94 protein-coding genes, 1 tRNA gene, 2 pseudogenes and 1 riboswitch (1 of these 98 running past the window's edge) are annotated in these 115,343 nt (G+C 41.3%); of the genes and pseudogenes, 80 read left to right on the top strand and 17 right to left on the bottom strand.

The genetic code is table 11. The annotated features are described in order from the left end of the window. Window positions 1–2,398, top strand: the 3' portion of a protein-coding gene (gene leuS, locus DWW43_RS03210; protein ID WP_008403056.1) for a leucine--tRNA ligase. The gene continues 20 nt to the left of window position 1, outside the view; only the last 2,398 of its 2,418 coding nucleotides appear in the window; the start codon falls outside the window, past its left edge; it ends in the stop codon at window positions 2,396–2,398. A gap of 58 nt (window positions 2,399–2,456) precedes the next feature. On the opposite strand, the gene DWW43_RS03205 is transcribed toward leuS, so the two are convergent. From DWW43_RS03205 to DWW43_RS03195, 3 genes are all read right to left on the bottom strand, one after another. After that, window positions 2,457–2,714: a hypothetical protein gene (locus DWW43_RS03205; protein WP_119962712.1), complete on the bottom strand. Its 258-nt coding sequence runs from the start codon at window positions 2,712–2,714 to the stop codon at window positions 2,457–2,459. Between the two features lie 77 nt (window positions 2,715–2,791). Beyond that, window positions 2,792–3,403, bottom strand: a complete 612-nt coding sequence (locus tag DWW43_RS03200) for a hypothetical protein (protein WP_119962711.1) — start codon at window positions 3,401–3,403, stop codon at window positions 2,792–2,794. A gap of 322 nt (window positions 3,404–3,725) precedes the next feature. Next, complete coding sequence (locus DWW43_RS03195; protein WP_008403060.1) at window positions 3,726–3,974, bottom strand: hypothetical protein; 249 nt, start codon at window positions 3,972–3,974, stop codon at window positions 3,726–3,728. 262 nt (window positions 3,975–4,236) lie between these two features. Here DWW43_RS03195 and DWW43_RS03190 point away from each other — a divergent pair, with 262 nt between their 5' ends. Genes DWW43_RS03190 through DWW43_RS03180 form a run of 3 tightly spaced genes read left to right on the top strand, consistent with a single transcriptional unit; the run spans window position 4,237 to window position 7,029 of the window. Next, window positions 4,237–5,223, top strand: coding sequence for a hypothetical protein (locus DWW43_RS03190; RefSeq protein ID WP_008402956.1), 987 nt, complete (start codon window positions 4,237–4,239; stop codon window positions 5,221–5,223). Between the two features lies 1 nt (window position 5,224). Continuing rightward, window positions 5,225–6,112, top strand: a complete 888-nt coding sequence (locus tag DWW43_RS03185) for a TPM domain-containing protein (protein WP_119962710.1) — start codon at window positions 5,225–5,227, stop codon at window positions 6,110–6,112. A 5-nt stretch (window positions 6,113–6,117) separates the two neighbouring features. Beyond that, a complete protein-coding gene (locus DWW43_RS03180; protein ID WP_133302390.1) occupies window positions 6,118–7,029 on the top strand; it encodes a hypothetical protein in 912 nt (303 codons plus the stop codon). A gap of 68 nt (window positions 7,030–7,097) precedes the next feature. On the opposite strand, the gene DWW43_RS03175 is transcribed toward DWW43_RS03180, so the two are convergent. Continuing rightward, window positions 7,098–7,523: a hypothetical protein gene (locus DWW43_RS03175; RefSeq protein ID WP_008402953.1), complete on the bottom strand. Its 426-nt coding sequence runs from the start codon at window positions 7,521–7,523 to the stop codon at window positions 7,098–7,100. A gap of 292 nt (window positions 7,524–7,815) precedes the next feature. Between DWW43_RS03175 and DWW43_RS03170 the strand changes: the two genes are divergently transcribed. Both DWW43_RS03170 and DWW43_RS03165 read left to right on the top strand, forming a co-directional pair. Further along, window positions 7,816–9,594: a DNA mismatch repair protein MutS gene (locus tag DWW43_RS03170; protein WP_243104386.1), complete on the top strand. Its 1,779-nt coding sequence runs from the start codon at window positions 7,816–7,818 to the stop codon at window positions 9,592–9,594. Window positions 9,595–9,777: 183 nt separating this feature from the next. Next, complete coding sequence (locus DWW43_RS03165) at window positions 9,778–11,850, top strand: hypothetical protein (protein ID WP_008402949.1); 2,073 nt, start codon at window positions 9,778–9,780, stop codon at window positions 11,848–11,850. 214 nt (window positions 11,851–12,064) lie between these two features. Here DWW43_RS03165 and DWW43_RS03160 read toward each other — a convergent pair whose 3' ends face one another. Beyond that, window positions 12,065–12,571: a YqeG family HAD IIIA-type phosphatase gene (locus tag DWW43_RS03160; protein WP_119962707.1), complete on the bottom strand. Its 507-nt coding sequence runs from the start codon at window positions 12,569–12,571 to the stop codon at window positions 12,065–12,067. 123 nt (window positions 12,572–12,694) lie between these two features. Here DWW43_RS03160 and ribD point away from each other — a divergent pair, with 123 nt between their 5' ends. The 12 genes from ribD (at window position 12,695) to proC (ending at window position 25,258) form a co-directional block, all read left to right on the top strand. After that, entirely contained in the window at window positions 12,695–13,789 is a 1,095-nt protein-coding gene (gene ribD / locus DWW43_RS03155; protein ID WP_119962706.1) for a bifunctional diaminohydroxyphosphoribosylaminopyrimidine deaminase/5-amino-6-(5-phosphoribosylamino)uracil reductase RibD, read from the top strand. Between the two features lie 33 nt (window positions 13,790–13,822). Continuing rightward, a riboswitch (FMN riboswitch) is annotated at window positions 13,823–13,954 on the top strand. A 357-nt stretch (window positions 13,955–14,311) separates the two neighbouring features. Beyond that, complete coding sequence (locus tag DWW43_RS03150) at window positions 14,312–14,968, top strand: riboflavin synthase (RefSeq protein ID WP_119962705.1); 657 nt, start codon at window positions 14,312–14,314, stop codon at window positions 14,966–14,968. Between the two features lie 29 nt (window positions 14,969–14,997). Beyond that, window positions 14,998–16,194 carry a bifunctional 3,4-dihydroxy-2-butanone-4-phosphate synthase/GTP cyclohydrolase II gene (locus DWW43_RS03145; protein ID WP_008402942.1) on the top strand — a complete coding sequence of 399 codons (1,197 nt, stop codon included), beginning with the start codon at window positions 14,998–15,000 and terminating at the stop codon, window positions 16,192–16,194. Between the two features lie 37 nt (window positions 16,195–16,231). Further along, window positions 16,232–16,693 carry a 6,7-dimethyl-8-ribityllumazine synthase gene (ribE, locus tag DWW43_RS03140; RefSeq protein WP_008402941.1) on the top strand — a complete coding sequence of 154 codons (462 nt, stop codon included), beginning with the start codon at window positions 16,232–16,234 and terminating at the stop codon, window positions 16,691–16,693. A gap of 124 nt (window positions 16,694–16,817) precedes the next feature. Continuing rightward, window positions 16,818–17,621, top strand: coding sequence for an HAD family hydrolase (locus DWW43_RS03135; protein ID WP_119962704.1), 804 nt, complete (start codon window positions 16,818–16,820; stop codon window positions 17,619–17,621). Then, a complete protein-coding gene (locus DWW43_RS03130; protein ID WP_008402939.1) occupies window positions 17,621–18,433 on the top strand; it encodes a DUF1189 domain-containing protein in 813 nt (270 codons plus the stop codon). The genes DWW43_RS03135 and DWW43_RS03130 overlap by 1 nt, the downstream gene beginning before the upstream one ends. A 25-nt stretch (window positions 18,434–18,458) precedes the next feature. Further along, complete coding sequence (locus DWW43_RS03125; RefSeq protein WP_119962703.1) at window positions 18,459–18,989, top strand: CYTH domain-containing protein; 531 nt, start codon at window positions 18,459–18,461, stop codon at window positions 18,987–18,989. Between the two features lie 22 nt (window positions 18,990–19,011). Further along, window positions 19,012–19,557 (top strand): DJ-1 family glyoxalase III, encoded by a 546-nt coding sequence (locus DWW43_RS03120; protein ID WP_008402936.1) that lies wholly within the window; start codon window positions 19,012–19,014, stop codon window positions 19,555–19,557. Window positions 19,558–19,589: 32 nt separating this feature from the next. After that, the gene (locus DWW43_RS03115) at window positions 19,590–22,133 is read left to right on the top strand and encodes an ATP-dependent DNA helicase (protein ID WP_243104385.1); all 2,544 of its coding nucleotides are present in this window, start codon (window positions 19,590–19,592) and stop codon (window positions 22,131–22,133) included. A gap of 150 nt (window positions 22,134–22,283) precedes the next feature. Further along, the gene (murF, locus tag DWW43_RS03110; protein ID WP_044946221.1) at window positions 22,284–23,651 is read left to right on the top strand and encodes a UDP-N-acetylmuramoyl-tripeptide--D-alanyl-D-alanine ligase; all 1,368 of its coding nucleotides are present in this window, start codon (window positions 22,284–22,286) and stop codon (window positions 23,649–23,651) included. 252 nt (window positions 23,652–23,903) lie between these two features. Further along, the gene (locus DWW43_RS03105; RefSeq protein WP_119962700.1) at window positions 23,904–24,383 is read left to right on the top strand and encodes a DUF6465 family protein; all 480 of its coding nucleotides are present in this window, start codon (window positions 23,904–23,906) and stop codon (window positions 24,381–24,383) included. Window positions 24,384–24,463: 80 nt separating this feature from the next. After that, a complete protein-coding gene (gene proC, locus DWW43_RS03100) occupies window positions 24,464–25,258 on the top strand; it encodes a pyrroline-5-carboxylate reductase (protein ID WP_008402932.1) in 795 nt (264 codons plus the stop codon). A 187-nt stretch (window positions 25,259–25,445) separates the two neighbouring features. On the opposite strand, the gene DWW43_RS03095 is transcribed toward proC, so the two are convergent. Further along, window positions 25,446–25,784 (bottom strand): P-II family nitrogen regulator, encoded by a 339-nt coding sequence (locus DWW43_RS03095; RefSeq protein WP_008402931.1) that lies wholly within the window; start codon window positions 25,782–25,784, stop codon window positions 25,446–25,448. Between the two features lie 369 nt (window positions 25,785–26,153). On the opposite strand from DWW43_RS03095, the gene clpX reads away from it, so the two are divergent. From clpX to DWW43_RS03040, 11 genes are all read left to right on the top strand, one after another. Beyond that, the gene (gene clpX, locus DWW43_RS03090; RefSeq protein WP_342413227.1) at window positions 26,154–27,569 is read left to right on the top strand and encodes an ATP-dependent Clp protease ATP-binding subunit ClpX; all 1,416 of its coding nucleotides are present in this window, start codon (window positions 26,154–26,156) and stop codon (window positions 27,567–27,569) included. A gap of 52 nt (window positions 27,570–27,621) precedes the next feature. Continuing rightward, window positions 27,622–29,514, top strand: a complete 1,893-nt coding sequence (locus DWW43_RS03085; RefSeq protein ID WP_119962698.1) for a DUF885 domain-containing protein — start codon at window positions 27,622–27,624, stop codon at window positions 29,512–29,514. A gap of 60 nt (window positions 29,515–29,574) precedes the next feature. After that, window positions 29,575–31,305 (top strand): S8 family peptidase, encoded by a 1,731-nt coding sequence (locus DWW43_RS03080; protein ID WP_008402928.1) that lies wholly within the window; start codon window positions 29,575–29,577, stop codon window positions 31,303–31,305. A gap of 174 nt (window positions 31,306–31,479) precedes the next feature. Then, window positions 31,480–32,226, top strand: a complete 747-nt coding sequence (locus DWW43_RS12165; protein ID WP_207665988.1) for a PT domain-containing protein — start codon at window positions 31,480–31,482, stop codon at window positions 32,224–32,226. A 24-nt stretch (window positions 32,227–32,250) separates the two neighbouring features. Further along, a complete protein-coding gene (locus tag DWW43_RS03070; RefSeq protein ID WP_008402926.1) occupies window positions 32,251–33,669 on the top strand; it encodes a DUF512 domain-containing protein in 1,419 nt (472 codons plus the stop codon). Between the two features lie 171 nt (window positions 33,670–33,840). Beyond that, window positions 33,841–34,953: a 4-hydroxybutyrate dehydrogenase gene (locus tag DWW43_RS03065; protein ID WP_119962697.1), complete on the top strand. Its 1,113-nt coding sequence runs from the start codon at window positions 33,841–33,843 to the stop codon at window positions 34,951–34,953. Window positions 34,954–35,294: 341 nt separating this feature from the next. Continuing rightward, the gene (gene spo0A / locus DWW43_RS03060) at window positions 35,295–36,119 is read left to right on the top strand and encodes a sporulation transcription factor Spo0A (RefSeq protein WP_119962696.1); all 825 of its coding nucleotides are present in this window, start codon (window positions 35,295–35,297) and stop codon (window positions 36,117–36,119) included. Window positions 36,120–36,290: 171 nt separating this feature from the next. Beyond that, window positions 36,291–37,103 carry a sporulation transcription factor Spo0A gene (gene spo0A, locus DWW43_RS03055; protein ID WP_008402921.1) on the top strand — a complete coding sequence of 271 codons (813 nt, stop codon included), beginning with the start codon at window positions 36,291–36,293 and terminating at the stop codon, window positions 37,101–37,103. Between the two features lie 184 nt (window positions 37,104–37,287). Then, a complete protein-coding gene (locus tag DWW43_RS03050; protein ID WP_008402919.1) occupies window positions 37,288–38,232 on the top strand; it encodes a M14 family metallopeptidase in 945 nt (314 codons plus the stop codon). Next, window positions 38,225–39,163 carry a M14 family metallopeptidase gene (locus DWW43_RS03045; protein WP_117807395.1) on the top strand — a complete coding sequence of 313 codons (939 nt, stop codon included), beginning with the start codon at window positions 38,225–38,227 and terminating at the stop codon, window positions 39,161–39,163. The genes DWW43_RS03050 and DWW43_RS03045 overlap by 8 nt, the downstream gene beginning before the upstream one ends. 169 nt (window positions 39,164–39,332) lie before the next feature. Next, complete coding sequence (locus tag DWW43_RS03040; RefSeq protein ID WP_119962695.1) at window positions 39,333–43,088, top strand: phosphoribosylformylglycinamidine synthase; 3,756 nt, start codon at window positions 39,333–39,335, stop codon at window positions 43,086–43,088. A 9-nt stretch (window positions 43,089–43,097) separates the two neighbouring features. Here the strand turns inward: DWW43_RS03040 and DWW43_RS03035 are convergent, their stop codons facing one another. Beyond that, window positions 43,098–44,138, bottom strand: coding sequence for a LysR family transcriptional regulator (locus DWW43_RS03035; protein ID WP_008402916.1), 1,041 nt, complete (start codon window positions 44,136–44,138; stop codon window positions 43,098–43,100). A 416-nt stretch (window positions 44,139–44,554) separates the two neighbouring features. Between DWW43_RS03035 and leuC the strand changes: the two genes are divergently transcribed. From leuC to DWW43_RS02985, 10 genes are all read left to right on the top strand, one after another. Continuing rightward, a complete protein-coding gene (gene leuC / locus DWW43_RS03030) occupies window positions 44,555–45,820 on the top strand; it encodes a 3-isopropylmalate dehydratase large subunit (protein WP_119962694.1) in 1,266 nt (421 codons plus the stop codon). Window positions 45,821–46,064: 244 nt separating this feature from the next. Further along, window positions 46,065–46,550, top strand: a complete 486-nt coding sequence (gene leuD / locus DWW43_RS03025) for a 3-isopropylmalate dehydratase small subunit (protein WP_008402914.1) — start codon at window positions 46,065–46,067, stop codon at window positions 46,548–46,550. Window positions 46,551–46,824: 274 nt separating this feature from the next. Next, on the top strand, window positions 46,825–47,910 hold the full coding sequence (leuB, locus tag DWW43_RS03020) for a 3-isopropylmalate dehydrogenase (protein ID WP_119962693.1): 1,086 nt from the start codon (window positions 46,825–46,827) through the stop codon (window positions 47,908–47,910). Window positions 47,911–47,924: 14 nt separating this feature from the next. Further along, the gene (ilvD, locus tag DWW43_RS03015; protein WP_008402912.1) at window positions 47,925–49,601 is read left to right on the top strand and encodes a dihydroxy-acid dehydratase; all 1,677 of its coding nucleotides are present in this window, start codon (window positions 47,925–47,927) and stop codon (window positions 49,599–49,601) included. 25 nt (window positions 49,602–49,626) lie between these two features. Next, the gene (gene ilvB, locus DWW43_RS03010; protein WP_008402911.1) at window positions 49,627–51,309 is read left to right on the top strand and encodes a biosynthetic-type acetolactate synthase large subunit; all 1,683 of its coding nucleotides are present in this window, start codon (window positions 49,627–49,629) and stop codon (window positions 51,307–51,309) included. 34 nt (window positions 51,310–51,343) lie between these two features. Further along, on the top strand, window positions 51,344–52,426 hold the full coding sequence (serC, locus tag DWW43_RS03005; RefSeq protein WP_119962692.1) for a 3-phosphoserine/phosphohydroxythreonine transaminase: 1,083 nt from the start codon (window positions 51,344–51,346) through the stop codon (window positions 52,424–52,426). Window positions 52,427–52,442: 16 nt separating this feature from the next. After that, on the top strand, window positions 52,443–53,606 hold the full coding sequence (locus DWW43_RS03000) for a phosphoglycerate dehydrogenase (RefSeq protein WP_008402909.1): 1,164 nt from the start codon (window positions 52,443–52,445) through the stop codon (window positions 53,604–53,606). A 26-nt stretch (window positions 53,607–53,632) separates the two neighbouring features. Further along, window positions 53,633–54,718 (top strand): aspartate-semialdehyde dehydrogenase, encoded by a 1,086-nt coding sequence (asd, locus tag DWW43_RS02995; RefSeq protein ID WP_008402908.1) that lies wholly within the window; start codon window positions 53,633–53,635, stop codon window positions 54,716–54,718. A gap of 210 nt (window positions 54,719–54,928) precedes the next feature. Further along, entirely contained in the window at window positions 54,929–55,723 is a 795-nt protein-coding gene (locus tag DWW43_RS02990) for a glycosyltransferase family A protein (protein ID WP_119962691.1), read from the top strand. Window positions 55,724–55,791: 68 nt separating this feature from the next. Next, window positions 55,792–56,739 carry a glycosyltransferase family 2 protein gene (locus tag DWW43_RS02985; protein WP_119962690.1) on the top strand — a complete coding sequence of 316 codons (948 nt, stop codon included), beginning with the start codon at window positions 55,792–55,794 and terminating at the stop codon, window positions 56,737–56,739. Between the two features lie 61 nt (window positions 56,740–56,800). Here DWW43_RS02985 and DWW43_RS02980 read toward each other — a convergent pair whose 3' ends face one another. Next, window positions 56,801–57,676, bottom strand: a complete 876-nt coding sequence (locus tag DWW43_RS02980; protein ID WP_008402905.1) for an FkbM family methyltransferase — start codon at window positions 57,674–57,676, stop codon at window positions 56,801–56,803. 6 nt (window positions 57,677–57,682) lie between these two features. Beyond that, entirely contained in the window at window positions 57,683–59,668 is a 1,986-nt protein-coding gene (locus DWW43_RS02975) for a hypothetical protein (protein ID WP_119962689.1), read from the bottom strand. A gap of 1,611 nt (window positions 59,669–61,279) precedes the next feature. Here DWW43_RS02975 and DWW43_RS02965 point away from each other — a divergent pair. From DWW43_RS02965 to DWW43_RS02875, 18 genes are all read left to right on the top strand, one after another. Further along, complete coding sequence (locus tag DWW43_RS02965) at window positions 61,280–61,846, top strand: AAA family ATPase (RefSeq protein ID WP_008402902.1); 567 nt, start codon at window positions 61,280–61,282, stop codon at window positions 61,844–61,846. Window positions 61,847–61,933: 87 nt separating this feature from the next. Continuing rightward, window positions 61,934–63,169, top strand: coding sequence for a DUF1015 family protein (locus DWW43_RS02960; protein ID WP_119962687.1), 1,236 nt, complete (start codon window positions 61,934–61,936; stop codon window positions 63,167–63,169). Window positions 63,170–63,196: 27 nt separating this feature from the next. Continuing rightward, the gene (locus DWW43_RS02955) at window positions 63,197–65,110 is read left to right on the top strand and encodes an alpha amylase C-terminal domain-containing protein (protein ID WP_119962686.1); all 1,914 of its coding nucleotides are present in this window, start codon (window positions 63,197–63,199) and stop codon (window positions 65,108–65,110) included. Between the two features lie 4 nt (window positions 65,111–65,114). Next, window positions 65,115–66,050: a mechanosensitive ion channel family protein gene (locus DWW43_RS02950; RefSeq protein ID WP_119962685.1), complete on the top strand. Its 936-nt coding sequence runs from the start codon at window positions 65,115–65,117 to the stop codon at window positions 66,048–66,050. A 302-nt stretch (window positions 66,051–66,352) separates the two neighbouring features. Then, window positions 66,353–67,459 carry a GTP-binding protein gene (locus tag DWW43_RS02945; RefSeq protein ID WP_119962684.1) on the top strand — a complete coding sequence of 369 codons (1,107 nt, stop codon included), beginning with the start codon at window positions 66,353–66,355 and terminating at the stop codon, window positions 67,457–67,459. Window positions 67,460–67,468: 9 nt separating this feature from the next. Further along, the gene (locus tag DWW43_RS02940; RefSeq protein ID WP_243104384.1) at window positions 67,469–68,431 is read left to right on the top strand and encodes a GTP-binding protein; all 963 of its coding nucleotides are present in this window, start codon (window positions 67,469–67,471) and stop codon (window positions 68,429–68,431) included. A 160-nt stretch (window positions 68,432–68,591) separates the two neighbouring features. Continuing rightward, the gene (locus DWW43_RS02935; protein ID WP_243104383.1) at window positions 68,592–70,175 is read left to right on the top strand and encodes a YifB family Mg chelatase-like AAA ATPase; all 1,584 of its coding nucleotides are present in this window, start codon (window positions 68,592–68,594) and stop codon (window positions 70,173–70,175) included. Then, window positions 70,165–71,265: a DNA-processing protein DprA gene (dprA, locus tag DWW43_RS02930; protein ID WP_165853006.1), complete on the top strand. Its 1,101-nt coding sequence runs from the start codon at window positions 70,165–70,167 to the stop codon at window positions 71,263–71,265. The genes DWW43_RS02935 and dprA overlap by 11 nt, the downstream gene beginning before the upstream one ends. Before the next feature lie 113 nt (window positions 71,266–71,378). Beyond that, window positions 71,379–73,454 (top strand): type I DNA topoisomerase, encoded by a 2,076-nt coding sequence (gene topA / locus DWW43_RS02925; protein WP_119962681.1) that lies wholly within the window; start codon window positions 71,379–71,381, stop codon window positions 73,452–73,454. Window positions 73,455–73,636: 182 nt separating this feature from the next. Beyond that, window positions 73,637–74,401 (top strand): GTP-sensing pleiotropic transcriptional regulator CodY, encoded by a 765-nt coding sequence (gene codY / locus DWW43_RS02920; RefSeq protein WP_008402891.1) that lies wholly within the window; start codon window positions 73,637–73,639, stop codon window positions 74,399–74,401. Window positions 74,402–74,425: 24 nt separating this feature from the next. Next, on the top strand, window positions 74,426–75,538 hold the full coding sequence (locus DWW43_RS02915; RefSeq protein ID WP_119962680.1) for a hypothetical protein: 1,113 nt from the start codon (window positions 74,426–74,428) through the stop codon (window positions 75,536–75,538). Between the two features lie 35 nt (window positions 75,539–75,573). Then, complete coding sequence (locus DWW43_RS12060; RefSeq protein ID WP_165853005.1) at window positions 75,574–76,188, top strand: endolytic transglycosylase MltG; 615 nt, start codon at window positions 75,574–75,576, stop codon at window positions 76,186–76,188. Between the two features lie 295 nt (window positions 76,189–76,483). Then, entirely contained in the window at window positions 76,484–77,221 is a 738-nt protein-coding gene (rpsB, locus tag DWW43_RS02900; RefSeq protein WP_044946188.1) for a 30S ribosomal protein S2, read from the top strand. A 41-nt stretch (window positions 77,222–77,262) separates the two neighbouring features. Continuing rightward, entirely contained in the window at window positions 77,263–78,333 is a 1,071-nt protein-coding gene (tsf, locus tag DWW43_RS02895; protein WP_008402886.1) for a translation elongation factor Ts, read from the top strand. 105 nt (window positions 78,334–78,438) lie between these two features. Next, window positions 78,439–79,422 carry an alpha/beta hydrolase gene (locus DWW43_RS02890; RefSeq protein ID WP_243104382.1) on the top strand — a complete coding sequence of 328 codons (984 nt, stop codon included), beginning with the start codon at window positions 78,439–78,441 and terminating at the stop codon, window positions 79,420–79,422. 220 nt (window positions 79,423–79,642) lie between these two features. Beyond that, window positions 79,643–81,031: a condensation domain-containing protein gene (locus DWW43_RS02885; protein ID WP_347475239.1), complete on the top strand. Its 1,389-nt coding sequence runs from the start codon at window positions 79,643–79,645 to the stop codon at window positions 81,029–81,031. Between the two features lie 27 nt (window positions 81,032–81,058). Then, a complete protein-coding gene (locus DWW43_RS02880; RefSeq protein ID WP_008402883.1) occupies window positions 81,059–81,301 on the top strand; it encodes a phosphopantetheine-binding protein in 243 nt (80 codons plus the stop codon). A 54-nt stretch (window positions 81,302–81,355) separates the two neighbouring features. Further along, window positions 81,356–82,900, top strand: coding sequence for an AMP-binding protein (locus DWW43_RS02875; protein WP_119962679.1), 1,545 nt, complete (start codon window positions 81,356–81,358; stop codon window positions 82,898–82,900). On the opposite strand, the gene DWW43_RS02870 is transcribed toward DWW43_RS02875, so the two are convergent. Further along, the gene (locus tag DWW43_RS02870) at window positions 82,897–83,409 is read right to left on the bottom strand and encodes a TetR/AcrR family transcriptional regulator (RefSeq protein ID WP_243104381.1); all 513 of its coding nucleotides are present in this window, start codon (window positions 83,407–83,409) and stop codon (window positions 82,897–82,899) included. The two genes, DWW43_RS02875 and DWW43_RS02870, sit on opposite strands and share 4 nt — an antisense overlap. Before the next feature lie 242 nt (window positions 83,410–83,651). On the opposite strand from DWW43_RS02870, the gene DWW43_RS02865 reads away from it, so the two are divergent. Both DWW43_RS02865 and DWW43_RS02860 read left to right on the top strand, forming a co-directional pair. Next, window positions 83,652–84,470: an HAD family hydrolase gene (locus DWW43_RS02865; protein ID WP_008402880.1), complete on the top strand. Its 819-nt coding sequence runs from the start codon at window positions 83,652–83,654 to the stop codon at window positions 84,468–84,470. Window positions 84,471–84,636: 166 nt separating this feature from the next. Then, on the top strand, window positions 84,637–86,091 hold the full coding sequence (locus tag DWW43_RS02860; RefSeq protein ID WP_119962677.1) for an NCS2 family permease: 1,455 nt from the start codon (window positions 84,637–84,639) through the stop codon (window positions 86,089–86,091). Between the two features lie 455 nt (window positions 86,092–86,546). Here DWW43_RS02860 and DWW43_RS02855 read toward each other — a convergent pair. Further along, window positions 86,547–86,618: transfer RNA gene (locus DWW43_RS02855), tRNA-Arg, on the bottom strand. 143 nt (window positions 86,619–86,761) lie between these two features. Between DWW43_RS02855 and DWW43_RS02850 the strand changes: the two genes are divergently transcribed. Then, entirely contained in the window at window positions 86,762–87,493 is a 732-nt protein-coding gene (locus DWW43_RS02850) for a hypothetical protein (protein WP_119962676.1), read from the top strand. A gap of 176 nt (window positions 87,494–87,669) precedes the next feature. On the opposite strand, the gene DWW43_RS02845 is transcribed toward DWW43_RS02850, so the two are convergent. After that, a complete protein-coding gene (locus tag DWW43_RS02845; RefSeq protein ID WP_119962675.1) occupies window positions 87,670–88,137 on the bottom strand; it encodes an Lrp/AsnC family transcriptional regulator in 468 nt (155 codons plus the stop codon). A 266-nt stretch (window positions 88,138–88,403) separates the two neighbouring features. On the opposite strand from DWW43_RS02845, the gene DWW43_RS02840 reads away from it, so the two are divergent. From DWW43_RS02840 to DWW43_RS02825, 4 genes are all read left to right on the top strand, one after another. Then, window positions 88,404–89,222, top strand: a complete 819-nt coding sequence (locus DWW43_RS02840; RefSeq protein WP_119962674.1) for a pseudouridine synthase — start codon at window positions 88,404–88,406, stop codon at window positions 89,220–89,222. Then, a complete protein-coding gene (gene ligA / locus DWW43_RS02835; RefSeq protein ID WP_119962673.1) occupies window positions 89,192–91,153 on the top strand; it encodes an NAD-dependent DNA ligase LigA in 1,962 nt (653 codons plus the stop codon). The genes DWW43_RS02840 and ligA overlap by 31 nt, the downstream gene beginning before the upstream one ends. A gap of 51 nt (window positions 91,154–91,204) precedes the next feature. Further along, window positions 91,205–92,131, top strand: coding sequence for a homoserine O-succinyltransferase (gene metA / locus DWW43_RS02830; RefSeq protein WP_119962672.1), 927 nt, complete (start codon window positions 91,205–91,207; stop codon window positions 92,129–92,131). 106 nt (window positions 92,132–92,237) lie between these two features. Next, window positions 92,238–94,568, top strand: coding sequence for a hypothetical protein (locus DWW43_RS02825; protein WP_133302388.1), 2,331 nt, complete (start codon window positions 92,238–92,240; stop codon window positions 94,566–94,568). Window positions 94,569–94,717: 149 nt separating this feature from the next. Here the strand turns inward: DWW43_RS02825 and abc-f are convergent, their stop codons facing one another. Next, window positions 94,718–96,649 carry a ribosomal protection-like ABC-F family protein gene (gene abc-f, locus DWW43_RS02820; RefSeq protein WP_119962670.1) on the bottom strand — a complete coding sequence of 644 codons (1,932 nt, stop codon included), beginning with the start codon at window positions 96,647–96,649 and terminating at the stop codon, window positions 94,718–94,720. 239 nt (window positions 96,650–96,888) lie between these two features. Here abc-f and DWW43_RS02815 point away from each other — a divergent pair, with 239 nt between their 5' ends. The 14 genes and pseudogenes from DWW43_RS02815 to DWW43_RS02755 all read left to right on the top strand — a co-directional run bounded on the left by DWW43_RS02815 (window position 96,889) and on the right by DWW43_RS02755 (window position 108,977). Then, window positions 96,889–98,676 (top strand): hypothetical protein, encoded by a 1,788-nt coding sequence (locus DWW43_RS02815; RefSeq protein ID WP_119962669.1) that lies wholly within the window; start codon window positions 96,889–96,891, stop codon window positions 98,674–98,676. A gap of 78 nt (window positions 98,677–98,754) precedes the next feature. Continuing rightward, window positions 98,755–99,393 carry a hypothetical protein gene (locus DWW43_RS02810; protein ID WP_119962668.1) on the top strand — a complete coding sequence of 213 codons (639 nt, stop codon included), beginning with the start codon at window positions 98,755–98,757 and terminating at the stop codon, window positions 99,391–99,393. A 162-nt stretch (window positions 99,394–99,555) separates the two neighbouring features. Continuing rightward, window positions 99,556–100,656 (top strand): FAD:protein FMN transferase, encoded by a 1,101-nt coding sequence (locus tag DWW43_RS02805; protein ID WP_119962667.1) that lies wholly within the window; start codon window positions 99,556–99,558, stop codon window positions 100,654–100,656. Continuing rightward, window positions 100,653–101,018, top strand: a complete 366-nt coding sequence (locus DWW43_RS02800; protein WP_008402868.1) for a NusG domain II-containing protein — start codon at window positions 100,653–100,655, stop codon at window positions 101,016–101,018. Before DWW43_RS02805 ends, DWW43_RS02800 begins: the two co-directional genes overlap by 4 nt. Window positions 101,019–101,062: 44 nt before the next feature. Beyond that, window positions 101,063–101,629 carry a Gx transporter family protein gene (locus tag DWW43_RS02795; protein WP_119962666.1) on the top strand — a complete coding sequence of 189 codons (567 nt, stop codon included), beginning with the start codon at window positions 101,063–101,065 and terminating at the stop codon, window positions 101,627–101,629. A 96-nt stretch (window positions 101,630–101,725) separates the two neighbouring features. Continuing rightward, window positions 101,726–103,051 carry an electron transport complex subunit RsxC gene (rsxC, locus tag DWW43_RS02790; RefSeq protein WP_044946183.1) on the top strand — a complete coding sequence of 442 codons (1,326 nt, stop codon included), beginning with the start codon at window positions 101,726–101,728 and terminating at the stop codon, window positions 103,049–103,051. Between the two features lie 11 nt (window positions 103,052–103,062). After that, window positions 103,063–103,998: pseudogene (locus DWW43_RS12270) on the top strand (RnfABCDGE type electron transport complex subunit D); the annotation flags it as partial. A 42-nt stretch (window positions 103,999–104,040) separates the two neighbouring features. Beyond that, complete coding sequence (locus tag DWW43_RS12265) at window positions 104,041–104,652, top strand: RnfABCDGE type electron transport complex subunit G (protein ID WP_243104387.1); 612 nt, start codon at window positions 104,041–104,043, stop codon at window positions 104,650–104,652. Then, a pseudogene (locus tag DWW43_RS12260) lies at window positions 104,652–105,308 on the top strand (electron transport complex subunit E); the annotation flags it as partial. The gene DWW43_RS12265 and the pseudogene DWW43_RS12260, both read left to right, overlap by 1 nt. Before the next feature lie 743 nt (window positions 105,309–106,051). Next, a complete protein-coding gene (locus DWW43_RS02775; RefSeq protein ID WP_119962664.1) occupies window positions 106,052–106,627 on the top strand; it encodes an RnfABCDGE type electron transport complex subunit A in 576 nt (191 codons plus the stop codon). A gap of 12 nt (window positions 106,628–106,639) precedes the next feature. Beyond that, a complete protein-coding gene (locus DWW43_RS02770) occupies window positions 106,640–107,431 on the top strand; it encodes an RnfABCDGE type electron transport complex subunit B (protein ID WP_008402862.1) in 792 nt (263 codons plus the stop codon). 140 nt (window positions 107,432–107,571) lie between these two features. After that, window positions 107,572–107,820, top strand: coding sequence for a YlmC/YmxH family sporulation protein (locus DWW43_RS02765; RefSeq protein WP_008402861.1), 249 nt, complete (start codon window positions 107,572–107,574; stop codon window positions 107,818–107,820). 56 nt (window positions 107,821–107,876) lie between these two features. Continuing rightward, on the top strand, window positions 107,877–108,344 hold the full coding sequence (gene nrdR / locus DWW43_RS02760) for a transcriptional regulator NrdR (protein ID WP_008402860.1): 468 nt from the start codon (window positions 107,877–107,879) through the stop codon (window positions 108,342–108,344). 12 nt (window positions 108,345–108,356) lie between these two features. Then, complete coding sequence (locus DWW43_RS02755) at window positions 108,357–108,977, top strand: YigZ family protein (protein ID WP_008402859.1); 621 nt, start codon at window positions 108,357–108,359, stop codon at window positions 108,975–108,977. A 258-nt stretch (window positions 108,978–109,235) separates the two neighbouring features. Here the strand turns inward: DWW43_RS02755 and DWW43_RS02750 are convergent, their stop codons facing one another. Genes DWW43_RS02750 through DWW43_RS02735 form a run of 4 tightly spaced genes read right to left on the bottom strand, consistent with a single transcriptional unit; the run spans window position 109,236 to window position 112,344 of the window. Continuing rightward, the gene (locus tag DWW43_RS02750; protein WP_165853004.1) at window positions 109,236–110,267 is read right to left on the bottom strand and encodes an ABC transporter permease; all 1,032 of its coding nucleotides are present in this window, start codon (window positions 110,265–110,267) and stop codon (window positions 109,236–109,238) included. A 21-nt stretch (window positions 110,268–110,288) separates the two neighbouring features. Next, the gene (locus DWW43_RS02745; RefSeq protein ID WP_119962662.1) at window positions 110,289–111,407 is read right to left on the bottom strand and encodes an ABC transporter permease; all 1,119 of its coding nucleotides are present in this window, start codon (window positions 111,405–111,407) and stop codon (window positions 110,289–110,291) included. A 24-nt stretch (window positions 111,408–111,431) separates the two neighbouring features. Continuing rightward, a complete protein-coding gene (locus DWW43_RS02740) occupies window positions 111,432–112,070 on the bottom strand; it encodes an ATP-binding cassette domain-containing protein (RefSeq protein ID WP_008402856.1) in 639 nt (212 codons plus the stop codon). A gap of 1 nt (window position 112,071) precedes the next feature. Next, window positions 112,072–112,344, bottom strand: a complete 273-nt coding sequence (locus DWW43_RS02735) for a hypothetical protein (RefSeq protein WP_008402855.1) — start codon at window positions 112,342–112,344, stop codon at window positions 112,072–112,074. Between the two features lie 279 nt (window positions 112,345–112,623). On the opposite strand from DWW43_RS02735, the gene DWW43_RS02730 reads away from it, so the two are divergent. Both DWW43_RS02730 and DWW43_RS02725 read left to right on the top strand, forming a co-directional pair. After that, a complete protein-coding gene (locus tag DWW43_RS02730; protein ID WP_119962661.1) occupies window positions 112,624–114,333 on the top strand; it encodes a trypsin-like peptidase domain-containing protein in 1,710 nt (569 codons plus the stop codon). 245 nt (window positions 114,334–114,578) lie between these two features. Then, entirely contained in the window at window positions 114,579–115,253 is a 675-nt protein-coding gene (locus DWW43_RS02725; RefSeq protein ID WP_008402853.1) for a PIN domain-containing protein, read from the top strand. The last annotated feature ends 90 nt before the right edge of the window (window positions 115,254–115,343 follow it).

Here is a 115,343-nt window from a genome sequence, read left to right as displayed (position 1 = left end):
TAAAGTTGTTGAGAAGAAGTGGCAGAAGGTCTGGGATGATAACAAGGCTTTTGCTGCAACAGATGATTACAGTAAACCAAAGTATTACGCATTAGTTGAGTTCCCTTATCCATCCGGACAGGGACTTCATGTTGGTCATCCAAGACCATATACAGCACTCGATATTGTAGCCAGAAAGAGAAGAATGCAGGGCTATAATGTTCTTTATCCAATGGGTTGGGATGCATTTGGACTTCCGACCGAGAATTATGCGATCAAGAACAAGATCCATCCAAAGGAAGTAACAAAGAATAACGTAGCAAGATTTAAGGCACAGCTTCATTCCCTTGGATATTCATTTGACTGGGATCGTGAGATCAATACAACAGATCCGGAATATTACAAATGGACACAGTGGATCTTCCTGAAGTTATTCAAGGCAGGTCTGGCATATAAGAAAGAAATGCCGATCAATTGGTGTACATCCTGTAAGGTTGGTCTTGCAAATGAAGAAGTTGTAAATGGTGTCTGCGAGCGTTGCGGTGCGCCGGTTGTCCGTAAGGTCAAATCCGAATGGATGTTAAAGATCACAGAATATGCAGATAAGCTGATCGAAGGGCTCGATACTGTTGATTATATTGAGCGAGTAAAAGTATCACAGAAGAACTGGATCGGACGTTCTACAGGTGCGGAAGTAGATTTCCGGATCAAAGGAAAAGAAGATAAGCTTCGTATCTACACAACCAGATGTGATACATTATTTGGAGCAACTTATATGGTTGTATCACCGGAGCATCCATTGCTTGATAAATATAAAGATGAGATCAAGAACTGGTCTGAGATCGAAAGCTACAGAGAGCAGGCTGCCAGAAAGTCCGATTTTGAGCGTTCCGAGCTTGCAAAGGATAAGACCGGTGTAGCTATCGATGGTCTGGTAGCGATCAATCCTGTAAATGAGAAGGAGATCCCAATCTGGGTATCCGATTATGTACTGATGTCATATGGTACAGGTGCGATCATGGCGGTTCCTGCACATGACGAAAGAGACTGGGAATTTGCAAAGAAATTCGACCTGCCGCTTATTCAGGTAGTAGCAAAGGACGGAGAAGAAGTAGATATCAATGAAGCAGCATTTACAGATGTTGCAACAGGTGTTCTGATCAATTCCGGCTTCTTAAATGGCTTACAGGTAAAAGATGCAAAAGAGAAGATGATCGAGTTCCTGGAAGAAAAGGGAATCGGTAAGGCAAAGGTTAATTATAAGCTCCGTGACTGGGTATTCTCCCGTCAGAGATACTGGGGTGAGCCGATTCCAATCATTCACTGTGATAAATGTGGTTATGTTCCTCTTAACGAAAGCGAACTTCCGTTGATGCTTCCAGAGGTAGAGAGTTATATGCCGACTGATAACGGAGAATCACCGCTTGCAGCTATGACAGACTGGGTAAATGTGAAGTGTCCATGCTGTGGAGGACCTGCAAAGCGTGAGACAGATACCATGCCTCAGTGGGCCGGTTCATCATGGTATTTCTTGAGATACACGGATCCAAAGAATACAGAAGCACTGGCAAGTAAGGAAGCATTAAAATACTGGCTGCCGGTTGACTGGTACAATGGTGGTATGGAGCATACAACACTTCATCTGCTTTATTCCAGATTCTGGCACAAGTTCCTGTATGATCAGGGTGTTGTTCCTACACCGGAACCATATCAGAAGCGTACTTCCCATGGTATGATTCTTGGTGAGAATGGCGAGAAGATGAGTAAGTCCAGAGGAAATGTTGTAAATCCGGATGATATTGTAAATGCATATGGTGCAGATACATTAAGAACATACGAGATGTTCATCGGAGCCTTTGATCTTGCTGCATCATGGTCAGATGATGGTGTAAAGGGATGTCGCCGTTTCCTTGAGAGAGTATGGAAGCTGCAGGATATCGTAGTAGATGGTGATGCTTACTCTAAGGATATGGAGACAAAGATGCATCAGACGATCAAGAAGGTTTCAACTGACTTTGAGAATCTGAAGTATAATACAGCTATTGCTGCTATGATGGCACTTGTAAATGATTTCTATAAGAAGAATGCAGTAACAAAGGGCGAAATGAAGACGCTTCTTACATTATTGAACCCGGTTGCACCGCATATCACAGAGGAAATGTGGAGCATTCTTGGTTACGAAGGATATCTTTATCAGGCATCCTGGCCGACATTCGATGAGGCAAAGACAGTTGAGTCGACAGTAGAGATCGCAGTTCAGATCAATGGTAAGATGAAGGCGACTCTTGCTATCAATAAAGATGATCCAAAGGATGATGTTATTGCAAAGGCAAAAGAAGCTATCGCAGACAAGCTGACCGGTAACATCGTAAAAGAAATTTATGTACCGGGAAGAATCGTAAACATTGTGATGAAATAAATCTGTCAAGCAAATAAGCAGTGTGCCTGCAGGGCAGGCAAAGCTGCTTATTTATATTTTACAGGAAATGGCGGAACATAGCGATCTTCTGGCGTTCGGCAGGGGAAGCCTGTTCCATCATAATATCCATGATAAGATTGGATTCCTCTTTTGAGAAAGACAGATTACGTTTTTGAAGCTCCCGGTTTAACTGCATGATCTGAGGGAGCATCTGTTCCATAGTAGCATTGTGGGAACCGTTTGCAAGCTCCAGAATAATCTGACGTTTCAGGGGCATAAGATTTTTCAGGCGGGGGTCGTTTTCAAATTGATTCATGGCAATGGATCGTCCTTTCTGTTTTATAGGATTTATTTTGATTCCGGTTATATGTATGGATAATCTATAATGACCGGTTAGATTGCAGACCGGGTGTTCGTGTCGTATTCCTGTAACAACTGCATGATGTGATCCATGGAATTGTCGCTATGTTGGGATGATGACTGATCAGTTGTATCAGTATTTTCCGTGTTTTCATGTGTGGAGGAATCGTGAATTTTCTCATCTGTTCTGTTCCCCTGTATGGATGGATTATTATTTGTATATTCTGTATCTGTGGATATAGATGTATTATCCGGTGCAGCTTGAACGGTTTGGTCATAAGCCTGGAAAATGCTTTGAAAATCCGAAAACGCAGAATCGGTCCGGCTCATATCATTCATAACCTGCATCATATTCATTGCCTGCTGCATATTTTTCATTTGATCGGCGATATCCGGAAAACCACATTGAGCTAACGATGCCAGAATATCATTCTGATTATGGAAATCGCGGTTGAAATCACACTGACGAACATAGGACTGGTTGTTGATCACACGCATGATCTGTTGGAGTTCCATCATTTTCAGATAGATAATGAGCGGCATACGCATAGGTCCGTCAACAAAGGGGAGAATTGCTTCCAGAAGAAACAGACGATCATCGGATATTAATTTGTCAAGAGGATGAGAATGTGGTATCTGTGCCATACAATGCAAGGCTCCCTTCATTTCTTCAAAAGTAAGAGACGGTTTATCCGGATGGATTTTTCAGGTATGTAATGTAGTGCTTACAATTATTATTTATGAAAGAAATGGATATATAATGCATAAAAATATGAAAAAGAAATAACAACAGAATGAGTTGTTCCCTGTCTGTTATAAAGGAACAACCGGAATTATCAGGCGATTTCGGTGATAATTCCGGCATATAGTTCTTTTTTTACAGTTTTATATCCGTACAGAGGCTTTATAGCTGTTAAGGATATAGAACTGATATAGCTTATGACAGTCGGGGGTCAGAATTTCAGGATTAGCATCCACATCCACAACCGCAGTCATTTCCGTTGCCGCATCCACCACAGCAGCAAAGGAGGATCAGGATGATCCAGATGCAGTCGCATCCATTACTTCCGCCGCCACAGCCACAGTCATTTCCAAAACCATTTCCGCAGCATGAGAAGAGAAGAAGAAGGATGATGATGCAGGAGCAGCTGCCTCCGCCGAAACCAAACATTCCGTTTTTTCCACAACCGCACTGTGTTGCTGATAAATCACTCATGGTAAATACCTCCAATTTTCTTTATGCTATAGACTATTCGGTATTGATTCAAATGTTACAAAAACAGAAAAACAATATACGAAAAAAAAAGGATATGATATAATGAACGCAAAATTATTTGCTCGCAAGAATGCTGATTTTGCGAAATGCATAGAATGTGCGAAGCATATGATATAATGAGTGCAAAATCACTTGCCTGCAAGGATGCAATAATTATCAAAAATTAATGTTAAAAAGGGGTTAACCCGGGAGGAGAGAATACATGATTTATAAGTGCATGAATTGTGGTGGAAATGTTGTGTATGATCCACAAAGCGGACATATGAAATGTATGAGCTGTGGTGGAAGTGACTGCGAACAGAGTATTCCATCCGAGACACCGATGATATGTCCTGCGTGCGGAACACAGATTACATACCGGAACGAGTACGGATCTGCCGGTAAATGTCCGGCTTGTGGGGTACCAATCATCAGGGATGATTTTATCGTATATCCATATGGACCGGATGTAATTCTGCCATTTAAGGTGTCAAAACGAGATGCAGAAGAAAAGTTAAAACAGGAATTTGGAAAGAAGCTGTTTCTGCCATCTGATTTCCTGTCTACAAAGACACTGGAGCGGCTTCGAGGAGTCTATGTTCCGTTCTGGCTGTATGATTTTGATACAAACGTAGATTATAAAGCCGTTGGTACAAAGGTTCGTACATGGACCTCCGGCGACAGAAAATACACAGAGACATCCTATTTTGATGTCTACCGCAAACTGCATATCAAGTATAACGGTATCCCTGTTGATGCTTCGATCGAGATGCCGGATGGTATTATGGATCAGATGGAGCCATATGGTTATGATCAGCTGACTCAGCATGATAACAAATATCTGTCAGGCTTTGAGGCGGAGATATATAATTATACGCCGGATCAGTTATCGGGAAGAGCAGTAACCAAGGTAAATGATACATCAAAGAAATGGGCAGAGCAGAAAGCTTCCGGTTATACCAGCCTGACATCTGAGAATATGAACGCAAATAATAAACTGCTGGCGAACCGATTTGCATTGATGCCTGTATGGATCTATGAATATCGGTATCAGGGACAGAATTATATGTTCTATGTAAATGGTCAGACAGGTAAGTGTGTGGGTACACCACCGAGAAGCGTCAGCCGTGCGATCGGACTTACAGCAGCATTTGCTGCATCGGTAGCTGCGTGTGCTTCCGGCATAGCTATGATCCTGGAGGTGATTTAATATGAAGAAATATAAGATCACCGTTTTAGTATTATTTGTTATCGGATTTGTTCTGATGATTGGAAGTGCGCTGATCAGCAAACAGAATCTGAAGCATGATAAGAGAAGCAACACAGAATGTCTGACGGATCAGAGAGTATTTGATTATGCAGACAAACTTACATCTTCTGAAGAGAAGAGCTTGGAAGATGTCATTGCAGAATATGAAGATAAGATAGGTGCGGATATCGTAGTTGTAACGATCAACAATGAACAGGCACAGGATATGTTTGATACATATTGGTCTGATACATATTATGCCGAGTTTGAAGCAATTAAAGCAGTTGCAACGGCAATGTGTGATCAGAACCGTTTCGGTTGGGAGAACTGGGAATATGATCCTTCAAGCAATCGGAGCACAAGTGATGGCTATGTTCCGAGTGATAGTATTGTAATTGCAGCTAACTATGAGGCCGGAGATGTATGGATGAGTACATCGGGAACCAGAGTGCGTGCCCGGATCAGTGATTCAAAGGCATCATCATTAACCGAGGCCGGTGGTAAATATCTGCGTTCGGATGCAGAGAAAGGATTTACGGTCATGATCGAGAAAGCTGCTATTTGCATGAAGAGTGCAAATGGCGGAGGAATTCATGTATCACCGTTGTTTATATTTGTAGCGGTTATAATATGTGCGGTAGTCTTCTTTATCACCAATATGTCAAAGAAGGCGGGCAAGGATACAACTACATTAAATACATATGTAAATGGAAATGTAGAGCTTCTGGATCATCGTGATATCTTCATCCGTAAAGATGTCACAAGCGTAAAAATTGAGTCGTCAAGCAGCGGTGGCAGCAGCGGTGGCGGTGGAGGCGGCAGCCATGGCGGTGGCGGCAGCCATTTCTAAGGCGTATGATGCAGAATAAACGATTAAATCTGTTTTTATTAAAAAATACAGTCATGTCGCTGCTCGGAAGTGCAGTTATAATGGCAGTTCTCACAGGCTTGATGGTACAGTTTCATCTGCTTGGAAATTTTACATTTCATACCATAAAGCAGCTATCAGATATTCCGGGATTGTATAATTCCGGAATATCGAATGTAGAGATGGCTTTTGATAAGCTTCAGTATATGGGGTATGATTACTGTATGGATGGTAAACGTGTCGGGGGATATTACTGTGCATGGATAAATGATAAATTCATGATCGTGTTGATCGATGATACGGAGACTGTTATAAGAGATTATACGGTGCAGGGACAGTTGAAGAAAGATCCGGCTACCTGTAGCTATATTTTATCCCAGTGTGCGGAAAGTGCGGGAATAAGCAAGGAGCAGCTTGAAAAGATAACATATGATTATATGATCAGCGAGATTGATTATCCGAAGACATTTTACGGAATTGTGAAGCTGGCATTTTATCTTGCACTTGCTATGATGGCATTATCGCTTGTTGAGATCGTCTGCTGTATCTTTTGTCCGTGGTATCATCCCCGGATCAGACACTTACAGGGAGTGTTTGACAGGAAGCTGGTTGTACGTGATATAAACCGCCAGCTGCATGATGCGGTCGTATATGAGAGTCATAATTGTTATGTGACAAAGAAATATCTGATCATCAGTACGTTATTTCGAACAGACATTGTACTGTTAAGGAATATAGAAGTAATTTCAAAACATACAGAGCGTAAGGGCAGGACAGGACATAATATTTATAAGCTGATCATATCAAATGCTGCCGGAATGATATATGAGCATAATTTTAAATCTGAGAGCATCGTGGATGAGATAATTCCATTGATACAGAAGAAAAACACCCGTTGATCCGGATGTGCTGTTGTACAGTGTGACAACGATTCGGATCGGACGGGTGTATTTGTTTTTAATTGATATTAAAGATCCAACTTATCCTGTTCTTCGATAACATCGAGATCCTCGGATACATCGGATAATCCCTCGTTTTCATAGAGGATAGGGCTTTCTTCTTCCGGTGCAGCGTCTTCCGATGTGGAAGGTATATCGGAGAGAAGATCGTCTACTTTGGCGGTAACATCTGATACACTTTCAGCTACAGTAGCAGCTTCAGCGTTTGTATCGGTATTATCGACAGCATCATCCAGAGAGAAATAATCGCGGTCTGCGGTTTCTTCTTTTGCAGGCATCTTTTCCTTGATCGTATGCTTAACCTTTTCTACCTTATCATCCATATCTAAAGACTGGTATACGGTAGAATTCTTGATCTTGTCCCTGAATACATAGCAAACACCGCCGATCGCAGCGATCGTAGCAGCGGCTTTGAATAATTTACCTTTTCCCATAATGCATAATCTCCTTCTATATATGATGTAAAAGTCGTTATAAATAACGTTTCCATAATTTTAATATGTATACACTTAAAAAGCAAGAAAACATTGATAAACAAAAGGGATAACAGGCAGATTTTACGAACTTTTAACATTTGCCTGATAGGATGAAGTATGCTATAGTTTTCAAAGATATACAACGTATATGAAAGATAAATGTGATGATCGGATTAAAGCTGATCAAAAGAAATTAAGAAGACAGGATCAAGGAGAGATAGAAATGACAGAGAGCAAAGGGGGACGCAGTATGGAACGTTTTAATACAGAATTGGAAGAATTAAAAAAGAAACAGAAAGAATTGGAAAGCCGTTATTCCGGCATCGGTACGATTCGTTTTCTGATGTTTTTGGTGATGGCAGGCGGATTGATCGTTGGTTTATATGATTCCAATATACCATTTCTTATAGCAGGAATTCTTGCGGTGGTGGCCTTTGTATTCTTAGTATTTAAGCATGGCAAATTAAATGAACAGCTGGAATATAACAGGGCAAAGGTAATAGTATATGAACGTTATCTGAAACGTTACGATGACAGCTGGAAAGAATTTGAAGAAGACGGATCAGAGTATCTGACCGATGAAGATCTGGTCGCAAAGGATCTGGATATTATGGGTAAAAATTCGCTCTATCAGTTTATCTGCGTAGCAGGAACGGAGGATGGCAGACAGCTGCTTGCGGAGACGCTCAGACAGCCGGAATTTGCATCAGAAGACAGAAAGAAACGACAGGATGCTGTAAGAGAACTGACAGAGAAGCATGATTTTTCAATGGGATTTGAAACCTTATGTGTGAAGTCCGGAATGGGTAAGAAAAAAAAATATTCATCTGATGAATTTGTTGCTTATTGTACCAGCGATGAACATATATCAGGAATATTTAATATACTTCGTTTCCTGCTTCCTCTTGTGACGATCGTTTTACTGATCCTTGGCATCATGGGAAAAGTAAATCTCGGATATTCCCTGATCTCATTTTTTGTTGTTTTGTTATTTGCATGGATCACTTCGGGAGTGGCAGGGCAGGCTGTTATGCCGATGATCTCATTCGGTTATGTGATCGATGATTATATTAAAATGTTTGAACAGATATCGGATGAGAATTTTGATTCAGAGCTGTTAAAGGATATAAAGAATACGATCTCAGAGGATACAGGTGCTTTAAACGCTGTAAAGAAGCTGGAGCGGATCAGTTCGGCATTTAATATCCGCTATAATCCGATCATCCATCAGGTTCTCTGCGGTCTGCTTTTATGGGATTTTCATCTGGGCTTTATGATGGATAAGTGGAGAGATCGGTATGGAAGTCAGGTGAAAGACTGGATCCATGCAATCTCAAGAATGGAAGAACTGTTATCATTTGCGGCACTCGCACGGACCAGAGATGTATCATATCCTGAGGTGACAAGACACGATAAAGTAGAGGTAACGGCAGAGAATATGCGTCATCCGCTGATCGATCCGTCAAAGGTAGTTCCAAATGGTGCAGCATTTAAGGGCGGAACGACTATCATCACAGGATCGAATATGTCAGGTAAGACGACATTCCTGCGTACTCTTGGAATCAATCTGATCCTTGCATATGCAGGCGCACCTGTATGTGCGGAGAATATGCACGCGGATTACATGAAGATTTTTACATCGATGAGAGTAACAGATGATGTCAGTAATGGTATATCCACGTTCTATGCAGAGATCCTTCGGATCAAATCCATGGTAGAGTATAAGAAAAATGATATGCCGATGTTATGCCTGATCGATGAGATATTCAAAGGAACCAATTCGGCAGATCGTATCGTGGGAGCGTCTCAGGTTATTAAAAAGTTATCGGATGATAATTCTATGACAATCGTGTCTACCCATGATTTTGAATTATGTGACCTGAAAAATGAAGCCGGTGTGCCGGCGGTAAATTATCATTTTGAAGAATACTACGAAGGTGATCAGCTGCGATTTGATTATAAGAAGAAGGATGGCAGATGTACGACGACAAATGCAATGGCGATCCTTCATATGGCAGGACTTGATTAGTAAATACTGACAAAACGTTTTTTGATTCATGTGATTTGAATTTTCAGCAATTATGCACAATGCTGATTTGTAGAAATTACCAAAAATTCATTGAACAGTAAAATGTTTTGTGATATAGTTATAAATATGAAAGTGATTTTATCGAAAGCATACAAAGAATAGACAAAAAAGGAGGAATAGAATATGCTACCAGCTAACATTGCATCGGACAATGATAATAATGTTCTATCCATAGCAGCATCCAATAATAAAGGATTATTGATCAGATTTTTGAATGAACAGGTTGAGGACGGATTTTATGCACTTGTTATCGATTATCTGAAAGACAGTAATTTTGATTTATCATCCATGATGGTTGATGACGAGGTAAAGGCTCAGTGTACAAAGTTATACGAGCTGGCTGAGTTTGTTGATTTTAACATTAAAGCGACCGGTCGTTATGAGATCGAAGAATGGATAGAGCCATTGTTCAAATTCATATATGGTGATATTGATCCGGCTGATATTGATGCACCTATCAGTGCAACCGGCATTTACAGATACAGTATCTGGTTGATCTACTTATATCAGACAGAGAAGTTCTCGGAGGCTATGCGCCTGATCGGGGAGCGTATCGCCCCATTACTTATCAATGTAAGCTATCAGATCTTAGAGGACGATGACAGACCTAAGAATTTTGATAAGGCGGTTATGGGATATCTGGATCTGATCAATGTTGTTATGGAGATGGGACTTCCGCTTTCAACAGCAAAGTCAGATGCATATATCAATAATCTGGAAGTACTTTTTGATTATGTAGTAGAAGACCCACATGTTGGGAATGATTACAAGATCCAGTTCAGCATTGGCTTATTTAATGCATATATCAATGATAAGAATTATGCAAAAGCATTTGAGTTCTATGGCTTGAATGCAGAATATATCCCTATTGATAATCTTGCGGTATACGAGAACTTCAAGGAACTGATCCGTAACTGTAACAGTGCACAGAGTACAAGCGTGTTGTCCAGAAGCGTTGTATCAGCTATCTCCAAGCAGGAGATCTACAATAAGAGAATTGACACCCTTCTTACAGAAGTCGCAGGCTTTATCAAGAAGGTATACAAGTATATCGAAGACGAACCTGAGATGAAGAAGAATCTTCAGACTCTCGGAACCGGTTCTCAGTTAAATGGTAAGACCAATATCTTTGAAGGATTATATGAATATAACCTCGTTTTCTATGAATGCGGTATCAAGGCTATTGTAAATCAGGATATGTCATCTCGTTCATGGGAAGAGAAGTATGAGATGCTTGAACTTCTCTATACAACATTAAACGTAGTATTTGATGGTTACAATGTATATGAGATTTCAAATAAGATAGAGCATCAGTACATAGAATTAACATGGATCAACAATTATGTGAATGCAAATCCTAACCTTCTGAAGCAGTTCTTCAGTGTAAAGGAAAAGATTAAAGCATTCAAGGTTCGTAAGAATTCAATCCTTGAAAAGAGCAAGACTAATTATGAGATCAAGAAGATGATCGATGACAGACAGAAGCATCTGTTATTCATGGCTGCCGAGGACATGGTTGTAAACGGACTTGGTGGTGGTAAGATACAGATCATCAGTTCGGGATATGATTTGAATACTGCAAAGAGATATTTACAGGAAACTTATAATAAGATTGTTTTACCTGCAAAATATGGTCAGGAGACTCAGACTTCCGGTGGCGGATTCTTTGGAAAGAACAAAGGCTCAGCTGCAGATGCTGACCTTGCAAGATTATTACGTGATGCTTCCGTGGAAGAGATGTTATGCAAGTCCGAATGGTTATGGAATCAGCATAATGATAAGGGACTTGAGAAGCCGACTGCAGAAGAAGCTACTTATGCCGTTGCATGTCTTGTAAAAGTAATTCACAGAATGCTTGACAAGAAGGGAACTTCGAAGGCTGCAAGCTCTCCGAATAAGAAGGTAATCATTACCAAGACAGGTAAGGTTATCGAGTTATCTGATGAATCAGGTCAGTCACCTGTAAAGCAGCAGGAGTCCGGTGTGATTGAAGCAATCGATAACATCGTAGTTCTTCTGAAAGACAAGTCAGAAGAAAACGTAAAATATGTAAAGGCGTATATCGAAGATCTGTTAAATGCACTGATGAAGACAAAGTGGGACAAAGATACCATGCTGTCACAGTTTGATGCAGAAGAGCTTCGTGCAAAATCCTTCCAGGTAATCAAACGTCTGAACATGGATATGTTAGTATAATATTTATTATGCTACAAATTAATTGTGTAAATAAAAATGAGAGCTGATACTATTATTATGGAACAAGCCTACCTGAGCGTCGGTACTTAGGTTGCGTATTTTGCAACCTTATGTACCGTTACGTCGAAGGTAGAGCGAAAGCGACTTGTGTAATAATAAGTAGTATCAGCTCTCATTTTATATAGATACATATTTAGAAGGAAGCCTGCCTGATTTACCGTACAATCTGATGCTTTTTCAGGTAGGAATGTAAGATCCACTTTTCAGGAATCCGCTTCAGGATAATCTGGATCTCCTCTTTTTTATCGATTGGCTGCACTAACAGTGAAGTGATACCGGTGTTATTTGCGCCCCAGAGATCTGTAAACAACTGGTCTCCGACAAAGAGAGTATTTGTAGTATCGGTGCCGAGAAGCTGCATGGCTTTCTGGTAGCCGGAGCGTTTTGGCTTCCCGGCTTTATAGATGTACTTTACATCCAAAGGCTTGTTGAATTCCGCAACTCTTGGCTCTTTGTTGTTGGATACCAGACAGATACCAAATCCAATCTCTTTTAACCGGTGGATAAGTCTGATTGCTTCCTCTGTTGCCGGAGCATTATGGGGAACAAGGGTATTGTCAATGTCAAATAAGATGCCACGATAGCCTTTTTTATAATATTCGGCAAAGTCAATGACATAGGTTGATGTATAATATTCTGATGGATAAAATTTCTGAAACATGTTAAACTCCAATAGTATAAGATAGTGAAATTATAAATAGTGTAAAACAGATTTGTCAAGAAGTATACAGGAAGTAAATAAGAAGCAGATAATGATCAGATAAGGAATACGAGGTTAGACAATATGCAGGAAACATATATGAGGAGAGCCATTGAATTGGCAAAAAAAGGAATCGGAGCGGTAAATCCAAATCCGCTGGTCGGAGCAGTGATCGTAAAGGATGGGCGGATTATTGGTGAGGGATATCACAGAAGATACGGAGAACTTCATGCGGAGCGGGATGCGTTTGCACATCTGACAGAGGACGCAGCGGGGGCGGAAATGTATGTGACACTGGAGCCCTGCTGCCACTATGGCAAACAGCCTCCGTGCGTGAATGCGATCATCGAGCATAAGATCAGCAGAGTCTATGTCGGATCGGATGATCCGAATGCGCTTGTATCGGGAAAGGGATATCAGATACTACGGGATGCAGGGATTGAAGTTATCACGCATGTATTAAAAGAAGAATGTGACAGCCTGAATCCGGTATTTTTCCATTATATTGTAAATAAGACACCATATGTCGTAATGAAATATGCAATGACTATGGATGGTAAGATCGCAACCTACAGTGGAAAGAGTAAATGGATCACCGGCGAAGAAGCAAGAGCCCATGTGATGGAGCAGAGAAATGCACTTACAGGTATCATGGTTGGAAGCGAGACTGTGATAAAAGATGATCCGGCACTTACCTGTAGGAGAGCAGGAGGCAGAAATCCGGTCCGTATTATTTGCGACAGCAGACTTCGGATTCCTATGGATTCACAGATCGTAAGAACAGCGTCTGAAGTACCGACGATTCTTGCAACCATACAGTCAGAGGATCAGACAGATAAGAAGCAGAAGCTGATCGGGGCAGGCGTTGAGATCATCGAGACGGAGAATGTGGATGGTCATGTGGATCTGCAGGAACTGATGAGACAGCTCGGCGCAAGAAACATAGACGGAATTCTGCTTGAAGGTGGCGGAACCTTAAATGAAAGTGCATTAAAAGCAGGTATCGTAAAAGAGGTCGATGTCTATATAGCACCGAAGATCTTTGGGGGAAGTGCAGGTTATACACCGGTCGGTGGTATGGGAGTAGAATCACCGGAAGAAGCCTATCCGTTTGAGCTTGGTTCCGTTCAGAGGTTTGGAGCAGACATCATGCTTCAGTATTTTCAGATAACAGCTTGACAAACATAACAAACTGTGCCAATATAACCATGTTGAAGTCTTCAGGGCGGGGTTCGTTTCCCCACCGGCGGTGTACATAGTAATTTATGTGAGCCCGCGAGCCGTAAGGCATGATTTGGTGAGAATCCAAAGCCGACAGTAAAGTCTGGATGAAAGAAGAATGCAGATAACAGGTATCAGCATGCGTAGAATCTGCACCAACATTTCATAACAAACAACCCGCCGGAGACATAGTCTCCGGCTTTTTTATGTTAAGTTATATGGAAACTTAATATGTTAAAAGAAGAAATTCAGCAAGTAAGTTGTTAATTAATCAGGTTGATGTTTTTTTAAACAATCAGTTCGTTACTCCATTGATCTTGTGCAGTAAACCTTTTTTCATGTCGGTTCTTAACGAACTGCAAAGGGCAGTGAGTTTAGTACCGTTACATGAAAATAGAGCGCAAGCGTTTTGCGGAACAAGAGTCAATGGGGTGACGAAATGACTGTTTGCAAAAAAACGTCCCCGAAAAGGAGGCAGTCATGTTCACAGGCATTGTGGAAGAGACAGGCACGATAAAGAAGATAGAAAAAGGCACATCCTCCGGTCGCCTGACCATAGAGGCTGACAAGGTTCTGCAAGGAAGTAAGATCGGTGACAGCATAGCTGTCAATGGGGTATGCCTGACGATCACAGGAATGTCGGGGCATTTGTTTACGGCAGATGTGATGGCAGAGACGATAAGAAGAAGCAATCTGGGTACCTTAAGCTCCGGCAGCAAGGTGAATCTGGAGCGTGCGATGGCGGCAGATGGAAGATTTGGCGGACATATCGTATCTGGGCATATCGACGGAACCGGGGTGATCACAGATTACACCGGAGAAGAAAATGCGATCTGGGTGACAGTAACATGTGATAAAAAGCTGTTAAAGTATATCATCGAGAAGGGATCGATCGCGATCGATGGAATCAGCCTGACGGTTGCTTATGTCGATGACCGCTGCTTTAAGGTTTCGATCATTCCACATACGGCAGAGGAGACAACGCTGATCCGCAGGCAGACCGGAGCAGTGGTCAATCTGGAAAATGATGTGATCGGCAAATATGTAGATAAGCTGCTTCATTTTAAAGACAAAGAAGAATCGGATACAGGAAAAAAAGTAGATATGAATTTCCTGGCAGAGAATGGATTCTTATAAAATAAATATTCCTATGGAGGTAAAGACAGATGGAATTAAACAGCATAGAAGAAGTATTAGCTGATCTGGCAGCCGGTAAGGTTGTCGTTATGCTCGATAATGAAGACAGAGAGAACGAAGGAGATGTCATTTGCGCATCTGAATTCGCAACCACGGAGAATGTGAACTTTATGGCAAAATATGCCAGAGGCCTGATCTGTATGCCGATGGATGATTCTTATGTGGAGAAGTTAAATCTTCCGCAGATGTGCATCACAAATACAGATAATCATTGTACTGCATTTACAGTGTCGGTTGACCATGTAAGCACTACAACCGGAATCTCAGCGTATGAGCGTGGCATTACAGCCAGAAAGTTCGTAGAAGAAGATGCAAAGCCGGAGGATTTCCGCAGACCGGGTCATATGTTCCCATTACGTGCAGTTCCGGGCGGCGTGATCGAGAGAGGCGGACATACAGAGGCAACGGTCGATCTGTGCAGACTTGCAGGCTTGAAGCCATGTGGTCTGTGCTGTGAGATCATGAAGGATGACGGTACAATGGCAAGAAAGGACGATCTGCTTGCATTTGCTGAGGAGCACAACCTGAAAATCTCCACGATCGAAAAGCTGGTTCAGTACCGTAAGGAACATGAAGTATTTGTAGAATGTGTAGCAAAGGCAAAGATGCCGACCAGATATGGTGAGTTCACGATCTATGGATATATCAATAAATTAAATGGTGAGCATCATGTAGCACTGGTAAAGGGCGATATCACCGATGGAGAGCCGGTATTATGCAGAGTTCATTCTGAATGTCTGACCGGAGATGCACTTGGTTCAGCCCGTTGTGACTGTGGCCAGCAGTATGATGCAGCGATGAAGATGATCGCAAAGGAAGGCAGAGGCGTGCTTCTGTACATGAGACAGGAAGGACGTGGAATCGGTCTGATCAATAAGATCAAAGCATATCAGTTACAGGATCAGGGCTTAGATACCGTAGAGGCAAATCTGAAGCTTGGCTTCCCTGAGGATGCAAGAGATTATACGATCGGAACACAGATCTTGGTTGACCTTGGTGTCAGAAAGATGAGACTGCTTACGAACAATCCATTAAAGGTATATGGTTTGTCAGGATACAATCTTGAGATCGTGGAACGAGTACCGATCCAGATGCAGCCGGGCAAGTTCGATGCGTTTTATCTGAAGACAAAGAAAGAAAAGATGGGACATATACTTGATCTGTAAGACGATATAATGAACGTAATAACAGGAGGATAATAAAATGAAGAAGATTGAAGGAATGATCGTAGCAAATGGTGCCAAGATCGGTATTGTAGCAGCAAGATTTAATGAATTTATCGTATCAAAACTGGTAAGCGGTGCAGAGGATGCATTATTACGTCACAGCGTAAATCCGGATGACATATCTGTTGCATGGGTTCCGGGAGCATTTGAGATTCCGGTTGTAGCTAAGAAGATGGCTATGTCAGGAAAATATGATGCAGTGATCTGCCTTGGCGCAGTTATCCGCGGAGCAACCAGCCATTATGATTATGTATGCAATGAAGTGTCCAAGGGAATTGCATCTGTTTCGCTTGAATCCGGTATCCCTGTTATGTTCGGTGTAGTAACAACGGAGAACATTGAGCAGGCAATTGAGCGTGCCGGAACAAAGGCAGGTAACAAGGGTTATGATTGTGCAATGGGCGCACTTGAGATGATCGACCTTATGAAGCAGTTATAAAAATTGCATAGCATAAAATAATGTTCAGGGTTTTATGATGCAAAAAAGGTCATAGAACCCTGAATGCATTCATACTGCGTGGAGCGCTTTTGTTCTTATGCGGTAATAACCGGAGGAAATAGACATGAATAAGACAAGAAAGATTCTTTTTTTTGATATCGACGGAACTCTGATCACGGATGATGGAAAACGATATTTTCCGGACAGTGCAAAAGAGGCAATACAAAAGGCAAGAGAGAACGGACATCTGGCATTTATCAATACGGGAAGAGTATTTTGTAATGTAACGGAAGAAATCAGAAGCGCAGGCTTTGATGGTTTTGTCTGTGGCTGCGGAACTCATATTGTGTATAATGGTGAGACATTGTTTCATCACGTTACGCCATATGATGTCTGCGCAGGTGTGATTCGGAAATGTCGTGAATATAAAATGGATGCCGTATATGAACATGCGGACAAAGTGTTTACAAGCGATGTTTTTTCCGATAATGAGCATTTAAAAGAACTGACCAGTTATTTTAAGGCAACCAGCACCTATATGGAATATGACGATCCTGCAAACGATCATATCTTTGATAAATTTTGTGCATGGTATGATGCTGACACTCCGTATCTGGAAGTGTTTAAGACATATCTGGAAAAAGATTATATGTATATCCAGAGAGAGGGAAATTTTTGTGAGGTCGTACCAAAGGGATATACGAAGGCAACCGGTATCCGGTATCTGCTTGATTATTTTGACCTGCCATTGGAAAATGCATATGCATTTGGAGACGGAAGTAATGATGAACCGATGTTGGCATATGTGCCAAATAGTATTATAATGAAAAAAGGTCCGGAGTATCTGAAGAAGAAAGTCCGTTTCGTAACGGATGATGTCAGAGAAGACGGAATCTATAAAGCTATGAAAAAAATGGAGATTATCTAATGGACGAAGAATATTCAAAAGTAACGATGGTCGATCAGTTAGCTATCGCGGTATCCAGCCCGAAAAATTATAAGCATCTGACGAAGTTAAAAGCGAGCAAGACGGTAGGATTTATGATATTGATCGCTTTTATCCTGACCTTTATCGAGTTTGGAATCGGTGTCATTACCTTTATCATGCATGTGGGAGGGTTAAATAACCTGATTACGAATAAGGTTCCGCAGTTTGTGATCGAGGATGGTAAGCTTACGGCAGAGTCGGAGATGTCACTCGATATCGGAAATGCAACAATCTATATGAATACGGATTATGACAGGATCACACTCGATGATATCAAGACAAATGGCGTGTATATCGCATTTGGCAAAGAGAACGTAGTCATGGGAATGATAAACGGCGGACAGACGTATGAATACTCGACGATGGATCTCGACAAATTATTCTATGATGGATTTAACAATGAACAGCTTGCATCCGCAGTACCGGCGTTCTATGTTGCGATTATCATTATGTATATTGCTATGATGTTCGGAAGTGTGATCAGGATGATCTTCCTTGCACTTGTATTTTCGATCGTTGCACGGACGCTTGCGAAAGGACTTCACACAGGTTTATCTTATGGGAATGTATTCCGTGTATGTCTTTACGGACTGACCTTGCCGATGCTGCTGACATCGGTAAATACCTGTCTGGATTTTCTGATACCGTCATCTATTATGTTTGTGATCACCTTGATCCTGGCATTTTCTATGATAAACAGGGGAATCGCAAGCCATGTGGGAACAACGGCACCACCGGAGGACTGGTTATAAAGTGCTGATATAAAAGGAGGCTTTTATGGAGATTGAAAGAAAATATCTGATAAAAGAGATACCGTTTTCACTGGAAGCGTATCCATATAAGGAACTGGAGCAGGGGTATATCTCGACCAGCCCGGTGATCCGTATCCGAAAGGCAGATGAACAATATATTCTTACAGTAAAGTCGAGCGGATTACTGGAACGACAGGAATTCGAGCTTCCGATGAATGAAGCAGATTATAAACGACTGCTTGGCAAGGTTGATGGGAATCTGGTGACGAAACGCAGATATATCATCCCGCTAACGGATACAGAGGGTACAACAGGTGATAAGCAAAAGGATGCAGGACTTAAGATCGAACTGGATGTCTTTGAGGGGCTGTATCAGGGACTGATCTATGCAGAAGTCGAATTTGAGACGAAGGAAGATGCAGATAATTTCGCAGCACCGGCATGGTTTACCAGAGATGTATCGATGGATGGAGCGTATCATAACAGTGCATTAAGCAGTATGAATGAGGAACAGCGACTTGCATTTATGACAGGTGTGTCGAAACTCGGCGAATAGTATAGATAGAAATGGAGGAAGAATGATGAAAGTCAGAATGTTATTTGAAACAGGATATGAAGAAGTAGAAGCATTAACCGTTGTAGATCTGTTAAGACGTGCAAAGGTTGACTGCCTTATGGTGGCGGCAGACGATCAGGATACGGTTACAGGTTCACATGGGATCACAGTAAAGATGGATGAGAAGATCAGTGCACTTACCGATGATGCAGATATGATCGTACTTCCGGGTGGTATGCCCGGTGTGACAAATCTGATCGCAAATGAGAAGGTAAAGAATCTCGTATGCGGACAGTATGAAGCAGGAAGATATGTTGCAGCGATCTGTGCGGCACCGACTGCCTTTGGAGTCTTTGGCATCTTAAAGGATAAGGAGGCTACCTGCTATCCGGGAATGGAAGCGGGACTTCATTGTGCGAAAGTATCATATGAAAATGTAGTAACAGACGGTAAGGTGATCACAAGCCGCGGTATGGGAACAGCTATTGATTTTGGTTTGAAACTGGTTGAGATCCTGACAGATCGGGAGACAGCAGAGAAGCTGGCAGCAGCCATTGTTTACAAATAAGAATTATGGAATTTAAAGTATCGGTCAGGCATATGGTAGAATTTATATACAGATGCGGCGATATTACAAGCAGCAGTAATGGGACTCTGTCAAAGGAAGCGATGAATGCGGGAAGTAAGATGCATCGAAAGCTTCAGAAAATGGCAGGGTCTTATTATGATGCGGAAGTTCCTTTAAAGATCACGATGAAGAAGGGAATTCATGATCTGGATGTCACGATAGAGGGCAGAGCAGATGGGATCATAGATCTGAGAGGTGAAAAGAACCGAAGCAGGAAGAAGAAGGAAATCGAGCGGCAGGTGATCCGGGTAGAGGACAGATATTGGGACCGGCTGCTGCTCAAAAAAACGGAGAGCCCGGATCCGGAAGCAGTTGAGAGCCTCATGGAACCAAATGCTGCCGACGTGACCGGTCAGATGCCGGAAGCGGATGAACCTGCGGATGTTACGATCGACGAGATCAAAGGCGTGTACAGAAAACTTGCCGATATCGAAGTACCGGAAACAGTTCATGTAGCCCAGGCAATGTGCTATGCCTATATTTATGCAAAAGAACAGTCTTTGGATCGGATCAATGTACAGATCACATATGTGAATCTGGAAAGTGAAGAGGTAAAACATTTTTTTTATGTATTTTCTTTTTCATTTCTTGAGGAATGGTTTCATGATACGGTGGATGAGATGATGAAATGGATCGATCATGCCATATCACATGCAAGAATCAGAGATGCTTCGATTACAGAACTGGAATTCCCATATGAATACAGAAAAGGACAGAAGCAGATGGCTGCCTGTGTGTATAAGGCGATCGAAGGGGAGCGCAGATTGTTTGTACAGGCTCCGACCGGAATCGGTAAAACGATGGCGGCAATGTTTCCTTCCGTTAAGGCATTTGCAACCGGGCTGGTATCGAAGATTTTTTATCTGACGGCCAAGACGATCGCCGGAACCGTACCGGATCAGGCACTTACATTGCTGCGGGAACATGGATTGAAGTTTTCTTCCGTTATGCTGACTGCCAAAGAGAAGATATGTCTGAATGAGACAATGGAATGTGACGCGGAGCATTGTCCTTATGCAAAGGGACATTTTGATCGTGTCAATGCTGCATTATTTGAAATGATCACGCAGGAGGAAAGAATGGATCGGGAGGTTATCCGTTCTTATGCGGAAAGGTATCGGGTCTGTCCGTTTGAACTGGGTCTGGATGCGAGTCTGTTCGCAGATACTATCATTGGAGATTATAATTATGTATTTGATCCGAGGGTGAATCTGAAACGGTTTTTTTCTCAGACAGCATATGATACAGGACGGTATGTATTTCTGGTGGATGAAGCACACAATCTGGTGGATCGTGCATCATCCATGTACAGTGCGACTTTGTATAAAGAAGATTTCCTTGCAGTGAAAAAACTTGTAAAGCCATATAGTAAGAAGCTTGTTCGAGGTCTGGAATCCTGCAACCGGGAGCTTCTGGAATTGAAGAAGCGATGCCCGGAGCATGGATATCAGATTCTAAATGATATCGGGGTTCTGTATCTGAAGCTGCTGCAGCTTCATACGACGATGGAGACATTTTTAGAAGATTACAAACAGATCCCGGAACGTAAGGAGATACTGGAGTTTTATTTTGCACTTACGACATTTTTAAATATTGCGGATCTGATCGATGAAAGCTATGTGATCTATGATGAGCTTACTTCGGATGGCAGATTTATGGTGCGGTTATATTGCGTCCATCCGGCGAATAATCTGAAGCTTTGCCTGGATAAGGGGGTATCGACTGTTTTCTTTTCGGCAACGATCCTGCCGGTAAAGTATTACATGGAGATGCTGTCCGATACGGATACCGATCAGGCTATCTATATTCCTTCTCCGTTTGATCAGAAGAAACGACAGATCATGGTCGGCGTGGATGTATCTACGAAATATACCAGACGTTCGGTAAAGGAGTATAAACGTGTGGCAGAGTATATCAGACATCTGTTTAAAGTACATCCCGGCAATTATATGGTATTTCTGCCATCCTATAAGATGCTTCGGGAGGTCTATGAGCAGATGACGGCTGAAGATTGTTCTGTTATGGAACTGCTGTGTCAGGAACAGAATATGAAAGAGGCAGACAGAGAAGCATTCCTGGAGCATTTCTCATCACAAAAGAATGTAGTCGCCTTTTGTATCATGGGTGGTATATTCTCTGAGGGAATCGATCTGACCGGGGACAGATTGATCGGATCGGTTGTAGTAGGACCGGGACTTCCGCAGGTGTGCAATGAGAGAAAGATCATGATGGATTATTTCAATACCGGAAAGAGGACGGATACAAATGCGGATTCGTCTGTTGACGGTTTTAAATATGCGTATCTGTATCCGGGTATTAATAAGGTATTCCAGTCAGCCGGGCGGGTGATCCGGACAGAAGATGATACCGGAGTGATCCTGTTATTGGACGAACGATTTGGCACCGGGGAATATAACTCGTTATTTCCGGTGGAATGGCAGGATGCGGTATTTGGAAATTTTGACCGGCTTGCTCAGAAGGTGGAGAATTTCTGGAAAAGAGAGGAAGAACCTTAATCTTTCTTCAAAATGGGAATATGTACACAAGAATACTGGAAATTCGCATATATATGTGATAAAATGGACGCAGGCTTTTTCTACTGGCCTGCATGCAGTGCATGCTTTTATATGAAATATGAAACTGTTCTGGAAAGGCAGATAGGGGAAATGAAAAATATTACAGTAAAAGATATTGTGAATGCAACAGGAGGGTTCCTGCTCTGTGGCGATGAAGATACACCGATTACAGGTCTGTGTATTGATTCAAGAAAAGCACAGGCGGGAGATTTATTTATTCCTCTGTTGGGTAATAAAGTTGACGGACATCGTTTTATTGAGCCGGCGATGGAGAGAGCTTCGGCAACTCTGACATCAGAGCATGATAATGTCGTTATTTCGGAGAAGCCGTTTATCCGTGTTGATGACACGATGAAAGCGCTTCAGGCGATTGGAAAAGATATCCGCGGTCGATATGATATTCCATATATCGGAGTGACCGGAAGTGTGGGAAAGACAACGACCAGAGAGATGATCGCAGCGGCTGTCGGCACAGGCAGACATTGTTTTCAGACAAATGGAAATGAGAATTCTCAGATCGGTGTACCAATGACGCTTTCCAGAATGACAGACGGATATGATGCAGCGGTGATCGAGATGGGTATCAGTGAACCGGGACAGATGGAGATATTATCTGATATCGTAAGACCATCAATCTGTGTAGTGACAATGATCGGTGTTGCACATATAGAATTTATGAAGACGCAGGAGAACATCAGAGACGAGAAGCTTTCTATTGTGAATCATATGAAGGAGAATGGCTTATTGCTGTTAAACGGTGATGATCCGTTACTGCGGGAGATAAAAGATGATATGTCATGTCAGACACTTACTTTCGGTATCGATGAGGTCTGTGATTTTCAGGGATCCGATGTACAATGCGGAGAGCAGGGTATGGAGTTCGACTGTACGCATAATGGCGAGACAGTTCATGTTGTTATGGATGTACTGGGAAAACATAATGTAAGGAATGCACTGGCGGGAATCGCAGTTGCATATCAGCTCGGGATTCCGATGGCAACAGCGGCAAAGGCTTTCGAACATTTTGAAGGACAGAGACAGCGGATCATTCGTATGGAGAATCGATATACGATCCTTGATGATACTTATAATGCAAGCCCGGATTCGATGAAGGCAAGCATTGATGTACTCTGTGATCTGGACTGTAAAGGGAAAAAATATGCAGTCCTTGCCGACATGAATGAACTCGGAGATGACAGTGTATCTTATCACAGACAGATCGGGGAATATCTTAGAGATAAGAAGATTGATGAAGTGATCGTGGTTGGAGAAAAAGCACTTGATATCAAGAAAGCTTTAGATGAATGTGATACAAAATATGCAAAGACCTTCTCCTTTATGGATAATGAAGAGGTTGCGTTGTATCTCATGGCGATCATGAAGCCGGAGGATATTGTATTATTAAAAGGCTCCAATAGTATGAAATTAAACGAAATAGTCAAAATTCTCACTAATTAATTATACAAATTGTATAAAACGACCATAAAAGCTACCAAAGTTCATAAAATTCGGTAGCTTTTATTGTTTAATATGACTTTGTATTTTTGAAAAAAACACATGATGTGAGACAAAACGTAGAAAAACAGGCAACTATATTGAAAAAACACGGAAAATGGAGTAATATCAAATCTAGCTTGAGTAAGATATACATAAATAAAATTAGGCGTACGTAAAATGATAGAATAAGATTTAAAACGGAGGGTTTTAATTATGGCTACAAAGAAGACTGAAGATGCAAAGAAAGTTGTAACAGCAAAGGCAACCGTAGCAGGCGTTATGGCAAAGGCTGAGGCAGCAAAGAAGGCAGAAGCTGCTAAGGAAGCAAAGGCAGCAGTAAAGGCTGAGCCGGTTAAGGCAGAAGTGAAAGAAGAAAAGAAGCCGGCAACAAAGAAAGCACCGGCAGCTAAGACAGTAGCAACTAAAGCTGAACCGGCAAAAACAGAAGTTAAAGCCGAAGAAAAGAAGCCTGCAGCTAAAAAGCCTGCAGCAAAGAAACCGGCAGCAGTTAAGACAACTGAGACAGTTTTCATTGAATATAACAATGGTCAGATCAATGTTTCTGACATTGTAGCAAAAGCAAAAGAAGCACTTGGCAATAAGGCAGTTAAGGAATTGAACGTATATTACCAGCCAGAAACAGGTATGGTATACTATACAGCTGATGGAGAATCAGGTTCTTACAGTCTTTAATCTATAAATAGTTTGAAGGGCAGCGTTCTTAACATAAGGATGCTGCTTTTTCTGTATAAAAGGAAAGGAAGAATGTGCATATGAAGATCGGTTTTGTCGGATGTGGCAATATGGCGACAGCTATCATAAAAGGAATTATTAAGAAGCAGATTATTGAAGAAGAGAATATCATGGCTTCGGCAAAGACAAAGACAACATTGGAACGAGTTCAGCGAGAACTGGGCATTAAGGTATCGATGGATAATTCGGAAGTCGTTAAGAACAGTGATATCGTTGTTTTGGCGGTAAAACCACAGTATTATCAGGAAGTGATCGAACAGATCAAAGATACAGTAAGCGATAACCAGATTATTATCAGTATCGCACCCGGCAAGACTCTTGCATGGTTACAGGATTGTTTTGGTAAGAATGTGAAGCTGGTACGGACGATGCCGAATACACCGGCGTTGGTAGGCGAGGGCATGACAGGTGCATGTCGGAATGAATATGTTACCGATGAAGATTATGCAACAGTTCTTCAGATCCTTGGCAGCTTTGGTGAAGTAGAGACGATACCGGAGAACCTTATGGATGTCTGTGTATCCGTCAGCGGAAGCTCTCCTGCATATATCTATATTCTTATAGAAGCAATGGCAGACGGGGCAGTAGCAGATGGAATGCCAAGAGCGCAGGCATATAAGTTCGCGGCACAGTCTGTTCTTGGAAGCGCAAAGATGGTACTTGAGACAGGAAAGCATCCCGGTGAATTAAAGGATCAGGTCTGCTCCCCGGGTGGAACGACAATGGAAGCTGTCCGCGTATTAGAAGAAAAAGGCTTCCGTTCCTCCGTGATCGAAGCAATGAAAGCCTGTGTTCGCAAAGCCCGCGGGTTATAATAATTGACTACAAACAAATCCGCTGTGCTATACCACATCTGTTATTCCGCAAAACACTTCCGTTCTAGTCCTCGTGCAGCGGTACATAAAGTTGCAAAAGACGCAACTTAAGTACCGGCCTCGGACAAGGTTTGCTTCATAACAGTGTGGCATAGTACAGCGGATTTGTTTGTATGCCGGATAGATTTTATAAGGCGGTGTCACCGTGTTCCCCGGTACGGATACGGATGACGTCGGCAACGTCATAGACGAAGATCTTGCCATCGCCTACTTTTCCGGTTGAGATCTTTTCACATACCTTAAAGATGATGTTGTCCGCAACATCATCCTTGACGATGGTTTCAATCTTGATCTTCGGGATCAGATTGACCACATATTCACTTCCGCGGTATGTTGTTTTATAACCCTTCTGATTTCCATATCCCATAATATTTGATACTGTAGCACCGGTTGACCCGCATTCGTCCAGAATGGCTTTTACATCATCCAGTTTTTCAGAACGGACAATAATTGATAATTTCTTCATATATATAACCCTCCATTCTATACTTGTAACTGAGAATATGATACCATATTCTTTTTTTCATTTCTACAGGTAGGGCATAATGAAAGATTTTGTATATTATCTGAAGAAGAAGCAGAGGCACAAAGAGATATAAGAGCAATTGTACTTAATTAAATTAACAGATGCGGATGACATGAAATTTATTTAGAAAAATTTAACTGCTTTACCGGAAATAATACTGTTTTCATATAGGTGGAATCTGTGGTATCATGTAGCAAAGTTATATGATGTAATATAGATAGCTTTTTTAGGCAGAAAACGAAAGTGTGGAGGATAAAAATGTCTGATTATAGAAATGATGATGAGAATAAAGAACTGACCGGTCAGACCATGTCTGATGATCATAAAACAGAAGACAAGCATGAGGATGAATACGAGAAATACTGTTATCTGTGCAGGAGACCGGAGAGCGTGGCCGGTAAGATGATCGATATGCCGGGTAATATACATATCTGTGCAGATTGTATGCAGAAAACCATGGATACAATGAATAATAACGGATTCGGGGGAATGCAGTTCCTGGATCTTTCGAATATGCCGAATTTTGGGAATATTGATCTTTCCAGATTTATGGGACAAACGGATATTCCGCAAAAGCAGAAGGTTAAGAAAAAAACAGAAAAGCCAAAGAAAAAAGAGGTAGAATTGTCACTTGCGACCATACCTGCACCGCATAAGATCAAGGCAATGTTAGATGAATATGTAATCGGTCAGGAATATGCCAAGAAGGTAATGTCTGTTGCGGTATATAACCATTACAAACGGGTGCTTACAGATTCTATGGACGACATCGAGATTGAAAAGTCCAATATGCTGATGGTGGGACCTACCGGTTGTGGAAAGACCTATATCGTAAAAACGATCGCGAAGCTGTTAAATGTACCACTTGCGATTACGGATGCAACGACGCTTACAGAGGCAGGTTATATCGGTGATGATGTAGAAAGTGTACTGTCCAAGCTCCTTGCGGCAGCAGATAATGATGTAGAAAAGGCTGAAAAGGGAATTGTGTTCATCGATGAGATTGATAAGATTGCAAAGAAGCAGAACAGTAACAGCCGTGATGTAAGCGGAGAATCCGTTCAGCAGGGCTTGCTGAAGATCTTAGAAGGAGCAGAGATTGAGGTTCCGGTAGGTTCGGGAAGTAAGAACGCAATGGTTCCGATGACGACGATGAATACAAAGAATATTTTATTTATCTGTGGAGGTGCGTTCCCGGCGATCGAAGATATTATTAAAGCAAGATTGAATAAGCAGTCCTCGATCGGTTTTCGTGCAGACTTAAAGGACAAGTATGATAAGGATCCTAATATCTTAAAACAGGTGACAAATGAGGATCTCCGTGAATTTGGTATGATACCTGAGTTCCTCGGACGACTTCCGGTTCTGTTCACCTTGGATGCATTGGATAAGGACATGTATATTAAAATCTTAAAAGAACCGAAAAATGCGATCTTAAAGCAGTATAAGAAGCTGCTGGCTCTCGATGAAGTTGATCTTCAGTTTGATGATTCGGCATATGAAGCAATTGCGGAAAAGGCAATGAAGAAGAATACAGGAGCAAGAGCACTCCGGGCGATCATTGAAGAATTTATGTTAGATATCATGTATCAGATCCCGAGAGATGACAGCATCGGGCGTGTGATCATAACAGGTGATTATGTAAATGGTAAAGGCAGCCCGATCATTGAGCTGCGTGGTGTAGAACCGTTGCAGATCGAAGCCTGTGCAACAGAAAATAAATAGAATGGCGTATCTTTGGGTAAGATAAAGGGAAAGGTTTGAAAAGGAGAAAGGTATGTTTAAGAAAAAAATGCTCAGATGCCGCAGGCAGATTCTGGCAGCTGCTTTATGTGTATCAATGACGTTGGCACTTTCTGCTTGTGGAGAAGACAGCGGAGAGCGTAAGCATCTCTCGGACGGTCAGGGAACAGATAGAACAACCGAGACTGTAACAACTGAGGAGGAACAGGAAGTTTTCTCAGAGAATGCAGAGAAGGTGCAGAAGGAATTTGAACAGTATCTGGATGATTATTTTAAAGATGCTGTTACAGAAGATACAATGACCTATAACTATTCTATAAAAAATGGTGCAGATTATGGAATCGAGGAGCCGGAGGTGACACTCGGTGACCCGGGCATGACCGAAGAAGGAATCAAGGAAGATAAGGCGGAATTTGATAAGTGGGTAGATGAACTGGAGAAAATTGACAGAGCATGTCTGACAGAAGACCAGAAGCTGACATACGATGTGCTTGATGAGTATTTTGACGTTGCAGCAGGTGTATATGATAATGTATATCTGTATGAACCGTTTTCTCCGATGAGAGGACTTCAGGCGAATATTGCTTCGATGTTTACCGACTATCGGTTTGATGATAAGGGTGATGTTGAACGATATATAGAATTACTGGGGCAGATCCCGGAGTATTTTCAGGAATATCTGGATTTTGAAAAAGAAAAATCTGAGAAAGGATATTTTATGAGTGATGAAGTCTGTCAGAAGGTAATCAATCAATGTCAGACTTTTATAGAGAATAAAGATGATCATTTTATGGTGACCGTATTTAACGATAATATGGATCGACTTGATTTTCTGTCTGATGAGGAAAAGACGGAATTCAAAGAGCAGAACAAAGAGGCTGTTCAGAATTCTCTTATTCCTGCTTTTGAGAATATCATAACTGTATTTACAGACCTGAAGGGAACAGGAAAGAACCGGATGGGGATCTGTAACTATGAAGGGGGTAAAGAGTATTATGAATATCTGCTGAAGACATATGCAGGGACTTCAAAGAGTGCGGATGAAGTGATCGATATGTTAGATAATGAGCTTAAGAACCTGATGACAGATATTTATCAGGTGTATTTCATGAATAAAGATGCTTATGAATATTTTGCATCCAATTATGATGATATCTTTGCAGCTACAAATGAGATGTCTGCTTCTGATATGATCGATCGGATGATGGAGGACGCATCGGAGAACTATCCGGATATCGGAACCATACATTATCAGGCAGAGCCGCTTGATAAGAGTCTGGAAACAATCATGGACGATGTATTAGCTTATTATATGGCACCTGCTATTGATGATCCGGATAACAATCTGATCCGTTACAATGGCATGCATACAGATGGTATGTGGACAACTCTGGCACATGAAGGGTATCCGGGACATATGCTTCAGAATGCATATTATATGTCTACAGATCCGGAACCGGTAAGAACCCTTATGAGTTTTCTTGGTTATAAAGAGGGCTGGGCGATGTATGCATGTTATGATTCCCTGTACTATTATCAGTATGAAGAAGAGTCATATGGAGATGCCATTGCAGATCTGTATAAATTGAATGATGAGATGAGTTATCTGATCATGGGAAGAATTGACCTCGGAGTTAATTACGAGGGATGGTCATTGGATGAGACGAAGCAGTACCTGACGGAACAGGGCATGGATGCCGGTAGTGCAGATGAGCTTTACTATACATTAGTGGGGGATCCTGCGGTATACCAGAGCTATTCAACCGGATATTATGAGTTGAAGGAACTGCGGGATTATGCTGAGGAGAAGCTCGGTGATGCATTTGATGTAAAAGAGTTCAATACGATCATTTTAGAGACCGGACCATGTCAGTATGACATATTAAAGAAGCAGATCGATAAGAAATTACAGGGAAATGTGATCTAGGAAATATATTTTTGCCTTTTTCGGAATATGTTTATTATAAAGGGAAAAAGGATCTAAAATATGATATGCGATGATGTTGCTTACCGGGAAGATTATGTGGACTATCTGATTGAATACAATGGAGAAACCGAAACGGTTCTGGATATTTATAAAGATACAGGATGTGTTAATTTTATAGATGAGCGGTTTGCCGTGTTATACCGTCCGAAACCGGATGATTATATGGAGAGTTTTTCCAGACTGGAATATACATTGTTTCCCAAGTTATACGGATTGATGGATACCAGCAGCGTAGAGGCTGTTGGAGCAGTGAATGTACAGCAGGAGAATATTTTGGGATTGACAGGTAAGAATATCATTATCGGAATCATAGATACCGGAATTGATATACAGAACCCGTTGTTTCAGAATGCGGTAGGTCAGACGAGGATTCTTGCTGCATGGGATCAGTCCGTGCCGGGAGGAGAACAGACCGGAGAGTTTCCCGGATATGGAACCGTGTATACCGGAGATGAGATAAATGAAGCGATCCGAAATGGTACTTCTGTTCTGCAGGATGAGAACGGACATGGAACTTTTCTTGCCGGAATAGCGGCCGGAGGAAAGACCGATGATTTTACAGGAGTCGCACCGGAGGCAGATTTTGTAATTGTCAAATTAAAACAGGCAAAACAGAATCTCAGAGGGCTCTATGGTGTACCGGAAGATGTAGATGCCTATCAGGAAAATGATATTATGATGGGCATCTCTTTTTTATGCAGACAGGCAAGCATAGAACAGAAATATCTGTCGATACTGGTTGGAGTCGGTTCGAACAGTGGAAGTCATACAGGAGCATCGGCATTGGAATCCCTGATTGCAAATGTTGGTATTATGACCGGAATTGCAGTGTCTGTTGCGGGAGGAAATGAGGGCATCGCAGGGCATCATTTTCATGGTATGATACCGAGAGATCGGTTATATACGGAGATGGAGATCAATGTAACCGGGAATGACAGCTTTACCCTTGAGATATGGGGAGCGGTTCCTAATATATATTCAGTTGCTTTTGAGATTCCGGGTGGGGAATATGTGAGCCAGATTCCACCCCGATTTGATAAAAGTGAGACAATACGTCCGATCTTTGGTGGAGGTATCATCTATGTTGATTATTTTCTGGTCGAGGATCAGTCGGGAGAAGATCTGATCATGATGCGCTTCTTTGATCCGCCGAACGGTCTGTGGAGAATACGTGTCTATGGTGTGGGAGATACCGATAAATCTTTTCATGCATGGTTGCCGATCACACGATTTTTATCGGAGAATACCAGATTTGTAAGTCCATCACCGGAAACTACACTTACGAATCCTGCGACGGCAGTTATTCCTATGTGCGTATGTGCCTATGATCATTATTCAAACAGTCTTTATTTGAATGGCAGCAGGGGATATACGGCAGCAGATGATATCAAGCCTGATTTTGTCGCACCGGGAGTGGATGTCTATGGACCGGGAAAAGCACGCACATTTGTACGAAGATCCGGGACTTCGGTTGCAGCAGCCCATTGTGCCGGTTGTGCAGCATTGATCCTGCAATGGGTAAGAGATCGTGATATTACACGTTTTATTAATGGAAACCAGATCAGGAATTATTTTATACGTGGAACGATACGACCGGGAACGGATCAGGCTCCGATCGAGAATATCGTACATGAGGGAAGCGGGTATGTCTATGCGAGAGAATATCCAAATCGTGAATGGGGATATGGAATATTGAATATCTATAATACATTTGACAGACTTCGTACCTGACCGGTTATATCATGAAAATTGTATCTAAAATGTGAAAATTGTAAAAGATTTATAATTTTTAACAAAATGGTTTTACAGAATTTGAGAGGTGTATTATACTATACATGTTTGTAAAAGAAATGTATAAAAAAATTAAAAAACTTATGAAAAATTGTAATGATTTCGGAGGATTTTATGGATAAAGATCAGGAATTACTGGATCCATTTCAGGATGATTTGGATATTTCTGAAGTATTGGATGATTCGGAGGATGAGATATATGATTCCGAAGATGATCCGGAAGCTTCAGAGGAAGACGAAACAGAAGAATACGAAGAAAACGAAGAAGCCGAAGAAGACGATTCTGATTTGAATGATAAAAAAGCGAAAAGAATTCGTGCTATTCATATTGCGGTCGTTGTACTTGGTGTATTGATCGTTTGTGAATATACTTTTTTCGGAGTGTTCTTCCATAATAATAAGAAAAAGTATGAAAAGGCGCAGAAAGCAGCTTCGGTCACGGAAGCAGAGGCAGAAGAAGATACGGAAGAGAATGTAGTAACGGAAGCCCCGCTTCCTACTACAAATGTAAATGATGACCGGACAAGCACGACAGCTGAGGCAACGACAGAGAATAGAACATATGAGCCTTCGACCACCTCAACAGAGAGCCAGAGAACAGAGAATCCGACTGAGGCTCCTACGACAGCATCAACAACAGAAGAAGTAACAACTGAGAAACCTACAGAGAAGCCGACGGAAGCACCTACAGAGAAGCCAACGGAGGCACCTACAGAGGCACCGACGGAAGCCCCTACTGAGAAACCAACGGAGGCACCGACGGAAGCACCTACAGAGGCACCGACGGAAGCCCCTACAGAGAAGCCAACGGAGGCACCGACGGAAGCACCTACGGAAGCGGCTGTTGAGAGCGTAGAATAAGCAGAATATGAGTGAGGAACTACGTTGAAAAAAAATGAGCATTTAATTACTGTAGTCTATCCCGGCTCCATAGCGGAAGAAATGGAGATTGAAACGGGAGATTATCTGCTTGCAATAAATGATAAAGAGATAAAAGATGTATTCGATTATCGATACATGATAAAAGATGAATATATAGAGGTTCTGATTCGTAAATCCTATGGAGAAGAATGGCTGCTTGAGATTGAAAAGGATTATGATGATGATCTGGGTGTGGAATTTGAAAATGGTCTTATGAGCGATTATCGATCCTGCACCAATAAATGCATGTTTTGTTTTATTGATCAGATGCCTCCGGGAATGAGGGAGACACTTTATTTTAAAGACGATGATTCCCGTCTGTCCTTTTTACAGGGAAATTATATCACACTGACAAATATGACAGATGAGGATGTTGACCGTATTATAAAGATGCAGCTTGCACCGATCAACATATCTATTCAGACGACCAATCCTGATCTGCGGTGTAAGATGCTGCATAATCGTTTTGCAGGCGACCGGTTAAAATATCTGGATCGTCTGTTTGAAGGACATGTAGAGATGAATGGCCAGATCGTTCTCTGTAAGCATGTAAATGATGGAACGGAGCTTGAACGGAGTATCAGGGATCTGGGGAAATATCTGCCTTTCATGCGCAGTGTATCTGTTGTTCCGGCAGGACTTACGAAATACAGACAGGGGCTGTATCCGTTAGAATTATTTACGAAAGAAGAAGCGGGACAGGTCATTGATCTGATCGAGAGTTATCAGAAAAAATTTTATGAGCAATATTCGCTTCATTTTATCCATGCAAGTGACGAATGGTATATAACGGCCGGGAGGGATTTCCCGGAGGCGGAACGATATGATGGGTATATCCAGCTGGAAAACGGTGTCGGAATGATGCGCTTATTCTTAGAAGAATTTGATGAAGCATATCGGGAGATGCTGGATGCACCTGATTATCAGGTCAGGAGGGAGACTTTTCATCGAACGGTCTGTATGGCAACCGGTAAATTGACCTACAGTACGATCGATAATTTTGCAAATCGTCTGATGGAGGCGTTCCCGGGACTTACGATCCGGGTGTATTGTATCAGAAATGATTTTTTTGGAGAAACGATCACTGTTTCAGGACTGATCACCGGTATCGATCTGACAACACAGTTAAAGGAGATACAGGACGCAGGTGTTGATCTTGGAGAAGCCTTGCTTATTCCGTCGAATATGCTTCGTATGGGAGAAAAGGTATTTTTAGATGATATGACGGTGGATCAGGTAGAAGAACGGCTGGGACTGCATGTGGTTCCGATCGAATCAGGCGGTGCGGATTTCATTCAGGCAGTTATTGATCCTTCGTATTCCATGGATCGAAATAATGAGACATTAGGATATATTCAGGCATTTGATGATGACGAGAATTAATGCGTTTATCCGGGTTAACAGCAATAAAAATATGACAGAGCATCTTTTTCAGGTTGACATAAATCTGAAAAAGATGCTCTTTTTGGGTAATTGTAATTTCATTCTAAAGTGGTACAATGTGAGCACTAAATTGTGATACAAAAATAATAAGAAGACGAATGGAGGATACGCATGAAACAGCTAATGATTAAACCAACGATTTACAAGTATGATACATGTAAGAAATTTGCAGAAGAATTTCATATCGAAAAAGGTGATCTTGTTATCACAAACGAATATATCTATGAGCCATTCTTCGGGAAGTTAAATCTGGAATGTGATGTTATTTATCAGGAAAAATACGGAGCCGGTGAACCGTCTGACGATATGGCAGAAGCAATCTATAAGGATATTAAGGGGGAGCATAAGCGTATTATCGCGATCGGCGGAGGAACAGTTATTGATATCTCCAAGCTGTTTGCATTAAAGTATGTGTCACCGATCTTAGACCTTTATGATGGTAAACTTCCGATAGAAAAGGACAAAGAGCTGGTGCTGGTTCCAACTACCTGTGGAACCGGGTCTGAAGTGACGAATATAGCCATTCTGGCATTAAACAGTCGTGGAACTAAAAAAGGTCTTGCGGTTGATGAAATGTATGGAGATTCGGCTGTTTTGATACCGGAGCTGTTGACAGGACTGCCGTTCCGTTTCTTTGCAACCAGCTCGATCGATGCCTTGGTACATGCGGTTGAATCAAGCTTATCACCAAAGGGCAATGAATATACCAGAATGTTCGGTTATAAGGCTATTGATATGATCCTTCATGGTTATATGGAGATTCGTGATAAGGGTCCGGATGCAAGAATTCCGTTATTGGATCGTTTTCTTGTAGCTTCTAACTACGCCGGTATTGCATTTGGAAATGCGGGATGCGCAGCAGTACATGCCTTAAGCTATCCGCTTGGAGCAACCTATCATGTGGCACACGGAGAATCTAATTATGCCATGTTTACAGGAGTTATGAAGAACTATATGGAGATCAAACAGGATGGGGAGATCGCGAAGCTTAATTCTTTTATAGCAGATATTCTTGGCTGTGATGTTGAAAATGTCTATGAGTCTCTGGAGAATTTGTTAAATATCCTGATTCCGAAGAAGGCTTTACATGAGTATGGAGTAACAGAAGAGGATCTTGCCGAATTCACAGATTCTGTAATGACGAATCAGGGGCGTCTGATGGCGAATAATTTCGTAGAGCTTGATCGTGACAGGGTCTATAAGATATACAAAGAACTTTATTGATCCGAACAAAAATAAACCAACCCTGCAGCCTGTATATTTTACGAAGCAAACCTATTCGATCGCCGGTTCTTAGTGAGACGTATTTACGTCGAACTTAGTACCGTTGCGTGAGAATCGAGCACAAGCGTTTTGCGTAGTAAATATATACAGGCTGCAGGGTTGGTTTATTTTTGTTCGGATTTAGACATAATTCCCCGCGTTTCATCTTAGATTATGTCGAGATCATACAGAATTACTCCGTAGAGGCGAAAAGCTGTCGCAACTTGCGGAGAGTAGGATATTCCAAAGGCAGAACCAAGGTACTATAATGTTGTCCAAGGCAGAAGATCAGGAGGGACATTATGAATTATGTAAAAATAATGATGGTAAAGCGCGACAAAAGAGAAATCGAACAGTTAAGGGATATTATACAGTCAGTTGCAGCGTATGAATTGGTGGGGATATGTGACAACGGACAAGATGCTGTCAGGGGAATTGCCGAAAAGAATCCGGATATTGTCATTTTAGATGAAGTCTTACCGGGAAAAGATGTACTTGAGATAGCAGAATCAGTAATACATAATAAAAATCTGAAAAATGTAAAATTTATTTTATGCGGCTCAAAGACACATAAACAATATCTGGATTTTATTTACTATAAGATCTCTGATCGCCTGATATTAAGGCTTCTCGATCTGCCATATGATGACAGAAAAGTCAGGGGAGTAATTGACGATGTTATGAAAGCAAAACGGAATGACAATTATCAGAATATGGTAGAGCCGGAGAATGACAGCACGGTTTTAGAAGCAGTCGTAACAGATATTATTCATGAGATCGGTGTTCCTGCGCATATAAAAGGGTATCAGTATCTTCGGAGTGCTATATTGATGGCTGTTCAAGATATGGATATATTGAATTCCATTACAAAACAGTTATACCCATCGATTGCAGAGGAGTATGGGACAACCTCATCGCGGGTAGAGAGAGCTATCCGCCATGCGATCGAAGTTGCATGGGGCAGAGGCAGCATGGATACGATCAACGACCTGTTCGGATATACGATCAATGCAGGCAAAGGGAAGCCTACAAATTCGGAATTTATTGCACTGATTGCGGATAAGATTCGTCTGGATAATCGTCAGTTGATTCGAAAACCGGAGTATACCTTAAAAAGTATTTCCTAAAATATCCGGTTGCGTTACTATATGTCGACAAATGTCGAAAAATGGCGCAAATTTCACTTCTCAGGGGTACATGAGGTAAACCTGAGAAGTTCTTTACAAATTGGATTTTGACAAATATACTTAGAAAACAGTCGATTTTTCAAAAAAAAATAGAATTAAGGGGGATTGAAGATGAACAATCAGGATATAAGTATAATCATCGCAGATGGAGATTGTGAGTTGGTTGCAAAACAGCTGCTCGCAAATACATCAAGAGTTGACATTAAAATTGTCGACAAAGTAACAGATGGAGAAAGTGCAATTGAGTCGATCAGGAAGTATCAGCCGGATGTGGTGCTGCTAGACATCTGCCTGCCGGTAATGGATGGACTCGGAGTAATGGAAACGATTCGGGATTCGGGGGATTGTCCTGAAACGTTGTTTGTGGTAATTACTTCCGTGGGCTCACAGAGACTGATCCGTTGTGCATTTGATCTGGGTGCTTCATTCTATGTTCTGAAGCCTTATAATTCAGATCAGCTTGTTGCCAGGTTAAAACAGATGCATGAAAGAAAACAGGAGATACTTGCTGAGATGTCCAATGATCTGATCTGCATCCCGAATAAAAGTATGACCGATAATGTGGCGAATAACATCGAGAGTGATGTAACAGATATCATAAGAGATATCGGGATTCCCGCCAACATCAAAGGGTATCAGTATATCCGGGAAGGAATCATAATGGCAGTAAATGATGTGAATATGTTGAATTACATTACGAAACTGTTGTATCCGAGTATTGCAAAGAAGTATAAGACCACATCATCCAGCGTAGAACGTGCGATCAGACATGCCATCGAGGTTGCATGGAATCGTGGACAGATTGATGTGATCAACGATATTTTCGGATATACGGTAAATGCGGGAAAGGGCAAACCTACCAATTCGGAATTTATCGCTTTGATCGCGGATAAGCTCCGGATCGAGTATCGGAAAAGAGCTTAATTAACCCAAAATCAGCCTCTTGTTTATTGACGTATGAAGTAAGAAATGTGTATAATAGATAAGGTGCTGAACATAATAGCAATATGCAGACAGGGCACTTGGGTGCCCTGTCTTTTACTGCGTAGGAAAAGAATGCTCCGATTTGCAGAAGGAGTATTTAAAATAGAAGGACAAGGATGAAGGTATGATAGAAACAGTAGCATCAGCAGATATGCTGATCGATGAGGTAATGCGGGTAAAAAAGAATCATCTTGCACCTGATTTTGCCACAGGAAAAGAAAAAAGATTAAGTATTGTTTCCGGTGTTCATGGAGATGAAGTAGCAGGACAGTATATCTGTTATGAGGTGATCCGCCGGATCAAAAAGGATTTTGACAAATTAAAAGGAATTGTGGATGTGTATCCGTTTATCAATCCTATGGGATTGGAAGCACAGGTAAGGGATGTACCGGTGTTTGATATTGATATGAATACATTATTTCCGGGTTCGACGGAAGGAACGGTCGGAGAATATACGGCGGCACTTGTGCTGCAGGATATTAAAGGATCGGATATCTGTGTCGATCTGCATTCCAGCAGCGTATATTTGAAAGAATTGCCCCAGGTACGGGTGAATTCGGATATTGCCGATGATATTCTTCCGTATGCTGCCAGAATGAATACGGATGTTGTATGGGTGCATCCATCCTCTACCGTTATGGAAGGAAGCCTTGCATACTCGTTAAATGAGATCGGAGTAAAGAGTATGGTCGTAGAATCAGGTGTTGCACTTATGATCGATTATGACTATGCGGATCAGATCGTTGAAGGATTATTTTCATTGATGGAATATATGGGGATCTGGGACGGCTGCGCATATAATACACATATGCCGAAGATTGCCCGAGATACGGATGTTTCTTTTGTGAATGCGGAGAGCAGTGGTATCTTTATACCAAAGGTAAAGCACTCAGGCGTAGTCGAAAAGGGAGATGTGATCGGACAGATCGTAAATGTACTGACCGGTTCTGTCGAAGAGACGATCCTGTCACCAAGAAGAGGCGTGGTATTCTCACTTCGCGCTTATCCGGTGATCGAGGAAGGCTCGCTGGTTGCCAGAATATTTGGAGGTGTGACAAATAATGCGTAAAGAGATCATATATACGATGAACACCGCCTATCGTGGAGAATATTCCATTAAAGGCTTCAGCTTCGGAACAGGAGAAAAGGCAGCATGTATCATGGGAGCTATGCGCGGAAATGAATTCCAGCAGTTATATATCTGTTCCCTGCTGTCGAAAAAATTAAGCGAACTTGAGACAAGAGGAGCAATCGTATCGGGAAAACAGATACTGTTGATCCCATCCTTAAATTACAGTTCCTTTAATGTCGGTAAAAAATACTGGATCTCTGATAATTCTGATGTGAACCGTGCTTTCCCGGGAAATCCGGAGGGACAGGCGACCAGCAGAATAGCGGCAGCGGTTATGGATCAAGTAAAAGATTATGCGTATGGAATACAGTTTGCAAGCTTTTATATGGATGGAGAATTTATCCCGCATGTCAGAATGATGGAGACGGGAAAGCAGAGTACCAGTCTGGCCAATCTGTTCGGTCTTCCCTATGTTCTGACAGCAGAACCGAGGGCATATGATAAGGCAACTTTAAATTATAACTGGCAGATCGGAGGAACAGAGGCGTTTTCTGTATATTCCGGTGTGACGGAGAAGATTGACAGTGAGAGTGCGTCACATGCGGTTTCAGCGGTACTCCGATTCCTGACCAGAATGGGAATCATCCGGTACAACTGTCATGCGGGTTATATATCGACTGTTCTTGATGAGGAGGAGCTGCTGTCTGTAAAGTCAGATAAATCCGGTGGTTTTTTAAAGCGGTTTGTAAGTCCGGGAGATGAAGTGGTTCGGGGAAATGTTATTGCAAATGTTATAAATCCGATGACCGGAGAGATCGCAGCCGATATTTACGCACCGACAGATGGAATTATTTTCTACGCGCAGAATGCACCGATGATCTATCAGAATTCAGTGGTATTCAAGCTTATCCGCAGACTGCACAATTAAAGATGGCTGTTTTGAGGTTTATTCGGTAAACAGCAACAATTTAAAAAGAAAAGCTGAAAAAAGCTATTCAATGAATTTCAAAAGTGGTATCATAGGCGTTGTAAAACGCTTGTAATAATATGAATTCCCGGAATATGGGAAAAAACATATGATAAAAATGGAGGTTTTTATGAGCACAGTTAAGAGAGTTTATGTTGAAAAGAAGCCTGACTATGCAGTTAAGGCAAAGGAACTTCATGACGAGATCAAGAACTATCTGAATATCGATGCCGAGTATGTAAGAGTACTGGTTCGTTACGATATTGAGAATCTGTCTGAAGAAACATACAAAAAAGCACTGGTTACAGTATTTTCAGAGCCACCGATCGATATGATCTACGAGGGAGATAATCTTCCAATGGCAGATACAGATAAGGTATTTTCTGTTGAGTTCCTTCCGGGACAGTTCGATCAGAGAGCAGATTCAGCAGAACAGTGTGTTAAGCTTTTAAATGAAGATGAAGATCCTATCATAAAGACAGCCACAACATATATTTTATCCGGTAATGTAACGGATGAGCAGTTAAAAGCAGTTATGGAATACTGTATCAACCCGGTAGATTCCAGAGCCTGTGGTATGGAGATCCCTGAGACACTTGTTACCGAGTATGAAGAACCGGCCGATGTTATTGTCTTTGATGGCTTTAAGGATATGGCAGAGGACAAGTTAAAGGAGTTATATGATTCCCTCGGACTTGCGATGACATTTAAGGATTTCCTTCATATCCAGAAGTATTTCAAGGGTGAAGAGAAGCGTGATCCATCTATGACAGAGATCCGTGTGCTGGATACATACTGGTCTGATCATTGCCGTCATACCACATTCTCAACAGAGCTTACAAATGTTGAATTTGATGATGGTGATTATAAGGAGATGCTTGAGAAGACATTTGATGCTTACCGGGCAGAGATGAAAGAAATGTACAAGGACAGAGATGATAAGTTCATCTGTCTGATGGATATAGCCCTTATGGGTATGAAGCAGTTAAAGGCAGCAGGCAAATTAGACGATATGGAAGTATCCGATGAGATCAATGCCTGCAGTATCATCGTTCCTGTAGAAGTAGACGGTGAGACAGAGGAATGGCTCGTATTCTTCAAGAATGAGACACATAACCACCCAACTGAGATCGAACCGTTTGGTGGTGCTGCTACCTGTCTTGGCGGTGCGATCCGTGATCCGTTGTCAGGTAGAGGATATGTATATCAGGCTATGCGAGTAACCGGAGCAGCAGATCCTACAAAGTCTTTAAAGGATACTCTTCCTGGAAAGCTTCCACAGAGAAAGATCGTTACGACCGCAGCAGCAGGTTACAGCTCATATGGTAACCAGATCGGCCTTGCAACAGGACTTGTAAATGAAATATATCATCCGGATTATGTAGCAAAGAGAATGGAGATCGGAGCAGTTATGGGTGCAGCTCCAAGACGTGCGGTAAAACGTCTGAATTCTGATCCGGGAGATAAGATCATCCTTCTCGGCGGACGTACCGGTCGTGACGGTTGTGGTGGAGCAACCGGATCATCCAAGGCACATAACAGTCAGTCTCTTGAGACCTGTGGTGCAGAAGTACAGAAGGGTAATCCTCCAACAGAGAGAAAGATCCAGCGACTGTTCAGAAGAGAAGAAGTTGCTTCTATCATAAAGAAATGTAATGACTTTGGTGCCGGCGGTGTATCCGTAGCGATCGGAGAACTTGCTCCCGGTCTGGTTGTAGATCTGGACAAGGTTCCAAAGAAATATGCAGGCCTGGATGGAACAGAGCTTGCTATTTCAGAATCTCAGGAGCGTATGGCTATCGTAGTAGATCCAAAGGATGTAGATACGATGCTTAAGTATGCGGATGAAGAGAATCTGGAAGCCGTTGTTGTAGCAGAAGTAACAGAAGAACCAAGACTGGTTCTGACATGGAGAGGAAAAGAGATCGTAAATATCTCCCGTGCATTCCTTGATACAAACGGTGCACATCAGGAAACAGATGTTAAGGTAGAGATCCCTGCAAAGACAGATAATTATTTCGATTCTGTAAAAGAACCGGAAGATGTAAAGAAAGCATGGATCGCTACATTGTCAGATCTGAATGTTTGCTCACAGAAGGGGCTTGTTGAGATGTTCGACAGTTCGATCGGAGCAGGCACAGTAACGATGCCATATGGTGGAAAGTATCAGCTTACACCGACACAGACAATGATCGCAAAGCTTCCTGTTATGAAGGGTAAGACCGATACGATCACAATGATGAGTTATGGATTTGATCCATATCTGTCAAGCTGGAGCCCATATCATGGTTCCGTATATGCAGTTGTTACATCTGCAGCAAAGATCGCAGCAGCCGGTGGTGATGTATCAAAGATCCGTCTGACTTTCCAGGAGTATTTCAAGAGACTCGGAACAGATCCATACAGATGGGGTCAGCCACTTGCAGCTCTGCTTGGTGCATATGATGTTCAGGTCGGACTTGGACTTCCGTCTATCGGTGGTAAAGACAGTATGTCAGGAACCTTCAATGATATCGATGTTCCTCCGACACTTGTTTCATTCGCAGTTGATGTTGCAAGCTACATGGACGTGGTTACACCGGAGCTTAAGAAAGCAGGCAATGTGCTTGTTAAGCTTGATATAGAAAAAGATGAAAATGATATCCCTGTATACCGGAATGTACTTGCCATGTACGATCTGTTACATCAGGCAATCCTTGCAGACAAGGTAGAATCTGCTTACGCTGTAGGATTTGGTGGTATGATCGAAGCTGTCAGCAAGATGGCATTTGGTAATAAACTGGGTGTAGATATTGATACCTGTATTACAAAGAGAGAACTGGTTTCCAAGGATTATGGTTCAATCATCCTTGAAGTGAAGCCGGAGAATGTAAATACACTTGGTATTCCGGTTAAGAAGATCGGTACTGTAAATGACAGTGCAGCATTTACCTATGGTGATGTAACAGTTACAATGGATGAAGCACTTGCTGCATGGACAAAGACACTGGAGAAGGTATTCCCGACAGAGTCAGGTGTAGAACAGAAGAAGATCGAGACAGGTCTCTTTGATGCAAAGACCGTATATACAGCAAAGAATAAGGTTGCAAAGCCAAAGGTATTCATTCCTGTATTCCCGGGTACAAACTGTGAATATGATTCTGCAAAGGCATTTGAACGTGCAGGTGCAGAGGTTGAGACGATCGTATTCCGTAACATGACTGCACAGGGCATCCGTGATTCAGTAGATGCATTTACAAAGGCAATCAGCCAGTCACAGATCATCATGTTCCCGGGTGGATTCTCCGCAGGTGATGAACCGGATGGTTCCGGTAAGTTCATCGCAACAGCATTCCGTAATGCGAAGATCGCAGATGAGGTTATGAAGCTGTTACAGCAGAGAGATGGTCTTGCACTTGGTATCTGTAACGGATTCCAGGCACTGATCAAGCTCGGACTGGTCCCTTACGGTGAGATCCGTCCACAGACAGATGATTCACCTACATTGACGATCAACAGCATCGGCCGTCATCAGTCCAAGATGGTTTATACCAAGGTGGTAACAAACAAGTCCCCATGGTTAAAGGAAGCTGAGCTTGGCGGCGTATATACAATTCCAATCTCACATGGCGAGGGCAGATTTGTTGCAAGCAAGGAATGGTGTGAGAAGCTGTTTGCAAATGGTCAGGTTGCAACACAGTATGTTGATATGAATGGTAACCCGACAATGGATGAGTACTACAATGTCAATGGTTCTTACTATGCGATCGAAGGTATCACAAGCCCGGATGGTCGTGTACTTGGTAAGATGGGACATTCAGAGCGTACCGGTCGTGCGGTTGCAGTCAATATCTATGGTGACCAGAACCAGAAGATCTTTGAAAGTGGTGTAGATTACTTCAAGTAAGAGAATAGATTAAGATATTTTACAATAATCTAAAAAAGTGCATAATGCTTTTGACTGGTGTCGGTTTTGCAAATAGGCGAAGCCGACACTTCTTTTTGGGATAGGTGTTGGAAGGGGAATTTCTACGATGCGACCATCTTTCAGGTAGCTTTCAGAGAATTCCCGGACAACACTGGCGATTCCCATACCGATCGCTGCGAAGTCAAGCAGGAGATCCATGTTATTGATTTCAAGAAGCTGGTTACAGTGGAATGAATGTTCATTCAGGTAGTTATCAACATGGGTTCTGGTTACATTTGCTTCTTCTAACATCATAAGCGTAGAGTGACGGAAGATATCTCGGATATGTTCTTCAGTCAGAGATTCGGAATCCGAAACAGATTGCTGCACATTCATAAGCGGGATCAGGTTTCCTATGATAGAACCGGAAAATACCGGATAGCCGGCAGCCTTCGTCTGTGTATCGGCTGTTTCTTCGTCCGTTTCCGGATCGGCTTCCGTCTCCCGGTATGGGAAATTGTCGATATAATCACTATTTGCCACGAAAATATCATGGATGGAGCGGACATGGGAATAAGTGATATTTTTAGGCAGTTCTGTTTCACAAATCAGACCGATGTCGATTTCCTCATTTTTTAAGAGCCGGATCGTATTTTTGGTAGAGTGGCAGTCGATGCTGACCTTGATATTCGGATTATCCTTGATAAAGGGTTTCAGGTAGTCCAACAGGATATGCTTGCAGAGAGAGGTGCTGACACCGATACGGATATGACCGATTCCAAGTTCGTTATATTTTTTCAGACTTTCTTCGCCCTTTATAATGTTATCCAGAGCACGTTCGATATAATCGTACAGGATCGTCCCTTCTTCGGTCAGAGCAACTCCTCTGGAATTGCGGACGAAAAGTGCGATTCCCATATTTTCTTCCAGATTACTGATCGCCTTGCTGACAGCAGGCTGGCTGATATAGAGCTGGTTTGCGGCACGGCTGATGCTGCCGGTCTTAGCAACCATATAAAACACATTATAATAATTCAGGTTATTGATCATGGCGTTCCTCCTAGTAAGATATGTATATTTAAAATTATTTAATCTGAACTTTGATTAACTTCTTTGATTTGCCAAAGCAGGGACATTTGAGTCCGCCGGTACTTGATGGTGCATATGCAGCATCTTAGTACCGTTGCAGGAGTAACTGAGACCTTAGCGAGGCTTAGCCGAGGTTAGTTCGAAGTTACACAGAGTGGAAACGAGCGGAAGCGTTCCCTGTTTGGTAAAGTCAAAGATAGTTAAATAGAGTTCAGATTAAATATCATTATAAATATAAGTTATATAATGTATTACTATTATATATTGTAATTATACCATCCAGTGTGGTAAAATCAATAAAAATATTCAATAACAAAATGCGTGAAATAGCGACAGTTATTTGCAAAATAAGATTTTGGATCAGGAGGACAAAGCACATGGGTATGACAATGACTCAGAAGATTTTAGCTGCACATGCAGGACTTGACAGCGTGGAAGCCGGACAGTTGATCGAGGCAGATTTGGACCTTGTACTTGGAAATGATGTTACAACACCTGTAGCAATTCATGAGATGGACAAATTCAATAAGAAAGAAGTATTTGATAAGAATAAGATTGCACTTGTAATGGATCACTTTACACCAAATAAGGATATCAAGAGTGCAGAGCACTGTAAATGCGTCAGAGAGTTCTCGGCAGAGAACCAGATCAAGAATTTCTTTGATGTAGGTTCTATGGGTATTGAGCACGCTCTGTTGCCGGAGCAGGGACTGATCGTTGCAGGCGAGACCTGTATTGGTGCAGATTCTCATACATGTACATATGGTGCACTTGGTGCATTTTCAACCGGTGTTGGAAGTACCGATATGGCAGCCGGTATGGTGACAGGCAAAGCATGGTTTAAAGTACCATCTGCGATCAAGTTCAATATTGTAGGAGAGAAAGCACCTTGGGTCAGTGGTAAGGATGTTATCCTTCATATCATTGGTATGATCGGTGTGGATGGTGCATTATACAAATCTATGGAATTTGTTGGTGAAGGCATTAAGAACCTGACAATGGATGATCGTTTTACTATTGCAAATATGGCGATCGAAGCAGGTGCCAAGAACGGAATCTTCCCGGTGGATGAATTAACAGAAGCATACATGAAGGAACATTCCACAAAGGCTTACAAGAAGTATGAAGCAGATGCTGATGCGGTTTATGATGAAGAGTATACGATTGATCTTTCCACACTTCGTCCAACAGTTGCATTCCCACATCTGCCGGAGAATACAAAGACAATTGATGAAGTTGGCGATATCAAGATCGATCAGGTTGTAATTGGCTCCTGTACAAATGGACGTATTTCCGATATGCGTATTGCAGCAGATATTATCAAGGGCAGACAGGTAGCACCTGGCGTTCGTGTCATCGTGATTCCCGGAACACAGGAAGTATACTTACAGTGTATCGAAGAAGGACTTATGACGATATTTGTAAAGGCTGGGGCTGTAGTTTCTACGCCTACCTGTGGACCATGTCTTGGTGGACATATGGGTGTTATGGCTGCAGGTGAGAGAGCCGTATCCACAACAAACCGTAACTTTGTAGGACGTATGGGTCATGTTGATTCAGAAGTATATCTGGCAAGCCCGGCTGTTGCAGCAGCATCAGCGATCACAGGCAAGATCAGCAGTCCGGAAGAACTTGGATTATAAAGATAACATTAGAATAGTAAGTTTGGGTTATTAATAGCGTTATATATGTTGCATCAGAGTTGTTTAGCATTACCAATCAGGGGAATACGAAGTCGCCGGTCCTTAGATGGTGCGTAGCGGCATCTTAGTACCGTTGCAGACTGAGTTAAGCGGGAGCGACCCCAGATTGGTATGCTGGAACAGCTCAATGCAGATGTGTTATATATTAATAACCCAAACTTCATAAAAAAAAAGGAGACAGACTATGAAAGCATATGGTACAGTACACAAATATGGTGACAACGTAGATACAGATGTTATTATCCCTGCAAGATATCTGAATTCATCAGATCCTGCGGAGCTTGCAAAACACTGTATGGAAGATATAGATAAGGAATTTGTAAACAACGTAAAAGCAGGAGATATTATCGTGGCAAAGAAGAACTTTGGCTGTGGTTCCTCCAGAGAGCATGCACCGATTGCAATCAAGGCATCCGGTGTAAGCTGTGTTATCGCAGATACATTTGCAAGAATTTTCTATCGTAACTCGATCAATATCGGACTTCCGATCATTGAGTGTCCGGAAGCAGCAGAAGGTATCGAGAACGGTGATGAAGTAGAGATCGATTTTGACAGTGGTATCATCTACGACAAGACAAAGGATACCCGGTATAAGGGTCAGGCATTCCCTCCATTCATGCAGGAGATCATTAAGAATGAAGGTCTGATTAACTACATTAATAACAAGTAATGCACATTTGAATAACTCTATGCTATGCAAGCGTGCTTGCATATAGCATAGGAGTTATTCAAATGTATAGTGCGCAGCACAAACCGAGCCGAGAGGCGAGGTTGCATTACTTGGTAAAGAAAAGGCATATGCCAATAACTCTATGCTATGCAAGCGTGCTTGCATATAGCATAGGAGTTATTCAAATGTATAGTGCGCAGCACAAACCGAGCCGAGAGGCGAGGTTGCATTACTTGGTGTGCATTACCTGGTGAAAGAAAGGCAGGAATAAAAGATGAAATGTAATTTGGCAGTGATCAAGGGTGACGGTATTGGCCCTGAGATCGTAACAGAAGCAATGAAGGTTCTGGATAAAGTCGGTGAAGTATATGGTCATACATTTGATTATGATCAGATACTGATGGGTGGATGCTCGATCGATGCAACCGGAGTACCGCTTACAGATGAGGCAGTAGCAGTAGCAAAATCAAAGGATGCCGTATTGTTAGGTTCCATTGGTGGAAATACTTCAACCTCACCATGGTATAAGCTCCCTCCAAACTTAAGACCGGAAGCAGGACTTCTTAAGATCCGTAAGGAGCTTGGTTTATTCGCGAACTTAAGACCGGCAAATCTTTATGAGGAGTTAAAGAGTGCCTGTCCGTTAAAGGAAGAGATCGCAGATCGTGGATTTGACATGATGATCATGCGTGAACTGACAGGTGGTCTGTATTTTGGAGCAAGAAGTACAGAGGAGATCGATGGTGTGTTAACTGCACATGATAATCTTGTATATAATGAGAACGAGATTCGTCGTATTGCGATCAAGGGCTTTGATATCGCAATGAAGAGAAGAAAGAAAGTTACATCTGTAGATAAGGCAAATGTTCTGGATTCCTCCAGATTATGGAGAAAGATCGTAGAAGAAGTGGCAAATGACTATCCGGAAGTAAGCTACGAGCATATGTTAGTTGATAACTGTGCAATGCAGCTTGTAAAAGATCCTGCACAGTTTGATGTTGTATTAACAGAGAATATGTTCGGTGACATCCTTTCCGATGAGGCATCCATGATCACAGGTTCGATCGGTATGCTTCCGTCTGCATCCTTAAATGAGACGAAGTTTGGTATGTATGAGCCAAGCGGCGGATCAGCACCGGATATTGCAGGACAGAACAAGGCCAATCCTATCGCAACGATCCTGTCGGCAGCTATGATGCTTCGCTTCACATTTGACTTGGATAAGGAAGCAGATGCAGTAGAGCAGGCTGTAAAACAGGTACTGGTAGATGGTTACAGAACATGTGATATCATTTCGGAAGGAATGACACCGGTAAGCTGTTCTGAAATGGGAGATTTAATTGCAGAACGCATAAAATAAAGGAGAGTATAGAGATGAAGAGTGATAATGTAAAAGTCGGAATGCAGCAGGCACCACATCGTTCCCTGTTTAATGCACTCGGTATGACAAAGGAAGAAATGGAACGTCCGCTGGTAGGTATCGTATGTTCTTACAATGAGATCGTTCCGGGACATATGAATCTGGATAAGATCGCACAGGCAGTTAAGATGGGAGTTGCCATGGCTGGTGGTACACCTGTCATGTTCCCTGCTATCGCAGTCTGTGATGGTATCGCTATGGGACATATCGGTATGAAATATTCATTAGTAACCAGAGATTTGATCGCTGATTCTACAGAAGCAATGGCAACTGCACATCAGTTTGATGCACTGGTTATGATCCCGAACTGTGATAAGAATGTTCCCGGTCTGTTAATGGCTGCAGCAAGAGTAAATGTACCTACCGTATTTGTATCCGGTGGTCCTATGCTTGCAGGTCATGTAAAAGGTCATAAGACCAGTCTTTCCAGTATGTTTGAGGCTGTTGGTTCTTATTCGGCAGGCACCATGACAGCAGAAGATGTAAATGAATTTGAATGTAAGGCATGTCCTACCTGCGGTTCCTGTTCCGGTATGTATACAGCGAACTCCATGAACTGCTTAACAGAAGCACTTGGTATGGGACTTCCTGGAAACGGAACCATCCCTGCTGTATATTCTGAGCGTTTAAAGCTTGCAAAGCATGCAGGTATGGCTGTTATGGATATGTACAGAAAGAATATCAGACCAAGAGATATCATTACAAAAGAAGCAATCATCAATGCCTTAACCGTTGATATGGCACTTGGCTGTTCTACCAACTCCATGCTTCATATTCCGGCTATCGCACATGAGATCGGATTTGACTTTGATATTTCCTATGCAAATGAGATCAGTGCCAAGACACCAAACTTATGTCATCTGGCTCCTGCAGGTCCTACTTATATGGAAGATCTGAATGAAGCCGGTGGCGTATACGCTGTTATGAATGAATTAAAATCCGCAGGTCTGTTAAATGAAGACTGTATGACAGTAACCGGTAAGACGATCGGTGAAGCTGTTGACGGCGTAGCAAATAAGAATCCGGAAGTTATCCGTACACTGGATAATCCATATAGTAAGACCGGTGGTCTTGCAGTATTAAAGGGAAATCTTGCACCGGACGGTTCTGTTGTAAAGCGTTCCGCTGTTGTACCTGAGATGATGGTGCATGAAGGACCTGCAAGAGTATTTGACTGTGAAGAAGATGCGATTGCAGCGATCAAGGGCGGTAAGATCGTACCCGGTGATGTCGTTGTTATTCGTTATGAAGGACCGAAAGGAGGCCCTGGTATGCGTGAGATGTTAAATCCTACATCAGCGATCGCAGGTATGGGACTTGGATCATCAGTAGCCCTGATCACAGACGGAAGATTCTCAGGAGCCAGCCGTGGTGCATCCATCGGACATGTTTCACCGGAAGCAGCCGTTGGTGGTCCGATCGCACTGGTAGAAGAGGGAGATATCATCAAGATCGATATTAACAATACAACGATCACGTTGGATGTACCGGATGATGTGCTTGCACAGAGAAAGGCTGCATGGAAGCCAAGAACACCAAAGGTAACAACCGGTTATCTTGCGAGATATGCCGCTATGGTAACATCAGGAAACCGTGGAGCAATCTTAGAGGTACCAAAGGCTGATAAGTAGAGAGTATTAAAGGAGCAAAAGGAAAATGGCAAAGAAGATATCAGGTTCTGAGATAGTAATTGAATGTTTAAAAGAACAGGGTGTTGATATTGTGTTCGGGTATCCGGGGGGCGCGATTTTAAATGTCTATGATGCCTTATATAAGCATCAGGAAGAGATCACGCATGTACTTACATCGCATGAGCAGGGGGCAGCACATGCCGCTGACGGATATGCAAGAGCGACAGGTAAGGTCGGTGTCTGTATGGCTACATCCGGTCCCGGTGCAACAAACCTTGTAACGGGAATTGCAACTGCATATATGGATTCCGTTCCGATGGTTGCGATCACCGCAAATGTCGGAGTAAATATGCTCGGTAAAGACAGCTTTCAGGAGATTGACATTGCAGGTGTTGTAATGCCGATCACAAAGCACAGCTTTATCGTAAAAAATGTAGAAGACCTGGCACCGACGATCCGTCGTGCATTTAAGATCGCAAAGAGTGGAAGACCGGGTCCTGTTCTTGTTGATATCACAAAGGATGTTACGGCTGCGGAGACAGAATATACATATGAAGAACCTGCAGTGATCGAACGTAAGACAGATACGATCCGGGAAGAAGACGTAAATAAAGTGATTGAGATGATCAAGGTATCCAGAAGACCATATATCATGGCAGGTGGCGGAGTAATCATTTCAGGAGCTTCCGAAGAATTAAAAGAATTTGCCGAGAAGGTAGATGCACCTGTATGTGACACACTTATGGGAAAGGGTGCATATGATGGTACAAGCGAGCGTTATACCGGCATGATCGGAATGCACGGAACCAAGGTATCGAATCTTGGAGTATCCAGATCCGATCTTGTAATCGTGGTAGGAGCACGTTTCTCCGACCGTGTAATCGGAAATGCTTCCAAGTTCGCACCAAATGCAAAGATCATTCATATTGATATCGATGCAGCCGAGATCGATAAGAATATTCCGGCAAATGCAAGCATTGTGGGTGATGCTAAAGAAGTTCTGACGATATTAAACAGTAAACTTCCAACTCAGTCAAATCGTTCCTGGATGGCAGAAATCAAGGATTTAACAGAGAAAAATCCGGTTACATACGACATGGATCACTTAAATGGACCGGCAACTATCAAAAAAATCTATGAAATTACCGAAGGAAATGCTATAATCACTACTGATGTAGGTCAGCACCAGATGTGGGCGGCACAGAATTACACTTATAAGGAGCCAAGAACCTTCCTTTCATCAGGAGGACTTGGTACTATGGGATATGGCGTCGGTGCAGCTATCGGTGCAAAATATGGAAGACCGGATAAGACTGTAGTAAATATCGCAGGAGACGGATGCTTCCGTATGAACATGAACGAGATCGCAACAGCGGCCCGTTATAAAGTGCCGATCATTCAGGTGGTATTAAATAACCACGTTCTCGGAATGGTAAGACAGTGGCAGAATCTGTTCTACGGACAGCGGTATTCGAATACAGTATTAGATGATTCTGTTGATTTTGTAGCAGTATCAAAAGCACTTGGTGCAAATGCAAGTAAGATCACATCGATCGAAGAGTTTGAAACAGAGTTTAAGAAGGCATTGACAGCAGATGGTCCGACCGTACTGGATGTTATGATCGATTCCGATGATAAGGTATGGCCTATGGTAGCTCCGGGTGCTGCGATCGACACCTGTTTCACAGACAAAGATCTTGATAATTAAAAATAACAATATTTAATAAAGAAGGAGATAAAAAATGGCAAGAGTATTTAACTTTTCAGCAGGTCCATCCATGCTTCCTGAATCTGTATTAAGAGAAGCGGCAGAAGAGATGCTTGACTACAGAGGAACAGGCATGAGTGTTATGGAGATGAGTCATCGATCGAAAGCATTCGATACGATCATCAAAGAGGCAGAACAGGATCTTCGTGATATCATGGAAATCCCTGATAATTACAAAGTATTATTCTTACAGGGTGGTGCTTCCCAGCAGTTCGCTGCAATTCCTATGAACCTTATGAAGAATGGTGTAGCTGATTACATTATCACAGGTCAGTGGGCAAAGAAAGCATACGAAGAAGCTAAAAAATATGGAAAGGTAAATGCTGTTGCTTCATCAGCAGATAAGACATTCTCCTATATTCCGGATTGTTCTGATCTTCCGATTGATGAGGATGCAGATTATGTATATATCTGTCATAACAATACAATCTATGGAACTACATATCACAAGCTTCCAAATACAAAGGGCAAGATCCTGGTAGCAGATATGTCATCTGACATTCTGTCCCAGCCGGTCAATGTATCTGACTATGGTATGATCTACTTTGGTGTACAGAAGAATGTAGGCCCGGCCGGTGTAGTAGTTGTTATCATCCGTGAAGACCTGATCCGTGATGACGTTATGCCTTTCACACCAACCATGTTAAAGTATAAGACACAGGCAGATGCAGATTCTCTTTACAATACACCACCATGCTACGGTATCTATATCTGTGGCAAGGTATTCAAATGGGTAAAAGAGATGGGTGGCCTTGCAGCTATGAAAGAGCACAATGAGAAGAAGGCAGCAATCCTTTATAATTTCTTAGACAGCTCTAAGATGTTCAAGGGGACTGTAGTAAAAGAGGATCGTTCTTTAATGAATGTTCCGTTTGTTACAGGTGATGAAGAATTAGATGCCAAGTTCGTAAAGGCTGCAACAGAAGCCGGTTTTGTAAACCTGAAGGGCCACAGAACTGTTGGTGGTATGAGAGCATCCATCTACAATGCAATGCCAATCGAGGGTGTTGAGAAGTTAGTAGAATTCATGAAGGATTTCGAAGAGAAGAATTCATAATAAAGGAGAATTTAAAATGGCAGTTAAAGTGAATTGTTTAAATCCGATCGCTGCATGTGGCATGGAGTTGTTACCGGATACATATGAAATAACGGATAATTATGCAGACGCAGATGCAGTTCTGGTAAGAAGCGCATCCATGCATGATCTGGAGCTTTCAGATAAACTCCTGTGTGTTGCAAGAGCAGGTGCAGGTGTAAATAATATTCCGCTTGATAAATGCGCAGAAAAGGGTGTTGTAGTATTCAACACACCTGGTGCAAATGCAAATGGTGTTAAGGAACTGGTTGTAGCAGGCCTGTTACTTGCTTCCCGTGATCTGATGGGCGGATACAACTGGGTAAAGGACAATGCTTCTGATGAGAACCTTGCAAAAGCAGTTGAGAAGCAGAAGAAGCAGTATGCAGGTAATGAGATTGCCGGCAAGAAGCTCGGTGTTATCGGTCTTGGAGCGATCGGTGCCAAGGTAGCAAATATCGCAGTCAGACTTGGAATGGAAGTATATGGTTATGATCCGTTTGTATCAGTTGATGCAGCATGGGGCTTATCCAAATACATCAAACATATTACAAATGTAGAAGATATCTATAAAGAATGTGATTATATCACAATCCATGTTCCTGCACTTCCTGCAACAAAGGGAATGTTGAATGCAGATGCATTTGCAATGATGAAGGATGGTGTCAGAATCCTGAACTTTGCAAGAGACGTTCTTGTAAATGATGAAGATATCAAGGCAGCACTTGCAAGTGGCAAGGTAGCAAAATATGTAACAGATTTCCCAAATCCGGCAATCGCAGGTACAGAAAATGTAATCGCATTACCACACCTTGGTGCCTCCACAGAAGAATCTGAAGATAACTGTGCGATCATGGCATGCAAGGAGATCAAGGACTTTATGGAGAATGGTAATATCAAGAACTCCGTAAACTATCCAAATGTAAATATGGGTGTATGCGGTGACACTGCCAGAGTTACGATCTGCCATAAGAATATTCCTAACATGCTGACACAGTTTACCGGAGTATTTGCAAAGCAGGGTGGAAATGTATCAGGAATGATCAGTCAGGCAAAGGGTGAATATGCATATTCAATCCTTGATATTGATAAGGTTCCTACAGAAGACGATATCAATGCATTACTTGCAATTGATGGCGTTATCAAAGTTCGTGCGATCTAAGAAAAAAGATTAGGAGATTAGTAAAAATGAGTGATAAACTGAAAGTCGGTATTCTTGGTGCTACCGGTATGGTAGGACAGAGATTTATAGCATTATTAGAGAATCATCCATGGTTTGAGGTTGTAACAGTGGCTGCAAGCCCAAGAAGTGCCGGAAAGACATATGAAGAGGCAGTTGGCGACAGATGGAAGATGGATACTCCGATGCCGGAGGGCGTTAAGAAGCTCATCGTTCATAATGTAAATGAAGTAGAACAGGTTGCTGCAACTGTAGATTTCGTATTCAGTGCAGTTGATATGTCAAAGGAAGAGATCAAGGCGATCGAAGAAGCATATGCAAAGACAGAGACTCCTGTAGTATCCAACAACTCAGCACACCGCTGGACACCGGATGTTCCTATGGTAGTACCTGAGATCAATCCGGAGCATATGAAGGTCATTGATTTCCAGAAGAAGAGACTTGGAACAACCAGAGGCTTTGTAGCAGTAAAACCAAACTGCTCCATCCAGTCTTATGCGCCGGTTCTTACAGCATGGAAAGAGTTTGAACCATATGAGGTAGTTGCTACCACATATCAGGCAATTTCAGGTGCAGGTAAGACATTTAAGGACTGGCCGGAAATGGTTGGAAATATCATTCCATATATCGGTGGAGAAGAAGAAAAGTCAGAGAAGGAACCACTTCGTATCTGGGGTAAGATCGAGGATGGTGTGATCGTTCCTGCAACAACACCGGTTATCACATGTCAGTGTATCCGTGTCCCTGTATTAAACGGACACACAGCAGCTGTATTTGTTAAGTTCAAGAAGAATCCTACAAAGGAACAGTTGATCGAAAAGCTGGTATCCTATAAGGGCGTTCCTCAGGAACTTGAGCTTCCGAGCGCACCAAAGCAGTTCATCCAGTATCTGGAAGAAGACAATCGTCCACAGGTATCAATGGATGTTGACTTTGAACACGGTATGGGAATCAGCGTTGGCCGTCTTCGTGAAGACACTGTATATGACTGGAAGTTTGTTGGTTTATCCCATAATACAGTCAGAGGTGCAGCAGGTGGTGCTGTTCTTTGCGCAGAGCTGTTGAAGGCACAGGGATATATCACAAAGAAATAAATATATGATGGAAGATATCGCATAAGTAACTGTTAGCGAATAACAGAGATGCAGATATGTATCATATAAAGAAATAGAATAGGCATGGAATATGACGTTTTAGTTGTATTCCATGCCTGTTTGCATTAAAATGATAAATGAGTTAAAAGAAAGGAATGGATCATTAATTGACTTAGAGATCATATAGTGTTCCATAAATAGTATATAGTAATGCGACATTCGACGAATCACACATTTGTTGTCTGTGCTTATAAAGAGTCACCATATCTGGAAGAATGTATCCGGTCATTGGTAGCACAGACTGTAAGATCAAATATCGAAATCTATACATCAACGCCTAATGAACATATCAGAAATATTGGTGAGAAATATCATGTTCCGGTATACGTGAACGAAGAAGCGGGACAGGGAATACAGGCAGACTGGAATTATGCATATAATCATGCAAAGACAGATTATGTAACCGTTGCGCATCAGGATGATGTGTATGAACCGGAATATGTTCGTGCTTTCTTAAAGTGCATAAAGGACTATGATGATTGGAGCATATATTACACTGATTATACACCGATCAAGCATGGGGACAGCAGTAAGCGGGATATAAACAGTAAGATCCGGCGAATCCTTCGTTTTCCTGTAAAGAATCGTAGAAAGGCGAATAAAATCTGGCGGAAGAAATTAACTCTCTGTCTGGGTAATTCAATCGTATGTCCGCTTGTTACATATAACAAGAAACGACTTGGTGATACTGTGTTTACATCGGAATATGGGTTTAATCTCGACTGGGATACCTTCTACAAGCTGGCATGCCAGCCGGGAAGGTTCTTATATATGGATATGGTACTGGGACATTACCGCGTCCATGATGGCGCCACCAGTAAAGATTTTATAGAGAATCACAATCGCGAGATAGAAGACCAGAGCATGTTCGAGAAATTCTGGCCGAAATGGGTTGTGAAGGTGATCATGGTGTTCTACCGGTTGGCGTATAGGACGTACGATTAGCAGAAAGATAAGAGTAAGTATAATTGGAAATTATCATATAAAATCTATGAAAGTGAACATAAAAAAGTATGAAAGATACATTATATATTGTTGTACCTTGCTATAACGAGGAAGCAGTTATTGATGAAACAACAAAAAGATTAACAGAAAAATTGAAAAATTTAATTATAACAGAGCGCATATCGGAAAAAAGCCGCATTTTATATGTAAATGATGGTTCTAAAGATAATACATGGACTATTATTGAGCGATTGTATAACGAAAACGAATTTGTTACCGGATTAACGCTATCCAGAAACAGAGGACATCAGAATGCATTGTTAGCAGGTCTGTTCGAGGCAAAAGAGTATGCGGACATGATTATATCAATGGATGCAGATTTGCAGGATGATATAGATGTTATTGATAAATTTGTAGATGAATATTATAACGGTTCTCAGATAGTTTATGGAGTTAGAAAATCCAGAAAGACGGATACTTTTTTTAAACGGACGACGGCGATAGCTTTTTATAAATTGATGCGTATGATGGGAGTTGAATTAGTTTATAATCATGCTGATTATCGATTGATGAGCAAGAGGGCAGTAGAGGAACTGGAGCAATATAAAGAAGTAAATTTATTTTTACGTGGACTTGTACCATTGATTGGCTTTAAAAGTTCTGTTGTGGAATATGACAGAGGTAAGAGATATGCAGGGGAGAGCAAATATCCTTTAAAGAAAATGATCTTTTTTGCAATAGATGGCATAACATCAACGAGTGTAAAACCTATAAGAATGATTACAGCCCTTGGATTTATAACAGCATTTATTAGTGTAATATTTTTGATTTATGTTATAATAGGACATTTAGTTGGACATACTGTATTAGGATGGACGACCATTATTGTATTAGTTTGTCTGTTTGGAGGTATGCAGATTATGTGCATTGGAATAGTTGGGGAGTATGTAGGAAAAATATATCTTGAAACGAAGAAAAGGCCGAGATATATTGTTGAGGAGAAAAAGCTAAAATAAAGACAATAAATAAAAAACACTAAGGCTTTATTAGATTAAAACCTTAGTGTTTTTGTATATATTAATTCCATATCCTTAGGACACCTGTACGGACATATGGTTCTGAGAAGTAAAAATCGTAATAGTATAGCATATAACCATTCGATGAGCAGATATTCCAGTTGTGAAATAGTTCCCTAAAATATTTTTCATGCCATGCACAGTGATAGACGCATAGTGCAAGTTGAATTGATTGTTTAGAAGAGAAAAGGAATGATCCGCCTTTGATAATGTCTGGTTCGCTTCCTTCGGCGTCGATTTTAATGAATAAATTTTCATTTTCAAGATGTTTTTCTTTTATAAAATCATCAAGGGAAATGTGTGTATCATCAGAATAGGATGAAACAAATTTTTTAATTATGACAACTTTATCTTTGTAGTTTTTGTATGTTTTTTCCAGTGCCTGAATCCATTCATTAGAGCATTCAAAAATGTATACTTTCTTTACAGCGTCGATATAATCAATAGGGAAAAAACCTTCAGCACCACCAATATCAAGAATTACACTATCTTTTTGAGGATGAAATTCTTCTGTTGTATATCGATGTGGTGATTGCGTGTCCTGCTCAAGTAGGATATTTTTAAAATAGCGTGCAGCACGGTATTTATTTGTAAATGCAGGTTTTAAATAAATATCAAAATTATGATAATTTGTAAAATATAAATTACTTGTCTTATCTTTTTTGATAGAAATATCAGAAGATTTGTATTGCTCTGTAAATTTATATGGAAATACATTTACTTTATTATCGTTTAAATATTTAGCTATTTTCATGTAGTCAGGGTTATCTTGTCTGGCTAGGTAATTGATTATTTTTTTCTTTTTTAATCGGCCGGATAATTCACATAAAATAAATTCCAAATCGTTTTGAGCTAGTTTATATGGTAATCTTTGCATAATGTATTACTCCTTTTCAAAGGTTATTTCATATACGTTAAATTCTGCACCGAAGTCAACTGCATCGGTAATAAGATTTAAGTATTTAATATTATTATCTTTAGACAAATAATTTAGATAACTATCGAGATAGAGAAGTTTTTTGTTTCCTAAGTTTAAGTTATGCAAGCGTTTATTAAGTATGATTGAACGTGTATTAACTTCATTGTAATTGTATGTAGACATATCAGAATAACTAGCACTGTCATTTGCATCTTCAGAACTATCAAGGAATTGTGTAGTATCAATAAATAAGTATGTTTTTTTCGTCTGATCAATTGACGACAATAAATTTGACTGATTAAAAAAAGATGAATTGGACATATATATAAAACTATCACATTTATATATTAATGGTGCGTATATTGTCATATGCCAACGACTTGGAGAAACAATTATTATATTTGAGTTTGTTGACAGATTTTCAATATAGTCGATATTTTTAGTTGTTGGAAAGAAATAAGAACATTGTTTTGTAGCAAGTATGATATCTATTGATAAACTTAAAACTATAACAATTGAAAATAAGGTCATGTATATTTTTGCGTTGTGAAATAGTTTATTAAATAGTGAAAAAGTAATGTAAACAAATAAAATGCTTATTATAGGATAAACAATAAAAAGATAACGTGTAGTGAAATTGGACATTAATGATATATCAACGCGATAACTGCAGATAACAACAATAAATACAAATGTAATTATAATTGATAGTAAAAACCAATTAAATTTTTTAAACAGAGAAACGATTGTTTTTTCTTTCAGAAAGGTTTTGAAACGTTTCTTCAGTTTTATGAAAAACGTTTCTTTTCTAAATAGAAAACTAAAAGAAAAGAATAAAATGATTAATACTAATAAAACTACAGGAAAATAGAGCATAATACCTTTACTGTATGGAGAGACGATGGAAAATCCAAATATATCTACAAAAACCATATATATACAGGTGAAAAAGTAGTATTTAAAAATAATCTGGTCATAATTTTCAATATCATCAGTTGTAAATGCCTTATAGGATGTGTCAGTATCATCTACAAGATCTGATGCGTCATTATTATTAGTAAAAGCTTGAGCAGTGGATGTAGTATATTTCCCTTCATCACGGAATTTAAATGTCTGAACTCCGAGCATATGATCAAGTGTAGCGGGGAAGATTGCAATAGAAAGTGCAACTCCAAGGATCATGAATCCTGCATATTTAGCCAAGACATGCCATTCCTTTTTAATCATCCAACATATACACATAATGGCAGTAAGCATAAATGCATATGGAAGGAAGAAATGATGTGTTAAGGCTCCCAGACACGTAAATATTGCTAACTTGATATAAGTTGAGATTTTTTTTCTGGAAGCGGTATCATAGTATAATTTGGCGTTATAATAAGCGAGAATAACGGCAAACATTGTAACCATAGTATACATACGGATAAATATCACCATAGACAAAGTTCCGACATTAAATGTGTTAAAAATAACACCTAATATTCCAACATATCTGGATTTGGACATGATTAATAAAAGCCTATAAAGAAATATAGACATAATAATATAGCACACAATATTAATAATAAAGCCTAATGCGGGAATGTATTGGTCAACAAAAAAAGATGATAAAAAGTGTAATGCAAAGAAGTAAAGAGGTGGGTGCATATCACAAGCCATATTATAATATACAGAACCAAATGAAAAACGTTCTCCTTTCTGAACAGTTAAATAATTTTTAAGCACTTCACCGGAAAGCCATTCATTACAGTTTTTATCATAATTATCATCATCAGATGAATATATATATGGTTCATAATAACTATTTGCAAGTCCAAAACTCCATTCTTCGTCAGAATGCGTTCCCTGTTTTTCTACAAAAAAACCATAACTAAATCTACAAATTCCAGCAAGAATAACTAAACATAATATGATATATACTGTTTTGTTAGAGTTAAAAAACTTTTTCATGTAATCCTCCTATGATAAACGAATAACATAAATTTAACATATTTGAAAAGAGAATGCTATATGTGTGTATTCGTTTTATTTAATATTTGTATTAACATTTTTCTATATAAAATAAAAATAATGAGGGCTATTGATAAAACATATAGTATAAATGCAAACATAGGTTTAAATTTTAAATAAAATAGGAAGATGACTATAGAAAGGATGATAAATAAATAACGTTTCCAGGTATATTTAATAGAATTTTTCAGTTTGTAGCATAATACAGTTTCGGAAATTACATACCAAATTATAAATGTACATAAACTGGAAAATGCAATATAGGTTATATGGGATGAGGATAAACATATAAATAAATCAAGGCAGGAACATAAAAGGAGTGCAATAGAATTGATTGTTGTATATGCCCTGCTGCATTTTAATACTTTAAAGAAGTTGCAACTTACCAATAAAAGCAATGATCGGAAAATAATTGTACAATATAATATAGAAAGTATAGAGATACAATTTTTATATAAAGGCAGAAAATGTTCAATAAACATTTTCATAATATAAAAAGATGATAAAAGAAGAATAGTTACTATACACAGAATATTACTGGATATATTATAATATTTTAAATACTTTTTTGAGTCGATACGGGAAAGATACGGATAAATTAAATTTGATATTATAGAAACGATCATATATATGCCGGAAATTAGTGTAGCAGAAAAAGAGTACATTGCAAAATCTGTACTTGAATAAAAAATATTAACGAAGATACAATCAACGTTTAGTATTAGTAGTCCGATATGCTCGGATACCATAAATGCTATTCCTTTTTTTAAAAGAACAAATATATTTGCTTTTGAAGGTATTGTGTATTTGCCAAATACTAAGGTGCGATTTTGACATAACGAAAGAGTTGAACTAAAAATAATAATGGCTGTTGATATAATTAAAGTATAAATATATGTTGTTTTTGAGAAAACAGCCATTGATATTATCATTAAAAAAGTCAGACAATAGTGCGATATTAATAATACCGCATCTTTGGTAAAATTTTTTGTAAATTGATTTATACTAGAAAAATAGCATCTAATATTGATTATAGGAATATTGAATGCTATAAATACAAATGTAATATATTGTTTATATGATAAGTGACTTTTTGATATAAATAAAATGGCAGACAAAAATATATAGGATAAAATTGTAATTATAATGAGTAAACGATTGTAATATCGGAAATGTTCCTCAGGTAAGGCATCAAAATTCAGACTACCATATTTGATGTAAATTCCATGAATTAATCCAAAAGATAACAGTCCAGAATAAGATGAATACAGTAAAAATGTACGATAAAGGGAATAATCATCTATATTCATTATTTTTGGAAGAAAAAGGCAGGTTAATACATTAACTAAAATTGTAGAAATGTTTGTAAGAACAACTGCAATAACATTTTTTTTATCTGAAGCTTTAATCATAATTATTTCCTTGATTATATGTATTGTTACAATTTATTTTAGCAGAAAAGACAAGAATAGCAATATAATTCTTGCTACCATCATACAATTGTGCTAAAATCAAACAGGATTGAGATAATGAGAAAATGGAGGCACACACATGAAGAAATTAATTTTAGTTACATCACCACCAGCCTGTGGAAAGACGTTTATTTCCAAACAGGTGGCAAAGGCACTGCCTAATTGTGTATATCTTGATAAGGACACATTAATTGTTCTTTCAAAGCAGATCTTTGTAGTAGCTGGTGAGGAATATAACCGTTCATCCGATTTCTTCCAGAAGAATATCCGCGACTACGAATATTATTGTGTACTGGATCTTGCATTTGAAGCACTGGAATACAATGATACAGTTCTTATAAATGCACCATTCACGGATGAGATCAGAGATGATGAATATCTTGACAATCTCCGCGCAAAGCTTGCAGAAAAAGGTGCAGAGCTCTTTGTAATCTGGGTAAATACCAGAAAAGATGTCTGTCACGAAAGAATGATTAAGCGTGCATCAGACAGAGATACATGGAAGTTGGAGCACTGGGATGAGTATATCAACAGCCAGAACTTCAATCCACCGACAAATATCAAAGAACTCTTTATATTTGAGAATTCTTCCGATGAAGAGTTTAAAGCGTCTATAGAAAAGGTTGTTAAGGCAATCAGAGGTTGATAGGGATTTTGAGTATTGCAACAGGAATCAGCGATGTTTTCTGTTGCAATATTTATATAGAAGAACAGAAATCAGGAGGAACAGGACATGGCGGTTATCAGAAGCTTTAAAGCATTCAGACCAAGACCGGATATCTGCGACAGAGTGGCAGCATTGCCATATGATGTATATAACAGAAAAGAAGCCTGCGAGGAAGTGCGTCGGGAGCCGATGTCATTCTTAAAGGTAGATCGCGCAGAGACATCATTTGATGACAGTGTAGATACCTATGCACCGGAAGTATATAAGAAGGCTGGGGATCTTCTGCATGAGATGATGGAGGATGGCACTTATATCGAAGAAGAAAAGCCGGTTTACTACATATATGAATTGATTATGGACGGACGTCATCAGACAGGTTTAGTTGCCTGTGCATCGATCGATGACTATATGAATAACGTGATCAAGAAACATGAGAACACCAGAGAAGACAAAGAACAGGATCGTATCCGCCATGTGGAAGCCTGCGGTGCGCAGACCGGACCAATCTTCCTTGCCTATCGTTCGATTGATATCGTAAATCAGATCATTGACCGGGTAAAGTTAGGAGAGAAGCTGTATGGCTTTACTTCCCCTGATGGTATTACACATAATGTATGGATCATTAATGATGCAAATGATATCCGGACAATTCAGGATGCGTTTGCCGGTATCAATGAGATCTACATAGCAGACGGACATCATCGTTCTGCTTCCGCTGTAAAAGCAGGACTGCATATGAGAGAGAAGCATCCGGATTATACCGGAGAGGAAGAATTCAATTATTTCCTGTCGGTTCTGTTCCCACATGATCAGTTGATGATCCTTCCGTATAATCGTGTTGTAAATGATCTGAACGGCATGACGGATGAAGAATTTTTAAAGAAGCTTGAAGATAAATTTGAAATAGAAGCCTGCAGCGAAGCTGTATCACCGGAGAAGAAGGGCAGCTTTGGTATGTATATGGATGGCAGCTGGTATAAATTAACGGTGAAGGACGGCGTGGTTCCGGAGGATGTCGTCGGTTGTCTGGATGTATCTGTGCTTCAGGAAAATGTTCTGGCACCGATGCTTGGAATCGGCGATCCGAGAACGGACAAACGGATTCAGTTTGTCGGTGGTATTCGCGGACTGTCCGAGCTGGAACGATTGGTAGACGGCGGAAAGAAGGTAGCATTTTCCATGTATCCGACATCGATCACGGAGTTATTCGATATCGCAGATGCAGGCAAACTGATGCCACCGAAGTCAACATGGTTTGAACCAAAGCTTCGAAGCGGAATCTTTATCCACAAGATAGTATAAACAGAGTACACAAGAGGAGAATGGGTTATGACAAAGAACACAGAGATTTTCGTTCTGAATCAGGATGAGGTTATGGCGATTACGGGGGCGAGACATGGTGATCCACATCATATACTGGGGATGCATGTCTGTTTGGCTGATGTATACGTAAATGCATTTCTGCCGGATGCGGCAGAGGTTTATGTAGTGGATGAAAAAAATCAGACAGAATATCCGATGCACGTGGAATACGCCGATGGATTTTTTACTGTAAAGCTTGAGAATAAAAAGCCGTTTGCATATCAGTTGAAGATTGTTCGGAAGGTATGGGATGCAGACGGAGAAGAAGCAGATGAAGCGATCATGATAAAGGATGCGTATAGCTTTTCTTATTCTGCGGATCTTGAAAAAGTAATGCAGGTGGTAAACGGAGAGGATGACATTGAATCAGGCTTCCGTATCAAAGAGTTATTTGGTGCAAGAAAGATGAACTTTGATGGCACAGAGGGCGTGGCGTTCTGTATTCAGGTTCCGGGCTGTGTCAGAGCCAGTGTGGTTGGTGATTTCAATAACTGGGACGGCAGAGTGAATCCGATGCGGAAGATTGACTATACGGATTTATTTGAGCTCTTTATTCCTTATGATATTGACCGGACCAGATACAAATTTGAAGTATTATATGAAAATGGTGCAACAGACATTTTCTCAGATCCATATGCAACGGCATTTGAACCGGTTCCGGGTAATGCGTCCTTATTTACAGAGCTAACCTATGACTGGACGGATGCAGCATATATGGCTGACCGAAAGAAGAAGGATATCAGCATGGAACCTGTGAATATTTATGAGGTTCATATGCAGACATTTAAGACCGGTAAAGATGGAGAACAGCTTTCTTACCGGACATTTGCAAAAGAGATTGCGGCCTATGCAAAGAGTATGAAATATAATTATATAGAGCTTATGCCGATCATGGAATATGCGGAGGATGATACATGGGGATATGATACGACGGGTATCTATGCGCCGACATCCAGATTTGGAACACCTGTGGATTTTATGGAAATGGTTGATTATCTTCATGCAAAAGGCATCGGTGTGATCCTTGATATGGTACCGGTCATGGATATTGATTGCATGACTTACTGGTTGGAGATGTATCATCTGGATGGTATCCGTCTGGATAATAAAGAGTTGATCCGCTCCTTCCGTAAGGTGACAGGAGACAGATATGCAGATGTTATGGTAGATCTTACATGGAATACCACAGGGGTTGCAAAGCTTACGGAGTATATGAAGACTGCACCGGATCGCAGGGAGAATTTTGTAGACTATGTATCCGCTGTGACCGGATTTATTTCAGAAGATGAAGAAGTGAACGCATTATCACATGATCAGGTGGCATATGGTCAGGGCAGCTTCATAGAGAAGATGCCGGGCGGCTATGAAGACAAATATGCGGATCTTCGTACATTTTATGGCTTGAATATGTTCCTCCCGGGTAAAAAACTGATGTTTATGGGACAGGAGCTTGGAATGTTTGGCGGCTTTGATGGCTATCATGTTATTGATTGGAGTGTTCTGGAGTTTGAAGCAAATAAATATCTTCAGAAGTATGTAAAGGATCTGAATGCCTTATATCTTACAGAGCCGGCATTTTATGAAGCGGACAAGCTTCCATTTGTATTTGCAGGAGAGCAGGAGCCACATACCGTATGCTTCACAAGAACAGACAGTAAGGGTTCTGTCTGTTATGTAGTTGCGAACTTTGGAACTTCAGATCAGAAGAACTATGTATTACAGACCGGAGCTCCGGGAACTTATAAAGAGATCTTCTCCAGTGATGCTGCAAAGTATGGTGGAGAGGGGAATAACAACAAACAGCAGAAGGTGACGAAGGACGGAAATATCGAGATTGTTCTCCCGGCACTTTCAATCACAGTATTGAAGAAGGTGAAATAATTAAGTGATAGGTATAGCATTGACGGAGAAGCTGGCAGATACTACAGAGTCAACATCAGAAACGGCATCGGAGATCGTACAGGATGCAGAACAAAAAGCTGGATTGCTCAGACAGTATATGACAGATCTGCTGGATTGGTGCATGTCAAAGGTTGGAAGCCTGGTAGTGGCGGTTATCTTTATGGTGATCGGATTTCGGGTTGTGAAATGGATCATCAAGCTGATAAAGAGAACCTTTGACCGTTCCAATATGGATGTCAGTGTCGCAGGATTTTTACTGTCTGCCATCCGTATTCTGATGAATTTTATAATATTGATAACAGCGGCATCCATTGTCGGTTTTCAGGTTACTTCATTTGTCACATTGCTTGGAACGGCGGGTGTGACGATCGGTCTTGCGTTGCAGGGCAGCCTGTCCAATCTTGCCGGTGGTGTGCTGATCCTGATATTGAAACCATTTCATGTAGGCGACTATATCATCGAGAATAATACCAAATGTGAAGGTGAGGTTGTATCGATCGATATATTCTATACAAAGCTTAAGACGATCGATAATCGTTCCGTAGTCATACCAAACGGAAATATATCGAATACATCACTTGTGAATGTTACTTTACATGATAAGAGACGGGCAGAGATCAAGATAGGTGTCGGTTACGAAGAAGATCTGGACAAGGTAAAGCGTGTGGTACTGGATGCGGTAAAGACAGTTCCGGGATATCTGGCGGACGAAGCTGTGGATTTCTTCATTGATGAATTTGCCGACAGCAGCATTATGATATGTGTTCGGTTCTATGCGAAGATCGACCTGTACTGGGATTCCGTCTGGGCAGCCAGATGGAATATCAAGAAAGCATTTGATGAAAACGGCATCGTTATTCCATACAATAAACTGGATGTCAACCTCGATTCTTGCAAAAAAACAGATAATCGAGTATAATAATCGGTTGTGATATGAAAACTAGATAATTGTGTTATAGTTTTACTATATTCGAGTTCAATAGACATTACCAATCAGAGGACGCTTTCGCTCGTTTTCCCGCTGTGTAACTTCGAACTAACCTCGGATAAACCTCGGTAAGGTCTCAGTTAGGTCTGCAGCGGTACTAAGATGCCGCTTATATGCGCCATCTAAGGACCGGCGACCTCAAATGCCTCTGTATTGGTAAGTCATTAAACTCGAATAAGCTAAAAATATCACACAATTATCCGTAGATATAATAGATTAGGAGTGATTTAGAAATGACAAAGATTGATATTATTTCCGGTTTCTTAGGTGCCGGAAAAACAACTCTGATCAAGAAGCTGATCGAAGAAGGTTTTAAGGGCGAGAAGCTTGTGCTGATTGAGAATGAATTTGGCGAGATCGGTATTGATGGCGGATTCTTAAAGGATGCCGGTGTACAGATCACTGAGATGAATTCCGGTTGTATCTGCTGCTCCTTAGTTGGAGATTTTGGTACGGCTTTAAAGAAGGTTATTACAGAATATGCACCGGACAGAATCATTATCGAGCCATCCGGTGTTGGTAAGCTTTCAGATGTTATCAAGGCTGTAAAGGATGTTGCAGAAGAAGTTGAAGTACAGCTTGACAGCTATACAACAGTTGCAGATGTATCCAAATGCAAGATTTACATGAAGAACTTTGGTGAATTCTTCAATAATCAGATCGAGAGTGCAAATACGATCGTATTGAGCAGAACACAGACAGCTTCTCAGGATAAGATCGAGAAGGCAGTTGCCATGATTCGCGAGCACAATGCAGAAGCTACGATCATCACAACTCCATGGGATGATATTGATGGTTCTAAGATCAAAGAAGCTATGCAGAATCATAAATCCGTTAAGGACGCTTTATTTGAGGATGAAGATGAGCATGAGCATCACCATCATCACGACCATGATGACGAATGTGGTTGTGGCTGTCATGACCATGATCATGAACATCATCATCACGACCATGACGATGAATGTGGCTGTGGCGATCATGATCATGAACATCATCATCACGACCATGACGACGAATGTAGTTGTGGCTGTCATGATCACGATCATCACCATCACCACCATGCAGATGAGGTATTTACAAGCTGGGGTAAGGAAACTCCACATAAGTTTAATGAAGATAAGTTAAAAGAGACTCTGGATGAGCTTGCTAACACAGAGGAATATGGTATTATCCTTCGTGCAAAGGGTATCGTTCCAAGTGATGGTACAGACTGGTTATACTTTGATCTTGTACCGGGTGAGTATGAGATCCGTAAGGGAAATCCGGATATCACAGGTAAGTTATGTGTGATCGGAAGCAAACTGGCAGAAGACAAGCTTGCAGAGCTGTTTGAGGTATAGGAGAAAATGATGGCAAGACAACAGGAAACAGAGATTCCGGTTTATGTATTTATGGGCTTCCTTGATAGTGGTAAAACTACATTTGTGAAGGAGACATTATTAGACCGGGAATTCACCGGAGGCGCAAAGACCCTGCTTCTTGTATGCGAAGACGGTGAAGAAGAATATGACGAGAAAGATCTGAAAAAGAAAAATATTTTTCTGGAATTCATAGAAGAAGATCAGTTGAACACAGAGCACCTGTTAGATCTGCAGGACAAATATCAGCCGGAGCAGGTTATGATCGAATACAATGGTATGTGGAAGCTGGATAAGATCTTTGATATCCGTGTGCCGAAGGGATGGACCGTTGTCCAGGTATTATCCTTTGTAAATGCTGAGACATATGATGTATATCAGCAGAATATGAAAGCAACTATGATGGATCAGGTTAACAGTGCGGATATGGTAGTATTTAACCGTTGTGATGAGAATTCCAAGCGTGCAGAATGGCGCAGAGGGATCAAGGCAGTCAACAGACGGGCACAGATCATCTTTGAGATGAAGGATGGTTCGATCGCACCGGATGTGAATGACGAAGAAGATCTGCCATATGATGTAAAGGCTGACGTGATCGAGCTGAACGATGAGGATTTCGGTATCTGGTATGTGGATGCCTCCGATCAGCCGGATCGTTATGTCGGTAAGAAGATCCACTTCCGTGGCATGGTATTCAAGCCGAAACAGTATGGTAAGAATGCATTTGTACCGGGACGTTTTGCGATGACCTGCTGTGTAGAGGATATTACATTTGTAGGCTTCAAATGCTATTACGATGGCTCTAAGAATCTGGTTGACAGACAGTGGGTAGATGTAACAGCAACGATCAAGAAAGAATACTATCCTGATTTTGAGGGAGATGGTCCGGTTCTCTATGCAGAGAAGGTTGTGCTGACCGGTCCGCCGGAAGAAGAGGTTGTATACTTCAGTTAAAGGAATAAAGTAAAAAGAATAAAATGCATTTGACTTTTTGAGTAGATACAAGTAGTATAAATGCAGGCGTATAAAAAGCTGCCGTCAGGCAGCTTTTTATATTCAGGTCTGACTTGCTCCCGTGGAGAGACGGCAGGGATGTCGAAAGGAGCAGATGCAGATGTACAGTAAAGTAACAAGTGGTGGAGTCCTTGGCGTAGAAGGACTTCTGATCCAGGTAGAAACAGACATTAATGATGGTTTACCAATGTTTAATATGGTAGGCTTTTTGTCTGCGTGCGTAAAAGAGGCCGGAGAACGAGTGAGAACAGCCCTTAAGAATTCCGGCTTTCAGATACCTCCTAAAAGGATTACGATCAATCTATCACCGGCAGATATCCGTAAGGAAGGAACTGCCTATGATCTTCCCATTGCCATAGGAATTATGGTATCTATGGGGATTATTCCGTCTGAAAGAACAGAAAATATTTTAATCTTAGGCGAACTGGGGCTTGACGGCAGAGTAAATGCTGTGTCAGGAATACTCCCGGTTGTTCATCATGCAGTAAAACAAGGTATCACACGCTGTCTGGTTCCTGCCGATAATGCTGAAGAAGCAGCATTGATCCGCAATATGGAGGTTATACCGATTCATACTCTATGTGAAGCGGAAGCATATCTGAATGACAGGATTGCGATCGAACCGGCGTATGTGGATGTTGAAGCCCTGCTTGATCAGGAAGAAAATGATGAGACAGGAGATTTTGCGGATATTAAAGGGCAGGAGATATTAAAACGAGGAATGGAGATTGCGGCTGCCGGTATGCATAATATACTGATGACAGGCCCTGCCGGTTCAGGGAAATCCATGATCGCCAAATGTCTGCCGACCATTCTTCCCGGACTTTCGTTTGAGGAAAGTATCGAGATAACAAAGATTTACAGTGTGGCAGGTCTTTTGAAAAAGAATCAGTCAATCATTACCGGACGCCCATTCCGTTCTCCGCATCATACTGTATCGGCCATTGCTCTTGCCGGGGGTGGAACGATCCCAAAACCGGGTGAGATCAGTCTCAGTCATAATGGGGTGTTGTTCTTGGATGAATTGCCGGAATTTAACCGGAATGCTCTCGAGGTTATGCGACAGCCGTTAGAGGATCGGGAGGTTACGATTGCAAGGATTCATGGCAAATATGTATATCCTGCGAGCTTTATGCTGGTAGCAGCCAGAAATCCATGTCCCTGTGGTATGTATCCGGATCTGAATAAATGCACCTGTTCGTACAGACAGATCCGGCAATATAATGCAAAGATCAGCAGACCGTTATTAGATCGAATCGATATCAATGTAAACGTACAAAAAGTTGCTTACGAAGACCTTCTCGGAACGAAAAAAGCAGAGACATCAGCCCAAATTCGAAAGCGTGTGCTGGCTGCACAGAAGATACAAAGGGAACGTTATAGATCAGAGAGCTTTCATTTTAATTCACAGTTAGACGGCAGACGCACACAGAAGTATATCAAGTTGGGATCGGCGGAAGAGGCGATGATCCGTGATGTATTTGAGGAGACAGATCTGTCGGCGAGAGGATATAACAGAGTGCTTAAGATAGCGAGAACTATCGCGGATCTTGATGGAAGTCCCGAGATCAGGGAGATACATCTGAAAGAGGCCTTGTTTTTCCGATATCAGAATCTTCTTGAGGATGGGGAGACGGGAAGAAACAGATCTTACGGAAAGGGGGCTTTCGGATATGGATCTTGACTTACTCCATTTATGGCTTGGGATGTTCCCTGATATAACGAATATGACCATGGGAAAGATTCTTGCGTATTTTGGCGGGATGCAGGAGCTGTGGGAAGCACCTGACCGGGAGGTTCAGGGAGCTTTGACAGAGATACAGGGAAGCAAGATTTTGGAACTTCGGGATGAGAAGAAGATAATAGCATATAAAAACAGACTAAAAGAGAGAAATATTACATATATATATCCCGGACACCCTTATTTTCCGGAAGAATTACTTAACATTCCGGATTGTCCCAGGCTGTTATATGCCAGAGGCAGGGTGGAAGAGCTTGCATTAAATCGTCCGGGGATTGCTGTTGTAGGAGCCAGAAAGGCTTCCGCATATGGAAAGGAGATCGCGAGGTCATTTGTTTCTAAGCTTGCGTTATATCAGACCAATATCATCAGCGGGTTGGCTGCCGGTATTGATGGAACGGCACAGCGGGCGGCGGTAGAAATAGAAAATGGATTTACCATTGCGGTACTTGGATGCGGGATCAATATCTGTTATCCGAGAGAGAATTATGATTTGTATGAATGCATTGAAAGAAGCGGTGTGATCTTGTCGGAATATGGGCTGGATGTGGAACCGGCAAAATGGCGGTTCCCACTTAGAAACAGGATCATCAGTGGCTTGGCAAAAGGGGTTCTGGTTGTGGAAGCGCAGAAGAAAAGCGGTTCACTGATAACGGCAGATCAGGCACTTGAACAGGGACGGGAAGTATATGCGGTTCCCGGACGGATCGGAGACAGGAACAGTGAAGGCTGTAATCAACTGATTCGGCAGGGGGCAATGCTTGTAACAGATGCAGCGGATATAATAGACGAACTGGGGCTCTGTAAAAAAGAAGAAATTACACAAAAGAAAGATATGGTATGCAGAGAACAGCTTGATTTACCGGAGCAGGAGATCCTTGCCTGTTTGGGTAGGAATGTTGTATATATAGAAGACATCTGTTCGCGGGTTGATCAGCCTCCGGCACTTGTTCTGAGCACTCTGTTTGACATGGAGAAAAAGGGATATATCAGGCAGCCGATGCGTTATTATTTTACTGCTGTTTTTTCATAGAACAGGAAGCTTGATGCATTTTGATAAAGAAGGTAATAAAATATTCACTTGCATGGCAGGAAAAAATGGTGTATAGTTTGTGTCGTTTAAACGAACAGGAAAGGAAAGAGTACATGGCTAAATATCTTGTTATTGTAGAGTCTCCGGCGAAAGCCAAGACGATTAAAAAGTTTTTGGGCAGTAATTATGAAGTGATTGCGTCGAATGGTCATGTGCGTGATCTGCCTAAAAGCCAGATGGGCATTGATGTTGATAATGATTTTGAACCGAAATATATAACGATCAGAGGAAAAGGAGATATACTTGCACAGCTTCGAAAAGAAGTAAAGAAAGCTGACAAAGTGTACCTCGCAACTGACCCCGACCGTGAGGGAGAAGCAATCTCCTATCATTTATCAAAAGCACTGAAACTGGATGATAAGAAGTACAAGCGAATTACCTTCAATGAAATTACGAAAAATGCAGTAAAGAATTCAATTAAGCAGGCACGCGATATCGATATGGCACTTGTGGATGCACAGCAAGCGAGACGTGTATTGGACAGACTGGTTGGTTATAAGATCAGTCCGCTTCTCTGGGCAAAGATTAAGAGAGGTTTAAGTGCCGGACGTGTACAGTCTGTAGCATTAAAGCTGATCTGTGACAGAGAAAAAGAGATCAATGAATTTATTCCAAAGGAATACTGGACACTTTCTGCTATGCTGGCACCGGAAAAGGCCAAGAAAAGCATTGAATTCAAATACATGGGAAATGGGAGCGATAAGGAAGAAATATCTTCCAGAGCGGAACTGGATCATATCATAGAAACGATCGGAAAGCAGTCTTTTAAGATCGCATCGATCAAGGACAGTGAGCGTCATAAGAAAGCGCCACTTCCATTTACAACCAGTACGTTGCAGCAGGAAGCTTCCTCCAAGTTGAATTTTGCGACATCCAAAACGATGCGTATCGCACAACAGTTATATGAAGGTGTGGAGATCAAGGGCAGAGGTTCCATCGGTCTGATCTCTTATCTGAGAACGGATTCTACCAGAATATCAGATGAAGCGGCAGCAGCAGCCAAAGATTATATCATAAAGAATTTTGGAGAAGATTATACAGCGGGAATACCTCGGGCAGACAAACCGGGTAAGAAGATCCAGGACGCGCATGAAGCAATCCGTCCGACGGATATCACACTGTCACCGGCAGCTATCAAGGATCAGTTAAGCAGAGAACAGTTCCGTCTGTATCAGCTGATCTATAACCGCTTCCTTGCAAGCCAGATGGCAGAGGCAGTATACAGCATTAAGACCGTAAAGGCAGAAGTAGCAGGCTATCGGTTCCAGACCTCAGTATCAAAGATTGCATTTGCAGGATTTACAACGGTTTATAATGTGGACAATGAGAAGAGTGAGCATATTGCCGGCATTAAGGATCTGAATGAAGGAGATCTGTTAAAATTAGAAGATTTTGACGAGAAGCAGCATTTTACACAGCCGCCGGCAAGATATACAGAAGCACTTTTGGTAAGAACCTTAGAGGAACTTGGCATTGGAAGACCAAGTACTTATGCACCGACGATCTCAACGATATTGAATCGTCGTTATATCACAAAAGAGAATAAGAAATTATACGTAACAGAACTGGGAGAAGCCGTTAATCAGATTATGGAACAGGCATTTCCGGTTATTATCGACGTGAATTTTACAGCGAATCTGGAGTCCCTTCTCGATAAGATCGGTGAGGGTGCTATCGAATGGAAAGTTGTAGTAAGAAACTTCTATCCAGATCTCGATGCGGCGGTTAAGAAAGCCGAGAGTGAGTTGCAGTCCATTAAGATTGAGGATGAAGTAACGGATGAGGTATGTGACGAGTGCGGACGCAATATGGTCGTTAAGTATGGTCCACACGGTAAATTCCTTGCATGTCCGGGCTTTCCTGACTGTAAATTTACGAAGCCGTTCTTTGAAAAGACAGGAGTTCCTTGTCCGAAATGTGGTGGTGACATAGTAATAAAGAAGACCAGAAAGGGCAGAAGATACTATGGATGTATCAATGCTCCTGAATGTGATTTTATGTCATGGGCGAAACCATCAAGGGAAAAATGTCCGGTATGTGGCAGTTATATGGTTGAAAAGGGTAATAAGTTACTTTGTTCAGCAGAAAACTGTGGATATTCCAGAGATAATACCGAAAAGGAAAAATAGGCATAAGTGATCGGATGAAGTTGTTCGGCCTGCCATATAAAAAAAGTTGTTTTTAAATATTAAATCTCTCGTTTGACAGGAAAGGCTATTGTTATCTCATGACCATTGTGATAGAATGTCAAATAGTGTAGATTTTTTATGCAAAAACAACTTTTTTGTATTTTACATACGGAGGAACAGAAATGAGTGTTCAATTATTAGATAAAACACGAAAAATTAACAAATTATTGCACAATAACAACTCGCATAAGGTTGTTTTTAATGATATTTGTGATGTTTTAAGTGATATTTTAAAATCAAATGTACTGGTTATCAGTAAAAAAGGTAAGGTTCTGGGAATTAAGAACCGTGAAGATATACCTGAGATCCATGAACTGATCGAGGATAAGGTCGGTCTGCTGATCGACAGTATGCTGAATGAGAGACTTCTCCTTGTATTGTCAACAAAGGAAAATGTAAATCTGACTACGCTCGGATTTGACAGTGATAACATAGAGAAATATCAGGGACTTCTACTTCCAATCGATATAGCAGGAGAACGGCTTGGAACGTTATTTCTGTATAAGCTGGATGCACAGTATGATATTGATGATATTATTCTCGGGGAATACGGAACAACGGTTGTAGGACTTGAGATGATGCGGGCTTTAAATGAAGAAAATGCAGAAGAAGATCGTAAGATCGCAATCGTGCGTTCGGCAATCAGTACTTTATCATTTTCAGAATTACAGGCGATCAAGCACATTTTTTCGGAACTGGATGGAAAAGAAGGAATTCTTGTTGCAAGTAAGGTCGCAGACCGGGTCGGAATTACCCGTTCCGTAATCGTAAATGCACTTCGAAAGTTTGAGAGTGCGGGTGTTATTGAAGCAAGATCCTCGGGCATGAAGGGAACTTACATTAAGGTTCTGAATGATGTTGTATTTGACGAATTAAAAGCCGTATAAAATTTTGCAAAGGAGAGTAAAGAAATGATATTACCAATCATAACATTATTAGTTGGCGTAGCAGTTGTAGGTGTAAGCTTTTTTATTCTGGATAGTCATGATTTTAAAGAGGAAGATGAGATATATAATGAAAGCTCAGAAGAGTTAAAACGAAAGATTACGGAATTATGTGATTCCCTTCTTGAGCAGAGCAAGACATCATTAGACGAATACAGCGAAGATGTCCGCAAGAAGACAGAAAAGGAACTGAAGGAACAGCTTGAAAAATGGGCATCCAAGTTGTCTGAAAAGGCAAAGAAAGAAATGATCGATTATATCAATCAGAGCCTTGCGGAAGCCTATGAAGAATACAATCCTGATGCAGAAGAGAAGCCTGAAACGGTCACTTATGAAGAACTCCTTGAAATGGAAGTAAAAGAAACCGAAGAAGAGATTGCAAGAGAAAAAGAGAAACAGATAGAGAAAACGATTTCTGAAGAAAAAACGGAGACAGAACATCCTGAGAAAAATGAGAAGCCGGAAGATATCGAAGAAGAGCCGGATGAGAATTCTCTCGGAGCATTAGAGGCAAGCGAGACGGAGACAGTTATTTCCGGAGATACGGTTGCAAATGGTGATATAACCGAGACTGTACCGGAACAGGATGTTGAAGAGAACGCGGCAGAAGATGATGCGGAGGAACCAAAGGAAGAAGTAGAGGAAGCTGTTGCAGAAGAAGCTGTTGCTGAGGAAGCCGAGGAAGAAGCGGCAGAGGAGAAATCCAATGTTGTTGCTTTTAAGAAAGCAGAAGAATCTGCTGTTGAGTCAGAGACAACCGAGACCGCAGAAGAAACGACAGTCGCAGAAGCAACCGGAACCGAGCCTGTACAGAAGCCAGAACAGCCTGCAGGAGGCAACCGCTCAAGAAAGAAGAACCGCAAGAAGAGCAGAACAAACAGAAATCAGAATCGTGTACAGGAGGCAAAGAAAGAAGCTCCTGCGCCGGAAGAGATCTGGGATGATGAGAAGAATATCGATGAAGAGGTGGCAGAGCTTTACAAGCAGGGATTTGGTATCATGGAGATCGCAAATCAGCTTGGAATCGGTGTTGGTGAAACCAAGGTGATCATTAAAAATATTGAGAATCAGAAGCAGTAAATGAAATTGTTTTATACGATAGGAGAAACGGCAGTATGAAGAAAAAATATTTTTTCAGAGGATTAGGCTTTGGACTTATCATCGGTGCGCTTGTCATGATGGTTGGTATCAAGTCCGGAAGCTTTGCAGATACAAAGAAGAATGATCCGTCAAAAGGAGATGCGGTAGAAGTTGCTTCATCGGAAGAGGCTACTGAATCAGCGAAAACGACAGAGACAGCAACGGAAACGACAAAAGAGGATGCAGCTAAGGCAACGACGGAAGTGACGACAGAAGCTACAACAGAGGCGACAAAGGAAACCACAACGGAAAATACAACCAAGGCAACCACGGAAGCCACAACCGAAAGTACAACCAAGGCAACGACAGAAGCTACAACAGAGGCGACGACAGAAGCAACTACGGAGGCTACGACAGAGACAACTACAGAAGAAAAGAAAAAGGGTGGTTCGATCACGATCAGGCCGGGTATGTATGCAGAGGCAATCTCTCAGGCATTATATGATATCGGAATGGTAGACAGTGTACAGGATTTCTATGATTATCTTGTAAGCTCCGGTAATTCCATGAAACTGATGTGTGGAACTTTCACATTCAAGGGTGATGAAACCTACGATGAGATGATCACTATTATGAGAGATGGACGATAGTTATAGCATGAATTAAAACAAAATATGAGATAATGAGCATTGCGCTGGAATGTGCTCGCACATACCAGCATAATGCGAAAAAGACATGGAACTGTTAAGTGACATGAGATTATAAAAAGAAAGTGCTTGCATGCACTTTCTTTTTGTGTTATTATCGTTTTTGTGTGTGGGCTTGTATATAGCAGGCTCATAAAAATAATATACATGCTGGTTGATTCCTGAAGTGGTGCCTATAGCTCGGGTGACTCGGTGAAAGAGAGATCAGCAGAAGAATATAACCATGGAGGTAGAAAAAATGAGCGTTATTTCAATGAAACAGTTATTAGAAGCAGGTGTACATTTCGGACACCAGACAAGAAGATGGAACCCTAAGATGAAGCCATACATCTACACAGAGCGTAATGGTATCTACATCATCGACCTTCAGAAGTCAGTAGGAATGGTTGACGATGCTTACAATGCAATCGGTGACTGCGTAGCAAATGGTGGAAAGATTCTTTTCGTTGGTACAAAGAAGCAGGCTCAGGACTCAATCAAGAGTGAAGCAGAGCGTTGCGGTATGTACTATGTAAACGAGAGATGGTTAGGCGGTATGCTTACAAACTTCAGCACAATCCAGACAAGAATCGCTACTCTTAAGAAGTACGAAGCTATGGAAGCTGACGGAACATTTGATGTTCTTCCTAAGAAGGAAGTAATCCAGATCAAGAAGGAGATGGAGAAGCTTCAGAAGAACCTTGGCGGTATCAAGGAAATGAAGGAAATTCCTGACATGATCTTCGTTGTAGATCCTAAGAAGGAAAGAATCTGTATCCAGGAAGCTCATTCACTTGGAATCAAGCTTGTAGGTATTGCTGATACGAACTGTGATCCGGAAGAATTAGATTATGTTATTCCTGGTAACGATGATGCTATCAGAGCTGTAAAGCTTATCGTTTCAAAGATGGCAGATGCAGTTATCGAAGCTCAGCAGGGTGCTGATGCAACAGATGCTGAAGAAGTTGCAGATGAGGAAGCAGCAGTAGAAGAGTAATATTTTAGAATATAAATACTAGAATTTTGGAGGTTATTACGATGGCTATTACAGCAAGCATGGTAAAAGAGTTAAGAGAACTCACAGGTGCTGGTATGATGGATTGTAAGAAAGCACTTACAGAGACAAACGGTGATATGGATGCCGCTGTGGAAGTACTCAAAAAGAGTGGTGCAGCTAAGGCTGAGAAGAAAGCAGCAAGAATTGCAGCAGAAGGTATCGCTAAGGTTGCAATTGATGGTAATACAGCAGTAGTTGTTGAAGTTAACTCAGAGACAGACTTCGTTGCAAAGAATGCAATTTTCCAGGAGTTTGTACAGGCAGTTGCAGATAAGGCACTTACAGTAGATACAGAAAAGGCCGGAGATGGCGAAGACGTTGTTTCAATCCTTGATATGAAGGCTGATCTTGATGATAAGATCCTCAAGATCGGTGAGAAGATCTCCATCAGAAGATTTGAGAAGGTTACAGCAGATGTTGTTGCTTCTTATATCCATGGTGGCGGAAGAATCGGTGTTCTTGTAGCCGGTAACGGTGCTTCAGATGATGCAGCTAAGGAAGCACTTACAAACATCGCAATGCAGATCGCAGCTATGAACCCACAGTATATCTCAAGAGACGAGATCTCAGCAGATGAGCTTGCTAAGATGAAAGAGATCACAATTGACAGTGCATTAAATGATCCATTCTCACTTCCAAAGCCGGTTCTTTCCAAGTTGATCGAGAAGGCTGTAGCCGGTGTATGGAGCGCAGAAGATGTAGCTATCTACGAAGAGAAGAAGTCAAACATGAACTTCTTACCTAACTTCCTTTCAAAGGAAGCTAAGGCTCAGTTAGCAGAGATCGCTTGTGCTGATAAGGAAGAGATCTCAGGCAACAAGATCTTCTCAGGACTTGTTGAAGGACGTATCTCTAAGCAGATGAAGGAAATCTGTCTTCTTGATCAGGGATATGTTAAGGCTGAAGATGGCAAGCAGACAGTTGCAGCATACCTGAAGTCTGTAAATCCTGCTCTTAAGATTGCTAAGTTCGTTCGCTTTGAAGTTGGTGAAGGTATGGAGAAGAAGAACGAAGACTTCGCAGCAGAAGTTGCTAAGCAGATGAATGTATAATTTTATTTGTTGAATTATAATAAAGAATTTCAAGCCCTTGAAAACATTATGTTTTCAAGGGCTGTTTTACAAATACGCAAAAAAGAAGCGGAGAAGATAACGATTATGAATGATACAGGGAATAAGCAGAAAATATTAAGATTACTGGAAATTGTAGCCGGTGCATTTGGTCTGTTTGTTGCTTTGGGCTGGTCTTTCTTTGATATGCTTGTTCGTTGCAAAGGAAAAAAACGACAGAAGAAAAAGAAATGGTTTCAACTGTCTCATATAAAGAAAAATCATCCAAGAGACAAATACGAAAAGGAATATGAAGAAGGAAAACTGTGGTGTGCTGAGCAGCAGATGAAGGATTGCTTTATCAGAAGCAGAGATGGACTGTATCTGCATGCTTATTATCTTCCGACAAAAGAAGCGAAACGTTTTGTTGTGTTAAGTCATGGATATAAAGGTAGTGGCTTTGGCGATTTTGCATATACAGCACGTTTCCTTCATGAGAATGCGTGTAATTTATTGTTTATTGATCAGAGATGCTGCGGTTTGAGCGAGGGTGAATATATTACATTTGGTGCAAAAGAGCAATGGGATGTACAGCAATGGAGTTATTATATTGCTGCAAGAAACAGAGAGAAGCTCCCAATCTATCTTTATGGAGAATCCATGGGGGCTGCGGCGGTGCTTATGGCTTCAGGACATAAACTGCCGGAAGAAGTGAAAGGCTTGATTGCAGATTGTGGATTTTGCTCGATGAAGCGTCAGCTTCAGGATATCGCAGCTAACTGGTTCCATTTGGGCTGGGTAGAGCTGCTTTTGTTCCGTGTAGATCTGTTTTGCAGGATGTTTGGCCGATTTCGTATGAGTGATGCTGACACGATAGAAGCAATGAAGAAAAATAAACGTCCGGTTTTGTTTTTTCATGGGGAAGCAGATACCTATGTAGTTCCGGAGAATTCTTTATATAATTATGCATTATGCGGTGCTCCCAAAGAACTGGTCATTATACCGGAAGCACGGCATCTTTGCGCGCCATATGCAGCTCCGGAGCTTTATCGACAAAAGCTGCTTGATTTTTTTGAAAAATATGATAATTAAAATAGAATCACCGGAAGTAACAGGATCCCTCTTAAGCAGATAAGGTAAATGCCGAATCTGTTTAAGGGGGATTTTTATATCAGGATAATTCTGATCTATAGATTACTTTTAAAGTTTCGGTCAATTTCATGTAAAGTGTTTGTTAAGTTGTACAAGGGGTGGAATTCAAAAATGAAATGTGATAAGTTCACAAAAGAATAAAGAATACAGGAGGTTATCCATGATGATGAAACAGTATCCCTTAACAGCAGCACAAAAAATGCATGATGACTGGATAAAAAAATATAAAACACAGCAGGTGTCCGGTGTCAGTGTGGTGGCATCTTTAAAAGCAGAACTGGATTTCGGACTTTTAAAAAAATGTATTCAGTTGGAATATGAGAGATATGGATGTATGCGTATTCGTTTTACGAAACGTGATAAAAATGGTGATGTGAAGCAATATCTTACTGAAAAAGAAACCCGTGATATTCCTTTAAAAGACTTATCAGGAATGCATATGGAAGAAGCAGACAATCTAATGCAGCAGTGGGCATATGAGACATTTGACGGAGATGATATTCCGCTTTGCGATATAGTGATGGTAAAACTGCCGGATGGATATAATGGTTTCTTCATCCATATGGATCATAGATTGATTGATTCCTGTGGACTGGTTGTGATGATCAATGATCTGATGCAGTTATATACGCATTATAAATTCAACACACCATATCCGCAGAAGTTAGCTGATTTTGAGAAAGTGCTGGTTAAAGATCTGAATCGTGCAAATAATGAAAAACGTTTTGCCAAAGATAAAAAGTTTTGGGATGATCAGCTGGATGCATGGGGGGAACCCCTTTATTCTGATATCCAGGGTTTAGATGTACTGGAAGCATCAAGAAAGTTACATAGGAATAAAACACTCAGGGCTGCCGATATAGAATTAGATCAGTTGTTTGTGGCAGTAAAGGATTATCAACTAGAGCCGGAGCCAACGAAAAACCTGATAGATTTTTGTATGAACCATCAGCTTTCAATGACAAATCTGTTGTTACTTGGTATTCGTACATATCTGTCAAAGATGAATCATGGACAGGAAGATATTACGATAGAAAACTTCATTTCAAGACGGTCTACCCATGATGAATGGACCTCCGGTGGTAGTCGGACTATTATGTTTCCATGTAGAACTGTGATTTCGGCAGATACTGATTTCCTGTCGGCAGCATATGAGATTCAGAATATGCAGAATCGGATCTATATGCACAGTAACTATGATCCGGCGTTGATCAGAGAGGAAATGCAGAAACGATATCATACACCGAAGAATACAGCCTATGAAAGCTGTTACCTTACTTATCAGCCGATGCCGGTAAAATTGGATAATCCTCATCTGGTACAAATTCCACAGCATGCGAAATGGTTTGCAAATGGTGCAGCTACAAAGAAAATGTATCTGACAGTATCTCATACAGATAATGGAGGTATGAATTTTTCATATCATTACCAGACCGCACATTTGGCAGAACATGATATGGAATTGTTATATTACTATATGATGCGGATATTGTTTAAAGGAATCGCGGAACCTGATATGAGTATCGGAGAAATCATGGAACAGGTATAAAATAAAACATATAAAGGAGAAATTATTATGACACAGGAAATGCAGTTTAAGAAAATCATAGCACAGTATTGTGATGTTAAGCCGGAGGAGATGACAAACGATATGAAGTTCAGAGAAGATCTGGGCTTTAGTTCGCTTGATTTTATGTCTTTCTTGGGAGAAATTGAAGACACATTTGACATTGAACTGGAGGAAGACGATGCACTGCATGTATTCACAATTGTAGAAGCACTTGATCTGTTAGAGCGATTACAGCAGGAAACTGTATAATCAGAGAATATAAGTATATGATCGCAGTAAGTATGTGCGGAGGTATAATAAGATATGTTGATTCGTGATATTTTGGAAGAAAGCGAAAAAAAGTTTTCAGAAATAAAGGCAGTAAAATGGTTGAAGAAAAAGGAGATCTGTGATAGAAGCTACCGGGAGCTGATGGAGAATGCCAAGTCTGTCAGAAAAGGATTGTGTGAGGAAAGCTTTCAGGGAAAGCATATAGCATTGATCGGTAGTAGTTCTGTGGAATGGATAGAAGCTTATCTGGGAATTATAACAGGTCAGGCAGTAGCCGTTCCTCTTGACGCAGGACTTCCGGCAGAGGATCTGATAGATCTTCTGAATCGTTCAGATGCGGAAGCACTCTTTTTAAGTCCTAAAATTCAGACCTTGTCGGAACGGATACTGGAGGAATGCCCAAAACTGAAAAAAATCTGGATATTACAGGAAGAAAACATCGAAACAAATCAGAAAAAAGTTGCATCTGTAGCAGAATTAATGACGTCAGGTATAAACGGTACAGATGATTTTGCAGCACCGGATCCGGAAGATATTGCTACGATTATTTTCACCTCCGGAACTACAGGAAAAAGTAAAGGTGTTATGCTGACACAGAGAAATCTGGCAGAAAATGTAAAATCTGTTAATTATACTGCAGATCCCGGAACCATAGTATTAAGTGTTTTACCGATTCATCATGCATTTTGCCTTGTTATGGATTGGCTCAAGGGTTTTTCCTTTGGAGCAACGGTATGTATCAATGATTCTCTGTTACATATGGTAAAAAATATGGGCGTCTTTCATCCTGATATCATGTTGATGGTACCTTTGATGGTAGAAACAATTTACAAACGTCTTTCGGCAATGAACCCTTTGATCCCAAAGAAAATAGTTGCAGCCAAGGCATTTGGGGGAAAGCTGAAAACAATATTTACAGGTGGAGCACATCTGGATCCGTTTTATATTGAGAAATTTGCAGAATATGGTGTAAATATTTATGAGGGATATGGAATGTCGGAATGTTCGCCTGTCATCAGCAGCAATGTACCGGAAGATCATAAGGCCGGTTCTATAGGACGACCGCTTTCCAATGTTGAGATTTCTTTTGAGGATGGTGAGATTCTGGTACGAGGCAGTAGCGTTATGAAGGGTTATTATCAGATGCCGGAAGAGACTGCAGAAGCCTTAAGAGGTGGATGGCTGCATACAGGAGATAAAGGATATCTGGATAAAGATGGATTCTTATTTATCAATGGAAGAATAAAGAATCTGATCATTCTTTCAAACGGAGAAAATATATCACCGGAGGAAATAGAAAATAAGCTGGCTCTTGGAAAGTTGGTGGGGGAGGTGATTGTGACAGGAGAGAACAATGGTCTTATTGCAAGAATCTATCCGGATCAGGATGCTGTCTCGGCAAAACGGATGAATGAGGAAACAATCAGATCAGAGCTTCAGGCATTTATCGACAGTTATAATAATACGCAGCCGACCTATCGTCGGATTACGGGGGTGGTTATTCGTAAATATCCATTTATCAAGAGTGCGACTAAGAAGATAAAAAGGCAGGAAGTTCTGATTGATGAAGCACTTTAAGACAGATAAGGAAGTATACCTGTGAGAAATGACTGTGTCAGTATTCCGACAATGATTTCTTCGGAACTCTTAAAATTTTCTCTTGTCCATTTATGGAGAACACCCAAGGTACTGCCAATGCTGCATGCGATCATATATGAGACCTCTTCTTTGGAGTGCACGGAAGACGTTGTTTTCCGGGTGGCATCTGTTACATAGCGGTGGAACATAGTTAAAGCCTTTTCAAAGAATTCATCGCCTCTCGGACTCCGGAGAATATTTGCCAGAAACGGATTCGTTTTGGTATAATTACAAATCGTCAGAAAGAAAGATTTGCATATATCCTGATTATTTTCAGGATGAAAGTCTTCCATGAGGGTGAAAATATCCTGGATAGTTTTATCTTCAACAGCAGTTATAAGAGCTGGAATATTTTCGTAGTGGTTATAGAATGTACTGCGAACAATTCCGGCTCTTTTTATGATGTCTGTCACGGTTATTTTATCTATTTCTTTTTCTTTTAATACCAATAAAAATGCATCACAAATGGTATTTTCAATAAAGCAGTAGCGTTCATCGGATATTTCATGCAACATAGTGGTCTCCTTTCTGATGTATATTTATTTTATCACAGTTTTTATATAACCGGGTAAAAATGTAATGAAAATAGCGCCTTTTTATGTATTTATGTAAAAAAAGTTTATAATATCTTTATTTCCCTTACGAAATATGGTAACATATAAAAGTAAATTCGAAAATAGAGGAAAAGCAGATGAAGTACAGATGCGTGGTTTCAGATTTGGACAGAACGATTTTAAGACGGGATGGGATTTCCCATAGAACAAAGGAAGTTCTTGAAAAACTGGCAGATAGCCACGTTATTTTTATTCCGGCAAGTGGAAGATCTGTTTATTCCATTCCAGAATGCATCCGGGAGATTCGGGGTATCCGGTATGCGATCACATCCAATGGGGCAGCAATCTATGATTTATCAGATGATCATTCAGTATATAATTTAAAATTACGACCGGAAGTACCGGAGCAGATATTTGATCTGGTTACGGATAAAGATGTATTCTTTGAATGTTTTATAGACGGTAGAGGATATACATCTGAGATATATTATGAGAATCCAATGAATTTTGGAGAGTCAGAGGATATCAGTGCTTATGTAAGAAGCACCAGAACGCCGGTGCCTGATATAAGGCAGTTTATTTTACAGCATAATACGGAGTTGGATTCGATCTCAATTGTAGGACCGACAGAGAAAAAATACCGTATCATGCATGAATTAACGCAAAATATCCATACTGTTTATGTAACATCCGGAGCGCCGCGGCTGATCGAGATATCTGATCGTCATTCCGGCAAACATAATGGGTTAAAGGAAGTTTTACGATTCCTTGGAATATCAATGGAAGAAACAATTGCTTTCGGCGATGGAGATAATGACAGTGAGATGTTAGCAGAAGCCGGACTTGGAGTTGCGGTTTTAAATGCGACAGAGCGTTGCAAGGAAGCGGCAGATCTTGTGATCGGTGATTATCTGGATGACAGTGTAGCCGATTTCTTAGAGAAAACGGTGCTGTGAGGTACATTCATAAAAAGTGTTTTGACAGCAGGTACGTTTTCTGAAAGAAACAGTGCTGTAACGGCACACAGAGTTTTGATTATAAAGCATGGCGGATATCTGTAATGAGGGGCAGGTAGACAACCAATGCTTTTAATAAGAATAAACAAAAGAAAGGAAGGGAAATATGGATAAATTTTTCCACATTTCAGAGCGCGGTTCTAATGTTCGTACAGAGATTATGGCCGGACTCACAACATTTTTTGCCATGGCATACATTGTCCTGGTAAACCCAAATCAGGTAGCAGCAGATGGTAAGGCTGGATGGCTTGTTGCAGAAGGCGCAAGCGCAGTAGAAGTAGGCAGGGTTTGGAATGCAGTATTTATCGCATCCGTTCTTGTGGCTGTTATCGGTACACTTCTTATGGCATTCCTTGCCAGAATGCCGTATGCACAGGCATGTGGTATGGGACTGAATGCATTCTTCTGTACCTCATTTGTATCCGGTGCATTCTTTGCAGGCTGCAGCGTGATTGAAGGTTATCAGTCAGGTCTTGTTATCATCCTGTTATCAGGTATCGTATTCCTGATCCTGTCTGTAACCGGACTTCGTAAGTACATTGCGACAGCCATGCCGGAATGCCTGAAGAAATCAATACCGGCCGGTATTGGTTTGTTCATCGCATTGGTTGGTTTAAAGGGTTCAGGTCTTGTACAGGCGAATAAGTATACACTGGTACAGATCTTTGATTTCCATGGAGCAATTTCAGGCGCAGAGACACCGGCAGCTGCATGGAAAGCAGTTATTCCACCGGTTGTAACTATCATCGGTATTATCCTGATCGCAGTTCTTGCAAAGTTAAATGTAAAGGGAAATATCGTAATCGGTATCATTGTTTCCACAGTTCTTTATTATGTATTTAATCTGGAGACACCATCTTTTGATGTATCCAGCATCGGTCAGTCTTTCAAAGACTTTGGCGAGATCGGTTTCCTTGGATGCTTCAAGGCGGATGCATGGAGAAATGCATTTGAAAGCCCATATGTTGGTGGCGTATTCTCAGGTATCATGCTGATCGTAGCATTCTGTCTGGTAGATATGTTTGATACGATCGGAACCTTATACGGAACCGCATCACAGGCAAATATGTTAGATGAGAATGGTGACCCGATCAACTTAGATAAGAGTATGATGTGCGACTCTATCGGTACAGCAGCAGGTGCTATTCTTGGTACATCGACATGTACAACCTTCGTTGAGTCAGCATCCGGTATCGCAGCAGGTGGAAGAACAGGTCTTGCAAGTTTAGTTACGGCAGCCTGCTTCGCAGTATGTCTGTTCTTAAGCCCGATCGCAGGTGTGATTCCAACATGTGCAACAGCTCCGGCATTGATCTTTGTAGGTGTATTAATGGCTAAGAATTTTGCCAAGATCGATATGGATGATATGCGTTCAGCAGTTCCTGCGTTCCTTACCTTCCTTATGATCCCATTAACTTACTCTATCTCAAATGGTATCGGTGTAGGATCGATCTCATATGTTTTGATCACCTTATTCACAGGTAACTACAAGAAGAAAGATATCGTTGTAACGATCATCGCTGCGTTATTCGTTGTGAAGTTTATCTTTGTTACAATGTAGGAAGGTATCTTATTTCTAATGAAATGGATTCTTATATTATCATGTAAAAGATACATTTCGTTTTCTGTTCGGTTTGCACGCTCATTAGCCAGCAGTCGCCCAGACTCGTCCTTCGGACTCAGACATGGGCTTGATGCTGGCAGCTAGTGCAAAGCCTCACAACGAAAACTGCATGAACATCTTTGTACATGATAATATAAGTAATCATTTCATAAAGAAATAAGGTATTTTATTTTTGAAACAGGCAATAATTTTTTTGTTGTTGTGCTGCCAAAGACAGAAAACGTCTGCCCTGAAAACTATGTTCTATAAGCAAACCTGTTCGAACGTCGGTCCTTAACGAGTCACCACAGGTGAGGAGTTTAGTACCGTTACGTGAGAATAGAACGCAAGTGTTTTGCGATAGAACATAGTTTTCAGGGCAGACGTTTTCGTCCGTTTAACCATAAAAAATATGCACCAGAGTGGAATCGAACCACCGCACACGGCTCCGGAGGCCGTTGCTCTATCCACTGAGCTACTGGTGCATGACTTATATATAATACAATATTTCCCTGAAATAATCAAATAGTTTCTTGTATTTCTTAATAGTTTTGGTATGTCCTTGCAAAATCAGTTTTGGAATGGTAGAATTTTGTCGATATAAAATATGAAAAGGAGCATAGGAAAATTGAGAAATAAAAAAAGCAGTTTTCTTGGTGATACATATATAAAAACCAAAAACGGAGAAATCGTGATCCGGGCAGGAATGAAAGTCGTAATCGGATGGATAGTATTTGCATTATTGTGTGTCGGTTATGTATATGCATTTTTTATCAGAGAACCAAAGGCTGAGCCGGGCGCAGATAATACTGTCGAGCTTGAGATTCCGGAAAATGCATCATATAAGAAAAGCAATGTTTCAGAGATCAATGATCTGGTAAGTAAGTATCTTACAGCAAAAGTAGCCTGTGATCAGGCAACACTTCAGTCGTTAGTTACAGATCCGACAGAATTTGATGATATGTCAGTGCTGGAAAGTTCTGCCAAATATCTGAAAGGCTTTGAAGATACGACCTGCTATCTTGCAGATGGCTATGCGGAAGGCGAGTATGTAGTGGTTGAATTGTCCTATATGGATATTGCAGATGTAGAATCAAAACCGCTTGATATTGTGACCTTCTATATTATAAAGGATAAGAATGGTTCCTATAAGATTGATAATGGGGAACTGTCAAATGCGCAGCTTTCTTATCTGAATAGCTTTAAGGCATCAAAGGATATTCAGGATATCTATGTTCATGTAAAGGAAAATACAGAATATCTGTTGGATACCGATAAGACATTCCGGGCATTTTATGATCTGATCAGCAAGCCGGCTACAACAGAGAATACTGCAGCTACACCGGAAGATGCACAGTAAATGGAAGGTGTTATCCGGTTTTATAAATAAGAGAAACGGGTTCGGTGTAATTTGGTAGATATGAAGTAATGTAAAAGTTCCGTAAAAGAATCCTTATGGTATGACAGGATTCCGGTACGGAACTTTTCTGCGTTGCTATTTATATAGAAGTTACAGGTGGAAGTGCCGTTATCTGCTTAAATGGCATTTTCTTCATTTTCAGGAGATACAATACCGATGTCGATTCCACGGGTCTGTACCGGAGTGGAGAATACGATCTGTGTTTCTGTATTTCCGAATCGCTGTAGCTGTCCGATAAAAGAATCCAGCTCCATCGTACTTGGGAAGCAGACCTTTATCAACATGGAGTAAGCACCGGTCACGCAATTACATTCCAGCACATTCGGACAAGCATCGATAAAAGGATAAAAAGTCGGTTTCTGTTTCGGATCGAGTGCCATGTGTATAAATGCGGTAATGTGATATCCCAGAGCTTCCGGGTTGATGCCTGCATGGTATCCGGTGATCACACCTGTTTTTTCCAGCCGGTCGATTCTTGCGGATACCGCAGGAGAGGAGAGAAATACTTTATTTGCCAGATACTTTAAAGGGGTTCTGGCATTGTGCTGTAATAAATGTAATATTTTCTTATCGATATTATCCATATATTCACGTCCTTTATAAAATGTTATAACTTAAGCTTCTAAATTTAAATACAAAAAAAGGTGCGTTTCCGTAGAAACACACCTTTGCGTTTGCTTTATTATACGTCGGGAAAAGAGAAAAAACAAGCCCCGAAATTGAAAAGTTGTAATTGTTTACTTTTAATGGCCAGAATGGTATGATTAAAAAGATATGGTTATAAAGAAAACAGATAAAAAAGAGCGGCGAGAAAGCTGTAACAGAGAGACAGAACAGGAAGGGTCATGATATGGCAGAAGGTATTCGAATCAATAAATATCTGAGCGAAGCTGGTATTTGTTCCAGACGTGCTGCAGATGAATATATATTAAAGGGCAGGATCACAATAAATGGGAAGCCTGCGGAGATGGGACAGAAGATAGAGGCAAATGACAGGGTAATGGTTGATGGAAAGCCTGTAAGAAAGCGTGAAGAGACAGTTATTCTTGCATACAATAAACCATTGGGACTGACCTGTACGGCAAGTCATGATGATCCGGATAACATCTTCGATCATATAAAGTATCCGATCCGATTGCAGTATGTAGGAAGATTAGATAAGGATTCACAGGGATTGCTGCTTCTGACAAACGATGGAGATCTGTCAAACAGTATCCAGAAGTCAGTCAATAATCATGAGAAGGAATACCGTGTCCGCGTGAATAAGCCGATCACGGATGAATTTTTAACACAGATGGCGGCAGGTGTTCCGATTCTTGACACGGTGACAAAAAAATGTCGTCTGTATAAGATCGATAGTTATTCCTTTAAGATCATAATTACACAGGGGCTGAATCGCCAGATCCGTCGAATGTGCGAATACTTTGGATACAAGGTCGTAAATCTGAAACGGCTTCGAGTGATCAATATTCGTCTGGGGAATCTGAGACCGGGTGAGTACCGCCATTTGACAAAGGAAGAAGAAACAGAACTCAGACGTTTAGTGGAACGAAAAGAAGAAGTAAAAACAAAGCGGGAAGAAGCACAGCCGGATAATAAAAATGAACAGAATGTTGTTGGAAACAAGAGGTATGTCAGTTGGAAAAGAGAGACAGGATCAAAGAATTAGTTGAAAAACTGAATGAGGCATCAAAGAAATATTATCAGGAAGATACCGAGATCATGAGCAATCTGGAATATGATGCCTTGTATGATGAACTGGTAGAACTTGAAAAAGAGACAGGAATCGTAATGTCGAACAGTCCGACGGTTCATGTCGGATATGAGATTGTAAGCGAGCTTCCGAAAGAGGCTCATGAGCATCCAATGCTTTCTTTGGATAAGACCAAGAGTGTGGAAGCACTGGCAGCATGGCTTGGCACACATCAGGGTGTGATCTCATGGAAGTTAGATGGTCTTACCGTTGTCCTTACCTATGAGAATGGTACGCTTGTAAAAGCAGTAACCAGAGGAAATGGCTTAGAGGGCGAGGTTATAACGAACAACGCAAGAGTATTTGCAAATATTCCGAAAGAGATTCCATATAAGGGTAAGTTGACGATCCGTGGAGAGGCAGTTATCAAGTATTCAGATTTTGAGAAGATAAATGAGCAGATCGCAGATGCAGATGCAAAATATAAAAACCCGAGAAACTTATGCAGCGGCTCTGTCAGACAGCTGAATAACCGAATCACAAAAGAGAGAAACGTGCATTTCTTTGCCTTTAATCTGGTGGATGGAGAAGATGTGGACTTTAAGAATTCCTTTTCCTATGAATTAGACTGGCTGGAGCAGCAAGGCTTTGATGTCGTAGAGCATTATCTGATCGATGCTGATAAGCTTCCGGAGCATGTTGCCCAGTTTGCAGAACAGATCGAGAAGAACGATTTTCCATCGGATGGTCTGGTACTGGTGTTAGAAGATCTTGCATATGGAAAGAGTCTCGGTAGAACAGCGAAGTTCCCAAGAGACAGTATGGCATTCAAATGGGCGGATGAACAGGCAGTGACCCATCTGCAGTATGTGGAGTGGAGCCCTTCCAGAACGGGACTTATCAATCCGGTCGCGGTATTTGATCCGGTGTCCCTTGAAGGAACAACAGTCAGCCGTGCAAGTATCCATAATGTCAGTATCCTTCGGTCGTTGCAGCTTGGGATTGGAGATGAGATCTCGGTCTATAAGGCAAATATGATCATTCCGCAGATTGCCGAAAATCATACCAGAAGTGGAAATGTACCGATCCCGGAATCCTGTCCTGCCTGTGGTGGCCTGACAAAGATCGTGACGGAGGGAGAGGGTGTAGATCAGGTAGAGACCCTTTATTGTACCAATGAATTCTGCCCTGCAAAGAAGTTAAAATCATTTGCGCATTTTGTAGCCAGAAATGCAATGAATATTGACGGCCTCTCAGAAGCCACGATTGATAAATTTATCGAACAGGGATATCTGGATCATTTGGATGATCTCTATCACCTGAATCGTCATGAAGAAGAGATCGTTGAGTTGGAAGGCTTTGGAGAGAAGTCTTATGCGAAGCTGATCCAGGCTGTTGATACATCCAGACATACAACGATGAACCGCTTTGTCTATGGCCTTGGAATTCCGGGTGTCGGAGATGCAACAGCGAAACTGATCTGCAAACATTTTAAAAATAACCTGGATCAGATCATGCATGCGGATGTAGAAGCATATACAGAGATTGATGGAATCGGAACAGTGATCGCGGAGGAAATTGTAAGATATTTTAAAAATCCGTCGAATTGTGCTATTATAGATAAGTTACTTCATGAATTAGAGTTTGAAGCAGAGACCGAGACTGTACCGCAGACACTTGCAGGTATTACCTTTGTAATAACCGGAAGTCTGGAGCAGTTTGCAAACCGGGATGAGATGAAGCAGTATATCGAAGACCGGGGTGGAAAGGTAGCAGGTTCCGTATCATCAAAGACCGGATATCTGGTCAATAACGATGTGACCTCTACGTCTTCAAAGAATAAAAAAGCACAGAGTCTGGGAATACCGATTATTTCAGAGACACAGTTTCTGGAACAGTTTTCCTGAGAATATAGAAACAGATAAATGGCAGTTGAAACAGAAAGGACTTGATAGAAAATGCCAATTAGAGTAGACGATGATTTACCCGTAAAGAAAATACTGGAGGATGAGAATATCTTCGTGATGGGTTCAGACAGAGCCATCCGTCAGGATATCCGTCCGCTTGATATATTGATATTAAATCTGATGCCTTTGAAGCAGGATGCAGAATTACAGCTTATGAGAAGCCTGTCAAATACACCGCTCCAGGTGAATATTTCCCTGATCCGTACGATGACATACGAATCAAAGCATGCGCCGAAGGGACATCTGGAACGGTTCTACACTGATTTTTCCAGCATCAAAGACCGAAAATGGGATGGATTCATCATCACGGGAGCACCAATCGAGAAGATGGAATTTGAAGATGTGGAATATTGGGATGAATTAAAAGAGATCATGGACTGGTCAGAGAAAAACGTAACATCCACGATCCATATCTGCTGGGGCGCGCAGGCAGGTCTGTACTATCGGTACGGGGTGCAGAAGCATGAGCTGGATAAGAAATTATCAGGAATCTATGTGCATCATACCTTCCACAGAAAGACACCGCTTGTTCGTGGGTTTGATGATATCTTCTATGTACCGCATTCCAGATATACAGGTGTCGATAAAGATGAGATCGTAAAAAATCCGCATCTGGAGATCGTAGCGGAGTCCGATGAGGCAGGACCTTATCTGATCATTGGCGATGAAGGAAAGAATATTTTCGTAACAGGACATCCGGAATATGATATTCTGACGCTGGATAAAGAATATAAGCGTGACCTTGCAAAGGGGCTGAATCCCGATATTCCGGTAAATTATTATCCGGACAACGATCCGAGCAAGACACCGATCAAATCCTGGCGTTGCCATGCCAATACTTTATATGCAAATTGGCTGAATTATTACGTCTACCAGATAACCCCATATCTGTGGACAGAGAAGAAAGAAAACAAATAATATCTCCACAGCTAAAGACATTGTTATATTTTTTGATTTTCGTATTGCTTTTCGGGCAGATGGAGATTACACGGAGATTTTACATGATTATATGGAGATGAAACAGATGAAAAAACAAATGAGACTATTGCTGTGTTGCCTTATATTTGTATTGATGGCATCCGGTGTGTCATTTACCGCAGAAGCAGCAACACCAAAGAAAACGAAACTGACGCAGGATGAGGAAACACATACATTTTCAAATGCAAAGGATGGATCATTCCGGTATGATTATGCTGTAAAGTCTGATTATTACAGAGGCGTGGCGGTCGATGAGAGTACAAAGATCCGTTATATGCTGATCGATTACGGTGACAGATTATGGGCAGTTGTAGCAGATGGAGACAGTGAGTGGACCGGTTCCTATGATACTTCTTCTTATCTTGCCAATATGTCCACAAGCTTTAAGCCATCTACAACGAAGACGGTACTTCAGATCAAGAAGAATAAGACGGGAAATACATATCTGGAAAATGGCTTTTATTATGCAGATGATTATTCGATCCTGACAACCGGATTTTCCATGGATACTTATTATATCAATGGGGCAAAGGCAAAGGGCGTAAAAGAGATCGACGGTGTTTATTACTTCTTTCAGAAGGGAAAACAGGTGACAAAGACCGGTTGGTACCAATCCGGCAAGACATATGTCTATGTATCAAAGAAGCAGGTGAAATATCGTTTTAACGGTCTCGTTTGTTATCAGTACAAGGCAAGTGGTAAGAAGCGTGTTACAAACAAGTTTCTTACGATCAATGATGTAGAGTATCGATTTGATAAAGCCGGGAATCTGGAACAGGGCTTTCAGAAAATAGCCGGAGAGTACTATTATTTTCAGGATGGACGCGCAAGAACCAACTATTATAAAAAAGTTGGAAAATACGGCTATTATTTTGGAGCGGACGGAAAAGCGGTAAGAAATACATGGGTGAAGCTTAAGAAGATAGATCGCTATTTTGCGGCAAGTGGTCATAATACCAGAATCTTCTATGCGGCTGATTATACAAAGGCAGATAAAGCCGGAAGATATATGCTTTATAAGAACAAGAAATGGTCATATGCGGCAGATGGAATTCATAAGATCAATGGGGTATATTATTACTTTAAGAAGTCGAAGCTTGGAACAACGTCCTGTTGGTATGATAAGAATGACACAACCTCTTATTATATGAAGAAAGGCACGGTTCTTTACAAACGTGTTTACAAAGATAATACATATAGATTTTATCAACTGATAAATAACAAATGGAAGAAAGCAAAGAATATCTGGACTCCTGCAAAGAAAGGCGAGATTCATTATTATAATGAAGATGGAGTGCTGCAGTACAAGTATTTTACCGAAAAATATAAGACCGGTGCTTATCAGAAAACAATGTGGTGTCATAACACAGATACAAACAGATGGCAGAAAATGAAGAATATGCTCGTGTCATACAAAACATATTATTACTATGCCGGTTTGGACGGCAAGCTGTTAACAGGGGAAGGCTGGCATACGATAGATGACTGGTCAGCAGTGTATACAGATGCTGCAGGCAAAGTGTCCAAGTATATATATTATGATGCGGAGCAGGATTGTTCTGTCTATAAGCAGGGAATATATCTGAATGAACCTGTGACCGGGCTTGTAACAGTACAGATAAATGGTAAAGATGTATACTATCTGATCGGTGAAAGCGGAACCGCAACGACCGGTAGTCAGGAGATCGGTAATTATATCTATGATTTTGATCGTTATGGAAGAGCATATACAAGACGGCTTGAGGGCACACTCTATTGGAATACCGATGAATGGATGGCACGAGTGATCAATACATATCTCGGTAAGACAAATATCCCATGTAATGTATTTGCCGATCAGGCATATGCACTTGCCGGCGGAGATAATCCTGTTTTTAAGTTGGCTGTGAAATATACAGATGAGGTGACAGGTGGTATTATTCTGGATCGTATGTATACAGGAACGGAATGGGGCGGTACTGCGACGATTTCAGCTAAGCTGACACTTTCAGATGGTACGAATTGGTTAGAACCTGATTCAGTTGTACTGAATTCGAATGTAACACCATTTTCATATGATGCACTTACTCCGGGAGATATGATCATATATTATAAGGGTAAGAGTAAAGAAGCCAGCCATGTATCGTTATATCTTGGTAAATTTGAAAATGCACAGGCAGTAAAGGATTATCTTGTGAAGATAGGAATATCCAAGAAGAAAGCAGAAGCTTGTGTAAAAGACTGGGGTACTTATTATGGAAATGACGGAACCTACTGGTGTATCCATGGCGGCATGGGTAAGACGAGTCAGGTGTATATCAGTAACAGCGTCTATTGCATACCAGCTTCTAACAATACAAATACATATGCAAGAAAGATTGTAAATGTTATTGATTAAAGAATATATGTAGTTTTATGTTATATTTTAGAAAAAGCATTAGATGACAGATTTGTTGATGTTGTGTATAACAGACAACATCGGAAGTCTGTATCTAATGCTTTTTATTAGATTGGAATTATAAAGTACAGACAAAAGGGGAGGGACATTTACTCCTCGGAAGATAATTCTTCCCATTGTTCATACAATGTGTTCAGCTCTTCTTCTACGGAGTTTCGTTCTTTCGTCAGATCATTTAACAGTGCAACATTTGTTGCATTTTCAGGAACCAGAAATTCTTCATCAATTTCAGCCAGATGATTTTCAAGCTGTTCGATCTTGTCTTCCAGTTTTTTCAGATCATTTGCTTTTTTACGAAGTCTTGCCTGTTCGGCTTTGTTTTCCTTCCAGGAGAGCTTTGCCTGAGATTCCGGCTGCTTTTCTTGAGAGACAGTATCAGAAACCGGTGCAAATGCCTGCTTTCCGGTGGAAACCGGCTGGACTCTGTGACTTTCGTAGTAATCATAGTTTCCGATATAATTCGTCAACTTCTTGTCCTTTAATTCGATGATCCTTGTTGCTGTCTGATTGATAAAATATCGATCATGAGATACATAAAGGACTGTTCCCGTATAGCTTCGTATCGCTTCTTCAAGGATCTCCTTGGATGTGATATCCAGATGGTTGGTCGGCTCATCGAGAATCAGGAAGTTTGCAGATGAGAGCATCATTTTAGCAAGGGATACACGACCTTTTTCGCCACCGCTCAAGTCTGCAATCCGCTTGAATACATCCTCTCCGGTAAACAGAAAGGCGGCAAGAACATTTCTGATCCTGGTATTGGTCAGATCAGGGTAGGCGTTGCTGATTTCGTCAAATACAGTATTATTCATATTCAGAACCTGATGCTCCTGATCGTAGTAACCGATCTTGACACGGGAGCCTAAGATTACGGTTCCGGCATCCTTTGGAACAAGCTTGTTGATGATCTTTAAGATCGTAGTCTTACCGGTTCCGTTTCCGCCGATCAGGGCGACATGCTCACCTCGTTTGATCTCCATATTCAGATCGGAGAACAGATTATACTGTTCAAATGCTTTGGACAGTCCTTCAATCGTAAGTACATCTTCACCGCTGATAACGGATGGTTCCAGTGTCAGCCGCATCTCGCTGTTTAATTCGGTTGGCTTGTCCAGACGTTCCACACGGTCTAACATTTTTTCACGGCTTTCTGCCCGCTTGATCGATTTTTCACGGTTGAACTGCTTGAGCTTTGTAATAACTTCTTCCTGATGTCTGATATCTGCCTGCTGGTTTAAGTAGGCTTTCATCATATTTGCCCGGATCTCAGCACGTTTTTGAGAGAAGTAGGTATAGTTTCCGTTATATATGGTGCTATGACCACGATCGAGTTCTACGACCTTTGATACGATCTTATCCAGAAAATAACGGTCGTGGGAGACGAGGATCACACTTCCCTGATAGCCTGTCAGAAAGGTTTCAAGCCAGCTGATCGAATCCATATCCAGATGGTTGGTCGGCTCGTCCAAGATGATGATGTCCGGTTTCGTAAGCAGAAGTCTGCCGAGAGAGAGACGGGTTTTCTGTCCGCCCGATAAGGTATCGGTATGACGATCGAAATCTTCTTTGGAGAAGCCAAGTCCCCTTAATACTCCGGTGATCTCGCTTTCATAGGCGTATCCGTTTTTATATTCAAATTCATGGGTATAACGATTATAGGTCGAGAGAGCAGCGTTCAGTTCATTACCGGTCAGTGTTGTCATATCCTGTTCCAGTTTGCGGATCTTATCCTGAAGCTCGATCACGGGCTTCATGGCATCCTCCATCACGCCGTATACCGTATCGTCATAGAAAATATCCTGATGCTGGGAGAGGTAGCCGATCGTACGGTCTTTAGATAACACAATCTGCCCGGAGTCTGCTTCTTCTTCCTGCATAATGATCTTTAATAATGTTGTTTTGCCTGCACCATTGATACCAACAATCGCCATTTTCTCCTTATCTTCAAGATGAAAGGATACATTATCGAGAATTACGTTGGTTCCGAATGCTTTACTTATATTTTGACAATCGAGAATCATAAGATTCCTCCTACTTATTTTCTTGTATCTTGTCAGATCTCATAACATTATATCGGTGTGTCAGGAAATAAGCAATATCCAATGAAATAGATTTTTAATAAACGGGTCCGATTTTCACATAAAATTTAGAAAAAGGTTATGCCATAAAAATTGACTGACAAGGGAATAAAATGGTATCATAATAGTGTATTTTTGTGCGTTTTTTACGGGTGAAAGTTATTTGAAAAGCAGGTGGTTACATGGAACGTAATAATGAGTCTTTGGCACTGATCAGTGACAAAGATATTCAGGAATTGAATGATGTAAGAACGAAGCTGGAACAGACATTGATGACGAAGCTTAGAAATGCCGGAATCTATTTCCACAGCATGTCGAGAGTAAAGACACTGACGTCATTACAGCGTAAGTTAGATACAGGAAAATATGGCACAGGGAAAGATGATAAGAAGATACAGGATCTGATCGGTATCCGTATTAATTTATTTTATACAGAAGATATCAGGATCAGTGAAGCACTGCTCGAAGACACCTTTATGGTAGATAATTGGTCAAAGACAGCATGGGAAGAGAACCGGTTTGAAGCCCAGAAGTGCAATGGTGTATTTAAGATCCCAAGCAAATATCTGATCAATATATCCGATCAGTTGTGGGAGCAGCCGTTTGACCGGACCTTTGAGGTTCAGCTCAGAACGGTTCTGTTTGAGGGTTGGCATGAGATCGAGCATGAGATGCGGTATAAGTATAAAATGGATGAAGGCTTCGATGATAACAGAAGCAGTCTGTGGGACGGACAGGAGAAGGATGCCCGCATGATGAACAGTATCATCGCAAACCTAGAGCTGTGCGACTGGTCAATCGTGCAGATCTTCGATAATTTGGCCAGAGACCAGTATATCAAGAAAAACTGGGAAAATGCGATCCGAAGCAAATACCGGTTAAAGATTACACAGGATAAGATCAAGCCTGAGGTCCGTGCATATTTTGATGAACATCCCGAGGTAGTAGAGAAGTTCTGGGCGGTATCCAAGCAGCAGCTTGTAAATATTCTGCTGAATAAAAAATATCAGAAGGTATTGTCGCCGAATAGGGTAATCTACCTCATTAATAAAGAAGTAGTAAATGACGAATTCATATCAGCACAGCTTGACAGAGAACAGTTCGGCAGGGTGTTGAACAAGGAGATCAAGCAGGAGATCCGGCCGCTGGTATCGGATCTGGTATTTGACCAGACGATACGGATACGGGATGACGGATTTGACCGGGCAAGTGAGATCATATACGAATGGGCGTACCAGCATATCTCCCTGATATTCGGACAGATGCCAAAAAAAATGGAGTCTGTTTCTTATGAAGTGATGGGGTATAAGTTAAAGGTTGTTGCAGAGAAGGAATATTTTCTAATGGATATGCAGACGATCAGCAATGAAGAAGCCGGTATGATCTGGCATGTGGTTGCAGAACTCCGAAAAGAAAGCGATGGATTGTATCTGACCTGCCGTCATATCTGTGAGAATATCTATTCCAGAGAGCGCCGGTATAATCGACCGAAGTTTATGCGGGATATATTTAATCAGGTCGGATTCCTGGATGCGGGTGTATTTATGGATGAAGACACCGAAGCGGTTCCGATATCCGCGGACCAACTTAAAAATCTTCTTTCGCATGATGGTAGAAGTCTTCCGGTGATCCTTGTAGATAAGCCGGAGCAGATTCCGGATTGGGCGCAAGATTTTGACGGATATACGATCAATGCAGAGGTTCTCTGTAAATCATTAGCCGGTATCTGTCATGTGTTCCTGGGAGATGAGAGCTGCATCAGCCGGATGCAGGAGATCTATGGAAATGAAAGTATTGATGGTGCAGTGTTCTACTGGGGCAGAGACGACGAAAGCCCTACGATATTTACACAGGAAGCTATCCGCAAAGCCTGTTTTGAGGAGGTAAATCACAGCGTCGATGAAGACGAGGAATACGAGAAAGCTTTCCGATATCGACTGCGAGAACTGGTCTGTCAGGAATTCCATTAAAAACCGGGTTGCAAAGATCAGAAAATGGATGTATGATTTGAGCGGAACAAATTTGAATGAAGTGGAGACAATATACAAATGGAAATCAGAGATATAAATGAAATACGGTCAGCAATCAAGTACATGGACTACAAGCCTGTAATGCTGGCAAAGTTTTATGATATTAAGAGCTTATTGTTCAAGGAGATCTTAGAGAACGAAGACTATTACAAGGTTGCCAGCATATTACCGAATCCGGGAAATGACAACAAGATTGTAAAATGTGTCAACATTCTGGATAAGAAATATATGGCAGGACGTGAAGTTGTAGACTGCACGAAGACACCGGGAGCAATACCGGCCGAAGCAGCAGAGGTTCTGAAAAGCATTCGTGCGACGGAAGATCCTGTATCCGTAAAGCTTTCCTTCGGTAAAGAAATGAAAGCTGAGGTATATATGAATATTCCAAGAGGTAACAGCCTTACGATCTCAGATATGACGATCACACCGGAGACAGAGCTCACAGTGATGAATCTGTATAATACATATTATACAGAGGGCTTTACACTTGCACTTCACTTTGATGATTTTGCAGTTGCAATCGAGCCATCTGCTTTAGACGGAATTAAGGGTCAGGGTGATGTATTTGTCTATGCGATGACGAAGAATGCCATTTATAAAGATTTTGGAAGCAGATATTTTGATGTAGCTGCGATCCTGAAATATTACAGAGGATAGAAAAAGCTGCGGAGCGAGGAGCTTTGCGGACAGAGACAAAAAGAGAGCTGGAACCGTGGTCGGCAACAGCTCTTTTTATTTACATGGGTGATGTTCCTGTGAATAAGTTTGCAAAGTGCGTTTAAACCTGTAGTGGCTGTTATATATGGAGGAATAAATGCTTTGAAGAATAAACTTGCATTATTATCAGGCATATTGTGTATCGGGCTGGTAATTGCGTTTATCTTTTATACCGGAAAGGATAATCAGAAAAAAGAAGGGTATACGACGACCGGATTTGCCATGGGAACTGCAGTTACGGTATCGGTCTATTCGGATCAGGGTAGACAGGATGCGGATGCAGTGATCGACTGTGTAAGCAGACTGGAACGTGAACAGATCTCATGGCGGATAGAAGGCTCAGAGGTATACCGTGTGAATCATGAATATAAGGCAGGAGAGCCTTATGAGATAAGCTATGACCTTGCATATGCGGTCTTACAGGAAAGGGAGGTAAGCGAAGCGGGGGATGATCTGCTGGCACTCACGATCCGACCGTTAGCATCCTGCTGGGGTATCGAAGACGGAAAGAAGCAAGTACCGGAGACTCAGAAGATAGAAGAAGCCTGTTCGGCAGTTGACGATTCGAAAGTGCATATCGTAGATGAACAGGGGAAAGAGCTGACACAGGTAAGTGATCTTTCAGAGAATGGAACATGGTATGTGCTGTTTGATGAAGCAGGCTTAAGCCTTGATTTCGGTGCGATGGGAAAAGGTATTGCCTGTGACCGGGTGGCAGAAAACCTTGAAGAAAATCAGGTGGAAGGCGCTTGTGTGGCAGTCGGCGGCAGCGTCTTATGCTACGGCACAAAGCCGGATGGTTCCGGTTTCCGGATCGGTATTCGAGATCCGAGAGGAACTGAAAATGATATGATGGGAACCATAGAAGTCCGGTCAGACAAGCATCCGGTCTATATATCAACATCCGGAGATTATGAGAAGTATTTTATTCAGGATGGAAAACGGTATCATCATATCTTAAATCCAAAGACCGGATACCCGGCAGACACCGGAACGATATCAGCGACAGTGATCTGTGAAAGCGGAGCATTAAGTGATGCCTTATCAACGATGTGTATTCTGCTTCCTGTGGATCAGGCACTTAAGCTTGTAAAAAGCTTTGACGCAGATGCGATTCTGATTGATGAGGATAAGAATATACATATGACAGAGCAGGCAGGAAAACAGTTCACGATAACAAATGGAGACTATAAAGTAAAATGATAAAAAAAAGAGATATCATTCTGGCACTTATGATGATCCTTTTAGGAATTGTTGGTTATGGAGTTATCCGGCTGGGTCAGAAAAAAGGCAGTCAGGTTGTTATATATGTAGATCAGAAAGAAATCGGCAGATATGATCTGGATACAGATACCACGAAAGAGATTCAGACCGCAAAAGGAACGAATACGCTGGTGATAGAGAATGGCATGGCGTATGTAACAGATGCAGACTGTCCGGATCAGGTATGTATTCGTATGGGGAAGATATCGAAGACCGGAGAGAATATTGTCTGCCTGCCGCATAAGCTGGTGATTCAGGTGGAAGGTGATGTTGGACAGGAATCAGAATATGATAATCGATAAGATCCGTTCATAGTATAGCAGGAAAGGGATAATAGAAAGAAAAGATGGGCCAGAAACAAAAAACTTCCCAAAAAAAATCTACAAATAGAAAGAGACAGAAGAAGACGCACAACAGCGCAGGAATGATAGCACAGCTTGGAATGTTTATTGCGGTTGCAATGGTGTTTTCATATATCGAATCCTTTATCCGAATCGATATCGCGGTACCGGGAATCAAGATCGGACTTGCCAATATTGTAACTATTGTAGTGCTGTGCAAGCTTGGACTTGCGGATGCGGTTTTGGTATCCGCGCTCCGTATCTTCCTGTCGTCTTTATTATTTGGCAATTTTACCGTTATGATATACAGTCTTGCCGGAGCAGCAGTCAGTATGCTGTTTATGTGGATCTCCGTTAAGCTCGGATTCTTTTCAACAACGGGAACGAGTATTCTTGGAGGTGTCGGACATAATGTCGGTCAGCTTATCGTTGCATATCTGGTGATAAAGAACCAAAATATCCTGATATATGCTCCGGTTTTACTGGTCTCCGGAACGATCGCGGGAGTTCTGATCGGTCTTGCGGCAGCATTTGTCATACGGGCGGTTGGCGGTCAGATTGGCAAGTTTTAGGGTTGTTTTTGACCCTGTGAAGTATTATTATATGATTAGTTTTTCTCGATAACAGAGAATGAATTGATAAGAATAACGAGAGAAAGAGGTATGCAGATGGGTTTATTAACTTTTTCGGGTGGTATTCATCCATATGAAGGCAAAGATCTAACAAAAGACAAGCCTGTCAGAGAATATCTTCCAAAGGGAGAGTGTGTTTATCCGCTCAGTCAGCATATAGGTGCACCGGCTGTTCCGATCGTAAAGCGTGGCGACCGTGTACTGGTAGGACAGAAGATTGCAGAGGCGGGAGGATTTGTTTCGGCAAATATCCATTCTTCAATCTCAGGAACGGTAAAAATGATCGAACCGAGGATGACAAATGGCGGTAATAAAGTAAATTCAATCGTAATAGAGAATGACGGTTTATTTGAAACGATTGATTTCTCTGAGAATGTGAGAGATCTCTCTACACTCTACAGAGAAGACATCAAGGATATGATCAAGGAGGCAGGTATCGTCGGAATGGGTGGTGCAGGTTTCCCATCTCATGTAAAGTTGTCGCCGAAAAATGAAGATGATATCGAATATATCATTGTAAACGGTGCGGAGTGTGAACCGTATCTGACATCTGATTACAGAAGAATGTTAGAGGAGACAGAAAAGCTGATCCTTGGACTTCAGATCTGTGTAAATCTGTTTGATAAAGCAAAGGGAATTATCGCGATCGAAGACAATAAGCCGGAAGCGATCGCAAAGATCTCCGAGCATCTGGCTGATAACGATAAGATCGAGGTAAAGGTCTTAAAAACCAAATATCCACAGGGCGCGGAACGTCAGTTGATATATGCAACGACAGGAAGATATGTGAATTCCAAGATGCTTCCGGCAGATGCGGGCTGTATCGTACATAATACAGATACGATCGTTTCCATCTATGAAGCGGTGATCGAGGGTAAGCCACTGTACACCAGAATCGTAACGGTTACAGGTGATGCTATCGTTAATCCATGTAATCTGCTGGTTCATAATGGTACAAGCTGTCGGGAGATCATAGAAGCAGCAGGCGGTTTTAAGGATGGCAAGCTGCCGGAGAAGATCATTGCGGGTGGACCTATGATGGGTAAAGCGATGTTCTCACTCGATGTTCCGGCAGTAAAAGGACTGTCGGCACTTCTTTGTATGACACATGATGAGGTTCAGGACTGGGAGCCATCTGCATGTATCCGTTGCGGAAGATGCGTGGATGTCTGTCCGGGAAGAATTATTCCGTCAGATCTTGCAAAATATGCAGAGCATGGCAATATAGATGCATTCTTAAAACATGATGGTATGGAATGCTGTGAGTGTGGCTGTTGTTCTTATGTATGTCCTGCCAAGAGACATCTGACACAGACAATAGCAGGAACCAGAAAGAACATTCTGGCAAGTAAGAAGAGGTAGGAGGTGGAGACATGGAAGAAACAACATTGAAGATTTCCGCATCTCCGCACGTCAGAGATCGGAAAACGACATCATCCCTGATGCTGGACGTAATCATTGCGTTACTGCCGGCGAGTGTGTTTGGTGTATATAATTTTGGAACAAAAGCATTTGTGCTGATCTTAACCTGTATAGCATCCTGTATCTTTTTTGAATGGGGTGTGGAAATGCTCCTGCACAGGAATAGTACTGTAAAAGATTTCAGTGCAGTCGTAACAGGCCTGCTTCTGGCATTGAATCTTTCACCGGAGGTTCCGGTATGGATGGCGATACTCGGAAGCGCATTTGCTATTATTATAGTGAAGCAGTTATTTGGTGGTCTGGGTCAGAACTTTATGAACCCGGCACTTGGAGCCAGATGTTTCCTGTTAATATCATTTGCGGGAAAGATGACTACATTTACATATGATGGAGTCACAACAGCGACCCCACTTGCGATATTAAAGAGTGGCGGAACAGTAGATGTATTAGATATGTTTATCGGAAGAATCGCAGGTACGATCGGTGAGACATCTGCAATCTGTCTGTTGGTCGGTGGTTTATATCTGATTATTCGTAAGGTGATCAGCCCGATCATCCCATTCGTTTATATCGGAACATTTTCTGTATTTATATTCCTGTATTCCCTTGCTTCCGGTATGGGCTTTGAGCCATTATATCTGGCAGCGCACCTTTGCGGTGGTGGTCTGATGTTAGGTGCTTTCTTTATGGCGACCGATTATGTGACCTCACCTATTACGAAGAAGGGCAAGGTTGTATTTGGTATTATCCTTGGACTCCTGACCTTCCTGTTCCGAATCTATGGCGGATCGGCAGAAGGTGTATCCTATGCGATCATTATTTCGAACCTTCTTGTTCCGTTGATCGAACGGTTTACACAACCGAAGTCATTTGGTAAGGGTGCTGAGCTTCAGAAGGAAGAAGGCGGCTCGGCAGCAGACGGTAAGAAGATGGATAAGAAGTCTATCGTGATCGCAACGGTAGCGATCCTTGTCATTACACTTGTTGCCGGCGGTGTGCTCGCATATGTACAGCAGATCACAAAGAAGCCGATCGAGCAGGCAGAACAGCAGGCAAAGGAGGACGCATACCGGGAAGTATTTACAGAGGCGGATAACTTCCGGACGGTAGATGGCTTCGACAGTGAGACTGCAGCTACATGGCTTTCGGATAAAGGCTATAAGGCAGATATAGATGAGGCAGTAATTGCCTGTGATAAAGACGGAAATGCACTTGGTTATGTATTTGTTATTACATCCCATGAGGCATATGGCGGAGATCTTCAGCTTGCCCTTGGTGTGGCAGAGGATGGAACTACAAACGGTATCTCCTTCCTGTCATTAAGTGAGACAGCAGGCCTTGGTATGCAGGCAGATACAGATGAGTTTAAATCACAGTTTGCAGGAAAAAATGTAGCACAGTTTAAATATACAAAATCCGGTGCAGCATCGGATGAGGAGATCGATGCATTAAGTGGTGCGACGATCACGACAAATGCAGTTACAAATGCAGTAAATGCAGGACTTTCCTATGCAGATTATCTGAAAGGAGGAGCAAACTAATGGGTAAATGTACAGAACGTTTATACAATGGTATCGTGAAAGAAAATCCAACCTTTGTACAGATGCTTGGTATGTGTCCGACACTTGCGGTTACATCATCAGCGATCAACGGGGCAGGTATGGGACTTTCTACGACCTGTATTCTGGTATTAAGCAATGCGTTTATCTCACTGCTTCGTAAGGTGATACCGGAAAAGGTCAGAATACCATCTTATATTGTTATCATTGCTTCCTTTGTAACGGTTATTCAGTTTTTAATGCAGGCATATCTGCCGTCCTTAAATGACAGTCTTGGAATCTATATTCCACTGATCGTAGTAAACTGTATTATTCTTGGACGTGCAGAGAGTTATGCTTCTAAGAATAAAGTCCTTCCGTCAATTTTTGATGGACTTGGAATGGGACTTGGATTTACGATCGGTCTTACTCTGATCGGCATGTTCCGTGAGCTGATCGGAAAAGGTTGTGTATTTGGATTTCAGATTATCGGAGAAGGCAATCTCCTTCAGAAGACATCAGGAGCAGGAAAAGCAATCGGAGATGTGCTTGCAGCATATACGCCGATCACAATCTTTGTACTTGCACCGGGAGCATTCTTTGTACTTGCTTTTATCATCGCAACGATCAACAAGAGAAATGCGAAGAAGGCAGCAAAGGCACTTGCAAATGGAGATGAGATCCCTGTAAGCTGTAAGCCGGAAGCCTGCATGGGATGTGCAAACATCATGTGTGCCGGAAGAAAGGCTGCAATGCAGGATACTCAGGCTAATGCACAGACAAATGCCGGCAAGGCATCCGTCGCACAGACGCCGACAGCACCGGTACCACAGTCGAAAAAGGTTGTGATCCCGGATAAGATAGCAAAGAAGCCGGTAGAGCGGGAAGAAGGACAGCAGGCACAGCAGGCACAACCAGTGCAGTCGGTACCATCAGCGCAGCAACCGGTTCAGGAGATGCAGTCGGCACCGGTCGTACAGCAGACTGCTACTCAGAGTACAATGCAGCCGCAGATGGCAGCTTCATCAGAGCCTGAGATGACAGTTCCGGTATCACAGGAGCCACAGATACAGGCAGCACAACCAGCGCAGCAGCCGGTTCAGGAGAAAACAGCGTCAACTGTACAGCAGACTCCGGTTCAGGTGGCGAAAGAGATGTCTGACAGACCGAGAATCCACATCCCGGTAAATCTGAACAGAGTACCACATGCAGTTGTACTCTCAGAGACAGACAATCCGGTTTCAGAGTCAGAGAAGGCGGAAGCCGTATCGGAAGAATCCGATACGGTGGACACATCAAAGCTTGTAAGACCGGATGTTGCAAGTGCAGATCAGGTAAACAAATATCAGGAATTTGATGAAAAATCTGCAGATAAAAAGAATAAGAAAAGGGGAGGTAGAAAATAATGCATATTTTATTATTGGCAGTTGGAGCAGCCCTCGTAAATAATGTAATATTAAGCCAGTTCCTTGGACTGTGTCCTTTCCTTGGTGTATCAAAGAGTGTAAACACAGCGACCGGTATGGGCGGAGCCGTTATATTTGTTATGACGATCGCTTCAGCAGTAACGAGTATTGTTTATTATGGAATCCTTTCTCCGTTGGGATTGGATTATCTGAATACGATTGTGTTCATTCTTGTAATAGCGGCATTGGTACAGTTTGTAGAGATGTTCTTAAAGAAGAATATGAAGTCTTTATACGAGTCACTCGGAGTATACCTTCCATTGATCACAACAAACTGTGCAGTTCTTGGTATCGCACTTTCGAATGTGCAGAATGAATATACGATTTTTGAGAGTATTGTAAATGGCTTTGGTTCAGCAGTAGGTTTTGCGATCTCAATTACGATCCTTGCAGGTATCCGTGAGAAACTGGAATACAGTGATATTCCGGAAGCGTTTAAGGGTACTCCGATCGTTCTGATCACATCAGGTCTGATGGCAATAGCGTTCTTTGGCTTTGCCGGATTGATATAAGGAGGGATCGTTATGGATATTACAACAATTCTGATCGCAGTTGCAGTTGTAGCAGGCGTTGGTATTATCATTGGTGTTCTGCTTGGTGTAGCTGGTGAAAAGTTTAAAGTTCCGGTAGATGAGAAGGCAGTTATGGTGCGGGAACTTCTTCCCGGAAATAACTGTGGTGGATGCGGATATCCCGGCTGTGATGGTCTTGCAGCAGCCATTGCAAAGGGTGAGATGCCGCCATCTGCATGTCCGGTTGGAGGAACCGCCGTTGCAGAGGCAATCAGTGCAGCACTCGGCGTAGAGAATACAGCAAGCACCAAGTATGTAGCCTTTGTCAAATGCGCAGGTGACTGTGAGAAGGCAAAGGATGTTTATGATTACGTTGGACCAAAGACCTGTGTTCTTGCACAGAACAGTCCGAATAACGGACCAAAGGGCTGTACATATGGCTGTACAGGATATGGTTCCTGCAAGGCTGTTTGTGAATTCGGTGCGATTGATATTATAGATGGCATTGCAGTTGTAAATGAGGAAAAATGTAAAGCGTGCGGAAAGTGTGTAGATGTCTGTCCAAGACATCTGATCGAGCTGGTTCCGTATGATGCCCCTCATCGTGTCAGATGTAATTCAAAGGAAAAAGGAAAAGAAGTAAAGGCAGTTTGTTCAGCGGGTTGTATTGGCTGTTCACTCTGCGTCAGATCCTGTGAATTTGATGCGGTATCGGTAGATCAGAACCTCGCACATATTGATTATGATAAGTGTACCCATTGTGGCGCATGTGCCAGAAAGTGTCCGGTCAAGATCATAAGCTGATCAATGTGAGCGGATTCAGAGCCTGACTGCTGTGACTGATTCATAGGCAGATCGGTGCAACCGATAATTTATATGTCTAAATATATTCTCTGTTTCATATTATGATACGGAAGGTGGATTTTGTTGAAAAGGGAATATAGATGAGGTTTTGTGAATTAAAAGAAAAAGAAGTAATAAACTGCAAGGACTGCCAGCGACTTGGCTTTGTTGCAGATATTGAATTTGATCCCTGCTCCGGAAGAATTGAGACGATAATTGTTCCTGAGCAGGGAAAAATTTTCTGGTGCTTTGGATCTTGCGAGGAGTATCGCATTGATTTCTGTAATGTAGTAAAGATCGGGCCGGATATTATTTTAGTTGACATTCCTCCCCGAATATGTAAAAGTTAGTAGCAGAAAGAATAGAGGGGATAAAATGATGTTCCCTGATTTACGGAGGCAAAAACATGAGATGTCCATTTTGTTATGTTGATGATACAAGAGTTATAGATTCCAGACCGGCGGATGACGGCTGTTCGATCCGAAGAAGAAGACAGTGCGATGCCTGTGGCAGACGTTTCACAACGTATGAAAAGGTTGAGACGATCCCGCTTATCGTAATCAAAAAGGATAAGAACAGAGAAACCTATGACAGGAAGAAGATTGAATCCGGTATCATAAGATCCTGCCATAAAAGACCGGTATCAGCGGAACAGATATCCAAATGCATCGATGATATCGAGAACGAGATCTTTAATCTGGAAGCAAAAGAAGTAGAGAGTACGACGATCGGTGAGATCGTTATGGATAAGATCAAGGATCTGGATCAGGTAGCTTATGTAAGATTTGCTTCTGTATACAGAGAATTCAAAGATGTGAATACATTTATGAATGAGCTGAGCAAATTATTATCGACAAATACTGACAGGAAATAGACAGGAACAATCATGGTAGATTCTTATAATACAATACTGACACCGGGCACCGATGAGATCGTTGAGAAGAAATCCAGATTTATCGGTTATGCACAGCCGGTTTCTTCGGAAGAAGAAGCGTATGCATTTGTCGAAAGTGTCAAGAAGAAACATTATGATGCACGACACAACTGTCATGCATTTGCGATTGGAAAAGAGAATACCCTCTATCGTTTTTCAGATGATGGAGAACCGCAGGGAACCGCAGGAAAGCCGATATTAGAAGTGATATCGGGAAATCAGGTAACAGATATCTGCATTGTGGTTACAAGATATTTCGGTGGTACTCTGCTTGGAACCGGAGGACTTGTCCGGGCATATACAGAAGCTGCTAAGCTTGCCCTTGCAGACGCCGGCATTCACCAGGTGCAGCGCATGAAGCTTATGGATATCACCTGCTCCTATAATGATTCCGGCAAAGTACAGTATCTCTTATCAACAAATGAGATCAGTATAGAGAATACAGAATATGGCGCAGATGTAACTTTCCATACAGCAGTTCCTGTCGCAGATGTAACCATGATCGAAAAAAAGATTACGGAAGCAACAGCAGCTCGCGCTGTCATCGACGAAAAAGGCGAGAAATTCGTATAAACAGAGCTCATTCTTTTTGCGCCAATTAATTTAAAGCAAATATAAAATAAGCTTGCCTGTGACGCTATATGATTAACTATGACATTTGTATAAGTTCCGTTATGAGCCTTGCACTGGCTGTCAGCACCAAGCCCATGTTTGAACCCGAAAGGGTGAGTTTGGGCGACTGCTGACAAATATGCTGTGCTAGACGAATAGAAACGATACAACATCATAGTTAATCATATAACGTTACAGGCAAGCTTATTTTTGTTTCCCCTAAAAAAAGGTCGGCGGAAAGAGGTAGGACAGATACCGCAGGATCGGCGCATAATCCTCCAGATGCAGGAAGATCGGCGAGAAGATCAAAGTGCAGATTACAAGAACCGGAAGAGCCGATACAAACGGCTTATAATGTCGGAAGATAAGCAGACAGATAAAAGTGAACAGCAGACACAGCAGTATATATCCGAACATCTTTAACAGAAATGGCAGGATGGCTTCCGGCTGCTCATATAAGTAGAGCGTAACTACACTGACCAGCCATACCGGTGTTATATTAGCAAGAATACCGGTCAGACAGAAACGCAGTCTTTTCCGTTTGGATACTCTGTCATAGATGTGTTCATCCTGATCCTTCAGATAGACCAGCAAACCGACCAGAGAAGATAAGAACAGAAGAAAACCGGTAAATTCATGAACCGGGAACAGATCTACGCGGTCGGTTGTTCCGTGGTAGGCTCCTGTATTATTGACAGATAACCGGAAGACAGAATCACTGTTCATATAATTTCTGTATTGATCTTCCAGATATGACTGGAAAGAACTCCGATAAAAGTCTTTTGTGGCAGAATTCGATTCCAGATAGTTGACGGCAATAGCCGGCGAGAAAGCATCCAACAGCCGGTCAAATAATGTTTCGGAAAAAATTGACTGGAACATCGAAGATGGGGAAGTGTATAAGCGGATGTGGCAGTTCTTGATATCATGTATAAATGCGTCAGAAAACCCATTGTCAAACGCAAATCCACAGTCATACCGCCCGGATGCGACCTGATCCTTTAATTCCTCCATAGAACTGCATTTCTCGAAAGTAAAGCAGTCTTGATGTCCGGAGAGCTCCTGCTCCACCTGTGCCAGGTAACTGTTTGATTCTTCCATATAATATCCACAGATGAATACCGTGCTTTTTTCTTCCACCGGCAGATTTTTTACATAGAATGCCGTGAACGGAATGATCAGCAGCAACAGAAGATTGATGAATTTTTTTGAAGTCCGTTTTAACAGGATTCTGTATTGACGTAACAGCATAAGCAGTTGTCCTTTCATCGATTAATGGTAAAAGCCATTACATAAGTGGTTTAACAGTTGATAATACGGGGTATGTTCAGCAAAATTCTGGATGAAGTCAGGCAGAAGTCTGACCGGAACAATACCGCCTCCGATATAAGCCAGTAAGAAAGCTGTCAAAAATAACAGCAGGCATGCCCCGGAATATCCGGTTGGCAGATACCCGATCAGCAGGATAACGAATCCGATAAACAGGATCGCGGGTGTTCCGGCAAAGAATCCCGATATATGAAACTGCAAAGGGGCAAAATGACCGATCGTACCTCCGGTCATACAGCTAAAGAACAGTATCGTATAGATCATAAATAATGTGATCGTAAGTGTCAGATACTGACTGATTATAATATGCGCTCCGGTGATTCCGTGAAGCTTCAGACGAAGACGTAATGTATCAGAATTCCCTTTTATAAAAGATAAAAAGACGATTCCACTGAAGAACAGCAAAAGCAGCAGCCCGGATACTATATAATACTGATAAGGGGTATAAGCTCCGGTAAGCTGTAAGTCTTCTCTGATATAAAGCTCTGTCCTGGATAAGACATAATCCATGTAGAGATTATCGGCATCCGTTGCGATTTGTTCTAGTGCGGTATCCGGAAGCCCCATTTGATATGCCCCCTGATAAATGATCGTAGTTGCAGCCTGTGCAGTAGCAAGCATTGATGAGGTGGATTTGAATACCTCATTTAGAGTGTAAGTATCTAAAGTACCATCCTGATTATAAATGACCGTGATCGGATTATCCTCTCCGTATATAATGCTGTTGATGATATTATCGGGAATGATGATCAACGCCTTGATTTCGTCGTTTTCAAGCATCTGTCTGCCGTGATCTTCGGAAGCTATCTCGATGAAACGGCAGGTAGTCCGGTAGCTGTCCATTTCACTTACCATAGAATATGCCATCTTGGCATAAGGAGAAGAAGCATCAGCAACCAACCCGACATTGACCGGTTCGATGGTCTGTTCATTATATAATAACCGGTTTGACAGCAGAACGACGACAGAGAGTCCGACTGCCAGAATGAGAGTGATCAGGACAAGCGGAAGAAAACGCTGTTTTATTCTTTTAAGGTCTGTTAGAAATAATCGAAAAAACATAAGAACATTCACATCCAATCTGAATCAGGCACGAAGCATGGTCGCATAATCTGTACCTTTTGCTTCCTGTAGTAAACCATCCTTTAAGATATAGATGCGATTACAGATGGAGAGCGCATCTTCTTCATGTGTTGCAACGATAATGCTGCCACCATTTCCGGTATATTCCTTCAGATAGTCTAGAATTCCTTTTTTACAGAGGAGATCTAACGCAGCAAGTGGTTCATCCAGTAATAAAAGATCCGGCTGCTCCAGCATACAGATAGCAAGGCTCAGACGTTTTTTCATACCACCGGACATTGTACTTACCTTCTGATGGAGAAAAACATCTACACCGAGTCTTTTTAAGATAGAGAGGCTGTAGGTGCTGTTTAGCTCGGTAGATCTGCCGGAGTACCAGAGCTTCAGATTATCCAGACCGGACAGCTCCGGAATCAGTGGATTTTCCTGTGGAAGAAAGCTGACCGTTTTATCCGGTTCGTCAAAAGAATAAGTGCCATGATCCTGTCGGAGTCCGCCGGACAGAATACCAAGCAGCGTTGATTTCCCGGAACCGTTGATTCCCAGAAGCCCGATACATTCACCGGGTGCAACTTGCAGGGAGATATGATTTAGTACCATTTTCTTTTTATAATTTTTCCCGATATCATTTACAGTAAACATATTAATAATCCTCTTCAATAATCTGAAAATCCAGATAGTCGAATTCGATCGCTTCTACGAAATTATCATGATCGAAACGTGTTCTTGCGTGGAGAATAAAATCATTTTGATTTTTCTTCAGCCAGATCGGTTTTGCCAGATCAAATTCATAGCACATTTCCTCTAATGCTTTATATACCTTTTTTGTTCGTGTCAAAGATGCATCATCTATACAGACAACCGTATCCTTTACCAGGTGGTTATCCTTCATTATTTTACCCCATACTCGGAACATAAGTTAAAACCTCAATTTCTATATAATATATGTAAAAATATTGTATACCATAAAAATCATTCTGTAATCTGTCATTAAAAACTGTATTTCAATTTCCATATGAAGTCAAGCATAAATAAATGTAAGTTGTTCAAATTTTTTATACACGAAAAACACATTTCTTCTACATGGAAAACACACTTCTTACACAATTACAGATTATAGTATAACCTGTAAATAAGAAAGAGAGCAGTAAACAAAAGAAAGCTGCTGTTACATAGAAAGAAAGGATGATTGATTATGGATGAGAATTTTAGAGAAGAACAGGATTGTCAGTTCGACTCAGAAGGTCAGACACAGGAACAGACACAGACAGCTTCCGAACAGACGACTGAACAGATGAATATGCAGAATGAGAACAGCTCCTATAGACAGACCTATGGAAGCAGCAACGCATATGGACAGACCGGTTCAGGACAGAATACAAATGCATATAACCGGCAGAACTCACAGAACAGCATGTATCATGGAACACCGGGACAGAATATGTATTTTGGCGGTGCATTTTACTCCAGTAATCAGCATGCAGGATATAACAGCCAGACCGGCTATACATCAGCTTATACGAATCCTTCAGGAAATACAGCACAGGGTTCAGGTGCTTCCACGCAGAATGTGACAGGTTATTCCGAAAATGTTAATAAAGCGATGCAGAAAGCTGCTGAGAAGGAAAAGAAAAAATCAGAAAAAATGGTACGCTCAGCAAAGAAGAAAGCAGATAAAAAAGCTAAGAAAGAAATGAAGAAAACAAACGGTGGAAGAAGTACAGGAAAGAAAGTAGCAACGACTATAGCTGCGGCAGTTGTCTTCGGACTGGTTGCAGGCTGTGTCTTCCAGGGCGTCCGGTATGGCAGCGATAAGTTCTTAAAGAAAGGAAATCAGACGGTTCAGATCGGATCAGATACAACTACAAGCTCCGCTTTGCTCGATGCAAATGCCTCTGGAAGCACCGGTGACGGCAGTGTAGCAGATGTAAGTGCAACTGTAATGCCATCCATTGTATCCATAACAGGAACATATGTAACAACATATCAGTACTGGTTTGATACCTATGAGCAGGAGCAGTCAGGAGCAGGCTCAGGTATCATAATCGGAAAAGATGAAACAAGCCTTTATATCCTGACGAACTATCATGTAGTAAAGAACGCAAAAGAATTATCAGCAGGATTTATAGATGGTGAATCAGCCGGTGCAGAAGTAAAAGGCTATGACGAATCAAATGATGTAGCGGTTGTAACCGTTCCGTTAAAGAAGATCAAGGACGACACATTAAGTCAGATCAAAGAGATCACGATCGGTTCATCCGAGAACTTAAGAGTCGGAGATCCATGTATCGCCATTGGTAACGCACTTGGATATGGACAGTCGGTAACAGTAGGATATATCAGTGCTCTTGACCGTGAAGTCAGTGTAGATGACGGAACTGTAAAGGTTCTTCAGACTGATGCAGCTATCAACCCTGGTAACAGTGGCGGTGCTCTTGTAAATATGAAGGGCGAACTGATCGGTATGAACACAGCGAAATATGTAGACAGCACAGTAGAAGGAATGGGCTACGCACTTCCTATATCCGATATACAGGATATCATCAACGATATTCTTGCAGGCAAGAGTACAACCAAATCAGGATCAACATATCTTGGTGTAACCGTTAAAAATATCACATCTGAATATGCAGAAGGACTGAATATGCCGGAAGGAGTATATGTATATTCGGTAAGTGAAGGATCTCCGGCAGAGAAATGCGGACTCCTTACAGGTGATATCATTGTAGGTATTGATGGAAATGATATTTCAGACAGTACAGATCTTCAAAGCCAAATAGCAAGTGGAAAGGTTGGCGATGAGATCGAGATCGAATTCTACAGAAATGAAAAAGGTGAATATGTTAAGAAGACTGTAAAAGCAACGCTGGAAGCAAAGACAGAAGATTTGACCCAGAATAACTAATTACAGGATGGATAATTAAGAGGTAATAAGTTCAGATAAAGTGCAGTAATTGAACAAATAAATGCACTTTATCTGAACTATTTTTTATGATAGGAAACCATTAGTTAGCAAGAGTGGGTCGATAAGCAGGAGAATATTTACATGATAAAATGAACTGTGCTAAACTAAAAAATAACGGGTACTGATTTCGGATTAAAATATATGAAAAGGTAAAGAAGTAAATATTTAAGAAGGAGAAATCATATATGGGAGATGATTCAGATAAGAAAGAAATTTATAAAAGATATTTTTTTGTAGATTATGAAAATGTTAACAGAGATGGGATGAACGGAATTGTAAAATTATCAGACAAAGACTGTGTCCGTGTATATTATAGTGATGCGGCTGAAACTCTTACATTTGGATTGCATAGGCGGATACAAGTATCACAGGCTGAATTTGAATATATAAAGATCCAGATACCAATAAAAAATGCTGTGGATTGTCAGATATTATTTGATATAGGAAATTTTATACGTGAGAATAAAAATGCGGAATATTATATTGTTTCAAAAGATAGTGATTTTGATAAAGCGATAGAAGGATTGAAAAACAGAAAAATTAAAATAAAAAAGATTGCAGATATAGCGAAAAGAAATGAGGATCCTGTTGAAAAACAGGTGAAGAACAATACTGGACAAACAAAGTTGAAACAGACTGTTGATAATGAGAAAAGGGAAGCACAGGTGCGCTCCTTCTTTGGACAACATTTTAAAGAAAAAAAGTATGTTGAACAGAAAGAGAAAATAATACAGGTTATAGTGGAATCGAAAACAAAGCAAGCTGTGAATAATAATCTGATGAAATTATATCCAAATGAAACTGTACATGTTATATATAAGAGAATTCAGCCTTTGATAAAGAATTTGCCGGGCAGATAGAAGAGAATAAGAGAACTCAAAATTACTTATTATGAAAAAACACAAAAAATGTCAAAAAAAGTGTTGACATCTGACGTCTGATTTAGTATT

The sequence above is a fragment of the Clostridium sp. AF15-41 genome, from assembly GCF_003604095.1.
Lineage (GTDB): Bacteria > Bacillota > Clostridia > Lachnospirales > Lachnospiraceae > Coprococcus.
Note: the sequence above shows the minus strand (reverse complement) of the source record. Positions and strands in the feature narration are given on the sequence as shown.

What these genes read in the sequence shown, in the direction of transcription:
- DWW43_RS03205 (WP_119962712.1), bottom strand. Translation starts at nt 2,714, where the DNA reads ATGAATCAATTTGAAAACGACCCCCGCCTGAAAAATCTTATGCCCCTG.
- DWW43_RS03200 (WP_119962711.1), bottom strand. Translation starts at nt 3,403, where the DNA reads ATGGCACAGATACCACATTCTCATCCTCTTGACAAATTAATATCCGAT.
- DWW43_RS03195 (WP_008403060.1), bottom strand. Translation starts at nt 3,974, where the DNA reads ATGAGTGATTTATCAGCAACACAGTGCGGTTGTGGAAAAAACGGAATG.
- DWW43_RS03190 (WP_008402956.1), top strand. Translation starts at nt 4,237, where the DNA reads ATGATTTATAAGTGCATGAATTGTGGTGGAAATGTTGTGTATGATCCA.
- DWW43_RS03185 (WP_119962710.1), top strand. Translation starts at nt 5,225, where the DNA reads ATGAAGAAATATAAGATCACCGTTTTAGTATTATTTGTTATCGGATTT.
- DWW43_RS03180 (WP_133302390.1), top strand. Translation starts at nt 6,118, where the DNA reads ATGATGCAGAATAAACGATTAAATCTGTTTTTATTAAAAAATACAGTC.
- DWW43_RS03175 (WP_008402953.1), bottom strand. Translation starts at nt 7,523, where the DNA reads ATGGGAAAAGGTAAATTATTCAAAGCCGCTGCTACGATCGCTGCGATC.
- DWW43_RS03170 (WP_243104386.1), top strand. Translation starts at nt 7,816, where the DNA reads ATGGAACGTTTTAATACAGAATTGGAAGAATTAAAAAAGAAACAGAAA.
- DWW43_RS03165 (WP_008402949.1), top strand. Translation starts at nt 9,778, where the DNA reads ATGCTACCAGCTAACATTGCATCGGACAATGATAATAATGTTCTATCC.
- DWW43_RS03160 (WP_119962707.1), bottom strand. Translation starts at nt 12,571, where the DNA reads ATGTTTCAGAAATTTTATCCATCAGAATATTATACATCAACCTATGTC.
- ribD (WP_119962706.1), top strand. Translation starts at nt 12,695, where the DNA reads ATGCAGGAAACATATATGAGGAGAGCCATTGAATTGGCAAAAAAAGGA.
- DWW43_RS03150 (WP_119962705.1), top strand. Translation starts at nt 14,312, where the DNA reads ATGTTCACAGGCATTGTGGAAGAGACAGGCACGATAAAGAAGATAGAA.
- DWW43_RS03145 (WP_008402942.1), top strand. Translation starts at nt 14,998, where the DNA reads ATGGAATTAAACAGCATAGAAGAAGTATTAGCTGATCTGGCAGCCGGT.
- ribE (WP_008402941.1), top strand. Translation starts at nt 16,232, where the DNA reads ATGAAGAAGATTGAAGGAATGATCGTAGCAAATGGTGCCAAGATCGGT.
- DWW43_RS03135 (WP_119962704.1), top strand. Translation starts at nt 16,818, where the DNA reads ATGAATAAGACAAGAAAGATTCTTTTTTTTGATATCGACGGAACTCTG.
- DWW43_RS03130 (WP_008402939.1), top strand. Translation starts at nt 17,621, where the DNA reads ATGGACGAAGAATATTCAAAAGTAACGATGGTCGATCAGTTAGCTATC.
- DWW43_RS03125 (WP_119962703.1), top strand. Translation starts at nt 18,459, where the DNA reads ATGGAGATTGAAAGAAAATATCTGATAAAAGAGATACCGTTTTCACTG.
- DWW43_RS03120 (WP_008402936.1), top strand. Translation starts at nt 19,012, where the DNA reads ATGATGAAAGTCAGAATGTTATTTGAAACAGGATATGAAGAAGTAGAA.
- DWW43_RS03115 (WP_243104385.1), top strand. Translation starts at nt 19,590, where the DNA reads ATGGTAGAATTTATATACAGATGCGGCGATATTACAAGCAGCAGTAAT.
- murF (WP_044946221.1), top strand. Translation starts at nt 22,284, where the DNA reads ATGAAAAATATTACAGTAAAAGATATTGTGAATGCAACAGGAGGGTTC.
- DWW43_RS03105 (WP_119962700.1), top strand. Translation starts at nt 23,904, where the DNA reads ATGGCTACAAAGAAGACTGAAGATGCAAAGAAAGTTGTAACAGCAAAG.
- proC (WP_008402932.1), top strand. Translation starts at nt 24,464, where the DNA reads ATGAAGATCGGTTTTGTCGGATGTGGCAATATGGCGACAGCTATCATA.
- DWW43_RS03095 (WP_008402931.1), bottom strand. Translation starts at nt 25,784, where the DNA reads ATGAAGAAATTATCAATTATTGTCCGTTCTGAAAAACTGGATGATGTA.
- clpX (WP_342413227.1), top strand. Translation starts at nt 26,154, where the DNA reads ATGTCTGATGATCATAAAACAGAAGACAAGCATGAGGATGAATACGAG.
- DWW43_RS03085 (WP_119962698.1), top strand. Translation starts at nt 27,622, where the DNA reads ATGTTTAAGAAAAAAATGCTCAGATGCCGCAGGCAGATTCTGGCAGCT.
- DWW43_RS03080 (WP_008402928.1), top strand. Translation starts at nt 29,575, where the DNA reads ATGATATGCGATGATGTTGCTTACCGGGAAGATTATGTGGACTATCTG.
- DWW43_RS12165 (WP_207665988.1), top strand. Translation starts at nt 31,480, where the DNA reads ATGGATAAAGATCAGGAATTACTGGATCCATTTCAGGATGATTTGGAT.
- DWW43_RS03065 (WP_119962697.1), top strand. Translation starts at nt 33,841, where the DNA reads ATGAAACAGCTAATGATTAAACCAACGATTTACAAGTATGATACATGT.
- spo0A (WP_119962696.1), top strand. Translation starts at nt 35,295, where the DNA reads ATGAATTATGTAAAAATAATGATGGTAAAGCGCGACAAAAGAGAAATC.
- spo0A (WP_008402921.1), top strand. Translation starts at nt 36,291, where the DNA reads ATGAACAATCAGGATATAAGTATAATCATCGCAGATGGAGATTGTGAG.
- DWW43_RS03050 (WP_008402919.1), top strand. Translation starts at nt 37,288, where the DNA reads ATGATAGAAACAGTAGCATCAGCAGATATGCTGATCGATGAGGTAATG.
- DWW43_RS03045 (WP_117807395.1), top strand. Translation starts at nt 38,225, where the DNA reads ATGCGTAAAGAGATCATATATACGATGAACACCGCCTATCGTGGAGAA.
- DWW43_RS03040 (WP_119962695.1), top strand. Translation starts at nt 39,333, where the DNA reads ATGAGCACAGTTAAGAGAGTTTATGTTGAAAAGAAGCCTGACTATGCA.
- DWW43_RS03035 (WP_008402916.1), bottom strand. Translation starts at nt 44,138, where the DNA reads ATGATCAATAACCTGAATTATTATAATGTGTTTTATATGGTTGCTAAG.
- leuC (WP_119962694.1), top strand. Translation starts at nt 44,555, where the DNA reads ATGGGTATGACAATGACTCAGAAGATTTTAGCTGCACATGCAGGACTT.
- leuD (WP_008402914.1), top strand. Translation starts at nt 46,065, where the DNA reads ATGAAAGCATATGGTACAGTACACAAATATGGTGACAACGTAGATACA.
- leuB (WP_119962693.1), top strand. Translation starts at nt 46,825, where the DNA reads ATGAAATGTAATTTGGCAGTGATCAAGGGTGACGGTATTGGCCCTGAG.
- ilvD (WP_008402912.1), top strand. Translation starts at nt 47,925, where the DNA reads ATGAAGAGTGATAATGTAAAAGTCGGAATGCAGCAGGCACCACATCGT.
- ilvB (WP_008402911.1), top strand. Translation starts at nt 49,627, where the DNA reads ATGGCAAAGAAGATATCAGGTTCTGAGATAGTAATTGAATGTTTAAAA.
- serC (WP_119962692.1), top strand. Translation starts at nt 51,344, where the DNA reads ATGGCAAGAGTATTTAACTTTTCAGCAGGTCCATCCATGCTTCCTGAA.
- DWW43_RS03000 (WP_008402909.1), top strand. Translation starts at nt 52,443, where the DNA reads ATGGCAGTTAAAGTGAATTGTTTAAATCCGATCGCTGCATGTGGCATG.
- asd (WP_008402908.1), top strand. Translation starts at nt 53,633, where the DNA reads ATGAGTGATAAACTGAAAGTCGGTATTCTTGGTGCTACCGGTATGGTA.
- DWW43_RS02990 (WP_119962691.1), top strand. Translation starts at nt 54,929, where the DNA reads ATGCGACATTCGACGAATCACACATTTGTTGTCTGTGCTTATAAAGAG.
- DWW43_RS02985 (WP_119962690.1), top strand. Translation starts at nt 55,792, where the DNA reads ATGAAAGATACATTATATATTGTTGTACCTTGCTATAACGAGGAAGCA.
- DWW43_RS02980 (WP_008402905.1), bottom strand. Translation starts at nt 57,676, where the DNA reads ATGCAAAGATTACCATATAAACTAGCTCAAAACGATTTGGAATTTATT.
- DWW43_RS02975 (WP_119962689.1), bottom strand. Translation starts at nt 59,668, where the DNA reads ATGAAAAAGTTTTTTAACTCTAACAAAACAGTATATATCATATTATGT.
- DWW43_RS02965 (WP_008402902.1), top strand. Translation starts at nt 61,280, where the DNA reads ATGAAGAAATTAATTTTAGTTACATCACCACCAGCCTGTGGAAAGACG.
- DWW43_RS02960 (WP_119962687.1), top strand. Translation starts at nt 61,934, where the DNA reads ATGGCGGTTATCAGAAGCTTTAAAGCATTCAGACCAAGACCGGATATC.
- DWW43_RS02955 (WP_119962686.1), top strand. Translation starts at nt 63,197, where the DNA reads ATGACAAAGAACACAGAGATTTTCGTTCTGAATCAGGATGAGGTTATG.
- DWW43_RS02945 (WP_119962684.1), top strand. Translation starts at nt 66,353, where the DNA reads ATGACAAAGATTGATATTATTTCCGGTTTCTTAGGTGCCGGAAAAACA.
- DWW43_RS02940 (WP_243104384.1), top strand. Translation starts at nt 67,469, where the DNA reads ATGGCAAGACAACAGGAAACAGAGATTCCGGTTTATGTATTTATGGGC.
- DWW43_RS02935 (WP_243104383.1), top strand. Translation starts at nt 68,592, where the DNA reads ATGTACAGTAAAGTAACAAGTGGTGGAGTCCTTGGCGTAGAAGGACTT.
- dprA (WP_165853006.1), top strand. Translation starts at nt 70,165, where the DNA reads ATGGATCTTGACTTACTCCATTTATGGCTTGGGATGTTCCCTGATATA.
- topA (WP_119962681.1), top strand. Translation starts at nt 71,379, where the DNA reads ATGGCTAAATATCTTGTTATTGTAGAGTCTCCGGCGAAAGCCAAGACG.
- codY (WP_008402891.1), top strand. Translation starts at nt 73,637, where the DNA reads ATGAGTGTTCAATTATTAGATAAAACACGAAAAATTAACAAATTATTG.
- DWW43_RS02915 (WP_119962680.1), top strand. Translation starts at nt 74,426, where the DNA reads ATGATATTACCAATCATAACATTATTAGTTGGCGTAGCAGTTGTAGGT.
- DWW43_RS12060 (WP_165853005.1), top strand. Translation starts at nt 75,574, where the DNA reads ATGAAGAAAAAATATTTTTTCAGAGGATTAGGCTTTGGACTTATCATC.
- rpsB (WP_044946188.1), top strand. Translation starts at nt 76,484, where the DNA reads ATGAGCGTTATTTCAATGAAACAGTTATTAGAAGCAGGTGTACATTTC.
- tsf (WP_008402886.1), top strand. Translation starts at nt 77,263, where the DNA reads ATGGCTATTACAGCAAGCATGGTAAAAGAGTTAAGAGAACTCACAGGT.
- DWW43_RS02890 (WP_243104382.1), top strand. Translation starts at nt 78,439, where the DNA reads ATGAATGATACAGGGAATAAGCAGAAAATATTAAGATTACTGGAAATT.
- DWW43_RS02885 (WP_347475239.1), top strand. Translation starts at nt 79,643, where the DNA reads ATGATGATGAAACAGTATCCCTTAACAGCAGCACAAAAAATGCATGAT.
- DWW43_RS02880 (WP_008402883.1), top strand. Translation starts at nt 81,059, where the DNA reads ATGACACAGGAAATGCAGTTTAAGAAAATCATAGCACAGTATTGTGAT.
- DWW43_RS02875 (WP_119962679.1), top strand. Translation starts at nt 81,356, where the DNA reads ATGTTGATTCGTGATATTTTGGAAGAAAGCGAAAAAAAGTTTTCAGAA.
- DWW43_RS02865 (WP_008402880.1), top strand. Translation starts at nt 83,652, where the DNA reads ATGAAGTACAGATGCGTGGTTTCAGATTTGGACAGAACGATTTTAAGA.
- DWW43_RS02860 (WP_119962677.1), top strand. Translation starts at nt 84,637, where the DNA reads ATGGATAAATTTTTCCACATTTCAGAGCGCGGTTCTAATGTTCGTACA.
- DWW43_RS02845 (WP_119962675.1), bottom strand. Translation starts at nt 88,137, where the DNA reads ATGGATAATATCGATAAGAAAATATTACATTTATTACAGCACAATGCC.
- DWW43_RS02840 (WP_119962674.1), top strand. Translation starts at nt 88,404, where the DNA reads ATGGCAGAAGGTATTCGAATCAATAAATATCTGAGCGAAGCTGGTATT.
- metA (WP_119962672.1), top strand. Translation starts at nt 91,205, where the DNA reads ATGCCAATTAGAGTAGACGATGATTTACCCGTAAAGAAAATACTGGAG.
- DWW43_RS02825 (WP_133302388.1), top strand. Translation starts at nt 92,238, where the DNA reads ATGAAAAAACAAATGAGACTATTGCTGTGTTGCCTTATATTTGTATTG.
- abc-f (WP_119962670.1), bottom strand. Translation starts at nt 96,649, where the DNA reads ATGATTCTCGATTGTCAAAATATAAGTAAAGCATTCGGAACCAACGTA.
- DWW43_RS02815 (WP_119962669.1), top strand. Translation starts at nt 96,889, where the DNA reads ATGGAACGTAATAATGAGTCTTTGGCACTGATCAGTGACAAAGATATT.
- DWW43_RS02810 (WP_119962668.1), top strand. Translation starts at nt 98,755, where the DNA reads ATGGAAATCAGAGATATAAATGAAATACGGTCAGCAATCAAGTACATG.
- DWW43_RS02800 (WP_008402868.1), top strand. Translation starts at nt 100,653, where the DNA reads ATGATAAAAAAAAGAGATATCATTCTGGCACTTATGATGATCCTTTTA.
- DWW43_RS02795 (WP_119962666.1), top strand. Translation starts at nt 101,063, where the DNA reads ATGGGCCAGAAACAAAAAACTTCCCAAAAAAAATCTACAAATAGAAAG.
- rsxC (WP_044946183.1), top strand. Translation starts at nt 101,726, where the DNA reads ATGGGTTTATTAACTTTTTCGGGTGGTATTCATCCATATGAAGGCAAA.
- DWW43_RS12265 (WP_243104387.1), top strand. Translation starts at nt 104,041, where the DNA reads ATGGATAAGAAGTCTATCGTGATCGCAACGGTAGCGATCCTTGTCATT.
- DWW43_RS02770 (WP_008402862.1), top strand. Translation starts at nt 106,640, where the DNA reads ATGGATATTACAACAATTCTGATCGCAGTTGCAGTTGTAGCAGGCGTT.
- DWW43_RS02765 (WP_008402861.1), top strand. Translation starts at nt 107,572, where the DNA reads ATGAGGTTTTGTGAATTAAAAGAAAAAGAAGTAATAAACTGCAAGGAC.
- nrdR (WP_008402860.1), top strand. Translation starts at nt 107,877, where the DNA reads ATGAGATGTCCATTTTGTTATGTTGATGATACAAGAGTTATAGATTCC.
- DWW43_RS02755 (WP_008402859.1), top strand. Translation starts at nt 108,357, where the DNA reads ATGGTAGATTCTTATAATACAATACTGACACCGGGCACCGATGAGATC.
- DWW43_RS02750 (WP_165853004.1), bottom strand. Translation starts at nt 110,267, where the DNA reads ATGCTGTTACGTCAATACAGAATCCTGTTAAAACGGACTTCAAAAAAA.
- DWW43_RS02745 (WP_119962662.1), bottom strand. Translation starts at nt 111,407, where the DNA reads ATGTTTTTTCGATTATTTCTAACAGACCTTAAAAGAATAAAACAGCGT.
- DWW43_RS02740 (WP_008402856.1), bottom strand. Translation starts at nt 112,070, where the DNA reads ATGTTTACTGTAAATGATATCGGGAAAAATTATAAAAAGAAAATGGTA.
- DWW43_RS02735 (WP_008402855.1), bottom strand. Translation starts at nt 112,344, where the DNA reads ATGTTCCGAGTATGGGGTAAAATAATGAAGGATAACCACCTGGTAAAG.
- DWW43_RS02730 (WP_119962661.1), top strand. Translation starts at nt 112,624, where the DNA reads ATGGATGAGAATTTTAGAGAAGAACAGGATTGTCAGTTCGACTCAGAA.
- DWW43_RS02725 (WP_008402853.1), top strand. Translation starts at nt 114,579, where the DNA reads ATGGGAGATGATTCAGATAAGAAAGAAATTTATAAAAGATATTTTTTT.